The 113,605-nt window shown below is 55.6% G+C and carries 109 protein-coding genes, 2 tRNA genes and 2 pseudogenes (2 of these 113 only partly in view); 71 read left to right on the forward strand and 42 right to left on the reverse strand.

What is annotated here, in order from left to right; all coding sequences use genetic code 11:
* Window positions 1-1,078, forward strand: the 3' portion of a protein-coding gene (gene clcB / locus ACOTZF_RS10990) for a voltage-gated ClC-type chloride channel ClcB (protein WP_058661270.1). It extends 233 nt beyond the left edge of the window; 1,078 of the gene's 1,311 nt are visible here — the last part of the coding sequence; its start codon lies beyond the left edge, outside the window; it ends in the stop codon at window positions 1,076-1,078.
* Here clcB and bioD read toward each other — a convergent pair.
* The 3 genes from bioD to ACOTZF_RS11005 form a co-directional block, all read right to left on the reverse strand.
* Window positions 1,013-1,708 (reverse strand): dethiobiotin synthase, encoded by a 696-nt coding sequence (bioD, locus tag ACOTZF_RS10995; protein WP_013096826.1) that lies wholly within the window; start codon window positions 1,706-1,708, stop codon window positions 1,013-1,015. The two genes, clcB and bioD, sit on opposite strands and share 66 nt — an antisense overlap.
* A 130-nt stretch (window positions 1,709-1,838) precedes the next feature.
* Window positions 1,839-3,059: a sugar metabolism global transcriptional regulator Mlc gene (gene mlc, locus ACOTZF_RS11000; protein ID WP_013096827.1), complete on the reverse strand. Its 1,221-nt coding sequence runs from the start codon at window positions 3,057-3,059 to the stop codon at window positions 1,839-1,841.
* Between the two features lie 121 nt (window positions 3,060-3,180).
* Window positions 3,181-4,086, reverse strand: coding sequence for a LysR family transcriptional regulator (locus ACOTZF_RS11005; protein WP_023620317.1), 906 nt, complete (start codon window positions 4,084-4,086; stop codon window positions 3,181-3,183).
* Between the two features lie 121 nt (window positions 4,087-4,207).
* On the opposite strand from ACOTZF_RS11005, the gene ACOTZF_RS11010 reads away from it, so the two are divergent.
* Window positions 4,208-5,461: an MFS transporter gene (locus tag ACOTZF_RS11010; protein WP_013096829.1), complete on the forward strand. Its 1,254-nt coding sequence runs from the start codon at window positions 4,208-4,210 to the stop codon at window positions 5,459-5,461.
* A 76-nt stretch (window positions 5,462-5,537) separates the two neighbouring features.
* Here ACOTZF_RS11010 and ACOTZF_RS11015 read toward each other — a convergent pair whose 3' ends face one another.
* The 3 genes from ACOTZF_RS11015 to ACOTZF_RS11025 all read right to left on the reverse strand — a co-directional run bounded on the left by ACOTZF_RS11015 (window position 5,538) and on the right by ACOTZF_RS11025 (window position 8,704).
* Complete coding sequence (locus ACOTZF_RS11015; protein ID WP_013096830.1) at window positions 5,538-6,929, reverse strand: APC family permease; 1,392 nt, start codon at window positions 6,927-6,929, stop codon at window positions 5,538-5,540.
* Window positions 6,919-7,113, reverse strand: coding sequence for a hypothetical protein (locus ACOTZF_RS11020; RefSeq protein ID WP_032618525.1), 195 nt, complete (start codon window positions 7,111-7,113; stop codon window positions 6,919-6,921). Before ACOTZF_RS11020 ends, ACOTZF_RS11015 begins: the two co-directional genes overlap by 11 nt.
* Before the next feature lie 172 nt (window positions 7,114-7,285).
* Window positions 7,286-8,704: a glutamine synthetase family protein gene (locus ACOTZF_RS11025; protein WP_129317857.1), complete on the reverse strand. Its 1,419-nt coding sequence runs from the start codon at window positions 8,702-8,704 to the stop codon at window positions 7,286-7,288.
* A 214-nt stretch (window positions 8,705-8,918) separates the two neighbouring features.
* On the opposite strand from ACOTZF_RS11025, the gene puuD reads away from it, so the two are divergent.
* The 8 genes from puuD to ACOTZF_RS11065 all read left to right on the forward strand — a co-directional run bounded on the left by puuD (window position 8,919) and on the right by ACOTZF_RS11065 (window position 17,763).
* Window positions 8,919-9,683 (forward strand): gamma-glutamyl-gamma-aminobutyrate hydrolase, encoded by a 765-nt coding sequence (gene puuD, locus ACOTZF_RS11030; protein WP_014831700.1) that lies wholly within the window; start codon window positions 8,919-8,921, stop codon window positions 9,681-9,683.
* A 25-nt stretch (window positions 9,684-9,708) separates the two neighbouring features.
* Window positions 9,709-10,266, forward strand: coding sequence for an HTH-type transcriptional regulator PuuR (gene puuR / locus ACOTZF_RS11035; RefSeq protein WP_013096835.1), 558 nt, complete (start codon window positions 9,709-9,711; stop codon window positions 10,264-10,266).
* 157 nt (window positions 10,267-10,423) lie between these two features.
* Window positions 10,424-11,917: an aldehyde dehydrogenase PuuC gene (gene puuC, locus ACOTZF_RS11040; RefSeq protein ID WP_045295902.1), complete on the forward strand. Its 1,494-nt coding sequence runs from the start codon at window positions 10,424-10,426 to the stop codon at window positions 11,915-11,917.
* Window positions 11,914-13,194 (forward strand): NAD(P)/FAD-dependent oxidoreductase, encoded by a 1,281-nt coding sequence (locus tag ACOTZF_RS11045; RefSeq protein WP_013096837.1) that lies wholly within the window; start codon window positions 11,914-11,916, stop codon window positions 13,192-13,194. The genes puuC and ACOTZF_RS11045 overlap by 4 nt, the downstream gene beginning before the upstream one ends.
* A 25-nt stretch (window positions 13,195-13,219) precedes the next feature.
* Window positions 13,220-14,491, forward strand: coding sequence for a 4-aminobutyrate transaminase (gene puuE / locus ACOTZF_RS11050; RefSeq protein ID WP_114518727.1), 1,272 nt, complete (start codon window positions 13,220-13,222; stop codon window positions 14,489-14,491).
* Window positions 14,492-14,641: 150 nt separating this feature from the next.
* Entirely contained in the window at window positions 14,642-16,129 is a 1,488-nt protein-coding gene (locus ACOTZF_RS11055) for a carboxypeptidase M32 (RefSeq protein WP_038419273.1), read from the forward strand.
* A gap of 149 nt (window positions 16,130-16,278) precedes the next feature.
* Window positions 16,279-16,668 (forward strand): acid resistance repetitive basic protein Asr, encoded by a 390-nt coding sequence (gene asr / locus ACOTZF_RS11060; protein WP_129318091.1) that lies wholly within the window; start codon window positions 16,279-16,281, stop codon window positions 16,666-16,668.
* 276 nt (window positions 16,669-16,944) lie between these two features.
* On the forward strand, window positions 16,945-17,763 hold the full coding sequence (locus ACOTZF_RS11065; protein ID WP_013096841.1) for a trypsin-like serine peptidase: 819 nt from the start codon (window positions 16,945-16,947) through the stop codon (window positions 17,761-17,763).
* Window positions 17,764-17,791: 28 nt separating this feature from the next.
* Here the strand turns inward: ACOTZF_RS11065 and mdtI are convergent, their stop codons facing one another.
* The 3 genes and pseudogenes from mdtI to ACOTZF_RS11080 form a co-directional block, all read right to left on the reverse strand.
* Window positions 17,792-18,121, reverse strand: a complete 330-nt coding sequence (gene mdtI / locus ACOTZF_RS11070; RefSeq protein WP_013096842.1) for a multidrug/spermidine efflux SMR transporter subunit MdtI — start codon at window positions 18,119-18,121, stop codon at window positions 17,792-17,794.
* Window positions 18,108-18,470: a multidrug/spermidine efflux SMR transporter subunit MdtJ gene (gene mdtJ / locus ACOTZF_RS11075; RefSeq protein ID WP_129251611.1), complete on the reverse strand. Its 363-nt coding sequence runs from the start codon at window positions 18,468-18,470 to the stop codon at window positions 18,108-18,110. Before mdtJ ends, mdtI begins: the two co-directional genes overlap by 14 nt.
* Before the next feature lie 116 nt (window positions 18,471-18,586).
* A pseudogene (locus ACOTZF_RS11080) lies at window positions 18,587-18,757 on the reverse strand (hypothetical protein).
* 131 nt (window positions 18,758-18,888) lie between these two features.
* Between ACOTZF_RS11080 and ACOTZF_RS11085 the strand changes: the two are divergent.
* Window positions 18,889-19,926 (forward strand): AI-2E family transporter, encoded by a 1,038-nt coding sequence (locus ACOTZF_RS11085; protein ID WP_020688252.1) that lies wholly within the window; start codon window positions 18,889-18,891, stop codon window positions 19,924-19,926.
* Window positions 19,927-19,943: 17 nt separating this feature from the next.
* Here ACOTZF_RS11085 and ACOTZF_RS11090 read toward each other — a convergent pair whose 3' ends face one another.
* Window positions 19,944-20,969, reverse strand: coding sequence for an LLM class flavin-dependent oxidoreductase (locus tag ACOTZF_RS11090; RefSeq protein WP_058661262.1), 1,026 nt, complete (start codon window positions 20,967-20,969; stop codon window positions 19,944-19,946).
* A gap of 178 nt (window positions 20,970-21,147) precedes the next feature.
* Here ACOTZF_RS11090 and yajD point away from each other — a divergent pair, with 178 nt between their 5' ends.
* Window positions 21,148-21,495 (forward strand): HNH nuclease YajD, encoded by a 348-nt coding sequence (gene yajD, locus ACOTZF_RS11095; RefSeq protein WP_006808895.1) that lies wholly within the window; start codon window positions 21,148-21,150, stop codon window positions 21,493-21,495.
* 129 nt (window positions 21,496-21,624) lie between these two features.
* On the opposite strand, the gene ACOTZF_RS11100 is transcribed toward yajD, so the two are convergent.
* Window positions 21,625-22,413: a MipA/OmpV family protein gene (locus ACOTZF_RS11100; RefSeq protein WP_129251610.1), complete on the reverse strand. Its 789-nt coding sequence runs from the start codon at window positions 22,411-22,413 to the stop codon at window positions 21,625-21,627.
* A gap of 90 nt (window positions 22,414-22,503) precedes the next feature.
* On the opposite strand from ACOTZF_RS11100, the gene ACOTZF_RS11105 reads away from it, so the two are divergent.
* The 4 genes from ACOTZF_RS11105 (at window position 22,504) to ACOTZF_RS11120 (ending at window position 28,690) form a co-directional block, all read left to right on the forward strand.
* Window positions 22,504-23,199 (forward strand): response regulator, encoded by a 696-nt coding sequence (locus ACOTZF_RS11105; protein WP_038419267.1) that lies wholly within the window; start codon window positions 22,504-22,506, stop codon window positions 23,197-23,199.
* The gene (locus ACOTZF_RS11110; protein WP_058651534.1) at window positions 23,196-24,392 is read left to right on the forward strand and encodes a sensor histidine kinase; all 1,197 of its coding nucleotides are present in this window, start codon (window positions 23,196-23,198) and stop codon (window positions 24,390-24,392) included. Before ACOTZF_RS11105 ends, ACOTZF_RS11110 begins: the two co-directional genes overlap by 4 nt.
* Before the next feature lie 78 nt (window positions 24,393-24,470).
* Window positions 24,471-25,619 (forward strand): efflux RND transporter periplasmic adaptor subunit, encoded by a 1,149-nt coding sequence (locus ACOTZF_RS11115; protein ID WP_020688258.1) that lies wholly within the window; start codon window positions 24,471-24,473, stop codon window positions 25,617-25,619.
* The gene (locus ACOTZF_RS11120) at window positions 25,616-28,690 is read left to right on the forward strand and encodes an efflux RND transporter permease subunit (RefSeq protein ID WP_129251609.1); all 3,075 of its coding nucleotides are present in this window, start codon (window positions 25,616-25,618) and stop codon (window positions 28,688-28,690) included. Before ACOTZF_RS11115 ends, ACOTZF_RS11120 begins: the two co-directional genes overlap by 4 nt.
* A 317-nt stretch (window positions 28,691-29,007) precedes the next feature.
* Here ACOTZF_RS11120 and ACOTZF_RS11125 read toward each other — a convergent pair whose 3' ends face one another.
* Entirely contained in the window at window positions 29,008-29,454 is a 447-nt protein-coding gene (locus ACOTZF_RS11125) for a hypothetical protein (RefSeq protein ID WP_040023081.1), read from the reverse strand.
* A gap of 72 nt (window positions 29,455-29,526) precedes the next feature.
* On the reverse strand, window positions 29,527-30,585 hold the full coding sequence (locus ACOTZF_RS11130) for an SDR family oxidoreductase (protein ID WP_129251608.1): 1,059 nt from the start codon (window positions 30,583-30,585) through the stop codon (window positions 29,527-29,529).
* A 97-nt stretch (window positions 30,586-30,682) separates the two neighbouring features.
* Here ACOTZF_RS11130 and ACOTZF_RS11135 point away from each other — a divergent pair, with 97 nt between their 5' ends.
* The 3 genes and pseudogenes from ACOTZF_RS11135 (at window position 30,683) to umuC (ending at window position 33,399) form a co-directional block, all read left to right on the forward strand.
* The gene (locus ACOTZF_RS11135; protein ID WP_129251607.1) at window positions 30,683-31,570 is read left to right on the forward strand and encodes a LysR family transcriptional regulator; all 888 of its coding nucleotides are present in this window, start codon (window positions 30,683-30,685) and stop codon (window positions 31,568-31,570) included.
* Window positions 31,571-31,719: 149 nt separating this feature from the next.
* Window positions 31,720-32,154, forward strand: coding sequence for a translesion error-prone DNA polymerase V autoproteolytic subunit (gene umuD / locus ACOTZF_RS11140; RefSeq protein WP_043951617.1), 435 nt, complete (start codon window positions 31,720-31,722; stop codon window positions 32,152-32,154).
* Window positions 32,138-33,399, forward strand: a pseudogene (gene umuC, locus ACOTZF_RS11145) (translesion error-prone DNA polymerase V subunit UmuC). The gene umuD and the pseudogene umuC overlap by 17 nt, the downstream one beginning before the upstream one ends.
* A gap of 37 nt (window positions 33,400-33,436) precedes the next feature.
* Here umuC and ACOTZF_RS11150 read toward each other — a convergent pair.
* Window positions 33,437-34,300, reverse strand: coding sequence for an aldo/keto reductase family oxidoreductase (locus ACOTZF_RS11150; RefSeq protein WP_013096857.1), 864 nt, complete (start codon window positions 34,298-34,300; stop codon window positions 33,437-33,439).
* 142 nt (window positions 34,301-34,442) lie between these two features.
* On the opposite strand from ACOTZF_RS11150, the gene tcp reads away from it, so the two are divergent.
* Window positions 34,443-36,104, forward strand: a complete 1,662-nt coding sequence (gene tcp, locus ACOTZF_RS11155; RefSeq protein ID WP_129251606.1) for a methyl-accepting chemotaxis citrate transducer — start codon at window positions 34,443-34,445, stop codon at window positions 36,102-36,104.
* Between the two features lie 38 nt (window positions 36,105-36,142).
* Here the strand turns inward: tcp and smrA are convergent, their stop codons facing one another.
* Complete coding sequence (gene smrA / locus ACOTZF_RS11160) at window positions 36,143-36,706, reverse strand: DNA endonuclease SmrA (protein WP_013096859.1); 564 nt, start codon at window positions 36,704-36,706, stop codon at window positions 36,143-36,145.
* Between the two features lie 354 nt (window positions 36,707-37,060).
* On the reverse strand, window positions 37,061-37,972 hold the full coding sequence (locus ACOTZF_RS11165) for a LysR family transcriptional regulator (RefSeq protein WP_129318092.1): 912 nt from the start codon (window positions 37,970-37,972) through the stop codon (window positions 37,061-37,063).
* Between the two features lie 175 nt (window positions 37,973-38,147).
* Here ACOTZF_RS11165 and ACOTZF_RS11170 point away from each other — a divergent pair, with 175 nt between their 5' ends.
* The 7 genes from ACOTZF_RS11170 to uspE all read left to right on the forward strand — a co-directional run bounded on the left by ACOTZF_RS11170 (window position 38,148) and on the right by uspE (window position 45,318).
* Window positions 38,148-39,458 carry a M20 family metallo-hydrolase gene (locus ACOTZF_RS11170; protein ID WP_129251605.1) on the forward strand — a complete coding sequence of 437 codons (1,311 nt, stop codon included), beginning with the start codon at window positions 38,148-38,150 and terminating at the stop codon, window positions 39,456-39,458.
* Entirely contained in the window at window positions 39,458-40,903 is a 1,446-nt protein-coding gene (locus ACOTZF_RS11175; RefSeq protein WP_129251604.1) for a M20 family metallopeptidase, read from the forward strand. Before ACOTZF_RS11170 ends, ACOTZF_RS11175 begins: the two co-directional genes overlap by 1 nt.
* A 45-nt stretch (window positions 40,904-40,948) precedes the next feature.
* Window positions 40,949-42,475, forward strand: coding sequence for a p-aminobenzoyl-glutamate transporter (gene abgT, locus ACOTZF_RS11180; RefSeq protein ID WP_020688271.1), 1,527 nt, complete (start codon window positions 40,949-40,951; stop codon window positions 42,473-42,475).
* 10 nt (window positions 42,476-42,485) lie between these two features.
* Entirely contained in the window at window positions 42,486-43,001 is a 516-nt protein-coding gene (gene ogt / locus ACOTZF_RS11185; protein ID WP_013096864.1) for a methylated-DNA--[protein]-cysteine S-methyltransferase, read from the forward strand.
* A gap of 183 nt (window positions 43,002-43,184) precedes the next feature.
* Window positions 43,185-43,937 carry a fumarate/nitrate reduction transcriptional regulator Fnr gene (gene fnr, locus ACOTZF_RS11190; protein ID WP_006174991.1) on the forward strand — a complete coding sequence of 251 codons (753 nt, stop codon included), beginning with the start codon at window positions 43,185-43,187 and terminating at the stop codon, window positions 43,935-43,937.
* A 192-nt stretch (window positions 43,938-44,129) separates the two neighbouring features.
* Entirely contained in the window at window positions 44,130-44,258 is a 129-nt protein-coding gene (locus ACOTZF_RS11195) for a hypothetical protein (protein ID WP_255309974.1), read from the forward strand.
* 109 nt (window positions 44,259-44,367) lie between these two features.
* A complete protein-coding gene (uspE, locus tag ACOTZF_RS11200) occupies window positions 44,368-45,318 on the forward strand; it encodes a universal stress protein UspE (protein WP_013096866.1) in 951 nt (316 codons plus the stop codon).
* Window positions 45,319-45,358: 40 nt separating this feature from the next.
* Here the strand turns inward: uspE and ACOTZF_RS11205 are convergent, their stop codons facing one another.
* The 3 genes from ACOTZF_RS11205 to pntA form a co-directional block, all read right to left on the reverse strand.
* On the reverse strand, window positions 45,359-46,468 hold the full coding sequence (locus tag ACOTZF_RS11205; RefSeq protein ID WP_013096867.1) for a mechanosensitive ion channel family protein: 1,110 nt from the start codon (window positions 46,466-46,468) through the stop codon (window positions 45,359-45,361).
* Between the two features lie 106 nt (window positions 46,469-46,574).
* Window positions 46,575-47,963 (reverse strand): Re/Si-specific NAD(P)(+) transhydrogenase subunit beta, encoded by a 1,389-nt coding sequence (pntB, locus tag ACOTZF_RS11210; protein ID WP_013096868.1) that lies wholly within the window; start codon window positions 47,961-47,963, stop codon window positions 46,575-46,577.
* 10 nt (window positions 47,964-47,973) lie between these two features.
* Window positions 47,974-49,503, reverse strand: a complete 1,530-nt coding sequence (gene pntA / locus ACOTZF_RS11215) for a Re/Si-specific NAD(P)(+) transhydrogenase subunit alpha (RefSeq protein ID WP_020688274.1) — start codon at window positions 49,501-49,503, stop codon at window positions 47,974-47,976.
* A gap of 534 nt (window positions 49,504-50,037) precedes the next feature.
* On the opposite strand from pntA, the gene ydgH reads away from it, so the two are divergent.
* The 3 genes from ydgH (at window position 50,038) to folM (ending at window position 53,312) form a co-directional block, all read left to right on the forward strand.
* Window positions 50,038-50,982, forward strand: a complete 945-nt coding sequence (ydgH, locus tag ACOTZF_RS11220) for a DUF1471 family protein YdgH (protein ID WP_047023670.1) — start codon at window positions 50,038-50,040, stop codon at window positions 50,980-50,982.
* 185 nt (window positions 50,983-51,167) lie between these two features.
* On the forward strand, window positions 51,168-52,550 hold the full coding sequence (locus tag ACOTZF_RS11225; RefSeq protein ID WP_129251603.1) for an amino acid permease: 1,383 nt from the start codon (window positions 51,168-51,170) through the stop codon (window positions 52,548-52,550).
* A 39-nt stretch (window positions 52,551-52,589) separates the two neighbouring features.
* Window positions 52,590-53,312: a dihydromonapterin reductase gene (gene folM, locus ACOTZF_RS11230; RefSeq protein ID WP_013096872.1), complete on the forward strand. Its 723-nt coding sequence runs from the start codon at window positions 52,590-52,592 to the stop codon at window positions 53,310-53,312.
* Here the strand turns inward: folM and ACOTZF_RS11235 are convergent.
* Window positions 53,309-53,644: a GlpM family protein gene (locus tag ACOTZF_RS11235; RefSeq protein WP_129251602.1), complete on the reverse strand. Its 336-nt coding sequence runs from the start codon at window positions 53,642-53,644 to the stop codon at window positions 53,309-53,311. The genes folM and ACOTZF_RS11235 overlap by 4 nt on opposite strands.
* A gap of 128 nt (window positions 53,645-53,772) precedes the next feature.
* On the opposite strand from ACOTZF_RS11235, the gene rstA reads away from it, so the two are divergent.
* The 4 genes from rstA (at window position 53,773) to tus (ending at window position 57,408) form a co-directional block, all read left to right on the forward strand.
* The gene (gene rstA / locus ACOTZF_RS11240) at window positions 53,773-54,489 is read left to right on the forward strand and encodes a two-component system response regulator RstA (protein WP_013096874.1); all 717 of its coding nucleotides are present in this window, start codon (window positions 53,773-53,775) and stop codon (window positions 54,487-54,489) included.
* Between the two features lie 247 nt (window positions 54,490-54,736).
* On the forward strand, window positions 54,737-54,997 hold the full coding sequence (locus ACOTZF_RS11245; RefSeq protein ID WP_129317870.1) for a hypothetical protein: 261 nt from the start codon (window positions 54,737-54,739) through the stop codon (window positions 54,995-54,997).
* A 109-nt stretch (window positions 54,998-55,106) separates the two neighbouring features.
* On the forward strand, window positions 55,107-56,405 hold the full coding sequence (rstB, locus tag ACOTZF_RS11250; protein WP_013096876.1) for a two-component system sensor histidine kinase RstB: 1,299 nt from the start codon (window positions 55,107-55,109) through the stop codon (window positions 56,403-56,405).
* A 73-nt stretch (window positions 56,406-56,478) separates the two neighbouring features.
* Window positions 56,479-57,408, forward strand: a complete 930-nt coding sequence (tus, locus tag ACOTZF_RS11255; protein ID WP_029882784.1) for a DNA replication terminus site-binding protein — start codon at window positions 56,479-56,481, stop codon at window positions 57,406-57,408.
* Here tus and fumC read toward each other — a convergent pair whose 3' ends face one another.
* Together fumC and fumA are read right to left on the reverse strand one after the other, a co-directional pair.
* The gene (gene fumC / locus ACOTZF_RS11260; protein ID WP_097534227.1) at window positions 57,409-58,803 is read right to left on the reverse strand and encodes a class II fumarate hydratase; all 1,395 of its coding nucleotides are present in this window, start codon (window positions 58,801-58,803) and stop codon (window positions 57,409-57,411) included. It lies immediately after the preceding gene.
* A 137-nt stretch (window positions 58,804-58,940) separates the two neighbouring features.
* Entirely contained in the window at window positions 58,941-60,587 is a 1,647-nt protein-coding gene (gene fumA / locus ACOTZF_RS11265) for a class I fumarate hydratase FumA (protein WP_038419230.1), read from the reverse strand.
* Window positions 60,588-60,786: 199 nt separating this feature from the next.
* Between fumA and manA the strand changes: the two genes are divergently transcribed.
* On the forward strand, window positions 60,787-61,962 hold the full coding sequence (gene manA, locus ACOTZF_RS11270) for a mannose-6-phosphate isomerase (protein ID WP_062934337.1): 1,176 nt from the start codon (window positions 60,787-60,789) through the stop codon (window positions 61,960-61,962).
* A gap of 98 nt (window positions 61,963-62,060) precedes the next feature.
* Complete coding sequence (locus ACOTZF_RS11275) at window positions 62,061-63,593, forward strand: YdgA family protein (protein ID WP_046887918.1); 1,533 nt, start codon at window positions 62,061-62,063, stop codon at window positions 63,591-63,593.
* Between the two features lie 86 nt (window positions 63,594-63,679).
* Here the strand turns inward: ACOTZF_RS11275 and ACOTZF_RS11280 are convergent, their stop codons facing one another.
* Window positions 63,680-64,708, reverse strand: coding sequence for a Mal regulon transcriptional regulator MalI (locus ACOTZF_RS11280; protein WP_029882782.1), 1,029 nt, complete (start codon window positions 64,706-64,708; stop codon window positions 63,680-63,682).
* A 178-nt stretch (window positions 64,709-64,886) separates the two neighbouring features.
* On the opposite strand from ACOTZF_RS11280, the gene malX reads away from it, so the two are divergent.
* The 3 genes from malX (at window position 64,887) to add (ending at window position 68,798) form a co-directional block, all read left to right on the forward strand.
* Window positions 64,887-66,479 carry a maltose/glucose-specific PTS transporter subunit IIBC gene (malX, locus tag ACOTZF_RS11285; protein ID WP_020688287.1) on the forward strand — a complete coding sequence of 531 codons (1,593 nt, stop codon included), beginning with the start codon at window positions 64,887-64,889 and terminating at the stop codon, window positions 66,477-66,479.
* A 48-nt stretch (window positions 66,480-66,527) separates the two neighbouring features.
* Window positions 66,528-67,700: a MalY/PatB family protein gene (locus ACOTZF_RS11290; RefSeq protein WP_062934336.1), complete on the forward strand. Its 1,173-nt coding sequence runs from the start codon at window positions 66,528-66,530 to the stop codon at window positions 67,698-67,700.
* A 96-nt stretch (window positions 67,701-67,796) separates the two neighbouring features.
* The gene (gene add, locus ACOTZF_RS11295; RefSeq protein ID WP_129317871.1) at window positions 67,797-68,798 is read left to right on the forward strand and encodes an adenosine deaminase; all 1,002 of its coding nucleotides are present in this window, start codon (window positions 67,797-67,799) and stop codon (window positions 68,796-68,798) included.
* Between the two features lie 44 nt (window positions 68,799-68,842).
* On the opposite strand, the gene ACOTZF_RS11300 is transcribed toward add, so the two are convergent.
* Window positions 68,843-69,883 (reverse strand): oxidoreductase, encoded by a 1,041-nt coding sequence (locus tag ACOTZF_RS11300; RefSeq protein ID WP_129251599.1) that lies wholly within the window; start codon window positions 69,881-69,883, stop codon window positions 68,843-68,845.
* 243 nt (window positions 69,884-70,126) lie between these two features.
* Between ACOTZF_RS11300 and blr the strand changes: the two genes are divergently transcribed.
* From blr to gstA, 12 genes are all read left to right on the forward strand, one after another.
* A complete protein-coding gene (gene blr, locus ACOTZF_RS11305) occupies window positions 70,127-70,252 on the forward strand; it encodes a division septum protein Blr (protein ID WP_168112406.1) in 126 nt (41 codons plus the stop codon).
* Between the two features lie 232 nt (window positions 70,253-70,484).
* On the forward strand, window positions 70,485-70,700 hold the full coding sequence (ydgT, locus tag ACOTZF_RS11310) for a transcription modulator YdgT (RefSeq protein ID WP_013096896.1): 216 nt from the start codon (window positions 70,485-70,487) through the stop codon (window positions 70,698-70,700).
* Window positions 70,701-70,787: 87 nt separating this feature from the next.
* Window positions 70,788-71,228: a DUF2569 domain-containing protein gene (locus ACOTZF_RS11315; protein WP_013096897.1), complete on the forward strand. Its 441-nt coding sequence runs from the start codon at window positions 70,788-70,790 to the stop codon at window positions 71,226-71,228.
* A 76-nt stretch (window positions 71,229-71,304) separates the two neighbouring features.
* Window positions 71,305-71,886: an electron transport complex subunit RsxA gene (gene rsxA, locus ACOTZF_RS11320; RefSeq protein WP_129251598.1), complete on the forward strand. Its 582-nt coding sequence runs from the start codon at window positions 71,305-71,307 to the stop codon at window positions 71,884-71,886.
* On the forward strand, window positions 71,886-72,464 hold the full coding sequence (rsxB, locus tag ACOTZF_RS11325; RefSeq protein ID WP_013096899.1) for an electron transport complex subunit RsxB: 579 nt from the start codon (window positions 71,886-71,888) through the stop codon (window positions 72,462-72,464). Before rsxA ends, rsxB begins: the two co-directional genes overlap by 1 nt.
* Window positions 72,457-74,481 carry an electron transport complex subunit RsxC gene (rsxC, locus tag ACOTZF_RS11330; RefSeq protein WP_129251597.1) on the forward strand — a complete coding sequence of 675 codons (2,025 nt, stop codon included), beginning with the start codon at window positions 72,457-72,459 and terminating at the stop codon, window positions 74,479-74,481. The genes rsxB and rsxC overlap by 8 nt, the downstream gene beginning before the upstream one ends.
* On the forward strand, window positions 74,482-75,534 hold the full coding sequence (gene rsxD / locus ACOTZF_RS11335; protein WP_129251596.1) for an electron transport complex subunit RsxD: 1,053 nt from the start codon (window positions 74,482-74,484) through the stop codon (window positions 75,532-75,534). It abuts the gene before it with no gap.
* A gap of 10 nt (window positions 75,535-75,544) precedes the next feature.
* Window positions 75,545-76,165, forward strand: a complete 621-nt coding sequence (rsxG, locus tag ACOTZF_RS11340; RefSeq protein WP_013096902.1) for an electron transport complex subunit RsxG — start codon at window positions 75,545-75,547, stop codon at window positions 76,163-76,165.
* A gap of 2 nt (window positions 76,166-76,167) precedes the next feature.
* Entirely contained in the window at window positions 76,168-76,854 is a 687-nt protein-coding gene (locus ACOTZF_RS11345) for an electron transport complex subunit E (RefSeq protein WP_023622212.1), read from the forward strand.
* Entirely contained in the window at window positions 76,851-77,486 is a 636-nt protein-coding gene (nth, locus tag ACOTZF_RS11350; RefSeq protein ID WP_020688297.1) for an endonuclease III, read from the forward strand. The genes ACOTZF_RS11345 and nth overlap by 4 nt, the downstream gene beginning before the upstream one ends.
* A 615-nt stretch (window positions 77,487-78,101) precedes the next feature.
* Window positions 78,102-79,610, forward strand: coding sequence for a dipeptide/tripeptide permease DtpA (dtpA, locus tag ACOTZF_RS11355; protein WP_013096905.1), 1,509 nt, complete (start codon window positions 78,102-78,104; stop codon window positions 79,608-79,610).
* Window positions 79,611-79,708: 98 nt separating this feature from the next.
* Complete coding sequence (gstA, locus tag ACOTZF_RS11360; RefSeq protein WP_058684454.1) at window positions 79,709-80,314, forward strand: glutathione transferase GstA; 606 nt, start codon at window positions 79,709-79,711, stop codon at window positions 80,312-80,314.
* A gap of 86 nt (window positions 80,315-80,400) precedes the next feature.
* Here gstA and pdxY read toward each other — a convergent pair whose 3' ends face one another.
* From pdxY to anmK, 5 genes are all read right to left on the reverse strand, one after another.
* Window positions 80,401-81,261 carry a pyridoxal kinase PdxY gene (gene pdxY / locus ACOTZF_RS11365; RefSeq protein WP_013096907.1) on the reverse strand — a complete coding sequence of 287 codons (861 nt, stop codon included), beginning with the start codon at window positions 81,259-81,261 and terminating at the stop codon, window positions 80,401-80,403.
* Window positions 81,262-81,327: 66 nt separating this feature from the next.
* On the reverse strand, window positions 81,328-82,602 hold the full coding sequence (tyrS, locus tag ACOTZF_RS11370) for a tyrosine--tRNA ligase (RefSeq protein WP_014831636.1): 1,275 nt from the start codon (window positions 82,600-82,602) through the stop codon (window positions 81,328-81,330).
* A 125-nt stretch (window positions 82,603-82,727) separates the two neighbouring features.
* Window positions 82,728-83,384 carry a pyridoxamine 5'-phosphate oxidase gene (pdxH, locus tag ACOTZF_RS11375; RefSeq protein ID WP_129317873.1) on the reverse strand — a complete coding sequence of 219 codons (657 nt, stop codon included), beginning with the start codon at window positions 83,382-83,384 and terminating at the stop codon, window positions 82,728-82,730.
* 57 nt (window positions 83,385-83,441) lie between these two features.
* Window positions 83,442-83,765, reverse strand: coding sequence for a C-type lysozyme inhibitor (mliC, locus tag ACOTZF_RS11380; RefSeq protein ID WP_013096910.1), 324 nt, complete (start codon window positions 83,763-83,765; stop codon window positions 83,442-83,444).
* 93 nt (window positions 83,766-83,858) lie between these two features.
* Window positions 83,859-84,983 carry an anhydro-N-acetylmuramic acid kinase gene (gene anmK / locus ACOTZF_RS11385; protein ID WP_029882777.1) on the reverse strand — a complete coding sequence of 375 codons (1,125 nt, stop codon included), beginning with the start codon at window positions 84,981-84,983 and terminating at the stop codon, window positions 83,859-83,861.
* Between the two features lie 254 nt (window positions 84,984-85,237).
* Between anmK and slyB the strand changes: the two genes are divergently transcribed.
* The gene (slyB, locus tag ACOTZF_RS11390) at window positions 85,238-85,705 is read left to right on the forward strand and encodes an outer membrane lipoprotein SlyB (RefSeq protein ID WP_013096912.1); all 468 of its coding nucleotides are present in this window, start codon (window positions 85,238-85,240) and stop codon (window positions 85,703-85,705) included.
* 198 nt (window positions 85,706-85,903) lie between these two features.
* On the forward strand, window positions 85,904-87,265 hold the full coding sequence (locus tag ACOTZF_RS11395; RefSeq protein WP_310824075.1) for a GGDEF domain-containing protein: 1,362 nt from the start codon (window positions 85,904-85,906) through the stop codon (window positions 87,263-87,265).
* 33 nt (window positions 87,266-87,298) lie between these two features.
* Here the strand turns inward: ACOTZF_RS11395 and slyA are convergent, their stop codons facing one another.
* The gene (slyA, locus tag ACOTZF_RS11400) at window positions 87,299-87,742 is read right to left on the reverse strand and encodes a transcriptional regulator SlyA (RefSeq protein WP_020688303.1); all 444 of its coding nucleotides are present in this window, start codon (window positions 87,740-87,742) and stop codon (window positions 87,299-87,301) included.
* Window positions 87,743-87,928: 186 nt separating this feature from the next.
* Here slyA and ACOTZF_RS11405 point away from each other — a divergent pair, with 186 nt between their 5' ends.
* The 3 genes from ACOTZF_RS11405 to ACOTZF_RS11415 are packed head-to-tail and all read left to right on the forward strand — an operon-like array spanning window position 87,929 to window position 91,055.
* Window positions 87,929-88,165 (forward strand): DUF1656 domain-containing protein, encoded by a 237-nt coding sequence (locus tag ACOTZF_RS11405; RefSeq protein ID WP_013096914.1) that lies wholly within the window; start codon window positions 87,929-87,931, stop codon window positions 88,163-88,165.
* A 2-nt stretch (window positions 88,166-88,167) separates the two neighbouring features.
* Window positions 88,168-89,028, forward strand: coding sequence for an HlyD family secretion protein (locus ACOTZF_RS11410; protein WP_013096915.1), 861 nt, complete (start codon window positions 88,168-88,170; stop codon window positions 89,026-89,028).
* Window positions 89,028-91,055, forward strand: a complete 2,028-nt coding sequence (locus ACOTZF_RS11415; protein ID WP_129251594.1) for an FUSC family protein — start codon at window positions 89,028-89,030, stop codon at window positions 91,053-91,055. The genes ACOTZF_RS11410 and ACOTZF_RS11415 overlap by 1 nt, the downstream gene beginning before the upstream one ends.
* Here ACOTZF_RS11415 and sodC read toward each other — a convergent pair.
* From sodC to ACOTZF_RS11430, 3 genes are all read right to left on the reverse strand, one after another.
* Window positions 91,034-91,552 carry a superoxide dismutase [Cu-Zn] SodC gene (gene sodC / locus ACOTZF_RS11420; protein ID WP_013096917.1) on the reverse strand — a complete coding sequence of 173 codons (519 nt, stop codon included), beginning with the start codon at window positions 91,550-91,552 and terminating at the stop codon, window positions 91,034-91,036. The two genes, ACOTZF_RS11415 and sodC, sit on opposite strands and share 22 nt — an antisense overlap.
* A gap of 81 nt (window positions 91,553-91,633) precedes the next feature.
* A complete protein-coding gene (locus tag ACOTZF_RS11425) occupies window positions 91,634-92,530 on the reverse strand; it encodes an aldo/keto reductase (protein WP_129251593.1) in 897 nt (298 codons plus the stop codon).
* A 48-nt stretch (window positions 92,531-92,578) separates the two neighbouring features.
* Window positions 92,579-92,818 (reverse strand): DUF1289 domain-containing protein, encoded by a 240-nt coding sequence (locus tag ACOTZF_RS11430; protein WP_013096919.1) that lies wholly within the window; start codon window positions 92,816-92,818, stop codon window positions 92,579-92,581.
* Window positions 92,819-92,966: 148 nt separating this feature from the next.
* On the opposite strand from ACOTZF_RS11430, the gene eptA reads away from it, so the two are divergent.
* The 5 genes from eptA (at window position 92,967) to rnt (ending at window position 97,639) form a co-directional block, all read left to right on the forward strand.
* The gene (gene eptA / locus ACOTZF_RS11435) at window positions 92,967-94,592 is read left to right on the forward strand and encodes a phosphoethanolamine transferase EptA (protein WP_129251592.1); all 1,626 of its coding nucleotides are present in this window, start codon (window positions 92,967-92,969) and stop codon (window positions 94,590-94,592) included.
* 41 nt (window positions 94,593-94,633) lie between these two features.
* Entirely contained in the window at window positions 94,634-95,233 is a 600-nt protein-coding gene (locus ACOTZF_RS11440) for a TetR/AcrR family transcriptional regulator (protein ID WP_028028082.1), read from the forward strand.
* A gap of 53 nt (window positions 95,234-95,286) precedes the next feature.
* The gene (locus ACOTZF_RS11445; protein ID WP_013096922.1) at window positions 95,287-96,384 is read left to right on the forward strand and encodes an alkene reductase; all 1,098 of its coding nucleotides are present in this window, start codon (window positions 95,287-95,289) and stop codon (window positions 96,382-96,384) included.
* Window positions 96,385-96,484: 100 nt separating this feature from the next.
* Complete coding sequence (gene gloA / locus ACOTZF_RS11450; protein ID WP_095907733.1) at window positions 96,485-96,892, forward strand: lactoylglutathione lyase; 408 nt, start codon at window positions 96,485-96,487, stop codon at window positions 96,890-96,892.
* A gap of 96 nt (window positions 96,893-96,988) precedes the next feature.
* Complete coding sequence (rnt, locus tag ACOTZF_RS11455; protein WP_013096924.1) at window positions 96,989-97,639, forward strand: ribonuclease T; 651 nt, start codon at window positions 96,989-96,991, stop codon at window positions 97,637-97,639.
* Window positions 97,640-97,682: 43 nt separating this feature from the next.
* Here rnt and grxD read toward each other — a convergent pair whose 3' ends face one another.
* On the reverse strand, window positions 97,683-98,030 hold the full coding sequence (grxD, locus tag ACOTZF_RS11460; RefSeq protein WP_003832760.1) for a monothiol glutaredoxin 4: 348 nt from the start codon (window positions 98,028-98,030) through the stop codon (window positions 97,683-97,685).
* A gap of 338 nt (window positions 98,031-98,368) precedes the next feature.
* Between grxD and ACOTZF_RS11465 the strand changes: the two genes are divergently transcribed.
* Entirely contained in the window at window positions 98,369-99,142 is a 774-nt protein-coding gene (locus tag ACOTZF_RS11465) for a C40 family peptidase (protein WP_029882772.1), read from the forward strand.
* Window positions 99,143-99,264: 122 nt separating this feature from the next.
* On the forward strand, window positions 99,265-99,846 hold the full coding sequence (sodB, locus tag ACOTZF_RS11470; RefSeq protein WP_013096926.1) for a superoxide dismutase [Fe]: 582 nt from the start codon (window positions 99,265-99,267) through the stop codon (window positions 99,844-99,846).
* Between the two features lie 35 nt (window positions 99,847-99,881).
* On the opposite strand, the gene ACOTZF_RS11475 is transcribed toward sodB, so the two are convergent.
* Together ACOTZF_RS11475 and ACOTZF_RS11480 are read right to left on the reverse strand one after the other, a co-directional pair.
* The gene (locus ACOTZF_RS11475; protein WP_029882770.1) at window positions 99,882-101,048 is read right to left on the reverse strand and encodes an MFS transporter; all 1,167 of its coding nucleotides are present in this window, start codon (window positions 101,046-101,048) and stop codon (window positions 99,882-99,884) included.
* A gap of 162 nt (window positions 101,049-101,210) precedes the next feature.
* Complete coding sequence (locus ACOTZF_RS11480; RefSeq protein WP_020688313.1) at window positions 101,211-101,300, reverse strand: YnhF family membrane protein; 90 nt, start codon at window positions 101,298-101,300, stop codon at window positions 101,211-101,213.
* Window positions 101,301-101,597: 297 nt separating this feature from the next.
* Between ACOTZF_RS11480 and purR the strand changes: the two genes are divergently transcribed.
* Window positions 101,598-102,623 (forward strand): HTH-type transcriptional repressor PurR, encoded by a 1,026-nt coding sequence (purR, locus tag ACOTZF_RS11485; protein ID WP_013096929.1) that lies wholly within the window; start codon window positions 101,598-101,600, stop codon window positions 102,621-102,623.
* A 16-nt stretch (window positions 102,624-102,639) separates the two neighbouring features.
* Here purR and punR read toward each other — a convergent pair whose 3' ends face one another.
* On the reverse strand, window positions 102,640-103,551 hold the full coding sequence (gene punR, locus ACOTZF_RS11490) for a DNA-binding transcriptional activator PunR (protein WP_013096930.1): 912 nt from the start codon (window positions 103,549-103,551) through the stop codon (window positions 102,640-102,642).
* 115 nt (window positions 103,552-103,666) lie between these two features.
* Between punR and punC the strand changes: the two genes are divergently transcribed.
* Together punC and cfa are read left to right on the forward strand one after the other, a co-directional pair.
* Window positions 103,667-104,866, forward strand: a complete 1,200-nt coding sequence (punC, locus tag ACOTZF_RS11495) for a purine nucleoside transporter PunC (RefSeq protein ID WP_045902886.1) — start codon at window positions 103,667-103,669, stop codon at window positions 104,864-104,866.
* A gap of 298 nt (window positions 104,867-105,164) precedes the next feature.
* Window positions 105,165-106,313 (forward strand): cyclopropane fatty acyl phospholipid synthase, encoded by a 1,149-nt coding sequence (gene cfa / locus ACOTZF_RS11500; RefSeq protein WP_013096932.1) that lies wholly within the window; start codon window positions 105,165-105,167, stop codon window positions 106,311-106,313.
* 31 nt (window positions 106,314-106,344) lie between these two features.
* On the opposite strand, the gene ACOTZF_RS11505 is transcribed toward cfa, so the two are convergent.
* Complete coding sequence (locus ACOTZF_RS11505) at window positions 106,345-106,986, reverse strand: riboflavin synthase (protein WP_013096933.1); 642 nt, start codon at window positions 106,984-106,986, stop codon at window positions 106,345-106,347.
* 226 nt (window positions 106,987-107,212) lie between these two features.
* Here ACOTZF_RS11505 and mdtK point away from each other — a divergent pair, with 226 nt between their 5' ends.
* The 4 genes from mdtK (at window position 107,213) to ACOTZF_RS11525 (ending at window position 110,613) form a co-directional block, all read left to right on the forward strand.
* Window positions 107,213-108,586: an MdtK family multidrug efflux MATE transporter gene (mdtK, locus tag ACOTZF_RS11510; protein WP_013096934.1), complete on the forward strand. Its 1,374-nt coding sequence runs from the start codon at window positions 107,213-107,215 to the stop codon at window positions 108,584-108,586.
* Window positions 108,587-108,739: 153 nt separating this feature from the next.
* Window positions 108,740-108,816: transfer RNA gene (locus tag ACOTZF_RS11515), tRNA-Val, on the forward strand.
* Between the two features lie 4 nt (window positions 108,817-108,820).
* Window positions 108,821-108,897: transfer RNA gene (locus ACOTZF_RS11520), tRNA-Val, on the forward strand.
* Window positions 108,898-109,017: 120 nt separating this feature from the next.
* Window positions 109,018-110,613 (forward strand): FAD-NAD(P)-binding protein, encoded by a 1,596-nt coding sequence (locus ACOTZF_RS11525; protein ID WP_129251591.1) that lies wholly within the window; start codon window positions 109,018-109,020, stop codon window positions 110,611-110,613.
* Window positions 110,614-110,638: 25 nt separating this feature from the next.
* On the opposite strand, the gene ACOTZF_RS11530 is transcribed toward ACOTZF_RS11525, so the two are convergent.
* Window positions 110,639-111,274, reverse strand: a complete 636-nt coding sequence (locus ACOTZF_RS11530; protein ID WP_013096936.1) for a carbonic anhydrase — start codon at window positions 111,272-111,274, stop codon at window positions 110,639-110,641.
* A gap of 72 nt (window positions 111,275-111,346) precedes the next feature.
* A complete protein-coding gene (locus ACOTZF_RS11535; RefSeq protein WP_094084175.1) occupies window positions 111,347-112,129 on the reverse strand; it encodes an MBL fold metallo-hydrolase in 783 nt (260 codons plus the stop codon).
* 125 nt (window positions 112,130-112,254) lie between these two features.
* On the opposite strand from ACOTZF_RS11535, the gene ACOTZF_RS11540 reads away from it, so the two are divergent.
* Window positions 112,255-112,395: a hypothetical protein gene (locus ACOTZF_RS11540; protein WP_129317786.1), complete on the forward strand. Its 141-nt coding sequence runs from the start codon at window positions 112,255-112,257 to the stop codon at window positions 112,393-112,395.
* 36 nt (window positions 112,396-112,431) lie between these two features.
* Here the strand turns inward: ACOTZF_RS11540 and ACOTZF_RS11545 are convergent, their stop codons facing one another.
* Window positions 112,432-112,911 (reverse strand): GlcG/HbpS family heme-binding protein, encoded by a 480-nt coding sequence (locus ACOTZF_RS11545; RefSeq protein WP_038419202.1) that lies wholly within the window; start codon window positions 112,909-112,911, stop codon window positions 112,432-112,434.
* A 90-nt stretch (window positions 112,912-113,001) separates the two neighbouring features.
* On the reverse strand, window positions 113,002-113,605 hold the 3' portion of the coding sequence (locus ACOTZF_RS11550) for a response regulator transcription factor (RefSeq protein ID WP_038419201.1). It continues 8 nt past the right edge of the window; 604 of the gene's 612 nt are visible here — the last part of the coding sequence; the start codon falls outside the window, past its right edge; its stop codon occupies window positions 113,002-113,004.

A 113,605-nucleotide genomic window follows, 5' to 3' on the forward strand; every position in this document is an offset into this window, starting at 1 on the left:
GTTGCTATGGGGGTGGCAGCGGCTGACAGCGCAACGCCCGCATGCGCCAACGGATTATATGGAAGCGCTGGAAACGGGTGATGGGCAGTTCGATTACGGTGCCAGCCTGGTCAAATCCCTGGCATCACTGCTGGTGGTTTCCAGCGGAAGCGCCATCGGGCGTGAAGGGGCGATGATCCTGCTTGCCGCCCTCGCCGCCTCCTTGTTTGCGCAGCGCTTTACGCCGAAGTCCGAATGGAAATTATGGATAGCCTGCGGGGCGGCGGCGGGAATGGCCAGCGCCTACCACGCGCCGCTAGCCGGAAGCCTGTTTATTGCGGAAATCCTGTTCGGCACGCTGATGCTCGCCTCGCTCGGCCCGGTAGTCATTGCGGCCGTCGTAGCGCTGCTGACGACGCGTCTGTTAAGCCCTGGCGCTACCACGCTGTATGAGGTGCATCTCAGCGAAACGCTCACTGCGGGCGATTACGGATTGATCGTTATCATCGGTCTACTGGCGGGCGTCTGCGGCCCGCTGCTGATGTGGCTGATGACGGTTAGCCACGCCCTGTTTCTGCGTCTCAAACTCTCACCGCCCTGGCAGCTGGCGCTCGGGGGGCTGATCGTCGGGCTGTTGTCGCTTCTCACGCCCAAAGTGTGGGGCAACGGCTATAGCGTGGTGCAGGCCTTTCTGCTCTCACCGCCGCTGCTGTCCGTTATTGCGGGCGTGTTTATCTGTAAGCTGCTGGCGGTCCTGGCAAGCAGCGGTTCGGGCGCACCGGGCGGGGTCTTCACGCCGACGCTGTTTGTCGGGCTGGCGACAGGAATGCTGTTTGCGCAGCTTTTTGCGCTGTGGCTACCGGGTTCTGAAACGGCGATTTTGCTGGGACTGGCGGGGATGGCGACGTTGCTCGCTGCCACGACGCATGCGCCTATTATGTCGGCGCTGATGGTGTGTGAAATGACCGGGCAGTATTTTCTGCTACCCGGCCTGCTGATTGCCTGCGTTGTTGCGTCCGTACTCTCGCGAACGTTACGCCACGACTCGATCTACGGCCAGCACACTGCCGAGAGCAGAGAGATCGATGTACTGCGCTAGTTCGCGCTGCTCGGCGCGCGGCAAATAAGGCAGTTCGCCCACCAGAGGGCCGGGCAGTTTTTTGCTCAGCACGTCGATGATTTCTGCATAGTGCGCAAGGCCTGGGTTGATGCGGTTTGCCACCCAGCCCACTAACGGCAGGCCGTCATTGGCGATCGCCTGCGCCGTCAGCAGCGCATGGTTGATACATCCTTCCTGGATGCCCACCACCATCACCACCGGCAGTTGCTCCTGCACCACCCACTCGGAAAGCGGACGCAAATCGTTCATCAGGCTGCGCCAGCCGCCCGTGCCTTCAACCACAACGTGATCAACCTTCTCGCTCAGGTTCGCCAGCCCATCCGACAGCAGGGTGTAATTGATCAGCCCGCTGTGCGCCACGCTGCTCTCCTCTTCGCTCAGGGCAATAGGATTGACCGCATCATAAGGCAGCTCCAGGGATGAGACGCTTTGTAAAACCAGGGCATCTTTATTACGCAGCCCCTCTGGCGTCTCTTTACTGCCTTTTGCGACCGGTTTGTACCCTGCAACACGTTTACCGCTTGCTGCCAGCGCCTGTAGCAACGCGCGCGATACAACAGTCTTGCCGACAGAGGTATCTGTACCAGTAACAAAGAAACGCTTAAGCATGACTCATTCCACCTCTTGGGTATGCTTCGAAAATATAAACCAGGTAAATAATTCAGTGGGGGAAGTCTACGGGAAGCGTGCGCTATCCGGCTTGAGATAGCGCAATTTTTAGTAAGTCTGTGGAAAAGAGTTAGCCCTGCAGCAGGCGGATCAGTAAGGAGCCGTTATACATTGCATCTTTTACCAGCGCGGCGCCGGCCATGGTGCCCTGGTTCGAAAACTGCGTGCTTTCGACCACAATGTTTTTGCTGTAAGCGGGCAGCGCCTGCTGATTAATGCAGGCCGAGATCGCCGGGAAGAGGATATCCGCCGCCTGGCTGAGCGGGGAGCCGATCAGGATTTTTTGCGGGTTAAACAGATTCACCATAATGGCGAGAATGCGCCCGACGTTATTCCCTACGCCAGTAATGATGTCCTTAGCCAGCAGATCGCCCTGCCGCGCCGCTGTGCACAAGGAATCTACCGTCAGGGGTTGCCCGTGCAACGAGGAGCTCATGGACTGGCTGAGCCTCACCTGCGCCAGCTCAAGCACGCTTTCCACGCTGGCAATGGTCTCCAGGCAGCCGTGGTTGCCGCAGTAGCAGCGTTTCCCGTAGGGATCTACCTGCGTGTGGCCGATCTCCACCAGGCTACTGCTGCCCGCATGCAACAGGCGTCCGTCGGTGATGACGCCCGCCCCGACGTTATGGTCGATCACCACCTGAATGACATCCCGCGCCCCGCGTGACGCGCCAAACAGCGCCTCCGCCATGGTCCAGGCGCTGATGTCATGCTGAATGTAGACCGGTACGCCGGTATGGTTTTTCAGGACCTCACCCAGCGGCATCTCTTTGACGTCTTCATAAAACGGCATGCGGTGCACAATGCCGTTCTCGGTATCAATAATGCCCGGCATGGTGATGGCAATCGCCGTTAAGCGTTCAAGCTTCTGCTGGTGACGAATAAAGAAATGATCGATATGCGTGACAATCGCCTCAAGAAGCGGTTGATCTGCGTTAAGCGGCAGCTCCAGCCGGTCTTCTACCACCAGCTTGCTGCTGAGATCGCGCAGCGCAAGAAAGATCTCACCCCGGCTGATGCGCAGCGACAGGTAATGCCACGCTTCCGTCTCCACCACCAGCCCGACCGCCGGACGACCCCGGCTCCCCGGCTCCTGAATCTCCGTCTCCTGAACCAGGTGGGCTTCCAGCATTTCGCGAACAATCTTGGTAATACTGGCGGGAGCCAGTTGGGCCAGGCGCGACAAATCGATACGCGAAACCGGACCAAGCTGATCAATCAGGCGATATACCGCGCCAGCGTTGGTCTGCTTAATCTGATCAATATGCCCTGGCTGACTATCAGCAACCACCTCGTACTCCCTTATTTTCGAGCTTCGAAATAAACTTTGGGCTATGGTGAAGCACTTGCATGGCCGTCGTCAAATATTTACTTAGCCATGTGATTTACTGCACATTTTTGCCCATTTTTCCCTATAAATATCGCCCGGCAGAGGCGGTGATAAGCTGCTTTTTAAAACGCTGTGCCGCATTGCTCTGTTCATGATGTCTGGACCACACCAGCCACATCTCCGATACCGCATCGTCTTCGGCAAGCGGAACCCAGCACATTTCACGCAATTGTACCCGTTTAAAGGAGGCCGGGAGAATAGAAACCCCCAGCCCGGCGGCGACCAGGCCTATTATTGTCATCGCCTCTCCTACCTCCTGGGTAATGACCGGGGCGAGATCGTAGCGGCGCATCAGGCCCAGAATATCGTCATACAGACCGGTTCCCACCTGCGGGTCGAAAAAGACAAACGGCTCTTTCGCCAGCTCCGCCAGCGTGACGGCAGGTTTCGACGCCAGGGGGTGATCGCGCGGGATCATCGCCATCAGCGGCTCGCGCAGGATCACCTGCCACGCCAGCGAGTCCGGCAGTTGAGTGTTGCGCATCAACCCTAAATCCAGCGCCCCTTCATTCAGCGGAGCAATTTGTTCCCGGGTATTAATTTCGCGCGTCTGAATATGCACGTCCGGGAAGTCACGGCGAAACGACGACAGGGTTTGCGAGACGGCGCTGATAAACGGGGCTGACGAGGTAAACCCGATGCGCAATTCACCGGCTTCCCCCAGATAGAGCCGCTCTGCGCGGGCGGCGGCGTCGTCAACCATGCTCAGAATTTGTCGGCTGTCGGCCAGAAACTGCCTGCCTGCCGCCGTCAGGCTCACGCTACGGTTGGTGCGGGCGAGAAGACGGGCGCCAATCTGCTGCTCCAGGATCTGAATTTGCTGGCTGAGCGGCGGCTGCGAAATGTTCAGGCGCGCGGCGGCGCGGCCAAAATGGAGTTCTTCTGCCACCGCGACAAAGTAGCGTAAATGACGCAGTTCGATATTCATATTTTATATGTATCATTTGAGATTATTAATATATTAGACAGAATATTTACATTTTCCTACCCTGAAGAGGTGGTCATACCCGTCACCAGAAACCACGGGGATGTTTAAGCAAGGAACATGTGTGAGTCGTACATCTACCGTTGATATCGAACCGGCACGCGATATCGATGATTTACCCGCAGCTTCTCAACCGGCGCAGTTTATTAAACGTGGTACCTCCCAATTTATGCGCGTCACGCTGGCGCTGTTCTCAGCCGGTCTGGCAACCTTTGCCCTGCTCTACTGCGTTCAGCCTATCCTTCCCGTGCTGTCACATGAGTTTGGCGTCTCACCGGCCAGCAGCAGTATTTCTCTCTCTATTTCAACCGGGATGCTGGCTGTCGGCCTGCTTTTTACCGGCCCTCTCTCTGATGCCATTGGGCGTAAACAGGTGATGGTGACCGCGCTGATGCTGGCGTCGGTTTGTACGTTGCTCTCCACCATGATGACCAGCTGGCACGGGATCCTGATGATGCGCGCGCTCATCGGGTTATCCCTGAGCGGCGTGGCGGCGGTCGGGATGACCTATCTCAGCGAAGAGATCCACCCGAGCTTTGTCGCGTTCTCCATGGGGCTGTACATCAGCGGGAACTCCATTGGCGGTATGAGCGGACGCCTGCTGAGCGGCGTGTTTACAGACTTCTTTAACTGGCGCATTGCGCTGGCGGTGATTGGCTGCTTTGCACTGGCCTCTGCGCTGATGTTCTGGAAAATTCTGCCGGAATCACGCCACTTCCGCCCCACCTCCCTGCGTCCGAAAACGCTGTTTATCAACTTCCGCCTGCACTGGCGGGATAAAGGACTGCCGCGGCTGTTCCTGACCGGCTTCCTGCTGATGGGATCGTTCGTCACGCTGTTTAACTATATTGGCTATCGTCTGATGCTTTCGCCGTGGCATCTGAGCCAGGCGGTAGTCGGCCTGCTCTCCGTGGCGTATCTGACAGGGACCTGGAGCTCGCCAAAAGCCGGAGCGATGACCGCCCGCTATGGCCGTGGGCCGGTGATGCTGGTCTCAACCGCCGTGATGTTGCTGGGCCTGTTGCTGACGCTCTTCTCGTCCCTGTGGCTGATTTTCACCGGCATGCTGCTCTTCTCTGCCGGTTTCTTCGCCGCGCATTCCGTTGCCAGCAGCTGGATTGGCCCGCGCGCCCGTCGTGCCAAAGGCCAGGCATCCTCTTTGTATCTGTTTAGCTATTATCTTGGCTCCAGCTTCGCCGGGACGCTGGGCGGTGTGTTCTGGCACAACTACGGCTGGAACGGCGTGGGCGGGTTTATCGCGCTGATGCTCTGCGGGGCACTGCTGGTGGGCGCCAGTCTTCATAAACGTCTGAGATAATCCGCCTGCGGGCTGATATCCGGTAAGACGAGCGATCCAGATAAACGGCACCAGCGTACTGGTGCCGTTTTTACATTCAGGAATCCCAGGCCTGCTCTATCTTAGCGGCTTCAAACTGCGGAGGCGGTTTTCGGAAACGGCGCGTCAGCCATGTCAGATAAAGGACCCCCAGTGCCGCCCAGATGAGGCCAAGCGTCAGGGACGTCGCTTCGAGGTTTATCCACAGCACGCCGACCGTTACGGCACCAATGAGTGGTAGCAGGAGATAGTGGAACCGATCTTTCCACGTTTTGTTCAGCCCCTTACGCCGCCAGAAATGGTTGTACACCGAGAGATTAACAAACGTAAACGCCACCAGCGCGCCAAAGTTGATCAGCGCCGTCGCGGTCACGAGGTCAAAGTACAGGGCCGACAGCGCCACTATCCCTACCATAATGACGTTCAGGGCCGGAGTACGCCATTTCGGATGCACGTAGCCAAACACCCGCTCCGGAAAGACGTTGTCACGCCCCATCACATACAATAAGCGTGAGACGCTGGCGTGTGAGGCCAGGCCTGAAGCGAGCGTATTCACAAACGTGGTACACAGAAACACCGACTGGAAGAGCTTGCCACCCACGTACAGCGCAATTTCCGGCAGCGCGGCGTCCGGGTTCTTGAAGCGCGCAATCGTCGGGAAGAAGAGTTGCATGAAAAACGAGGCAACAATGAATATCAGCCCGCCATACAGTGCGGTCAGGAAAATGGCTTTGGGAATAACCCGCGCCGCGTTTGGCGTCTCTTCCGACAGCGTGGTGACCGCGTCAAACCCGAGGAAAGAGAAGCAGACGATAGTCGCGCCGGTAATAATCGGGATCAGATGTGCGTTCTCGCTGATAAACGGCTGCAGCGACCAGACGGTGCCCACGCCCTCCCCCTTGTGCAGGCCATGCACCACGAGTATGACAAACACCACCATGATGGCGATCTGCACCAGCACAAACAGGGTGTTAAAGTTGGCGACCAAATTAACACTCTTCAGGTTCGCCAGCGTCAGGATCGTCACAAACCCTACCACCCACACCCACGGTGGGACTTCCGGGAACAATGCGGAAAGGTAGATCTTCGCCAGCAGCACGTTGATCATCGGCAGGAAGAGATAGTCCAGCAGCGATGACCAGCCGACCATAAACCCCAGATGGGGTCCGATCGATTTCTGCGTGTAGGTGTACGCAGAGCCCGCTTCCGGGAACTGTCGTACCAGTTTGCCGTAGCTGATGGCGGTAAACATAACGCCCGCCAGCGCCAGGAGATACGAGGCGGGCACGTGGCCATTGCTGATACCGGACACAATGCCGAAGGTATCAAACACGGTCATGGGGGTAAGGTAAGCCAGCCCCATCATCACCACCTGCCAGAGCTTGAGGGAACTGCGTAGCCGGGTTCTTCCGGCCATGCCCGGCGAATCAAGAGATGTGTTAGTCGCCATAGACCATCCCCCCCATGCTTACCGTGGTTTGCAATCGCGTTGACCTTAACGCAAACCTGCTTAGCAAAGGGGGAAGTTGTAAAGAACATACGCGATCGTACCAGCGCAGCGTCTCTCGCTCGCACTCACAGCAGGCGCCTGACTGGCCCCCTTCGCCCTGCGGATAGTTGAACATCTGCATCATTTCCTACCTCGTCACACAGTGTCGTTAAGAAAGTCCCTGTGCCGCCTGCGCTCCATAACGCGACTCCCGGGAGATAGCTGGCGTGCCAGCGAACAGTTCGGCCAGGCTCCGCGCAGGCCGTTTGGTGATACATATGCAATGAAACAAAGCGGCCCCTGACCGGGGCACGTCATCAGGCGTTTTTCAGCATCCACTCGATTTCAGTTTCGGTAATCAGGCGTTCGAACTGCAGTAACTCATCATTTTTGCAGGCGTGATAGACGTGGCAGAAACGTTCGCCCAGCCGCTCGCGAAGGTGATCGTTTTGCATAAACTCCCACAGCGCATCGCTCTGACGAATCGGGAACGGCAGTCCGTCCTGCTCCAGACCATTGCCTTCAACTTCTTCCTGCAGGGGTAAATCGTTATCCAGCCCGTGTAAAATGCCGGCAAAAATCGCCGCCATCACCAGATACGGATTCGCGTCTGCTCCCGCCACCCGGTATTCGACCCGATGGTTATGGCGATCGCCGCAGGGAATACGCAGGGCAACCGTACGATTATTGTGTCCCCATGACGCCTGCGTCGGCACGTACATTCCCGGCTGGAAACGGCGGTATGAGTTGACGTTCGGCGCCAGCAGCGCCATGGACGCTGGCATCAGATCGATCATCCCGGCCAGCGCGCGTTTCAGCAGCGCGGAATCCTCACCGCTGGCGTCTGCGAACACGTTTTCGCCTCTGTTGTTTTGCATGCTGATGTGGATATGCATCCCGCTGCCCGCATGTTCTTCATACGGCTTTGCCATAAACGTGGCGTGCATCTTGTGTTTTTCCGCCATCTGCCTGACGAGACGTTTTAGCGCCAGCGCATCATCGCAGGCATCCAGCACGTTTTCCGTATGGTGCAGGTTAATCTCAAACTGGCCCGGGGAGACTTCAGCCACTGCCCCGTCGGCGGGGATCAGCTGCAGCTGCGCCAGTTCGTCAATGTCATTCAGCACGTCAGCAAAGTGGTTGAGATTATCAACCGAGTAGACCTGACTCTGCGTGTTACGCACGTCGGTGCCCGGCGCGCAGGGTGGCTGCAGATAGCCGTCGGCATCGCGTTTACGGTCAAGTAAATAGAACTCCAGCTCTACCGCTACCACGGGGAACAGACCGCGCTGGCGCAGCTGCTGCCAGAGTCGGTTGAGTACGTTCCGCGGCTCAACGTCAAAGGGAGCGCCATCTTCATCGACCATGGTGAGCTGCACCTGACCAATGTATTCCGGGTCGGCGGCGGAGGGTGTCAGTGTGCCCGGCACCGGCACACAGATACAGTCCGGCTCGCCCAGCTCCTGCCCCAGCCCTGCCTCTTCCACAACGTTACCCAGAATGTCCATGGCGAAAACCGATGCCGGGAAATAGCAGCCTTTTTCAAGTTTGCTCAGTCCGGCAACCGGGATACGTTTGCCGCGAAAACAGCCGTTCAGGTCGGTCAGGAGGACATCAATAAACTGGGTGTCAGGATACTTTTCTAAATAGCGCTTCACTTCCTGCGTAAAGGCGCTACCCCGCCTCTCATCCGTGTGCTGCACAAAGTTCTCAACTTCTACGATATTGGTTTCCATGATTTACCACCGTTTTTGGGATTTGCGTTCGCTGCTCTGGACTGTCAAATATAATGTCCACACTATCGAATCTGTATGCAAACAAATTGTTTGTCAAATGTTAAATTAAGTTTGCAAAAGGCAGATCTCGTTGCTAGATTGAGAAAATATTGAACGAAAAGGCCGTTTCATAGGCGAGAATGGCCTAAATTTAGTCCACTTTGTGAGGGCGATCATGGAAAATATAATGAACAAGCCAGTTATTGGCGTGGTGATGTGCAGAAACAGGCTTAAGGGTCATGAGACCCAGACCCTGCAAGAAAAGTACCTGAATGCCATTATTAACGCGGGGGGCTTACCTGTTGCCTTACCGCATGCGCTGGCAGAGCCAGAGCTTATTACCGCTCTGCTGCCAACCCTGGACGGAATTTACCTGCCGGGCAGCCCAAGTAACGTGCAGCCGCACCTTTATGGTGAAAACGGCGATGAGCCTGACGCCGATCCCGGGCGAGATCTTCTGAGTATGGCGCTGATTGCTGCCGCGCTCGAAAGGCGCATCCCCATTTTCGCCATCTGCCGGGGGCTGCAGGAAATGGTTGTTGCCACGGGAGGGACGCTGTATCGCCGCCTGTTCGAGCAGAACGACCTGCTTGAGCACCGGGAAGATCCTGAACTGCCGGTTGAGCTACAATACGCCCCTTCTCATGAAGTTCAGGTTCAGGAGGGAGGGCTGCTGTCTCAATTAATACCAGGCTGTAATACATTTTGGGTAAACTCGTTACACGGGCAAGGTGCACGAACGTTAGGACCACGGCTCCGCGTGGAGGCCCGCTCGACGGACGGGCTCGTCGAAGCGGTCAGCGTTCATGACCACCCTTTTGCCCTCGGTGTGCAATGGCACCCCGAATGGAACAGCAGCGAGTACGCCCTGTCACGCATGTTGTTTGAAGGTTTTATCACCGCCTGTCAAAGCCACATTGCCGAGAAGCAACGGCTTTGACCACTACCGTAAAGGAAATGCAACTATGAGCGATGACGGACTGGCACCAGGGAAACGTCTGTCTGAGATCCGCCAGCAATTGGGTCTCTCGCAGCGGCGTGCCGCCGAACTGTCTGGGTTAACACACAGTGCCATCAGCACCATTGAGCAGGACAAAGTCAGTCCTGCCATCAGTACGCTGCAAAAGCTGCTGAAAGTTTATGGGCTGTCGCTCTCGGAATTCTTTTCGGAACCGGAAAAACCTGATGAACCGCAGGTGGTTATTAATCAGGAAGACCTTATCGAAATAGGCAGTCAGGGTGTTTCGATGAAGCTGGTTCATAACGGAAATCCGAACCGTACGCTGGCGATGATTTTTGAAACTTACCAGCCAGGAACCACGACCGGAGAGAGGATCAAACACCAGGGTGAGGAGATCGGTACGATACTGGAAGGTGAAATAGTGCTGACCATTAATGGCCAGCCTTATCACCTGGTTGCGGGGCAAAGCTATGCCATTAATACCGGCATACCGCACAGCTTCAGCAACACCTCGGCAGGCATCTGCCGCATTATCAGTGCCCACACCCCCACCACGTTCTAATTACCACTCAGTCCCGGCGTAAGTGCGCTTACGCCGGGACAAATAAAAACGATCAATGTCGGCATTCAACGGGTTAATTCCCGGGATGCCTCACGGCTTCGTATTGCCTGAAACGGCCATGACCTTATTTATCTGATTGCGAAAGAAAGGAGTGAATATGCATTTTCAGCACCTGACTTACTGGCAGGATAAAGCAAAAAACAGCGCCATTGAGACCCGGTTATTTATTAACGGTGCCTATTGTGACGCCGCCGATAATGCCACGTTTGAAACCGTCAATCCCGCGACACAACAGACGCTGGCGAACGTGGCCCGGGGCAAGCAGGCGGACGTGGACCGTGCAGTTCAGGCGGCGCGTGAGGTATTTGAGCGCGGTGACTGGTCGCAGGCGTCTCCGGCGCAGCGCAAGGCCGTGCTCAATAAGCTTGCCGATTTAATGGAACGCCACGGCGAAGAGCTGGCCTTACTGGAAACACTGGACACCGGTAAACCCATCCGCCACAGCCTGCGCGACGATATTCCCGGCGCGGCTCGTGCCATTCGCTGGTACGCCGAAGCGGCGGATAAAGTCTACGGCGAAGTGGCGCCTACGGGGCCGGGCGAACTGGCGATGATCGTGCGCGAGCCGATCGGGGTGGTTGCGGCCATCGTTCCCTGGAACTTCCCGCTGCTGCTGGCCTGCTGGAAGCTGGGCCCGGCACTGGTCGCGGGCAACAGCGTGGTATTGAAACCGTCGGAGAAATCGCCACTCACCGCCCTGCGGCTGGCCGGGCTGGCGAAAGAGGCGGGCCTGCCGGACGGCGTGCTGAATGTGATAAGCGGTTACGGCCACGAAGCGGGCCAGGCGCTGGCACTGCATCCAGAAGTCGAGGTGCTGACCTTTACCGGCTCTACCCGTACCGGCAAGCAGCTGTTGAAGGACGCGGGAGAAAGCAACATGAAGCGCGTCTGGCTGGAGGCGGGCGGCAAGAGCGCCAACATTATCTTTGCCGACTGTCCGGACCTCGACAAAGCCGTGAGCGCAACCGCCGCCGGGATTTTTTATAACCAGGGGCAAGTCTGTATCGCCGGTACCCGCCTGCTGCTCGAAGACAGCATCGCCGACGACTTTCTGGCAAAGCTAAAAGCGCAGGCCCGTCACTGGCAGCCGGGCGATCCGCTCAACCCTGACAGCACGATGGGCATGCTCATCGACGCTGCACATGCCGATACCGTCCACACGTTTATTCGCGAGGGAACCCGAAAAGGGACGCTGCTGCTGGACGGGCGGGAACAAGCATGGCCTTGTGCAGTCGGTCCCACCATTTTTGTCGACATCGATCCTGCCTCCCCGCTGTGTCGGGAAGAGATTTTCGGGCCGGTGCTGGTCGTCACCCGTTTTAAAACCGAAGAAGAAGCCTTAACGCTGGCCAACGACAGTGAATATGGGCTTGGCGCGGCGGTATGGACCCGCGATCTTTCCCGCGCGCACCGCATGAGCCGCCGTCTGAAAGCAGGCTCGGTCTTCGTCAATAACTATAACGACGGCGATATGACCGTACCCTTTGGCGGCTATAAGCAGAGCGGCAACGGTCGCGATAAGTCCCTGCACGCGCTGGAAAAATTTACCGAACTGAAAACCATCTGGATTGCCCTGGAGTCTCAATCATGACCGAACATACCACCAGCTACTACGCGGCCAGCGCGAACGCTTACGAACCTTTCCCGACGCTTAACGAGTCGATCAGCTGTGACGTGTGCGTGGTGGGCGGCGGCTATACCGGCCTCTCCTCCGCGCTGCATCTCGCCGAAATGGGCTACGACGTGGTGCTCCTTGAAGGGGCGCGCATCGGCTTTGGCGCCAGCGGACGCAACGGCGGCCAGCTGGTTAACTCTTACAGCCGCGATATCGACGTGATTGAGAAAAACTACGGTCCCGATGCCGCCAGAGTCCTTGGGAGCATGATGTTTGAAGGCGGGGAGATCATCCGGGAGCGTATCCAGCGCTATCAGATCCAGTGCGACTATCGTCCCGGCGGACTATTTGTGGCGCTAAACCATAAGCAGCTCGAGACGCTGGAGGAGCAAAAAGCCAACTGGGAACGCTACGGCAATACGCAGCTGGAGTTGCTGGACGCCAGTGCCATCCGCCGGGAGGTCGACAGCGAACGCTATACCGGCGCGCTGCTGGACCGCAGCGGGGGGCATATTCATCCACTGAACCTGGCGATCGGCGAAGCGGACGCGATTCGCCTGAACGGCGGGCGGGTGTATGAACAGTCCCCGGTGACCGCCATTCAGCACACCAGCCCGGCTGTGGTAAGCACGCAGCATGGCCAGGTGACGGCCCGCTACGTGATCGTCGCCGGGAATGCCTATCTGGGCGATAAGATAGAACCGGAACTGGCAAAACGCAGCATGCCTTGCGGCACTCAGGTTGTGACCACCGCCCCGCTGCCGGAAGCGGTCGTCCGCACGCTGATCCCCAATAACTACTGCGTGGAAGATTGTAACTACCTGCTGGATTACTACCGTCTTACCGCCGACAACCGCCTGCTGTACGGCGGTGGCGTCGTCTATGGCGCGCGCGATCCGGACGATGTCGAGCGTCTGGTGATGCCAAAGCTACTGAAAACCTTCCCACAGCTGGCCGGCGTCAAAATCGACTACCGCTGGACGGGCAACTTCCTGCTGACCCTGTCGCGCATGCCGCAGTTTGGTCGTCTGGATAAAAACATCTATTACATGCAGGGCTACAGCGGCCACGGCGTGACCTGCACCCACCTGGCCGGACGGCTGATCTCGGAACTGTTGCGCGGTGACGCTGAGCGCTTTGATGCGTTTGCCAACCTTCCGCACTACCCCTTCCCGGGCGGTCGCAGCCTGCGGATTCCATTCACGGCGATGGGCGCGGCGTATTACAGCCTGCGCGATCGTCTTGGCGTATGAGCGTTTCGACAAAAGGGTATCTGACATGAGTAACCAGGAATTTCATCAGCGTAGACTTTCTGCCACCCCGCGCGGCGTAGGCGTAATGTGTGATTTCTTTGCCCGCACGGCGGAGAATGCCACGCTTACCGACGTGGAAGGCAACGACTATATTGATTTCGCCGCCGGGATCGCGGTACTGAATACCGGCCATCGGCATCCTGAACTGGTGGCCGCAGTGGAAAAACAGCTTCACCAGTTCACCCACACGGCCTACCAGATTGTGCCGTATGAAAGCTACGTTTCATTAGCCGAAAAACTTAATGAGCTGGCCCCGGTGCAGAGCCCGGCCAAAACGGCATTCTTCACAACGGGCGCTGAAGCGGTGGAAAATGCCATTAAAATCGCCCGGGCCCACACCGGCAGACCGGGCGTGATTGCCTTCGGAGGAGGCTTTCACGGTCGAACCTATATGACCATGGCATTAACCGGCAAGGTCGCGCCTTATAAGCTGGGATTTGGCCCCTTCCCGGGGTCGGTTTATCACGTGCCCTATCCCTCGGAGCTGCACGGCATCACGACGCAGGATGCCATCACGGCGATAGAACGTCTGTTCAAAGCAGACATTGAGGCGAAACAGGTAGCAGCGATTATTTTTGAACCCATTCAGGGTGAAGGCGGCTTCAACGTCGCCCCGCCAGAGCTGGTGGCCGCCATCCGCCGTATCTGTGATGAACACGGGATCGTGATGATTGCCGACGAAGTACAGAGCGGTTTCGCCCGTACGGGGAAACTGTTTGCCATGGAACACTACGCCGACAAGCCCGACCTGATGACGATGGCGAAAAGCCTGGCAGGCGGAATGCCGCTGTCCGGCGTGGTGGGCCGCGCCGAAATCATGGACGCGCCGGCGCCTGGCGGTCTGGGGGGGACCTATGCAGGCAACCCGCTGGCGGTGGCCGCCGCGCACGCGGTGCTGAATATTATCGACAACGAGTCACTGTGCGCCCGCGCCCGACATCTGGGCGATCGACTGAAAGCCACCCTGGAAGAGATTCAGGGCACCTTCCCTGCGCTCGTGGCGATAAGGGGAAGAGGATCGATGATTGCGGCGGAGTTTTTTGATCCCGAGAGCCGTGCACCTTCGGCCGCCATCGCACAGGCGATCCAGCAAAAAGCACTCGCCCAGGGCCTGCTGTTATTGATCTGCGGCCAGTACGGCAACGTGATCCGCTTCCTTTATCCGCTGACCATTCCGGATGCCCAGTTCACCCAGGCGCTGGCGATCTTGCAACAGGTTATGCGTGATAAGGCCTAATTACCTACCGAAAACCGTCTCCCGGCATTCCGGAGACGGTTTCAACGGAGGAGATCGGCTTAGATTTCCTCCGTGTGGGAAATGCTGGGGAATTTGGTCTGTTTCATTGTATGCTCCCTGAAACACATCCCTGGCAAGAGGAAATAAGAATTGCAAAAAACATCCGCCTATCAGTCACTTGTGAAAACCTTCCAGCGTCTCTCCCGCTTCTCGCACCTCTCCTCCATCGCCAGCTGGGACATGTTCACCATGATGCCGCCCGGCGGCAGCGCCGCGCGCGGTGAAGCGCTGGCGGAGATGAGCGTCCTGCAACATCAGATCCTGACCGACAAAAAAGTGGGTGAATGGCTGGCTGCAGCGGCAGGTGAAGATTTGAATGACGTCGAACAGGCCAACCTGCGTGAAATGACGCGTCAATATCAGCAGGCCTCGCTGCTGCCGGAATCGCTGGTGGAAGCCAAATCGCTGGCGGGCAGCAAATGTGAGCACGCCTGGCGTACCCAGCGTCCGGCCAATGACTGGCAAGGCTTTTCCGCCAATCTGAAAGAGGTGGTAAAACTCAGCCGTGAAGAGGCGCGTCTGCGCGCGGAGGCAAAAGGTTGCTCACCTTACGATGCGCTGCTGGATATTTTTGAGCCAGACATGACCAGCGCGCGTCTGGACGTGCTCTTTGCCGACATGAAGTCGTGGCTGCCGGATCTGCTGGCAAACGTGGTCGACAAGCAGGCCAGGCAGACCTTCGTTCCGCCTCAGGGTCCCTTCCCGACGGCAACGCAGCGTGAGCTGGGGCTGGAAGCCATGAAGATGCTCGGCTTCGATTTCAACGGCGGTCGTCTGGACGTGAGCGCGCACCCGTTCTGCGGCGGCGTGCCGGAAGATGTGCGCATTACCACGCGGTATGACGAAGATGAACTCCTCAGCGCCCTGTTTGGCGTGATCCACGAAACCGGACACGCGCGCTACGAACAGAACCTGCCGCGCGCGTGGGCCGGTCAGCCCGTTGCCCTGGCGCGTTCAACGGCAATCCACGAATCCCAGAGTCTGTTCTTTGAGATGCAGCTTGGCCGCAGCGAGGCGTTCCTGAAACATCTCCTCCCTGCCGTTCATGCCCGTTTTGGCAGCCAGGCGGCGTTTAGCGAAGAGAACTTTATCGCCTGGAACCAGCGCGTGAAGCCGGGCTATATCCGCGTCGATGCCGACGAAGTGAGCTACCCGGCACACGTGGTGCTGCGCTATGAGATTGAGCGGGCGCTGATCAATGGCGATATCGAGGTGGAGGACATCCCGGCCCTGTGGGATGAGAAAATGCAGGCGTGGCTCGGGTTATCCACCAAAGACAACTACCGCAACGGCTGTATGCAGGATATCCACTGGACCGACGGCGGATTCGGTTACTTCCCGTCTTATACGCTGGGGGCGATGTACGCCGCGCAGCTGTTCCATGCCGCGAAAACGGCGCTGCCAGGTCTGCAGGCCTCTATCGCTGACGGGGATCTGTCGGCCCTGTTTGACTGGCTGCGCCAGAACGTCTGGCAACACGGCAGCCGGTTTACCACATCACAGCTGATCACCCAGGCGACGGGAGAAGATCTGAATATCCGCTACTTCCGTGAACACCTGACCTCGCGTTACCTGTAATGACCCACGCCGGGGAAAGCCCCCGGCGTTGTACAAACGGTTACACGCCGATACCAATCACTCACGGAAACCCCGAATTTACAGGGATATAGTTATTTCAACGGCCCCGCAGTGGGGTTAAATGAAAAACCAAATTCGAGGGTATAAACATGAATAAAGTATTAGCTCTGGTTGTTGCCGCTGCTATGGGTCTGTCTTCTGCTGCGTTCGCTGCTGAGACTACTGCAACTGTTCCAGCTGCCGCTGCACCTGCTGCAACCACCGCTGCACCGGCAAAAACGGTACACCACAAGAAACATCACAAAGCCGCTAAACCTGCTGCTGAGCAAAAAGCGCAGGCGGCTAAAAAGCACCACAAAAAAGCCGTAAAACAAGACGCCGCTAAACCTGCTGTTGAGCAGAAAGCACAGGCCGCCAAAAAGCACCACAAAAAAGCGACTAAACCCGCTGTAGAGCAGAAAGCTCAGGCCGCTAAAAAGCATCACAAAAAAGCAGTAAAACACGAAGCTGCTAAACCAGCTGCTCAGCCAGCTGCGTAAGAGTACAAGCTAAACCGTGCCCTTCGGGGCACGTTGGTAAACCGGCGCTGAACCTTTCAATACAGCGCCGTTTTTTTATCCGGAGGGCGTATGCTGCGACGCTATCGGTTTGAGTTGATCCTTATCCTGCTTATTTTATGCGCGCTCATCGCAAGCCAGTTTTATCTTTCCTGATCGTAGCACGCTGATTTTACTCCCACTTTAGCGCTGTCCCGTCTATAGTATTTTCATAGGGTTCACTTTTAATAATCATAATTACCCCCACCAGAGTGTGATATGCGTAAATCTGTTGTGTTATTACTGGGAACGTTTGCTCTTTTTTCTGGATTCGCGCATGCGGATGATGGCGATGATGACACCATTAGCGCGAAAGAGCTTAAAACGCTGTTTTTCGGTCATGATGATCGTACGCGTGTCGCCGATCCTACCCAGGCCCCGTGGGATGCCATCGGGCAACTGGAAACCGCCAGCGGTAACTTATGCACCGCCACGCTGATTACCCCTCAGCTTGCCCTGACCGCAGGCCATTGCCTGTTGACGCCGCCGGACGGCAAACCCGACAAAGCCGTGGTACTGCGATTTGTGTCTCAGAAAGGGATGTGGCGCTATGAAATTCACGGGATTGAAGGCCGGGTTGACCCTTCGCTGGGTAAGCGCCTGAAACCGGACGGCGACGGCTGGATAGTCCCGCCCGCTGCGGCCTCCTGGGATTTCGGTCTCATCATTTTGCGCTACCCGCCTTCTGGAATCACTCCTCTGCCCCTGTTTGATGGCGATAAAGCCGCGCTGACCGCCGCGCTGAAAGCCGTCGATCGCAAAGTGACGCAATCCGGTTATCCGGTCGATCATCTGGATACGCTGTACACCCACACCGACTGCATTGTGACCGGCTGGGCGCAAAACAGCGTACTCTCTCACCAGTGCGATACGTTACCGGGCGACAGTGGCTCACCGCTGATGCTGAAAACGGATAACGGCTGGCAGTTGATTGGTGTGCAGAGTTCAGCCCCGGCGGCCAAAGACCGATGGCGCGCGGATAACCGTGCTCTCTCGGTGACCGGTTTTCGCGACAAGCTGGAAGCGCTGGCACAATAACAGGCCAGCGCCGCCTCGCCTGACGTCATCAGGCGAGTTTTATCATAATCATACCGGCCAGCAGCAATACCAGGCCGATCCAGCCTTTATTATTTAACCGTTGGCCGAAGAGCACCCACCCTGCTGCCAGGGTCGCGGCAATACCAAACCCGCCCCACAGGGCATAGGCTACAGACAGATCGATACCTTTGACCGCCTGAGACAGGGCGCTAAACGCCCCCAGCACAGCGGCAATCGACATCAGACCGTAAACTTTACGGCGAAAACCATCAGAGAATTTCAGAAACACGTTCGCCAGAATTTCCAGAACAATGGCGAACCCCAACCAGGCCGCGTGGATCCATTCAAACTGCTGCATGGGCCTGCTCCTTCTGCGGTTTTGTCGGTTTACGTGTACCCGATTTAATCAGCACAATCCCGACTACCAGCGTCGTCAATCCGGCGATCTTCATTGTTGATAAGGTTTCGTCAAATAACAAAACGCTGAACAGCGTAATCAACAAAATACCGATACCTTCCCAGAGGGCATAAGCCACCCCCAGCGCGATTTTCTTCACCGCAAACGAGAGGAAAATATAGGAAAGCGAAATCATCACCAGCATTAAAATAAAACCGGTGTTGCCATCGCTGACGCTTGCCCATTTCATAGACAGCGTGCCGGTAATTTCAGCGAGAATAGCCAGGGCTAATAAAATCCAGTAAAACATGTTTTTCTCCTGCTTGAGAATATAATCCATCGCGGCTCGCTGCGAACAGCAAACCCAAAAAAGGAAATTAAATCAGATAACTAAGCGCATGGCGCCAGCTCAGGCAGAAGACGTGACTATAGCGCGTTGCGCCAGTGTTGCTCACCGGACAGAAGGAAGAAAGAGGTGGAGAATACAGCAGTATGGTTTGAAGAATACGTCCTGAACAAATTGTCCATAAAATTACAATTATCCGCGGTGTTGCTTCTCGTCTTTGCGGATCAAAATTGTCCTCGGTAGTTAAACACGCTAAATTTGTACCATAAGCCAGGATTTTACTCAAAGTCTTTTCAATTCTTTACCGAGGCCGTTTGACTTCGGTTAGTTTATTAAACGTCTTTCGCCTTTATTATAAATAAAAAAATACGCAGGAATTGCCATGGCTAAACCCATCATTACCCTGAACGGCCTTAAGATTGTGATCATGCTCGGTATGCTGGTGATCATCCTGACGGGCGTTCGTTTTGCCGCCGATATTATCGTGCCTTTTATTCTGGCGCTGTTTATTGCAGTGATCCTTAACCCGCTGGTTCAGCGCATGGTGCGGATACGCATACCGCGCGTGCTGGCGATCACCCTGCTCATCAGCATCATTATTATCGCGATGGTGCTGCTGGTCGCTTATCTGGGCACATCCCTGAATGAACTGGCGCGCACGCTGCCGAAATACCGCTCGTCGCTGGTGATACCGCTGTTGCAGATTGAACCCTGGCTGCAGCGCGCGGGCATTGAGGTCTCCGTGGAGGAACTGCTGAAGTATATCGACCCCAACGCAGCCATGACCCTCGTCACCAGCCTGCTGGCGCAACTCTCCAACGCCATGACCTCTATTTTCCTGCTGTTTTTAACCGTGGTGTTTATGCTGCTGGAGGTGCCGCAACTGCCTGCCAAACTACAGCATATAATGGTTCGGCCGGTGGAAGGCATGGGCGCGATTCAGCGTGCACTGGACAGTGTTTCCCGCTATCTGGTGCTGAAAACGGCGATCAGTCTCGTCACCGGGTGCGTTGTCTGGGGCATGCTGGTTGCGCTGGATGTGCGGTTTGCGTTCGTCTGGGGACTGCTCGCCTTTGCGCTTAACTATATTCCCAACATCGGTTCCGTGCTGGCGGCCATCCCGCCTATTCTGCAGGTGCTGGTTTTCAGTGGTTTGTATGATGCCCTGATTCTGCTGGCCGGTTATCTGGTAATTAACCTGGTCTTCGGAAACATTCTTGAACCGCGCATGATGGGACGCGGGCTCGGGCTTTCGACCCTGGTGGTGTTTTTGTCCCTGATATTCTGGGGTTGGCTGCTCGGCCCCGTTGGCATGCTGCTCTCCGTTCCGCTGACCATCATCGTCAAGATTGCGCTTGAGCAGACGGCGGGCGGGCAAAGTATCGCCGTACTGCTGAGCGATATGAGCCACAGAGGCTGAGCACCCCGTCAGTTTACCTACTCGCGCCAGCCCATTGCTGGCGCCACATGTTTGAGGATCGACTCAATCACATGCGCGTTGTAGTCCACGCCAAGCTGATTCGGTACGGTCAGTAACAGGGTATCCGCTTCGGCTATCGCGTCGTCCTGCTTCAATTGTTCAACCAGCTTGTCGGGCTCTGCCGCATAGCTGCGCCCGAAAATCGCCCGCGTTTTTTCATCCAGATAGCCCACGCTATCGCTGTCGTTGCGGCTGGCCCCGAAATACATCCGGTCACGATCGTCCATCAGGGCAAAGATACTGCGGCTCACCGACACGCGCGGCTGACGGGTATGGCCCGCCTCAGCCCAGGCCTGACGATACGCGCGGATCTGTTTTGCCTGCTGAATATGGAACGGCTCGCCGGTTTCATCGTCTTTCAGCGTTGAGCTTTGCAGGTTCATGCCCAGTTTTGCGGCCCAGACCGCCGTTGCATTTGAACCGGCACCCCACCAGATGCGGTCGCGTAAACCTTCGGAATGAGGCTCCAGGCGCAGCAGACCCGGCGGGTTCGGGAACATCGGTTGCGGGTTTGGTTTCGCAAACCCTTCTCCGCGCAGCACCTCAAGCAGCACCTCGGTATGACGACGCGCCATATCCGATTCGTTTTCCCCTTCCTGCGGGACATAGCCAAAGTGACGCCAGCCATCAATCACCTGCTCCGGCGAGCCGCGGCTAATTCCCAGCTGCAAACGCCCGCCAGAGATCAGATCCGCCGCCCCGGCATCCTCCGCCATGTACATTGGGTTTTCATACCGCATGTCGATCACGCCGGTACCGATTTCGATGTTTTTGGTTTTTGCGCCTATCGCCGCCAGCAAGGGGAACGGCGAGCTGAGCTGGCGGGCAAAGTGGTGCACACGGAAATAAGCGCCATCGGCACCCAGCTCTTCAGCGGCCACGGCCAGGTCGATGGACTGGAGCAGCGTGTCCGCTGCGGTTCGGGTACCGGACTGTGGCGACGGCGTCCAGTGACCAAATGATAAAAATCCGATCTTTTTCATAACAGGTAATCCTGAGAATGTGTTGCGTTTCTTCTACTCTACGCATTACCAGGCAACAATAAATGCCGTTTATTTAACGGAAAGCGTCAAATAAATTGACTGACCTGAGCAGATCGCTATTGCGTTCCATAATGGGATATAATTTCGCTCACTCTTTTCCTGGCAGGTAAAACCGGCAATGGCTCTGATCCCTAAAAACTACGCGCGGCTGGAAAGCGGCTACCGTGAAAAAGCATTAAAAATTTATCCATGGGTCTGTGGGCGCTGCTCACGGGAATTTGTCTATTCCAACCTTCGGGAACTGACGGTTCACCATATCGATCACGACCATACCAATAACCCGGAAGATGGCAGTAACTGGGAGCTGTTGTGCCTGTTTTGCCACGATCATGAACACTCGAAGTACACCGAAGCGGATCAGTACGGCACCACCGTTGTCGCGGGAGAAGACGCGCAAAAAGATGTGGGTGTGGCCACTTTTAATCCGTTTGCTGATTTGAAAGCGATGATGAACAAGAAGAAATAATCTTCCAGGAATTTTCTCGCTCCGGCCAGCTCTGTTCACCCGTATACATAGACGTACCAGGTAATGACATAGATGGCCGTAATGATTACCCCGGCTACGCCGAGGAAGATCGCATCTCTCACCTCCACACTAGAATGTCCAGGTGATGGCGGCGGTGACAGCGCCTTCGTTACGTCGCGATACGATCGGGCTGTTATTTGCATGCTCCCCAAGCCAGGTGTAATCGGCACTCAGTACCGTGCCCCAATGGGTATCGAACTGATGACTCCATGTCAGGCTGCTGTCTATACCGTAGAATCCACCGGGCGCTGAATAACGGCTATAACCGGAGCGCTGACTCTGCTGCTGACTGACGCCATACCAGGTATTGAGGTAACGGCTGTCGCCAAACAGGGATGCAGACTGAAAAGCAATCGTGTCCTGACTGGTTTGTAGAGGAAGCAGCGTAACAGAGGCCTGGTAGTTTACCCCCTGACTGTCCGTTACAGGCAGGGTCGCTTTGCCTTCCACACTCAGCCAGGAAGTGATTTGCCAGCCGACCGCCAGCCCGGTATTCAGGCTGGTATCGATCTCTCCCATCCCTTTCAGATTATTTGCTCCCTCGCGCCAGCTGTCGTTTTCGTCCGCCCTCCCCAGGTCGTAACCCAGCGTATGTTCAAGGTACACGCCGCTGTCATTTTGCAGGTCATATCCAATGCCTTTCTGCGCATCAATAAAGAATGCACCTTTGCGCCCCTGTAAAACAGGAACCCCTTGCCATACCTGCTTGTCAGAGCCTGAATAACGAGGCGCATAGCGTCCTCCTGCCCCAATGGTCAAATAGTCGGAAGACGTTTGTGCCTCATCGGCGTGTACGCCGGATGCTGCCGTCATCAGAAACGGAACGGTCATATACAGGGCTTTTTTTCTCGCTATCATACTGGTCTCCACTTCTACGTTGTGCGCAGTATGATTTGGCTAAATCAATGAATAGTCGGGATAGTGTTAAGAAACGGTCAAGGTGAACAGATGTTGTCCAGAAGAGTGCTGATTATTGAAGATGATGCCGATGCGGCTGGCGTACTTGAAGCTTATTTACGCCGTGAAAATTACGATGTGACCGTCACGGGGGACGGGCTGGCCGGGCTGGAGATGGCGCAACGCTGGAAACCCGATCTTGTCTTGCTGGATGTCATGCTTCCCGGACTCAACGGAACTGAGGTGCTGGCCAGCCTGCGTCGCAAAAGCGATGTGCCCGTTATCATGGTGACGGCTATGGGCGATACGCCCGATCGCATCGGCGCGTTGAGATACGGGGCTGATGACTATGTCGTTAAACCCTATCATCCAGGTGAAGTCGTGGCACGGGTGCAGGCGGTGCTGCGCCGGAGCAATAAAAACACGCGCGAAGAAGAGATCCTTCGCTGGCAGACGCTAGAGGTGGATGTCACGGCCATCGTGGCGAGCATCATCAATGATGACAACACGCCGCGGGTTCTGGATCTGACCCCAACGGAATTTTCGCTACTGACCACGCTGATGCGTTCACCTTCGCGTCCTTTTTCCCGTCAATATTTACTGGAGCACTGTTTGCCGGAAAGCGAGGCCCTGGAGCGGGTGGTGGATACCCATATTTATAACCTGCGTAAAAAACTCGAAGCCGCGGGTCTTTCCGGCGTGCTGGTTAACGTTCGCGGCGTGGGTTACAGGTTCAGACAGCCATGATAAAGACCCGTCATTCCTCCCTCTGGCGCTGGATTTGCGCGCGCATCCTGGCGCTGGCGATTGGCAGCGTGATCGTTATAGCAGCCTGTATGTGGCTGCGTTACGCCGTGCAGAACTACTGGATAATGGGCAAAATGCCCGCAGCGGTCCGGCAGGAGTTTCTCACGCTCAGCCAGAATCCGCAGTCAAACCCGGCCCGCTTTCACGATATTGTAGACAGCTGGTGGGGGCTCAGTTATTCCACCCCATCTATCGCCTCGGCTGACTGGGTCACCGTGGCTCTGCTGGTGCTGGTGATGATCCCCTTCATTGTGGTAATGGGACTTAAGCACGCGCGCCCTCTGGCGCTGCAGTTCAGCTGTCTTCGTGATGCGGCCAAAGATGTGGCCGATGGACAGTTTGGCCGACAGGCAGAGCTGGTGAGAGATGCGCCCGCAGAAATGATCAGTTTTGCGGCTGACTTTAATACCATGACCGGACAACTGGCTCGCTATGAAAAGGAGCTTCGCGCCTCGCACGTTGCCATGGCACATGAGCTGCGCTCTCCCCTGACGGCAGCCATTGGACGTTTGCAGGGTATGATGGACGGCGTGTTTGACGCCACCCCGGAGCAGTTGGGGATGGTGATGAAACAGCTCCAGCACCTCAACCGGCTGACCGATGAATTGCACCTTCTCTCTTTGGCTGATGCGGGAAATCTTGTGCTTGAAGACAGGCCATTCCGTCTGGATGAGCTGATTCAGGAGCGGGCAGACTGGATAACCCCGCAGGCCGATGCGCATAATTTTGCGATAACGTTGCGTAACCCGCGCGCATGCTCCTTCAGAGGCGATGCGTTCCGTATGGGACAGGTATTTACGATCCTCATGGAGAATTCACTCCGCTACGGACGCGAGGGAGGCCATCTGGAGGTGGCCCTGCATTATGCCCAGGGGCAGTACACCCTCGAATTCGCCGATGACGGTCCGGGTGTATCAAATCACTTTTTACCGGACATGTTTAAGCGATTTAGCCGCGAGGAACAATCACGCGCCCGGCACTCCGGTGGCAGCGGCCTCGGTTTATCAATTGCGCAGGCGATTTGTCAGGCGCATGGGGGAAGTATTAGCGCGTCATTACCAGAAACCGGAGGGCTTCTGGTGCGCATCCAACTGCCCTGGCGCGCTTGTGACGAGGAAAATTCCCGCTCTTGATAAACCCTTGACACAACATCGAATCTTTCTCGATGAACAGCCGATTAAATAACGCCATCCCTTTTCTGGAGCGGCGTTATGTCAGACGAATTCATTCTCTCCCTCCGCCACAGCCTGCATCATGTATACAGCGTGGCGCGCACCCTTTCCTGGCTACACTTTATTCCCCTGGTGATACTTGCCCTGGCTATCTTCCCGCTAACCGGTTGCGGCGATAAACACGAAAACACGCCGCCCCCCGTGCGGGCGGTACGCTACAGTGTGGTGGGTTCAGCGAAAACGCTGCCAGCACTGGAAAGAACCGGTGAGATCCATGCCCATGATGAGACGACGCTGAGTTTCCGTACCGGGGGCAGGATCCTCACGCGCGTCGTCGATATTGGCGATCGGGTTACCGCCGGGCAACTGCTGGCGACCCTCGACAATACCACCGGACAAAATCAGCTCGACGCGGCCACCGCTGACTATGAGGGTGCCAAAGCCTCAGCGCAGATTGCCGCGCTCAACGTCAACAGAATGCAAACGCTGATGTCCACCGGCGCTATAGCCCGCACACAACTCGACACAGCCCGTGCAGACTGGCTTGTCGCCAGCGCGCGTCTGAAAAGTAGCGAGGCGGCACTGCGCAACGCCCGGGAAAGCCTGGGCTGGACCCGCCTTCTCTCGCCGAAGGAAGGCATCATTACCGCGGTCAGCGCCTCTGCGGGCCAGATTGTCAGCGCAGGCCAGTCGGTGCTGACGCTGGCGACCGGTGAAGCCCGCGATGTGGTGTTTGATGTTGCCGCGCCTGATGAGATCCCCTCACCAGATAAGGCTGATTTCCGCGTCGCCTTGCTCAGCGACCCGACGGTCAATGCTTCAGCGGTGTTACGCGATATCACGCCTCAGGCCGATCCCCTGACCCGTACCTGGCGGGTCAGAGCCACCCTGAACAACCCGCCCGCCGCCATGGCACTGGGTGCCAGCGTCACCGTAACCCTGCCCTCCAGTGCCGCGTGCGGTTACGTCCTTCCTGCGTCGGCACTGAGTCGTTACGCAGACAAGCCCGCTGTGTTTGTAATCAACCGGCAATCTCAGGCGCAACTGCGCGTGGTTGTGCCTGCACGTTACACGGCCTCCTCCGTCATCATCGCCTCCGGTCTTGCGCCCGGTGACAGAGTGATTACGGCTGGCGTGAGCAAATTACGCTCAGGAGAACAGGTGATTGCTGGGGAGGAGCAGCCATGAACATGAGAAGCACAAAAGAGACATTTAACCTCTCCGCCTGGGCGCTTAAAAATCAGCAGATGGTCAGTTTCTTTATGCTGCTGGTGATGGCGATGGGCGTGTTCTGTTACGAGCGCCTGCCGCGCAACGAAGATCCGGCGTTTACCATCAAAACGGCCGTGGTCTCCGCGCAGTGGCCGGGGGCATCGGTAGCGGACACGACCCGTCTGCTGACGGATACGCTTGAAAAAAAGTTACAGGAGATCCCCTGGCTTGATTATATCGAAAGCGAAACCCGGGCAGGGCGCACTGTTATTCATGTCAATCTGCGCGATGACACGCCGCCGCAAACGGTGCCGGATATCTGGTACCAGGTGCGGAAGAAAATGCAGGATATCGCCCCGTCCCTGCCAGAAGGCGTTCAAGGCCCTGACGTCAACGACGAATTTGACGACACGTTCGGCACAATTTATGGCTTTATCCCCGAAGGCTATACCCTGCGGGAGGTTCGGGATCGGGTGGAGACACTGCGTCGGGAGCTGATGTCCCTGCCGGATATCGGCAAAACCCCCCTGCTGGGTGAACAGCAGGAACAGATGGTTCTGGCCTTTTCCCCGGCCCGTCTGGCGGGGATGGGTCTGGATATTCAGCAGGTTGAGGAGGCACTCAGGGCGCAGAATGCAGTCGTCCCGGCGGGCATCATACGCACGGGGCAGGAGAACATCGCACTCCACGTCAGCGGTGCGCTCACCTCAGAGGAGAGTTTACGCGCGGTCACGCTGCATATTAATAATCGTTATATTCCCTTGACCGACATTGCCACCCTCACCCGGGAAAGCGCCGAGCCGCCCTCACCGGCGTTTCGGGTTAACGGAAAACCGGCCATCGGACTGGCGATTTCAATGGCGCCGACAGGCAATATGCTGCGCTTTGGCGCCGCGTTGAATCAAAGAGTGGCCGCCCTCAGCGCCGGGCTGCCGCACGGTATCGAGATGGTGAAGGTCGCCGATCAATCCGCGGTAGTCAGCGACGCGGTGAGTAGTTTTATCAGGGTCCTTATTGAAGCGGTGGTTATCGTCCTGGCCGTTTCATTTGTCTCTCTGGGGCTACGGGCGGGGCTGGTTGTGGCTGCGGCAATCCCGCTGGTTCTGGCCATGACCTTCGCCGGAATGATGCTGGCCGGGATTGGCCTGCAGCGCATCTCGCTCGGGGCACTGATTATTGCGCTGGGTCTGCTGGTGGATGACGCCATGATCACCGTGGAAACCATGGTTTCTCGTCTGGAGGCTGGCGATTCCCGTCGGCAAGCGGCAACCCGGGCGTTCACCACGACGGCATTCCCGATGCTCACCGGCACACTGGTGATGATCGCCGGATTTATTCCGGTCGGCTTTGCGGCATCCAGCGCGGGTGAATACTGCTTTTCTCTGTTTGCGGTCGTGCTGATTGCCCTGCTGTGTTCATGGGTGGTCGCAATCCTGTTTTCACCGCTGACCGGGACATGGCTGCTGCCGGAGAACGTCAGGCATCATGCCTCCGGCCCGGGGCGGCTTGCTCGCGGGTATCACTGGCTGCTGCGTAAGGTATTGCGCCACCGACTCACCACCGTGCTTTGCGCCCTTGCCGCACTGGTTTTGTCCATATACGGGACGACATTTATGCAGGGTGAGTTTTTTCCCGCTTCCGACAGACCAGAGCTGCTGGTGAGTCTGACGCTTCCGGCCAACGCCTCACAGCCGGAAACGCAAAGAGAGGCTGAAAAGCTGGAGAAGGCGCTGGCAGGCAATAGCAATATCGATCATTACTCAACATACGTAGGATCGGGCGCTATCCGTTTTTATCTGCCAATGGATGTGCTGCTGGAGAATGAAAACAGTGCCCAGTTGGTGGTGGTCGCGAAAAACCTCGCCGCCCGCGACCGTCTGCACGCACAGCTGAACAAGATACTGGCGACGCAATTTAGCGACATCATCACACGCGTATCGCCCCTGGAGCTCGGCCCCCCGGTCGGCTGGCCAATCAAATACCGGGTTAGCGGGCCGGACTATATGAAGGTTCGGGCGCTGGCGAATCACCTGACGGAGGTGATTGGCCAGTCACCGCTCTCACGTGAAGTCAACCAGACCGCTGGTGAACCGGAGAGAGTGATTACTCTTGAGGTGAATCAGACGGCGGCCCGGGCTGCGGGCGTGTCGTCAGAAAGTCTGGCCCGGACGCTGAATACGGTCTGGTCCGGCAGCGTCGTGACCTCAATACGGGATAATGACCGGCTGGTGGATGTGGTGCTCCGCGCCAGAGACAGTGAACGTCTTAATCTGGCCACACTGTCGTCACTGACCGTTGAGGGGAACGATGGCAAAAAAATTCCGCTCAGTGCTGTCGCAACGCCGGTCTGGGGTGTGGACGATCCGGTTGTCTGGCGTCGTCAGCGCCTGCCGTTTATCACCGTGCAAACTGACCTTGCGCCGGGACTCAGAGCCGAGGTCGTCTCCGCCGCGCTGCGCCCGGCAGTGGATAAACTGCGTGCCCGTTTGCCTGCGGGCTACAGTATTGAGGAAGGCGGCGCGGTTGCGGAATCCGATAAAGGAAACCGCTCTGTCTTTACCGTTCTTCCGGTGACGCTGGTCATTATGTTGTTATTGCTGATGCTTCAGCTACGACGCTATTCCCGGATGTTTCTGGCCCTGTTCATGGCCCCGTTTGGCTTACCGGGCATCGTTCTGGCGATGCTGCCGGGTGGAACACCGATGGGGTTCGTCGCCCTGCTGGGCGTGATCGCGCTGGCGGGCATGATCATTCGTAACGCGGTGATCCTGCTCGGCGAAGCTGACAGCAATCTGGCTCAGGGGATGACGAACGATGCCGCCATTATCGCAGCCGCAGAGCACCGGGCCAGACCTATCTGTCTGACCGCCTGTGCCGCCATTCTGGGCATGATCCCCATCTCGCACCAGGTATTCTGGGGACCTATGGCGTATGCCATTATCGGGGGGTTGCTGGTCGCGACGCTGGTCACACTCACGGTACTGCCCGCGTCGTTCAGTCTGTTATTACAGTGGGGGGACGGTTTACGCAACCGGCACAGCGTATAAAACCCGGTCTGTGCTGAAAGCGAAATTGTCCCCCGATCCGTTACGCGGCCGTCAGCGCAAAACGGGTTCTCAGGACCTCAGCAATATCCTCTTCCGCCAGTTGCTGTGTCTTTGTGCCATTTGCGGTGATGGTCTTCAGCATATTGCCCAGCAGGATCTGGCGTCCTCCTTCGTTGCCAGGAGGCCGAAGGTCTGATCAATGCGCTGGAGGTGCATCGTCGCGATTTGTGACGGGCTGGCGGGTACCGCGTTCAGAGCGTCGATGCGTTAATGGTTAGTGACTGGCTGGATCGTCTCTGAATGCCGCATGGTGGCATTCAGAAATTGAAAATGGAAAGATCTTTAATATCGGCGTGTGGATTGGCGTTTTTTACCGCTATCAAAAAAGCAGAGAAATTATGATTAAACATCGTTACGTTCGGGTAAAACTGCACCTGTTTTTCCCTTCCGTTTTCAACATAGCTTACTGACCAGATCCGACGATTATTGACCATCGTCGATCCCGGCTTAATGTTTACTATCCTGGCCAGTTCAACCTGAGTGGTTCTATCCTTCTGAATTTCATAAAAATATCGCTCATCATAAAAATAAACCTTGCGGGAAAAACAATCAAAAAACCACGGGTTAGTGGATATTTTCTTCTTGCCCTGGGCATCTGAAACGATGCGTTTTGGCTGGCGAAATGACCTCACTCCATTCCTTATCACCAGATATAACCCAATAACCGGCAGAGCCATTAATAAAACGCTGATTGCTTCCCGCATATTCACCAATCCCGTTGATCACAGTCATGAGCGAGTATAACGGGTTCGTTCCTGAGAACAACATCCCCCCTGTCAGGGAATAATGCGTGCCGCCCTGAGCTGTGCGAACAGGCTGAAAAACATCTCGTCGGTGGCCCGCATGGAGGTGAATCCGGCCCGACGCAGCTTGCTGCCATCGCCAAACATATCGTAATCCCAGCTAAACACGAAGTCGGCAAACTGGCCGTCATTCAGCTGCAAAATATCGCTTTCCACCAGCCCGCGAGCTGCGGCGAGTTCATGCCATACCGTGCGGTAGTCCGTAAACAACTGCTGAAATGAGAGCCGGACCGGGGGTGCAAACTCCAGTCCAAACCAGTGTGCAATGCGTGGCCACAGCTCGCTCCAGCGCCAGATGTCACCGTTATTCACATTGAATGCCTGGTTCTCTGCTACCGGCGACGTGGCGGCCCACACGGTCGCCTCTGCCAGCAATTCACCGTCTGTATGATCAACAATGCTGTGCCAGGTCTGTTCGGTGCCGGGAAAACGCAGTGGTAAATTCAGCGCCTTACACAGCGATGCGTACAGCGCGATGCTCAGGGCAAGATTCATGGCGTTACCCGGCACCGTGCTGCCCACCACGCCCGGCCGGATGGCGCTCCAGTGCCACGCTTTTCCCCGTTGAAAATCGCTAAGCCACCTGAGCTGGGCCGCATTAAACTCCGCGCCCGGTACGCCGGGATCGCTTTCACGTGCCGGGGTTTTGAACGGGCCAAGATGCGCGCCGTAGACTTTGTAGCCCTGCATCAGGCTGACCGTCTCAAGGGGGGCCGTGTTTTCGAGATTACTGACCAGATGGCGCAGCATGGTGACGTTCGGTTCAACCATCTCTGTCCAGTTCGCGGCATTGACCCAGGCGCTGTAAAACACATGAGTGATCCCGCTGAGCGATGACAGTGCCCGCGCGCTGTCCTGCGCATCCAGTAAATCAACATTAACCATCGCGATACCTTCAGGGTGAGATACCGCCTGGCGGCTCAGGCCAATAACCTCCCACTGATGGCGCAAAAGCGTTTTGACCAGCTGGTTGCCAACAATCCCGCTGGCGCCAGCGACCAGCGCGACCCTGTGTTGCTGCGTCTTATTCATGGTGTTTCTCCGAAAGGGGTGACAGACACAGTGTGATCTATTATTTTTTTCTGATATATCCCCCGAATCCGATGGCATTTATAAGCAGAATCACGAAATGAATAATAAGCTCAACGCCATTTCCACCTTTCTGCGCGTCGCCGAAGCGGGCTCCTTTTCCGCTGCCGCCCGCCTGGCCGGGATCAAGCAGTCCGCCGTCAGCCAGCAGATCGCCGCCCTTGAGGAAGAGCTCGGTGTGGTATTGCTGCATCGTACAACGCGCAGGATGAAGCTCACCGCGCAGGGTGAGCGTTACCGGCGGGATATGCAGCTTGTGCTGGAGGCCATGCAGGAAGCAGAGCGACGCCTGAACCCGGTTGAGCATCAATATCAGGGGGCCGTACATGTGCAGTTGCCGAGCGGCCTGGGCCAGCTCGTGTTGCCGCGCCTGCTGACGCTACAGCGCATGAATCCTGAATTACATCTGCAGGTTTCGCTTGATGACCGCATCGCCGATCTGGTCACCGAAGGGGTGGATGTGGCGCTTCGGCTGAGCGCGGAGCCTCCGCAAACCCATGCCGCACGCGTACTGGCACGCATTGAAACGCCGCTCTTTGCCGCCCCGTCATTCCCGCCGGTAGAGTCCTTGTACGCGCTGGCGGCGCTTCCCCACGTGCGATTCAGCGGCATCCCGCTGGACGCTCCCTTACGCCTGGTTTCTGATGACGAAACGATTGATATTGCAGTGAATACCGTTTTCCGCGCCAATACCAGCGACGCCCTGTTACAGGCGCTGGAGGCAGGCATGGGTATTGGCGGTATGCAACTACCGCTCGCGGCACGGGCGTTGCAAACCGGCACACTGGTGCAGGTACTCCCCGCGTGGCGGTTACCCGACCGCTTTCTCTATGCGGTTTATCCGGACGCTCGCTTTATTCCACACAGGGTCAGAAGCGTTGTGGGGGTTATAGAACAGCTACTGCCTGAAATAATTAAGAAAAATTAAACATTCCAGAATGCATACTCGCCAGCGCGCCTTGTTGAACTAAAAATTTTCGACTTTCAACGAGTTCCGGAAAATTCCCCTCCCGTCTCTTGATCGTTCTGGTTAATCATGAATACTGTATATAAACACAGTAATATGAGTTAACCATTATGCAGTTGATCTCTCCTTTGGGGCCTGATGCCACGCTATTGCTTCCGTTGTTTATGGAGCGGGTGCCCTGTGGCTTCCCCAGCCCTGCTCAGGATTATGTCGAGGATAGCCTTGATCTGAACAAGCTGGTGATCAAACACCCCAGCGCGACCTATTTTGTCAGGGTGAGCGGTGATTCGATGATCGGCGCAGGCATCAGCCATGGTGACCTGCTGGTGGTTGACCGTTCGTTAACCGCCGTTCATGGCGATATTGTGATTGCGGCGGTCGCGGGCGAATTTACCGTGAAGGAGTTGCAAACGCATCCGCGTCTTCAGCTCATCCCCCATAATCCTGACTACGCACCGGTCGTTTTTGCCGCAGAAGACGAGCTGGAGATCTTCGGCGTTGTGACGTTTACCCTGAAAGCTAACCGCCATGTTCGCGCTCGTTGACGTAAACAGTTTTTACACCTCCTGCGAGACGGCGTTTCGGCCCGACCTTAAGGGGAAACCCGTGGTGGTCGTTTCAAATAACGACGGCTGTATCATTTCACGTTCAGCAGAAGCAAAAGCATTGGGGATCGGCATGGCCGGTCCCTACTTCAAGCTGAAGGATGAGCTGAGACGCCAGAAGGTACACGTCTTTAGCTCCAATTATGCGCTGTATGCGGATATGAGCCGCCGGGTGATGACCATTCTCGAAGAGATGGCCCCGAGAGTGGAGATCTACTCGATTGATGAAGCCTTTCTGGATCTGACGGGCGTCAGCCAGTGTATGTCTCTGGAGGCGTTCGGTCAGGCTATCCGCCAGCGCCTGTACAAAGAGACCGGCCTGCTGGTCGGGGTCGGTATCGCGCCCACCAAAACCTTAGCCAAGCTGGCTAACCATGCCGCCAAAACCTGGAAGAAAACCAACGGTGTGGTGGATTTATCGAATATCGATCGTCAGCGTAAACTGCTGTCACTGGTACCGGTCAGCGAAGTGTGGGGCGTCGGGCGCAGGATCAGCAAAAAACTGAATCTGATGGGGATCGAGACTGCCCTGCATCTGGCGGAATGTTCAAGCTGGGTGATCCGTAAACACTTTAATGTCGTGCTGGAAAGAACCGCCGCGAGTTACGCGGTGAACCGTGTCTGGCGCTGGAAGAGTTTTCGCCAACAAAGCAACAAATCATCTGCAGCCGCTCCTTCGGCAGCCGTATCACCCGGTATGACGATATGCACCAGGCGATCTGCGCCTATGCCGAACGCGCCGCCGAGAAGCTGCGCGAAGAGAAACAGTTTTGCTGCTATATCAGCGTCTTTATTCGCACCAGCCCGCATGCGGAGGACGAGGTTTTTTATGGTAACCAGGCCTCCGGCAAGCTGACGATCCCCACCAACGATACGCGGGATATTATCAGGGTAGCTATCGAGTCATTAAACCGAATCTGGAAAGACGGACATCGCTATATGAAAGCGGGCGTCATGCTCAGTGACTTTTTCAGTCAGGGCGTGGCGCAGCTTAGCCTGTTCGATGAACACCCACCGCGGCCAGACAGTACAGCCCTGATGCAGGTTATCGACCGCCTTAACCGTTCAGGCCGGGGGTCTGTGTGGTTTGCGGGCCAGGGGGCGGTGAAATCCTGGGCGATGAAGCGGGATATGCTGTCGCCCTGCTACACCACGCGCTATTCCGATCTGCCGATCGTTAAATAACAAAGCCCGGATCCCTCCGGGCTCTGTTTATACGTGGTTACACCAGCGCATTCAGCGTAGCCAGCGCGTCAGGCGGTAACACCAGCTCCCCTGCCGCGAGGTTTTGCCGCAGATGCGCCACGGAAGAGGTTCCCGGGATCAGCAGAATGTTCGGAGAACGTTGCAGCAGCCAGGCCAGCGCAACCTGCATCGGTGTCGCCCCCAGGTCGTCCGCCACCGCCTGCAGCCCGGAAGATTGCAGCGGCGTAAAACCGCCCAGCGGGAAGAACGGCACATAAGCAATCCCCTGCTGCGCAAGCGAATCCACCAGCGCATCGTCACTACGGTTCACGATGTTGTACATGTTTTGCACACACACCACGGGCACCATCTTCTGCGCCTCGGCAACCTGCGTGGCGGTGACATTGCTCAGACCAATATGTCGCACCAGCCCTTGCTGCTGTAGCTCTGCCAGGGTGGACAGCGGTTCAGCGATCGAGCCTTCCGCCGGTCCGTGTGCGCTAAACATAATCCGCAGGTTCACCACGTCCAGCACATCCAGCTGCAGATTGCGCAGGTTGTCGTGTACCGCCTGGGTCAGCTCCTGGGCGGAAAAGGCCGGCAACCAGGCGCCTTTATCATCGCGTCGCGCACCGATTTTGGTGACGAGGGTAAGATCGTCCCGGTACGGATGCAGCGCCTCGCGGATCAGCTGGTTAGTCACATGCGGACCATAAAAATCGCTGGTATCGATATGATTCACGCCCGCCGCCACGGCTTCCCGGAGCACTTCCAGCGCGGCATTTTTGTCCTTCGGTGGCCCAAAAACGCCCGGCCCGGCCAGCTGCATTGCGCCGTAACCCAGCCGTTTAACCGTGCGTGTGCCCAGCGCGTATGTCCCGCTTTTATCGATGCTGCTCATGTTCACCTTCCTCATAAAAAAGATCCGGATTTACAACAGGTTCCCGACCAGAACCCATAGTTAAGCGCGAGTTAAATTAAAGTTTAAATTTTAGACGACGATAGTATTTGTGTACCCCTGCACTTTCTTACGGACGACCGCTATGCTGAAAAATCTGCACGTGATTACCGGTATTATCTTTGCTCTCACCATATTCTGCCTGCTACAAGTTGTCACGGGAGGGTTGTTCTACTCTGCCGTCAGCAACGATCGCCATAACTTCCAAAACTCCGGGGTGCTTAATGCCCAGCAGGAGAGCCTGAGTGACAGCGTTAACACCCTCATCAAAACGCGCGTTACCGTGACGCGCGTGGCCATCCGCTATCTGAAAAATCAGCGCGATCCGGCGTCCCTTGAGGCGATCAACAAACTGCTTGGCACCGCGGGCAACTCTCTGGCTAAAGCAGAAGCCTATAACAAACAGTGGCAGGCCCTGCCGCAGGTTAACGGCCAGAGTGCGGCGCTAACCGACGAGATGCTGAAATCCTGGAACCAGATGCACGAAGTGATGCGTCTGTCGATTGAGTATCTGCGTGCCGACAACTATCAGGCCTATGGCGATCTGGATGCGCAGCAGGCACAGGACGATATGGAAGCGGTCTATAACCGCTGGCGCGCCGAAAACAACACGCTGCTGAAAGCCGCGGCCGAAGAGAACCAGAGCAGCTTTACCCAGATGCAATGGACGCTGGCGGCTATATTCCTGGCCGTTATCGCCGTGCTGGTGGTGATCTGGCAGGGTTTACAGCACCTGCTGTTAAAACCGCTGCAAACCATTATGAACCATATTCGTACCATTGCGGCGGGCGACCTGACGCAGGATATTACCCTCTCTGGCCGCAATGAGATGGGCCAGCTGGCGGCCGGTCTGCATGAGATGCAGCAATCTCTGGTCACCACGGTCAGCGCCGTACGCGGCAGTACCGACTCCATCTACACCGGCGCAGGCGAAATTGCCGCCGGGAGCAACGATCTTTCCGCCCGTACGGAAGAACAGGCCGCCTCGCTGGAAGAGACCGCTGCCAGCATGGAAGAGCTGACCGCCACAGTGAAACAGAACTCCGACAACGCCCGTCAGGCGACCCTGCTGGCGAAAAACGCGTCTGAGACAGCGGCGCGCGGCGGTTATGTGGTGGATAACGTTGTCCGCACGATGACGGAAATTGCCGACAGTTCGCAGCAAATTGCCCACATCACCGGCGTGATTGACAGCATTGCCTTCCAGACCAACATTCTGGCGCTGAATGCCGCGGTAGAAGCCGCACGCGCCGGGGAACAGGGCCGTGGCTTTGCGGTGGTTGCCGGGGAAGTACGTACCCTGGCGAGCCGCAGCGCGCAGGCGGCAAAAGAGATCAAGGGCCTTATCGAGAACTCTGTCAGCCGCGTGAATACCGGCTCTGAGCAGGTCAGCGAAGCCGGTGCAACGATGAAGGAAATTGTGGCGGCGGTCACCCGCGTGACCGATATCATGGGCGAGATTTCATCTGCGTCCGATGAGCAGAGTCGCGGTATTGAACAGGTGAGCCTGGCCGTTTCGCAGATGGACAGCGTCACCCAGCAAAACGCCGCGCTGGTGCAGCAGTCCGCCACGGCGGCAGCGGCGCTGGAAGATCAGTCCGAACAGCTGCGCCAGGCGGTGGCGGCATTTCGTCTGAACGGTAAACAACAGGCCACCGCGCCCCGTACAACGCATGTGAAAACACCACAGCTGTTGCGCCCGGCCACGGCAGGCACCGCCACCGACAGCAACTGGGAAACCTTCTGAGTTCAGCGCGGGCGAGCACCTCGCCCGCGCTAATCCCGTTAACGGCTGCGCTTGGCGTGCCGTTCCCAGTTCTCCTGTTTCGCGTCGTTGGATTTTCGCAGTGAAACATAACAGGCCCCGCTGCCGCCGTGATGCGGCAGCGCCACGCAGAAGGCCTGCACTTCCTCAAACTCTGTTAACCAGCGCGCCAGATAGCTACGTATCACGTTGGGATGAGCATTCTGTTCGCGCCCTTTTCCATGAATGATAATCAGATTGCGTAATCCGTCGCGTCCGGCCTGGCGAATAAAGGCGTACAGCATCTGGCGGCAACGCTCGGCGGGCTGACGTAACAGGTTCAGGCTGGCCTCGCGGGAGTATTTCCCCGAGCGCAGCTTATCCATTACGCCCTGTTGTATCCCTTCACGCTGAAATGCCAGCGGCTCATCCAGGGGCAGAAGTTCCAGAAAGCCCAGGGTGAGGAAGTTATCCAGCTGCTCGGTATCAATCTCCTGGCGCGCCCGCGTGTTGCGGCTCGGCTGCCAGTGAATATCTGCGCAGCGCTTCAGGGGCTGGACATCCTCCATGGCGTCAAGAAACAGTGATTTGTCGTCAGGGTTCATGGAAATCCTCCGGCTACATCTGAGCCTGTACTATACCTTCGCGGGGGGTGTGCCTCAACAGCCGTTCCCCCGGGTAGGGTGGCGCTGAAAGCAAGCTGATGAATATCAATCGACAGCCGGGGAAAAATTAAACACCACTTAACGCAAACTTCAGCGTAAATAAAACACGCAATTTGGCTTAAACATCCATAAAATCAAACACTCAACCGCCTTTCATTTTGAGAGAAAGCTGTTATAACTTAATTAACCTGCCTCATGGATATAACATCCAGGATATGCGAAGGGATGCACTGCTGTGTGTACTGAAGGGTCTGTCTGATGTCGGACAGGCCCTGTTTTTTTATGGATGATGTTTCACGCAGAGACGATTGCCCGCGCCTCGCGTCTGAATTGCGTAATTAACGACTCCGTAAGCGGGGTCTGGCGCGAATCCCGACGCTGAATTAAATAATACGTCGCTTTTGGAAGTGATTCGACAACCGGCAGCATAACCAGACGCCCCGCCAACAGGGGGTCACAGCCCAGCTCCTGCGGCAATATGCTTAAAAAATCGCTTTGTGCGACAAGGCTGATACACGACGAAAATGTTTCGCAGACCACGCCAATGCGGGGTATTTGCGAGCGATGGCTAAATACATCCTCTAACTGCTTATAATAACTTCCCCGGGGCGTTGGCATGGTCCAGTTATAATGCAGCAGATCGTTAATGGAGGTTGCTCCCGTCGCCGGATGCCCCTCCCGGCAAAATACGGCAAACGGTTTTTCTAATAGCTTTTCAAACGTAAATTCATGATCGTAAGGCCCCTGATAATAGGTATTGATGGTGAAGTCCAGTTCGCCCTGGCGTAATTCATTGATCATCGATACCAGCTGCCCTTCCATAATTCGCACCTTAACCTGCGGATGCTGCGCATGAAAGCGGGTGATAACCGCAGGCATAAGGCTTCGCGAAATACTCGCTCCCATCCCGATATTGATCTGCCCGGCCAGCTCGCCCTGCCGCTGGCGAATGTCATCCTGCGCCGCGCGCAGCTCTTCCAGAATCAGCCTGGCGCGCTGATAGAAGCCGTCGCCACACTCGGTTAACGCCACGCCTTTGCTTCGGCGCACAAAGAGCTGCGCCGCCATGCCCTCTTCCAGCTCTTTGATCGATTTGGTCAACGCCGGTTGCGAAAGATTCAGCGTCCTGCTGGCGCCGCGAATGCTGCCCTGACGCGCCACTTCAACGAACGCCCGAATTTGATGAAATTTAATCTGAAATGACATAGCCCGACCGATAACCGTTGTTTATCAGAGTAAAGAAACTGTCATCTACTTTAATGGAAAGGGATGTGCGAGGGTAATTCCTGAACGGTTAAAACTGTGAAAAATCGGTTAGTGATAAGTAAAAACTATCACAGCGTGAAGCAGTTCACATATTTTAATGATGACAGGAACAGATATGGACTCACTGGCACAGTACATCCAAACCTTAGCCCCGCAACTGAGCGCATGGCGTCGCGATTTTCACCATTTTGCCGAATCCGGCTGGGTGGAATTTCGGACTGCCGCGAAAGTTGCGGAGATCCTGGATAGCCTGGGTTATGACCTGGCGATGGGCCGCGACGTGGTGGATGCCGAAAGCCGTATGGGGTTGCCGGATAACGCTACCCTGACGCGAGAATTTGCCCGCGCCCGTGCGCAGGGCGCGCCCGAAAAATGGCTCGCGCCGTTTGAAGGCGGCTTCACCGGCCTGGTTGCCACGCTTAACACCGGCCGTCCCGGCCCGACGCTGGCGTTTCGCGTGGACATGGACGCTCTCGACCTGAGCGAAGCGCTCGACGACAGCCACCGCCCGTTCCGCGACGGTTTTGCCTCCTGCAATCCGGGCATGATGCACGCCTGCGCGCACGACGGCCATACCACGATTGGCCTTGGGCTGGCGCACGTGCTCATGCACAACAAAGCGCAGCTGAACGGCACCATCAGACTGATCTTCCAGCCTGCCGAAGAAGGCACTCGCGGCGCACGCGCCATGGTGGCCGCCGGGGTACTGGACGGGGTGGACTATTTCACCGCCATTCACATTGGTACCGGGGTGCCTGCCGGGACGGTGATCTGCGGCAGCGATAACTTTATGGCGACAACCAAGTTTGACGCGACGTTTACCGGCGTTGCCGCACACGCAGGCGGTAAACCGGAAGAAGGCCGTAACGCCCTGCTCGCCGCCGCCCAGGCCGCGCTCGCGCTGCACAGCATTGCGCCACACAGCGAAGGGGCTTCCCGCGTGAATGTGGGAGTGATGCAGGCCGGCAGCGGACGCAATGTGGTACCCGCCCATGCCCTGCTTAAGGTCGAAACCCGCGGCGAGAGCGAGGCGATCAATCAGTATGTGTTCGAACGCGCGCAATCCGTCATTACCGGTGCCGCCGCGCTCTACGGCGTGACGGCTGAGATGCGTCTGATGGGGGCTGCCACCGCCAGCGCTCCGACACCTGCCTGGGTGGATTATCTGCGCCAGCAGGCAAGCCAGGTGCCCGGTGTGGAACAGGCCATTGATAAGGTTAAAGCCCCGGCCGGTTCTGAAGACGCCACGCTGATGATGGCCCGGGTGCAAGAAAACGGCGGCATGGCCTCCTACATGGTGTTTGGCACCGATTTGAGCGCCGGACATCACAATGAAAAATTCGACTTTGATGAGCGCGTCATGACCGTCGCTATCGAAACGCTGGCGCGCACTGCGCTGAATTTCCCCTGGACGCGAGGTGTGTAATGCAGGAGAACTACGCTTTTATTGCCGATGCAATCGACACGCGATGTCAGACGTTCACCGACATTGCCGACGAAATCTGGGATCACCCGGAAACCCGCTTTGAAGAGTTCTGGTCCGCAGAGCGGCTGGCCAGCGCGCTGGAAGCGGAAGGCTTCACCCTGACCCGTGAGGCTGGCGGCATTCCGAATGCCTTTATCGCCAGCTTCGGTAGCGGTAAACCGGTGATTGCCCTGCTCGGCGAATATGACGCGCTGGCCGGATTAAGCCAGCAGGCACATTGCGCGACGGCACACGCCACCACGCCCGGTGCTAACGGCCACGGCTGCGGGCATAACCTGCTCGGCACCGCGGCGTTTGCAGGTGCCGTTGCGGTGAAAAGCTGGCTGGAGCAGCACGGCGGGAGTGGAACCGTGCGTTTTTACGGTTGTCCCGGCGAAGAAGGCGGTTCCGGTAAAACGTTTATGGTCCGTGAGGGCTTGTTTGACGATGTTGACGCCGCGGTCACCTGGCACCCGGAAGCGTTTGCCGGCATGTTTAACGTCAGTACGCTGGCCAATATCCAGGCCGCCTGGCGCTTTAAGGGCGTGGCGGCGCATGCGGCAAACTCGCCGCATCTGGGGCGCAGCGCGCTGGATGCGGTGACGCTGATGACCACCGGCACCAACTTCCTCAACGAACATATCATCGAGAAAGCACGCGTCCATTACGCCATAACCGATACCGGCGGCATCTCCCCCAACGTGGTGCAGGCGCAGGCCGAAGTGCTGTACCTGATCCGCGCCCCGGAGATGGCCGACGCGCAGCAAATCTACGCGCGCATTGAGAAGATCGCGCAGGGTGCGGCGTTGATGACCGAAACCACCGTCGAGTGTCGCTTTGATAAAGCCTGCTCCAGCTACCTGCCAAACCGCACGCTCGAAGCGGTGATGTATCGCGCCCTGCAACATTACGGCACGCCAGCCTGGACGGAGGAAGAACGCGCTTTTGCCCGGGAGATCCGCGCCACCCTGACGGCAAACGATCTGCAAAACAGCCTCAGAAACATTGCTGCAACCGGGGGGAACGAAGGTAAAGCCTTTGCCCGTCGCCACCAGGAGACCCTGCTGGTGGACGAGATCGCGCCTTACGCCATCACCGATAACGTGCTGGCTGGCTCCACGGACGTGGGTGATGTTAGCTGGAAGATGCCCGTCGCCCAGTGTTTCAGCCCCTGCTTTACCGTCGGCACGCCGCTGCACACCTGGCAACTGGTGGCTCAGGGGCGAACGTCCATTGCCCATAAAGGCATGCTGCTGGCCGGGAAAGTGATGGGCGCCACCGCGCTACATCTACTGCAGGACGCAGACCTGCTGAAAAAATGTCGTGAAGAGTTCGAACAACAAACACAAGAAAAACCGTACGTGTGTCCGATCCCTGCGGGCGTGACACCGTCACCTTTAAAATAAAAAACACAATACAACACAACAACACAACAGTCCCGAGGAACGCCCATGAGTATGTCATCCATACCTTCGCATTCCCCATCCGGTAAGCTCTATGGCTGGGTTGAAAGGATCGGCAATAAAGTGCCACACCCTTTCCTGCTTTTTATCTGGTTAATCGTGGTTTTGATGGTGGCGACAGCCGTGCTGTCCGCCTTAGGGGTGAGCGTGCGCAGCCCGGCCGATGGCAGCATGGTAAGCGTAAAGAACCTGCTGAGCATTGAAGGGTTGCACTGGTTTTTACCGAATGTGATTAAAAACTTCAGCGGTTTTGCGCCGCTGGGCGCCATTCTGGCGCTGGTGCTGGGGGCCGGACTGGCTGAGCGCGTTGGCCTGCTCCCCGCGCTGATGGTGAAAATGGCTTCTCACGTCAGCGCACGCTACGCCAGCTATATGGTGCTGTTTATTGCGTTTTTCAGCCACATCTCTTCTGATGCCGCGCTGGTAATCATGCCGCCGATGGGGGCGCTGATCTTCCTTGCCGTCGGGCGTCACCCCGTGGCGGGTCTGTTGTCGGCAATTGCCGGTGTGGGATGCGGTTTCACTGCCAATCTGCTGATCGTCACCACCGATGTCCTGCTTTCGGGGATTAGCACCGAGGCGGCGAAAACAATCGATGCGGCCATGCACGTCAGCGTGATCGACAACTGGTACTTTATGGCCAGTTCGGTGATCGTCCTGACGCTTGTTGGCGGGCTGATTACCGATAAGATCATCGAGCCGCGGTTAGGGAAATGGGAAGGCCGTAGTGACGAAAAGCTGGAGACGCTGAGCAAAGAGCAACGCTTTGGCCTGCGTGTCGCCGGGATAGTCTCGCTGGTATTTATCGCGATGGTGGCGCTGATGGTAGTACCGGAGAACGGTATCCTGCGCGACCCGGTGAAACATACCGTCCTGCCCTCGCCGTTTATACAGGGCATTGTGCCGCTGATCATTCTGTTTTTCTTTGTCGTGTCGCTCGCGTATGGCATCGCCACTGGCAAAATCCGCCGCCAGGCCGATCTGCCGCAACTGATGATTGAGCCGATGAAGGAGATGGCGGGCTTTATCGTGATGGTCTTCCCGCTGGCCCAGTTTGTCGCCATGTTTAACTGGAGCAACATGGGCAAATTTATGGCCGTTGGCCTGACCGATGCGCTGGAAGCCGCCGGGTTAAGCGGCGTCCCGGCGTTTGTGGGTCTGGCGCTGCTGTCGTCACTGCTGTGCATGTTTATCGCCAGCGGATCCGCCATCTGGTCGATTCTGGCCCCCATTTTCGTGCCGATGTTTATGATGCTGGGCTTCCATCCGGCCTTTGCGCAGATCCTGTTCCGTATCGCCGACTCCTCGGTGATCCCGCTGGCGCCGGTTTCGCCATTCGTACCGCTGTTTTTGGGCTTCCTGCAGCGCTATAAACCGGAGGCGAAGCTGGGTACCTACTATTCGCTGGTTTTACCCTATCCGCTTATCTTTTTAGGGGTATGGCTGGTGATGCTGGTGGCATGGTATCTTGTCGGCCTGCCGATAGGACCGGGTATCTACCCGAGGCTGAATTAAAGGAAAGAGGATGCTGAGATTACTCGAAGATAAAATTGCAACGCCGCTTGGGCCGCTGTGGGTTATCGCCGACGAGCAGTTCCATCTGCGTGCCGTGGAATGGGAAGAGCACAGCGATCGCATGGAAGAGCTGCTCAACATCCATTACCGCGCCCAGGGCTTTGAGCGTATCAGTGCCACCAATCCAGGTGGGCTGAGCGACAAGCTGGCGGCGTACTTCGAGGGCGATCTCAGCATCATCAATGACCTGCCAACCGCCACGGCCGGTACGCCATTCCAGCGTGAAGTCTGGCAGGCGCTACGCGATATTCCGTGTGGTCAGGTTATGCACTACGGCCAGCTCGCAGAACAGTTAGGCCGCGCGGGCGCGGCGCGGGCGGTGGGTGCCGCGAACGGTTCTAACCCCGTCAGTATCGTGGTGCCCTGCCATCGTGTGATCGGCCGCAACGGCACCATGACCGGCTATGCCGGCGGTGTGCAGCGCAAGGAGTGGTTACTGCGTCACGAAGGGTATCTTTTGCTGTAGTTCCCAGGCTTTTTGTGCTTAATTTTCTACCGGTTAGGCTAAAAATCCATAATCAAGCTGTGGAATTTCAAGAAGATGGCAACACGTTGCCGTCTCTTGTCCTTATTGATGGTTTGCCAGGCTTACGTACTTACCAAAAAGATGTTAAAATTGACCAATATCAATTAAGGCTTGAGCAAACCTATGATCCCAGAAAAGCGAATTATACGACGCATTCAGTCTGGCGGTTGTGCTATCCATTGCCAGGATTGCAGCATCAGCCAGCTCTGTATCCCGTTTACCCTGAATGAGCATGAGCTTGACCAGCTTGATAACATCATCGAGCGCAAAAAGCCTATTCAGAAAGGGCAGACGCTGTTTAAAGCGGGAGACGAACTGAAATCGCTCTATGCTATCCGTTCTGGCACCATCAAAAGCTATACCATCACCGAACAAGGTGATGAGCAGATCACCGGCTTCCATCTGGCAGGCGATCTGGTCGGCTTTGACGCCATCGGTACTGGCCATCACCCGAGCTTTGCGCAGGCGCTGGAAACCTCAATGGTCTGCGAAATCCCGTTTGAAACGCTGGACGATCTGTCAGGCAAAATGCCAAACCTGCGTCAGCAGATGATGCGTCTGATGAGCGGTGAGATCAAAGGCGATCAGGACATGATCCTGCTGCTGTCCAAAAAGAATGCGGAAGAGCGCCTGGCTGCATTTATCTATAACCTCTCCCGCCGTTTCGCCGAACGTGGTTTCTCTCCACGTGAGTTCCGTCTCACCATGACCCGTGGCGATATTGGTAACTACCTGGGCCTGACCGTGGAAACCATCAGCCGTCTGCTGGGCCGTTTCCAGAAAAGCGGCATGCTGGCCGTTAAAGGTAAATACATCACCATCGAAAACGGTGAAGCGCTGGCTGTTCTTGCCGGCCACGCCCGCAACGTGGCATAAACCCCACGAATGATTGATGCCAGGCCGATAAATTTTTATGATTTATTGGTCTGGCAGGTAAGCACACCACTTCCCGCCCCTGCGACAGACATCCCCCGCTCCTGAAAGGTTCTCGTTGAGGTTAAATTGAGAGAAAGTTTATTTTTCGTTTCAGTTGTTATTGCCTCCGTAACCTTCCTCTTCATCTGGATCATGCTTGTCGGCCCAATGAAGGGAGAGGAAAAAACCTACGTTCAGGACTCCACCACGTTTGCCATCGTGGTGATGGTGCTGCTGTTGATTGCGTTTATCGCGGTGACAACGACGGTGCTATTCTTCTGAGATATTTTCATGAATTATTGATCTGGCAAAACCTTACCTCTGTTTCATTCAGGATATATAGGTTACTCTTTTAATTACAGACTGTGGTGACAGTAGTAAGGAGACCTGTATGGCAAAGTATCAAAACATGCTGGTAGCTATCGATCCTAATCAGGACGATCAGCCGGCATTACGACGTGCTGTGTATTTACATCAACGGATTGGTGGCAAAATCAAAGCGTTTTTGCCGATCTATGACTTCTCGTATGAGATGACCACCCTTCTGTCGCCTGACGAGCGTACCGCTATGCGTCAGGGAGTGATCAGCCAACGTACCGCGTGGATCCGCGAACAGGCGAAGTACTACCTGGAAGCGGGTGTGCCTATCGATATTAAAGTGGTCTGGCATAACCGCCCCTTTGAAGCGATTATCCAGGAGGTGGTCGCCGGTGGGCACGATCTGCTGCTGAAAATGGCGCACCAGCACGACAAGCTGGAATCCGTGATCTTCACGCCGACAGACTGGCACTTACTGCGTAAATGCCCGTGCCCGGTCTGGATGGTGAAAGATCAGCCGTGGCCTGAAGGCGGCAAAGCCGTCGTGGCAGTAAACCTGGCAAGCGAAGAGGATTATCACAATTCGCTGAATGAAAAGCTGGTCAAAGAGACGCTGCTGCTTGCCGAGCAGGTTAACCACACCGAAGTGCATCTGGTCGGCGCTTACCCGGTTACCCCTATCAATATTGCCATCGAACTGCCTGAATTTGATCCGAGCGTATATAACGACGCGATCCGCGGACAGCACCTGCTGGCCATGAAAGCGTTGCGCCAGAAGTTCAGCATTGATGAGAACATGACGCATGTCGAAAAAGGGTTGCCTGAAGAGGTGATCCCGGATTTAGCCGAACATCTGCAGGCAGGGATTGTGGTGCTGGGCACCATCGGACGGACCGGTATTTCTGCCGCGTTCCTGGGCAATACCGCGGAACAGGTGATTGACCATCTGCGCTGCGACCTGCTGGTCATTAAGCCGGATGAGTACCAGACACCGGTTGAACTGGATGACCCGGAAGACGATTAACGTCAGTCTATTCGCCCGCCTCCCCGGCGGGCTTTTCTTATCAGCTCTCGATCGCTGTCTGTGTCTCTTCAGTTGATCGATCCTGCATCCACGGTGCGTGCAACACCATGCTGGGCAGCGCCAGCTTAATCTCCTGGGCGTTCAGCCCTTCGAGAATACGGATATTAATCTCCTGCTGGATATCCATGTATTTGTTGTAATCCGCCGTATTGACAATATGAACCACTTCAAACGTCAGGCGGTCACGGTCAAACCCGAGGAAATGGGCGCGATCGAACTTTGTCTCACCCACATCGGTGATGATCTGCCTGACCATATCCCCCACATAGCGCAGCTTTTCAGGCGGCGTGTCGCTGGCGACGCCAAACGTGAAGACGATGCGACGGGTCTGCATACGTTTATAGTTGTGGAGCGTCTGCTGAAGCAAAATGGCGTTACCGCAAACGATCTGCTCCCCACTCAGGCTACGAATACGTGTCGTTTTTAAGCCTATGTGTTCCACCGTTCCCGCCACGTCGTTGAACACCACGAAATCACCAATTTCAAACGGTTTATCAAAGCCGATAGAAAGCGAAGCGAAGACGTCGCTCAGAATGGTTTGTACGGCGAGGGCGATAGCAATACCCCCTACCCCCAGGCTTGCTACCAGCGCGGTGATGTTGACGCCCGCGTTAGCGAGAATCGACAGCAGCATCACAGACCAGACGATAGCGCGAAGGATAAGACCGGTGATCACCAGGGTAACCGGATTTTTATGACTGCCGGGGGCCAGCATAACGTGTCGCAGCCACGACACCACGCCCTGATCCAGCCAGAGCGCCACCTGTATCGCGAAGACAAGGAACCAGGCGTGGCTTACGGTGCTAAAGAGCCGGTCGGGTAAATCAACAAAACGCAGGCTGATGAGCAACGCCACGACAAAAAGCAGGAAGCGACTGGTGCGGTTAAGCATATCGGTCAGGATAAAACGCATCCTGTTTGTGGTTGGGTGCTTATCTCCCCAGGTTGTGATCCCTCTCTTAACGAATGCGATCAGGCGCGTCAGAAGCCAGTAGACCAGCAGCGTCACGACGATAACCGTGGCGACGCTTACCCAGAATGTCGGCGTCATCATCAGCTCCAGGATGTCGAAGCGGGACAAAAATTGCATTTCACCTCCTCGTAGTACACAAAGGGTAAAGTATAGACAGAGGAGAAACGCTGACCGCAGAAATAAGAAAACCGCCCCGAAGAGCGGTTTTTGAGGAGAACGCGAATTACAGTGCTTTCAGAATAGCATCCACGCTGGCTTTGGCATCGCCAAACAGCATGTGGGTGTTCTCTTTGAAGAACAGCGGGTTCTGAACGCCAGCGTAGCCGGTGTTCATGGAACGTTTGAAGACAATCACGTTCTGCGCCTTCCACACTTCCAGAACCGGCATCCCGGCGATTGGGCTGCGTGGATCGTCCTGCGCCGCCGGGTTAACGGTGTCGTTGGCGCCAATGACCAGCACGGTGTCGGTGTCGGCGAAATCATCGTTGATCTCGTCCATCTCCAGCACGATGTCGTAAGGCACTTTCGCTTCTGCCAGCAGCACGTTCATGTGGCCTGGCAGACGCCCCGCTACCGGGTGGATGCCAAAGCGCACCTTGATGCCGCGCGCGCGCAGCTTCTCGGTGATTTCAGCGACCGGATACTGCGCCTGCGCTACCGCCATGCCATAGCCTGGGGTGATGATGACCGAGTGCGAGTTTTTCAGCATCTCTGCCGTATCTTCTGCGCTGATCTCACGGTGCTCGCCCACTTCTTCGTCAGAACCGGTCGAGGAGCCGTCAGAGCCAAAACCACCGGCGATAACGCTGATGAATGAGCGGTTCATCGCCTTACACATGATGTAGGACAGAATCGCACCGGAAGAGCCCACCAGCGCACCGGTGACAATCAACAGGTCGTTGCTCAGCATAAAGCCAGCCGCTGCCGCCGCCCAACCGGAGTAGGAGTTCAGCATCGACACCACAACCGGCATATCCGCCCCACCGATGGAGGCCACCAGGTGCCAGCCGAACGCCAGCGCAATGATGGTCATCACCAGTAACGCCAGCACCTGCAGACCTACGCTTTCGGTACGCACAAAGACCACCAGCAGCACAAAGGAGACCACCAGCGCCGCCAGATTCAGCTTATGACGATTTGGCAGCATCAGCGGTTTGGAGGAGATCTTACCGCGCAGCTTACCGAACGCCACAATCGAGCCGGTGAAGGTCACTGCACCGATGAAGATACCCAGGAACACTTCGGTCAGATGAATGTTGACCAGAATCGGCTCCATGCCCGGTTCGTGGTACAGATAGCTGTTAAAGCCCACCAGCACCGCCGCCAGACCGACGAAGCTGTGCAGGATCGCCACCAGCTCCGGCATTTCGGTCATTTCAACGCGTTTTGCCAGACGAATTCCGATCGCCCCGCCGATGATCATCGCCACCAGGATCCAGGCAACGTTGCCGGTATCGGGTCCGAAAATAGTGGCAATCAGCGCAATCGCCATCCCGGCGATACCAAAGTTATTACCCTGCTGAGACGTTTCGTGTTTGGAAAGTCCCGCCAGACTGAAAATAAACAGGATTGCAGCAACAATGTATGCGGCTGTCACTAATCCTCCAGACATATGCTACCCCTTAGCCTTTACGAAACATTTTCAGCATGCGCTGAGTCACGGTGAAACCACCGAAAATATTGATACTGGCGATCAGCACCGCGATAAAGCTCAGGAAGCTAATCCAGCCGCCGTGACCAATCTGCAGTAACGCCCCGACCACGATGATCCCGGAGATGGCGTTAGTGACCGACATCAATGGCGTGTGTAGTGCATGGGAGACATTCCAGACCACGTAGTAACCCACCACGCAGGAGAGCGCGAAGACGGTAAAGTGGCCGAGGAACTCTTTTGGCGCGACATCGGCCAGCCAGCCAAACAGAATAATCGCCAGCGCCATGAGCGCGTATTTACGCCACGGAGACGCCGGTTTAGCAGGCTCTGTGGGTTCTGGCGCCGCTTTCGGTGCAGCCTGAGGCTGGGCGGAAACCTGAATCGGTGGCGCAGGCCAGGTGATTTCGCCTTCACGCACCACGGTCACGCCGCGCACAACCACATCGTCAAAATCAACGGTGATGTTGCCATCTTTCTCTTTGCAGAGCAGTTTCAGCAGGTTAACAAGGTTAGTACCGTACAGCTGGGACGACTGCGTGGGCAGACGGCCAGGCAGATCCGTATAACCAATCACCTTCACGCCGTTGGCGGTCGTGGATACCTGGTTCGGCACGGTATATTCACAGTTACCGCCGTTTTGCGCGGCCAGGTCGACAATCACGCTGCCCGGCTTCATGGTGTCCACCATCTCACGGGTGATCAGCTTCGGTGCCGGTTTACCCGGGATCAGCGCGGTGGTGACAATAATGTCCACCTCTTTTGCCTGCGCGGCAAAGAGTTCCATTTCCGCTTTGATAAAGGCTTCGGACATCACCTTCGCATAACCATCACCGCTGCCCGCTTCTTCCTTGAAGTCCAGCTCAAGGAACTCGGCGCCCATACTCTGCACCTGCTCCTTCACTTCCGGGCGGGTGTCAAAGGCGCGGACGATAGCGCCCAGGCTGTTTGCCGCACCGATAGCCGCCAGGCCTGCCACACCGGCACCAATCACCATCACTTTTGCCGGAGGCACTTTGCCTGCCGCCGTGATCTGACCGGTGAAGAAACGGCCGAATTCGTGGGCGGCTTCGACGATTGCACGGTAACCGGCGATGTTCGCCATTGAACTCAGGGCATCCAGAGACTGCGCGCGCGAAATACGCGGCACGGAGTCCATCGCCATTACCGTCACGCCACGTGCCGCCAGCTTCTCCATCAGCTCTGGGTTTTGGGCAGGCCAGATAAAGCTCACCAGCGTGGTGCCCGGGTTCAGCAGCTCAATCTCGCTCTCTTGCGGCGCATTCACCTTCAGAATAACGGGTGATTGCCAGACTTCAGCACCGTCCACCACGTCCGCACCAGCCTGAATAAAGGCCTCGTCATCGAAACTCGCCAGTTTGCCCGCGCCGCTTTCAATGGCGACGGTAAAACCCAGTTTAAGCAGTTGCTCCACCGTTTTAGGTGTCGCCGCTACGCGGGTTTCATTGGCAAACCGTTCTTTTGGTACCCCAATACGCATAGTTTTCCCTTCCATCTGTTTTTGATGATGGTTTATCGATAAATGCCCGCAGTTGCATCAAATTTCGCCATCCTTAGAGCGGCGGCAAATGAGTAACCCCGGAAAATAAAACAGTAACAAACTTTCTATAACCTACTGAAAATAGCGCCTGCGATCTACCGCCTGAAAACACTATTTCTTACATTATCTGTGAAAAATAAGCGATCGGCCTCGCTGACAGAGATATTTACCTTAAATTCATCCTCAGAACCGATAAATCGCGCAAGCGAAGCGGTAAAAACATGATATAGCGCCATATGAGATCAACTTATTAACATTAAATTAACTTGTAAAAGTCGTATGCTTTATCACTTTTGCTTGTCAAACGCCTGTTTTTTCAACATATCACTAAATGTTATCGAATCAGATCCTTCGGTGAGCACAGGCTGTGAAAAATGGCGCAGACAGCAACAGGTTTTAAATGCCATAATCGGGACCGTCTCAAATTAACAACAATACCAGTACATGGTTTGCGCAAGGCGAAGGATTATTTTTATGAAGCTTAAGAACACACTCCTGGCGTCCGCACTTCTTTCCGCGACCGCCCTGTCTGCGAATGCCGCGACAGAGTTAACGCCGGAGCAAGCGGCAGCGTTAAAACCTTTTGACCATACGGTCATTGTGGGTCGTTACAACTCTATTGGCGATGCCGTTACCGCCGCATCAAAAGCCGCTGATAAAAACGGCGCAGCGTCGTTTTACGTGCTTGACCAGTCCGATCAAGGCAATAGCGGTAACCAGCGCGTGACCATTGCGCTGTACAAAGAGAATGCGCCAAAAGCTGACGCGCCGAAAAACCGCGTGATCAACGGCGTCGTTGAACTGCCTAAAGATCAGGCGATTGAGCTGGAACCGTATGACACCGTTACCGTTCAGGGCTTCTACCGCAGCCAGCCAGAAGTGAACGATGCCATCACCAAAGCCGCGAAACAGAAAGGGGCTTACTCGTTCTACATCGTGCGTCAGGTAGATGCTAACCAGGGTGGCAACCAGCGTATTACCGCGTTCATCTATAAAGAAGATGCGAAAAAACGCGTTCTGCAAAGCCCGGATGCCATCCCTGCTGATTCAGAAGCCGGTCGCGCGGCGTTAGCGAAAGGCGGCGAAGAAGCGAAGAAAGTCGAAATTCCAGGCGTAGCAACCTCCGCAGCGCCAAGCGCTGAAGTGGGCCGTTTCTTTGAGACGCAATCCACGAAAGGTGGCCGTTACTCCGTTACCCTGCCAGACGGCACCAAAGTTGAAGAGCTGAACAACGCCACGGCTGCGCAGATGGTGCCGTTCGACAGCATCAAGTTTACCGGCAACTACGGCAATATGACGGAAGTCTCTTATCAGGTCGCGAAGCGCGCGGCGAAGAAAGGGGCGAAGTACTACCACATCACCCGCCAGTGGCAGGAACGTGGTAACAATGTGACCATCAGCGCCGATCTGTACAAGTAACAAAACCCTTCATTAAAGGCGGCTCAGTGCCGCCTTTTTTTGTTACTTTTTTTGAATTTCTGCTACACATCATTGCATGCGTTCGTGACACTCCGTAAAATCCCGCGCCTTAGTGTGATCCACCATTTTTATGCGCCTGTGCGAAATAATTATTCTGGATTTGGACCTTTCATAACAGGAAGCCAATGGAAAAGAAACTTGGCCTGAGTGCTTTAACTGCACTCGTTTTAAGCTCAATGCTGGGTGCGGGGGTATTCAGTTTACCGCAGAATATGGCGGCCGTCGCAAGCCCTGCCGCACTGCTGATTGGCTGGGGGATTACCGGCGTTGGCATTTTGCTGCTGGCCTTCGCCATGCTGCTGCTGACCCGTATTCGTCCCGATCTCGATGGCGGTATTTTCACCTACGCGCGGGCCGGTTTTGGGGAACTGATTGGCTTCTGTTCCGCGTGGGGTTACTGGCTGTGTGCGGTGATCGCTAACGTCTCCTATCTGGTTATTGTCTTCTCGGCGCTCAGTTTCTTTACCGATACGCCCGAGCTGCGTCTCTTTGGTGACGGCAACACCTGGCAGTCGATTGTCGGGGCGTCGGTGCTGCTGTGGGTCGTACACTGGCTCATTTTGCGCGGCGTCCAGACAGCGGCAAGCATTAACCTGGTGGCGACGCTGGCCAAACTGGTTCCGCTCGGGCTGTTTATTGTGCTGGCGTTTATGGCATTCCGTCTGGATGTATTTAAACTCGATTTCACTGGCCTTGCGCTGGGCGTCCCCGTCTGGGAGCAGGTGAAAAACACCATGCTGATCACCCTGTGGGTTTTCATTGGTGTTGAAGGTGCGGTGGTGGTCTCTGCCCGCGCGCGCAATAAGCGCGACGTCGGACGCGCCACGCTGCTGGCGGTGCTGGCGGCCCTCGGTGTCTATCTGCTGGTGACGCTGCTGTCGCTGGGTGTGGTGGCTCGTCCTGAACTGGCCGAAATGCGTAACCCATCCATGGCCGGTCTGATGGTGAAAATGCTCGGTAGCTGGGGCGATGTGGTCATTGCCGCGGGGCTGATTATCTCCGTCTGCGGGGCTTACCTGAGCTGGACCATCATGGCGGCGGAAGTGCCTTTCCTGGCTGCCACGCACAAAGCGTTTCCGCGTCTGTTTGCCCGTCAGAATAAAAACAGTGCGCCGTCAGCGTCGCTCTGGCTGACGAATATCAGCGTTCAGGTCTGCCTGGTGCTGATCTGGCTCACAGGTTCGGACTATAACACCCTGCTGACCATCGCCTCGGAGATGATTCTGGTACCCTATTTCTTAGTGGGTGCGTATCTGTTAAAAATCGCCACCCGCCCGGCGCATTATGCGGTAGGGATCGGCGCCTGTATTTACGGTTTGTGGTTGTTGTATGCTTCCGGGCCTATGCATCTGCTGCTGTCGGTGGTGTTGTATGCGCCGGGCCTGCTGGTGTTTATCTATTCCCGCCGTACTCATCAGCTGGAGAACGCGCTTAAACGCCGTGAAATGGCCCTCATCGGGCTGTTACTGGTTGCTGCCGTACCGGCAACCTGGATGTTAATGGGATAACCCTGCGTTTCCCATTGTTGAACTGAAAAGGAGAATACGATGGGAACTGCGCAGCATCGCCCAATACTGATCACTGGTGGAGGCCGTCGTATCGGCCTCGCCCTCGCCCATCACTTTCTCAACCTTCGCCACCCGGTCATTGTCAGTTACCGCACGGAATACCCCTCGATAGACGGGCTACGAAAAGCGGGGGCAACCTGTATTCAGGCTGATTTCTCCACCGACGACGGCATACTTGCCTTTGCGGATAAGGTCAAATCAACGACCCACGGTCTGCGGGCGATTATCCATAACGCCAGCGCATGGCTTGCAGAAAAACCCGGTACGTCGCTCAGCGAAACGCTCGCCTGTATGCTGCAGATCCACGTCAATGCCCCCTATTTGCTTAACCATGCCCTGCAGGATCTGCTGCGCGGCCACGGCCATGCCGCGGGTGACATTATTCATTTCACCGATTATGTGGTGGAGCGCGGGAGCGACAAACACATCGCTTATGCGGCGAGTAAAGCCGCACTGGATAACATGACGCGTTCATTTGCCCGCAAGCTGGCACCAGAGGTCAAGGTGAACGCCATCGCCCCGGCGATGATTTTATTCAACGAGGGCGATGATGCCGAGTATCGTCAGCAGGCGCTGAATAAATCCCTGATGAAAATCGCCCCTGGCGAGAAAGAGGTGATCGACCTTATCGATTATCTGCTCACCAGCTGTTACGTCACCGGCAGAACCTTTGCCGTGGACGGCGGGCGACCGCTGCGCTAGTGATAGCGGCTCCAGAAGAAAATCAGCACCCAGGCGCTGAGCCCCCAGCAGACCACCGCCCCGCCCAGCGCCAGGGGAAGCCGCAGAAAGCCCGTGAAATACCACAAGGACAACAGGTAGAGAAAGTAAGGGATGATTGACCACACGCCAAACACAATGGTGGTGCGCAGCGCCTCAGTGCCGCGTTCCGAGGCGACAATGTAGTGTGCAATGAGCGCAAACGTCGGGAAGAGCGGAATCAGCCCGGCAATGTAGTAATTTTTGGTTTTTGCCAGTACGCCAATCAATAACACCACCAGCGCGCCCAGCGCGGCTTTTATCGCCAGCCCCATGCTTTTTCCTATAACAATCAAGTAACAATATGAGCCAGAATAACGGAACTGACGTTAATTTTGAAAGATTAATGGAAGGTTAAGGTTACGCGGTGTATGTTGGCATTTTTCGCGATAACAGACGTTGTATGAATAAGATTGTTTATGTAGAAGATGAGCCCGAAGTGGGGCAATTGATCGCCGCTTATCTGGGTAAACATGATATGGACGTTATTGTTGAGCCACGTGGCGATCGCGCCGAAGAGGTCGTGGTGCGTGAAAACCCGGATCTGGTGCTGCTGGATATCATGTTGCCCGGCAAAGACGGGATGACGCTGTGCCGCGACCTGCGCGCTCAGTGGGATGGCCCTATCGTACTGCTGACCTCACTGGACAGCGACATGAACCATATTCTGTCGCTGGAGATGGGGGCCAATGACTACATTCTTAAAACCACGCCGCCTGCCGTTCTGCTCGCCCGTCTGCGCCTGCATTTGCGCCAGCATGCCAGCAGTGAACGCGAGGTGCCGGCGCAGTCCCTGATGCCGCATAAAGCGATGCGGTTTGGCACGTTATCCATCGATCCGGTTAACCGCCAGGTCCTGCTTTCCGGTGAGCTTATCGCGCTCTCTACCGCCGATTTTGACCTGCTCTGGGAGCTGGCCACCCATGCGGGGCAGATTATGGACCGTGACGCGTTGCTGAAAAACCTGCGCGGCGTAAGTTACGATGGAATGGATCGCAGTGTTGACGTGGCTATTTCGCGACTGCGCAAGAAACTGCAGGACAACGCCACCGAGCCGTACCGCATCAAAACCGTGCGTAACAAGGGTTATCTGTTCGCCCCGCACGCCTGGGAAACCTGATCGCGTTAGCAAAATAGCATAGCCTGCGCGAAATGAAGGCATTACATGACAATGCCCTTTCTTTCGCGCGTTAATTTGCCCGTTGGCGCAACAATTAACTTGCTAAGCCAGCGAACTAATCCATAATTACTTTTCCTGCATTCCTTCTTGAGCTCGCACCGGGCCCGCCACATAAACGTTTTTATCGCGACGCTTTCGCTACCTCTCTCCCATAAAATCTTGAAATGAGGATTTAAGCCTATGACATATGTATAGCTACCATGACGTAGAAGCCATCAAAACCAATCTTGAATGGATTGTTAATCAGGCAACGCTTAACCAAGCCTCCCCCACGCGTGCCGACCAAAAAGCCCTCTTTGATCTTCTGGAACTGATTCAGTCTTACGAAATATTGTTGGATTTAATTAACGAATTCGGAAGCGCCGTGATTGATGCGGAGAGCGCGGAAGGCCTGAGCGTGACAGAAAAACTCATCGCCAAAATCAAAAGAAGTACTCACGCCATGTAACAAACCTCGGCACGGCTTAGATAATACGTTTGTCGTGCATGATGGTGGTGAAAACACCGGAAGGTTTTTCATGTATATTCTGCATGTATCGTTTTTTCGGTGAGATTTAATGAAAAAGCTTTTTGTGCAGTTTTATCTTTTGCTGTTTGTCTGCTTCCTGGTAATGACCATGCTGGTCGGGCTGGTCTATAAGTTCACTGCCGAACGAGCGGGCAGGCAGTCGCTGGACGATCTGATGAAAAGCTCACTTTATCTGATGCGCAGCGAACTGCGTGAAATTCCACCACATGACTGGGCGAGAACCTTAAAAGAGCTGGATTTGAACCTGTCGTTCGATCTGCGCATTGAACCGCTGAAGGATTTCGATTTAGATCCGCCTGCCATGCAGCGCCTGCGTGACGGGGATATCGTGGCACTGGATGAGAAATACACCTTTATCCAGCGCATTCCGCGCAGTCATTATGTGCTGGCTGTAGGGCCGGTGCCTTATCTCTATTATCTGCACCAGATGCGCCTGCTGGATATGGCCCTGATGGCCTTTATCGCCATTTCACTCGCCTTCCCGGTCTTTATCTGGATGCGCCCACACTGGCAGGACATGCTGAAACTGGAATCCGCCGCACAGCGCTTTGGCGAGGGGCATCTTACCGAGCGTATTCACTTTGACAGCGGGTCCAGCTTTGAACGTCTGGGGGTGGCATTTAACCAGATGGCCGATAACATCAACGCCCTGATTGCCAGCAAAAAACAGCTGATCGACGGGATTGCTCATGAGCTGCGCACGCCGCTGGTGCGTCTGCGCTATCGGCTGGAGATGAGCGAAAACCTTACGGCGGCAGAGTCTCAGGCGTTAAACCGCGACATCGGCCAGCTTGAAGCGCTCATTGAGGAGCTGCTCACCTATGCTCGTCTTGACCGTCCACAAAATGAACTGCACCTCAGTACCCCGGATCTGCCGACGTGGATCCAAACCCATATTGATGACGTCCAGAGCGTCAATCCGCAACGCACCCTGTTAACGCGCGTCACGCCGGGAGATTACGGCGCGCTGGACATGCGCCTGATGGAACGCGTGCTGGATAATCTGATGAACAACGCCATGCGCTACAGCGAGAGCACGCTGCGAATTGGCCTGGACTTGCAGGACAATCAGGCCCGTCTGACGGTGGAAGACGATGGCCCCGGCATCGCCCCGGATGCGCGTGAAACCGTGTTCGAGCCGTTTGTGCGTCTCGACCCGAGCCGCGACCGTGCGACGGGAGGGTGTGGTCTGGGGCTGGCGATTGTCCACTCTATCGCGCAGGCGATGGGCGGCACGGTGCAGTGCGGGGAGAGTGAACTCGGCGGCGCATGCTTCTGCTTTAGCTGGCCGGTGTACCATAACATCGCCCTTCCCGTTCCTGCCTGACCTTAACCGCACGCTGGCCTGACCCGGCGTGCTGTGCTATACCATGAGTATGTTGTAACTAATGGGGATTCACATGGCGACATACGATCTTATCGAAAGGCTGAACAGCACCTTTCGGGAGATGGAGCATGAGCTGTTAACGCTAACCGAGCGCCTGCAGGCCTGCCGCCTGTTGGCTGCACGGGTCTTTACCCTGCCGGAGGTGGCAAAAGGCGCAGAGCACGATCCGCTGCAAACCATCGACGTCAAACAGCATATCGGCCAATCCGCGCGGGATCTGGCGCTACAGCACTATCGTCGCCTGTTTATTCAGCAGCAGTCAGAAAACCGCAGCAGCAAGGCGGCCGTTCGCCTGCCGGGGGTGATCTGTCTGCAAACGGACGCCGAAACCCGTGAGGCGCTGGAAACCCAGATTACGCACATCAATACCCTGAAAGCGGCATTTGAAAAGATCATTACCGAAGAGTCAGGCCTGGCGCCAGCTGCCCGCTTTGAGTGGGTGCACCGCCAGCTTCCGGGTTTAATCACCCTGAATGCCTACCGTACGCTGACGGTACTGCGTCAGCCCGCCACGCTGCGCTTCGGCTGGGCCAACAAGCACATTATCAAAAACTTTACCCGGGATGAGATCCTGGCCCAGCTGGAAAAGAGCCTGAAAGCGCCGCGCACCGTGGCTCCGTGGTCGCGCGAGCAGTGGATTGAGCGCCTGGAGCAGGAGTATCACAGCATCGCGTCATTGCCCGCAGAAACGCGCCTGAAGATTAAACGCCCGGTGAAGGTGCAGCCTATCGCCCGCGTCTGGTATTCAGGCCAGCAAAAGCAGATCCAGTACGCCTGCCCAACACCGCTGATTGCGCTCTATGATGCCGACCAGGGCGCCGTGGTACCGGACATTGGCGAACTGCTGAATTACGATGCGGAAAACGTTCAGCATCGCTATAAGCCTCAGGCGCAGCCGCTGCAGCTGATTATTCCCCGGCTGCACCTGTATGTGGCGACGTAACTATTTCAGGCTGCCGACCATCGCTTCAGGGCGAACCCAGGCATCAAACTCGGCTTCCGTGAGGTAGCCAAGCGCCAGCGCAGAGGCTTTCAGCGTCAGCCCCTCTTTATGCGCCTTTTTGGCGATCTCAGCGGCTTTGTCATAGCCGATATGGGTATTGAGGGCGGTCACCAGCATCAGCGACTCATTGAGCAACTGGCTGATTCGCTCGCGGTTCGGCTCAATGCCGGAGGCGCAATGCGCGTTGAAACTCTCCATACCGTCCGCCAGCAGCCGTACAGACTGAAGCACATTGTGGATAACCATCGGACGATAGACGTTCAGCTCGAAATTGCCTGACGCACCGCCCATGTTGACGGCCACGTCATTTCCCAGCACCTGACAGCAGAGCATAGTCATGGCTTCACACTGCGTCGGGTTCACTTTGCCCGGCATAATGGAGCTACCCGGTTCATTTTCCGGGATGCTGATTTCACCAATGCCGCAGCGCGGGCCAGAGGCCAGCCAGCGCACGTCGTTGGCGATTTTCATCAGTGATGCCGCCAGCCCTTTCAGCGCACCATGGGTGTGAACCAGCGCGTCGCAGGTTGCCAGCGCCTCAAACTTATTGGGCGCGGTAACAAACGGTTGCCCGGTAATCGCGGCCAGCTCTTCCGCCACGCGCACCGCGTACTCCGGATGGGTATTTAACCCCGTCCCCACCGCCGTGCCGCCCAGCGCCAGCTCAGAGAGATGCGGCAGGCTGTACTCAATGTGTTTGAGATTGTGTTCCAGCATCGCCACCCAGCCGGATATCTCCTGCCCAAGGGTCAGCGGCGTGGCATCCTGCAGGTGGGTACGCCCGATTTTGACGATATCACTGAAGGCCTGGGCTTTCTCGTTAAGGGTGCTTTTAAGCACATTTAGCTGCGGGATCAGCTGTTCACGGATGGCAATCACCGCCGCCACGTGCATTGCCGTCGGGAAGACATCGTTGGAGCTCTGGCTCTTGTTAACGTCATCGTTCGGGTGAACCTTACGCTCCATACCGCGCACGCCGCCCAGCAACTCGCTTGCCCGGTTGGCCAGCACTTCATTCATGTTCATGTTGCTCTGCGTGCCAGAGCCGGTCTGCCAGATGGCCAGGGGGAATTCGTCGGGATGCTTGCCCGCCAGCACTTCGTCGGCGGCACTGATGATGGCGTTGGCTTTGTCAGCCGCCAGCAGGCCCAGATCCAGATTCACTTTGGCGGCGGCACGTTTGGTCAGCGCCAGCGCCTGAATCAGCGAAACGGGCATTTTCTCTGTCGAAATACGGAAATGTTCCAGCGAGCGCTGGGTTTGCGCCCCCCAGAGTTTGTCGGCCGGAACGTCGATCGCGCCCATCGAATCTTTCTCACGGCGATGCGTTGTCATTACTTTCTCCTTGATAATTAAAGATGGGATTGCTCACATGCTTAAGAGATAAGTATTGATGACTTCTGAGAAACGTTATGGCGCTTTGTGCGCTCTTTTTGTTGTCGGGTGGCGTAGCCGCCACCCGGCTTTTTAGCTTACTTCACACATGCCGAACACTGAGAGGACTGGATCTGCTTGAAGAAGTCATTGCCTTTGTCATCCACCAGGATAAACGCCGGGAAATCTTCCACTTCAATTTTCCAGATCGCTTCCATACCCAGTTCCGGGTATTCCACGCACTCCAGGCTCTTGATGCTGCCCTGCGCCAGTACGGCCGCCGGACCACCGATACTGCCGAGGTAGAACCCGCCGTGCTTGTGGCACGCGTCCGTCACCTGCTGGCTGCGGTTGCCTTTCGCCAGCATGATCATGCTGCCGCCGTTGGCCTGGAGCTGGTCTACATAGGAGTCCATGCGGCCTGCGGTGGTTGGGCCTAATGAGCCGGAGGCATAACCCTCTGGCGTTTTCGCCGGGCCCGCGTAGTAGATCGGATGATCTTTGATGTACTGCGGCAACCCTTCGCCGTTGTCCAGGCGCTCTTTCAGCTTCGCATGGGCGATGTCGCGGCCGACGATGATCGTGCCGTTCAGGGAGAGACGCGTCGAGACCGGGTACTGAGACAGCTGCGCCAGAATCTCTTTCATCGGACGGTTCAGATCAACGCGAACCGCTTCACCTTCACCGGCTTTACGCAACTCTTCCGGAATGTATTTACCCGGGTTGTTCTCCAGTTTTTCGATCCACACGCCTTCACGGTTGATCTTCGCTTTGATGTTACGATCCGCCGAGCATGAGACGCCCATCCCCACCGGGCAGGATGCGCCGTGACGCGGCAGACGGATCACACGCACGTCGTGAGCAAAGTATTTACCGCCGAACTGTGCGCCGAGCCCCAGATTACGCGCTTCTTCCAGCAGCTCCTGCTCAAGCTGAACATCGCGGAACGCCTGGCCGTGTTCGTTCCCTTCGGTTGGCAGGCCGTCGTAGTATTTAGTCGATGCCAGCTTCACGGTTTTCAGCGTCGCTTCCGCCGACGTGCCGCCAATGACAAAGGCGATATGGTATGGCGGGCAGGCTGCAGTCCCCAGGGTACGCATTTTTTCCACCAGGTAGTTCTTCAGCTTGCCCGGTGTGAGCAGCGCTTTCGTTTCCTGGTAGAGGTAAGTTTTGTTGGCTGAACCGCCGCCTTTCGCGATGCAGAGGAATTTGTACTCATCGCCGTCCACGCTATAGAGGTCAATTTGCGCAGGCAGGTTGGTGCCAGTGTTGACCTCTTTATACATATCCAGCGCCGCGTTTTGCGAGTAGCGCAGGTTGTCTTCGGTGTAAGTGTTGTAGACACCGTGCGCCAGCGCGGCTTCATCGCCGCCTCCGGTCCAGACACGCTGGCCTTTTTTACCCACGATGATGGCCGTACCGGTGTCCTGGCAGGTCGGCAGAATGCCTTTTGCCGCGATATCGGAGTTACGCAGGAACTGCAGCGCGACATACTTATCGTTTTCGCTGGCCTCCGGGTCGCTGAGAATATCGGCCACCTGCTGCTGATGCGCAGGACGGAGCATAAACGAGGCGTCGTGGAAGGCGTGCTGCGCCAGTAAGGTCAGCGCCTGCGGATCGACCTTGAGGATCTCCTGCCCTTCAAACTCAGAGACAGAGACGTGATCGCGGGTTAACAGGTAATATTCGGTCTGATCCTTACCGAGCGGGAAAGGATCCTGGTAATGAAAGGGTTTGTTCGACATTGTTCTCTCACTTACTGCGTCGGTCTGATTATTCAGGGCAGATGTTCCGCTGCCCGGCTTAAAAGCGAGTCAGCTTATCCTACACAATTTTTTAACAAAAACTGAGACTAGTACGACTTTTTACATCCGCAGGTTACTTCCAGGTGGTTTATTGCTTTAATACCCGGAGTTTATTCCACATTTGAATCAGGGCTTGATAATGCAAAAACTCATCAACTCAGTGCAAAACTACGCCTGGGGAAGTAAAACTGCGTTAACGGAACTCTACGGTATCGCGAACCTGGACAACCTGCCGATGGCAGAACTGTGGATGGGCGCCCACCCGAAGAGCAGCTCAAAAGTTGAAGATGCCAGCGGCCAGGTGCGCGCGCTGCGCGACGTAATTGATGCCGATAAAGCCACGCTGCTGGGTAACAGCGTGGCCAACCGTTTTGGCGAGCTGCCGTTCCTGTTTAAGGTGCTGTGTGCCGATCAACCTCTCTCCATCCAGGTTCACCCGAACAAGAAAGCCTCTGAAATTGGCTTTGCAAAAGAGAATGCGGCCGGTATCCCGTTAGATGCCGCCGAGCGTAACTATAAAGATCCGAACCACAAGCCGGAGCTGGTCTTTGCGCTGACCCCTTTCCTGGCGATGAACGCGTTTCGCGAGTTCTCCGAGATCATCTCTCTGCTGCAGCCGGTCGCAGGAGCGCATAACGCTATCGCGCATTTCCTGGCAAATCCGAACGCGGAAAGCCTGAGCCAGCTGTTCGCCAGCCTGCTCAACATGCAGGGCGACGAGAAGTCCCACGCCCTGGCGGTGCTGAAAGCGGCGCTGGACGGCCAGCAGGGCGAACCATGGGACACCATCCGTCTGATTTCTGCGTTTTACCCGGACGACAGCGGCCTGTTCTCCCCGCTGCTGCTGAACGTGGTGAAACTAAACCCGGGCGAAGCCATGTTCCTGTTCGCAGAAACGCCGCATGCCTATCTGCAGGGTGTGGCGCTGGAGGTAATGGCCAACTCGGACAACGTGCTGCGCGCGGGTCTGACGCCGAAATATATCGACATCCCTGAACTGGTGGCTAACGTGAAGTTTGTGGCAAAACCTGCTGCCGAGCTGCTTACTCAGCCCGTCAAAAATGGCGCAGAGCTGGACTTCCCTATTCCGGTTGACGATTTTGCTTTCTCCCTGCACGACCTCAGCCAGACCGAAACGACCATCGCGCAGGAGAGCGCGGCAATCCTGTTCTGCGTTGAGGGTGAAGCGACACTGCATAAAGGCGAACAGCGTCTGGTGCTTAAGCCGGGTGAGTCAGCATTCGTTGCTGCTAATGAGTCCCCGGTCAGCGTGAGCGGTACCGGTCGCCTGGCGCGCGTATTTAATAAGCTTTAGACAATACTGAATTTTTTAACAACTCTTGCTAAGCTAGTGGCAGGCTTTATATCTCCGGGCGGTTTCTACCGCCTGGTTTCATTTTAGGGATAGTCGCAATGAAAAAATCGGTCGTAGCGGTAGGCGTGATTGTAGCGTTAGGCGTAGTCTGGACGGGAGCATCCTGGTTTACCGGGAAGCAGCTGGAGAGCCGTCTGGCTGAGATGGTGGCACAGGCTAACAGCCAAATTAAGCGTGGCGCACCGGAAGCGGGTGTAGAGCTGAGCTATCAGAATTATGAGCGCGGGGTATTCACCAGCCATATGCAGCTTGTGGTGAAGCCCGTTGCCGGAAATGAAAATGGCTGGCTGAAGCCGGGCCAGACGGTGGTGCTGGATGAGGTGGTAAGTCACGGTCCGTTCCCGCTGGCGCAGCTGAAGTCCTTTAATCTGATCCCATCAATGGCGTCCGTTCACACCGTGCTGGTGAATAACGACTTAACTAAGCCGCTGTTCGAACTGGCAAAAAATGAATCACCTTTCGCGGTTGATACCCGCATCAGCTATGCCGGTGACACCAGCTCGAATATCGCGCTGAAGGCGCTGAACTACGAGAAAGAGAACGAGAAAGTCACCTTCAGCGGTGGCAACTTCACCGTAGATGCTGACCGCGAGGGGAACGTGCTCTCCCTGACAGGGGAAGCGCAAAGCGGTCTGGTCAACGCCGTTAACGAATACGATCAGAAGGTACAGATTACCTTCAACAATTTGAAAGCAGACGGCAACAGCCGCATGACCGACTTCAAAGAGCGTATCGGCGATCAGAAACTCTCGATTGATAAGATTGCCATTGCGATTGAAGGTAAAGAGATGGCCGTGCTGGAAGGCATGGACGTTGATGGTAAATCGGATGTCTCCAAAGACGGTAAGAGCATCAATACTCAGCTGGATTATACCCTGAAGAGCCTGAAAGTGCAGAATCAGGATCTGGGTACCGGCAAGCTTTCGCTGAAGATCGGCAATATTGACGGTCAGGCGTGGCATGAATTCAGCCAGAAATACAGCAAAGAGAGCCAGGCTCTGCTGACCGATGCCGCGCTGCAGCAGAACCCGGAAGTGTATCAGCAGCAGGCGATGGCCGTGCTGTTCAACAACCTGCCTATTCTGCTCAAAGGTGAACCGGTGATCACCGTCGCTCCGCTGAGCTGGAAAAACAGCAAAGGCGAAACCAGCTTTAACCTGTCTCTGTTCCTGAAAGATCCGGCAACCGCAACGGGCGAACCGCAAACGCTGGCCCAGGAAGTGGATCGCAGCGTGAAGTCTCTGGACAGCAAGCTGACGATCCCAATGGACATGGCAACCGAGTTTATGACTCAGATTGCGAAGCTTGAAGGGTACGGCGATGACGATGCCGGCAAGCTGGCAAACCAGCAGGTGAAAGGCCTGGCGGCGATGGGCCAGATGTTCCGTATCACGAAGGTGGACGACAACACGATTTCCACCAGCCTGCAATATGCCAACGGCCAGGTGACGCTCAACGGTGACAAAATGCCGCTGGAGGACTTTGTCGGCATGTTTGGTATGCCTGCCCTGGGCATGCCGGAACCGGCTGAACCAGCAGCGCCAGCCGAACCTGCGGCGCCACAGCAGTAAACGACAAAACCCCTCGCATGAGGGGTTTTTTATTGCCGGGGGGCGGCGATGTCTTATCTGGCCTACGCTCCGCAACGTGCTCTGGGTTATTTCACCGTGACTAACCGCGCCGCCACAATCTGGTGCCCGGCCTGCACGTCTGTTTTTTCGATGCGTTGCATGATCCTGTCCGCCAGCGTGTAGCCCATCTCCCGTGCGGGCGTGGTGGCCCAGACGATGGGCAGATCGTCCAGCGCATTTTCGCCAACGTCGGCAAATGCCCCTAACGCCACCTGATGGCCGAAGAAGGTTTCAACACCCCCCTCACCGCTCTGACGCCCGGCGCGGATCAGACCAAACCAGGCCCCCATCGCAATCACATCGTTATAGCAAATCACGGCGCTTATCGTCGGACTGCTGCTTAACAGTGCACCGATCGCTTCTGCGGCTTTTTTCTGACTGGATTCACACTCTACCACCCACTCGCTGTGGAACGGTAAACCGTATTTAATCAGCGTCGCGCAATAACCGCCCACCCGTTCGGCGCGGGTCAGCGACGAGCTTTTTCCGCCGAGCCAGGCAATCCGCTGATGCCCGCGACGAATAAGATGCTCGGTCAACATTTGAGCCGCCTGCATGTTGTCTGGCCGCAGGGTATCGGCTTCATCCAGATAACTGGCGCGCGACGCAAAGACCAGCGGCACCCCTTTAGCGGCCGCGCGCTCGCATAATTCACTACTCACGCCCGACGCTCCGGCAACAATCACACCGTCAACGCCCTGGGTGAGCAGCATGTCGAGCCGGGAAAGAAGCTGGTCCGGCTCGCGCCCGCCGTGGAGCAGAAACACCATTCGTCCCTGCGCCTCCAGCGCTTCGGTTAACCCGGCGGTCAGTTCGGCGTAAAAGGGTGAAGTCAGGTCACGCACGATCAGGCCAATCACGCCGCTTTGTCCCCCGCGCAGGGCCGACGCCTGACGGTTACGCACAAAACCCAGTTGTTCAACGGCGTCGTTAACCCGCTGACCGGTCGCGGGAGAGATGCGCCCTTTTCCACTCAGGACCAGTGAAACGGTGCTGACGGAAACCCCCGCCGCCAGCGCGACATCGTTGATGGTGATCTTTTTCGCTACAGCCATGTGTTGGCGTGACTCCCTGATAATGAGATCGGTAAAACGTTTTATCAATACGTTATCTTTATACTACCAGTGAAAGGCTGAGAATGTGATTCAGCGCGCACTAAACTTTGATAAAACGTTTTATCTTCTCGCAGCATTGAAGCAGACAAACTGATTTTAACAATAAAGGAGTCGTTTTATGACGGCGAAAACAGCACAAAAAATATCGCTGTGGGAATTTTTCCAGCAACTGGGTAAAACCTTTATGCTGCCCGTGGCGCTTCTCTCGTTCTGCGGGATCATGCTCGGGATCGGCAGCTCGCTCAGCAGTAAGGACGTCATTACGCTGATCCCGTTCCTCGGTACCCCTGTGCTGCAGGCGATCTTTATCTGGATGAGTAAGGTCGGCTCCTTTGCCTTCAGTTTCCTGCCCGTGATGTTCTGTATCGCCATCCCGCTGGGCCTGGCGCGTGAGAATAAAGGCGTGGCGGCGTTCGCCGGTTTTGTGGGCTACGCGGTGATGAACCTTGCGGTGAACTTCTGGCTGACCGCCAAAGGCATCCTGCCCACTACCGATGCTGCGGTGCTGAAAGCCAACAACATTCAGAGCGTGATTGGTATTCAGTCCATCGACACCGGGATCCTCGGCGCGGTGATCGCGGGGGTCATTATCTGGATGCTGCATGAGCGCTTCCACAATATCCGCCTCCCCGATGCCCTGGCATTCTTCGGCGGCACCCGCTTCGTGCCAATTATTACTCTCGTGGTCATGGGGCTGTTTGGTCTGGTCATCCCGCTGATCTGGCCGGTCTTTGCGCTCGGTATCAACGGTATTGGCCGTATCATTAACGGCGCGGGCGATTTCGGCCCGATGATCTTCGGTACCGGCGAACGTCTGCTGCTGCCGTTTGGCCTGCAACATATTCTGGTGGCGCTGATTCGCTTCACCGAAGCAGGCGGTACCATGGAAGTGTGCGGTCATGATGTAAGCGGTGCGCTGACCATCTTCCAGGCGCAGCTGAGCTGCCCAACCACTCATGGCTTCTCTGAGAGTGCGACCCGCTTCCTGTCACAGGGTAAAATGCCGGCCTTCCTCGGCGGTCTGCCAGGCGCGGCGCTGGCGATGTACCACTGCGCCCGACCGGAAAATCGTCACAAAATTAAAGGGCTGTTGATTTCCGGGGTAATCGCCTGCGTTGTAGGCGGTACGACTGAGCCTATCGAATTCCTGTTCCTGTTTGTCGCGCCGGTGCTGTATCTCATCCACGCGGTGCTGACCGGTCTGGGCTTTACCGTGATGGCGGTGCTGGGCGTCACCATCGGTAACACCGACGGCAACGTAATTGATTTCGTGGTGTTCGGCATCCTGCATGGTTTGTCCACCAAGTGGTATCTGGTGCCGGTCGTGGCGGCGATCTGGTTCGTGGTGTACTACGGTATCTTCCGCTTCGCCATCACCCGCTTTAACCTGAAAACGCCAGGCCGCGATGCCGAAACCGCCACCAGCGTGGAACAGGCCGTTGCCGGTACAGTGGGTAAATCGGGTTATAACACGCCGGCAATTCTGGCGGCGCTGGGCGGTGCGGATAACATTACCTCTCTGGATAACTGCATTACCCGTCTGCGTCTGTCGGTGGCGGATATGTCGAAAGTGGATACCAATGCCCTGAAAGCCAACCGGGCAATCGGCGTGGTACAGTTGAATCAGCACAATTTGCAGGTGGTTATCGGCCCGCAGGTGCAGTCGGTCAAAGATGAGCTGGCCACCCTGATGCGCACAGTCGAAGCCTGATGCCTCACCCCCTCACGCTGAGGGGGTTTTACTTTAAGGACATACGTCATGTTTGATTTCTCGACCGTTGTCGATCGCCACGGCACCTGGTGTACACAGTGGGATTATGTTGCCGACCGTTTTGGTGCCGCCGACCTGCTGCCCTTTACGATCTCTGATATGGATTTCGCCACCGCCCCCTGCATTATCGATGCGCTACATCAACGTATTGATCACCGCGTGTTTGGCTACAGCCGCTGGAAAAACGAAGAATTCCTGGCCGCGGTGGCGCACTGGTTCCAGCAACGTTTTAACAGCCGGATTGATACTGAAACTGTTGTTTATGGCCCTTCCGTGATCTATATGGTCTCTGAGCTGATTCGCCTGTGGTCGATGCCGGGAGACGGTGTGGTGGTGCATACCCCGGCTTATGACGCGTTTTATAAAGCCATTGAAGGCAATGCGCGCCGCGTAGTGCCAGTGGCGATGGAGAAACAGGCGACGGGCTGGCAGGGAAATATGGCCGCGCTAGAGGCCGCCCTGGCGAAACCGGAAAACAAAATATTGCTGCTGTGCAGCCCGCAAAACCCGACCGGCAAGGTCTGGACGCAGGAGGAGCTGGCGCAGATGGCTGAGTTGTGCGCGCGCTATGACGTGGCGGTGATAAGCGATGAAATTCATATGGACATGGTATGGGGAGAACATCGCCACACGCCATGGAACAAGGTCGCGCGTGGTAAATGGGCACTGCTGACCTCAGGCTCCAAGAGCTTTAATATCCCGGCACTGACCGGCGCATATGGGTTAATAGGCGATGAGGAGAGCCGTAATGCGTATCTGGGCGCGCTAAAAGGCCGTGACGGTCTCTCCTCTCCCTCCGTGCTGGCACTGACGGCGCATATTGCCGCCTATCAGCAGGGTGAGCCGTGGCTTGCCGCGCTGCGCGACTATCTGGAAGAGAACCTGAAATTTATCGCACGTGAAATGAACAGCGCTTTTCCGGCACTTAACTGGACGCCACCCGAGGCGACCTATCTCGCCTGGATTGACCTGCGCCCGTTAAATATTGACGATCGCGCCCTGCAAAACGTGCTGATTGAGCAGCAAAAAGTCGCCATCATGCCGGGATATACCTACGGAAACGAAGGCATCGGTTTTATCCGCCTGAATGCCGGCTGCCCGCGCAGCAAGCTGGAACAAGGGGTGCAGCGGCTGATTGCGGGTATCAACACGCTCCTGTAGTTTGTTTGCGCAACGGAATATTCCCTTGCGCAAATAGCTTTTTACCTCGTTTTGTTTTTATAATGTGGCGCACTTTAACCAGAAAAGAGTGCGACCATGATTGATACACGCCTGCCTTTAACAGATATTCATCGTCACCTTGACGGTAACATTCGTGCCCAAACCATCCTCGATCTTGGCCGCCAGTACAATTTAACGCTCCCTGCTCAATCGCTTGAAACCCTGATCCCGCACGTTCAGGTCACCTCTAATGAACCGGATCTGGTCAGTTTTTTGAGCAAACTCGACTGGGGCGTAAAGATGCTGGCCTCACTGGATGCCTGTCGCCGTGTCGCTTTTGAGAATATCGAAGATGCCGCCCGTAACGGCCTGCATTATGTCGAACTGCGCTTTTCGCCAGGCTATATGGCGATGACCCACAGCCTGCCCGTTGCAGGCGTGGTTGAAGCCGTTATTGAAGGTGTCCGTGAAGGGTGTAAAGCCTTCGATGTGCAGGCCCATTTGATTGGCATCATGAGCCGTACCTTCGGCGAAGCGGCCTGTCTGCAGGAACTGGAAGCGCTGCTGGCGCATCGTGACGCGATCACCGCCGTCGACCTGGCCGGGGATGAACTGGGCTTCCCGGGCAGCCTGTTCCTGTCACATTTCAACCGCGCACGCGATGCCGGCTGGCATGTTACCGTACACGCCGGTGAAGCGGCGGGGCCGGAGAGCATCTGGCAGGCCATCCGTGAACTGGGTGCCGAGCGTATCGGACACGGTGTAAAAGCGGTGGAAGATCGCGCCCTGATGGACTTCCTGGCCGAGCAACGTATCGGGATTGAATCCTGCCTGACCTCCAATATTCAGACCAGCACCGTGCCCGCGCTGGATAAGCACCCGCTGAAAACCTTCCTTGAGCACGGCGTGCTGGCCTCGCTGAATACCGATGACCCGGCGGTACAGGGCGTGGACATTATCCACGAGTACACTGTCGCCGCACCGCAGGCGGGCCTGAGCCGCGAACAGATCCGCCAGGCGCAGATTAATGGGCTGGAGATGGCCTTCCTCACGCCGGAAGAGAAGCAGGCGCTTCGGGATAAGGTGGCAAACGCGTAACCCCTTTGCCGGGTGGCGGCTACGCCCTACCCGGCCAACAACACTTATGCCAGACAGAGCGTGGCGCGATGTTTGGCAGATTCAATGCCCAGTTCAATCAACTCCATAATCTGAATCGCCTGACTGGCTGGTACCGGGTTTTCCCCCGTGCCGTTCAGCGCATCACGCACGGCCGCATAATATGCCGGGTAGTTCCCCGGGCTCGTCAGCAAGGTTTCTTCCACCAGCGTCTCCCCCTCCACTTTGGTCACCACCCCGTCTCGCATATCATATCCCCAGTCTTCCTGAGGCAAACGCTCGCCGTTTTTCAGCCGGTCTTCCTGCGGATCCAGACCAAACTTCACATAGCTCCCGCGCGTGCCGTGAATGATATAACGCGCAGATTCCGCAGCCGCAACCATCGTTCCGTGCAGCACTATCCGCCGTTGCGGGTAGCTCAGGACGGCATGAAAATAATCGGTCGTTTGCGCGCCGGGTCTGAGCTGGGCCAGATCGACCGTCATACTCACCGGCAGGCCAAACAGATTCACGGCCTGGTCGAGCAGGTGTGGGGCTAAATCGTACCAGATGCCGCTGCCTGGCCCGGCTTGCTCACGCCAGCGGTTTCGCACCTGCGGCCGAAAGCGGTCAAAGTGCGATTCAAAGAAGGTTATCTCCCCGAGCGTTCCCTCGCTGAGCAGCGCTTTTACCGTGAGAAAATCGCTGTCCCAGCGGCGGTTATGAAACACCGACAGCAGTCTGCCAAGGCTTTTCGCCAGCGCGTCCAGCTCGCGTGCCTGAGACAACGTCACGGTAAAGGGTTTATCGACGACGACATGCTTACCGGCTTCCAGCGCCGCTTTCGCCAGCGGGAAATGGGTATCATTCGGCGTGGGGATCACAATTAAATCGATGTTCGGATCATTGAAAAGGTGCTTAGGCTCAGAGACAACCGGAACGGTGGGCCAGTCGGCATGCACCTTGGTGGCATCACTGCTCGACACCGCCGCCAGCGCCATTCCCGGCGTACCGGCAATTAACGGCGCATGGAATGTTTTGCTCGCATACCCGTAACCAATAAGCCCGACACGGATGCTATCACTCATAGTGTTGCCCTCTCCTGTGATGTTCTTATTTCACACTGGCTAACCTGGCCTCATGACAGATTAAGCATGTGCCATATGACTTAAAATAGCATCCTGCTCCGGTTGTTTTTGTTATATGGGGTTAACCCGCTGATTGTGCTTAAGGGAACCGTTCCCAAAGCACTTGCTGTCTCCCCCCTGGCGCTGTAACATTTGCAACCGGTATTTATGGATAAATTACAAACACGAATTATGACGTCAATTATTAATCGAATCATTGAATTAGCGGGATGGATTGTTCTTGGGGTATCGGTCATTTTGCTTGGCGTTGCCAGCCACATCGATAACTACCAACCGCCGGAGCCTGTCACTGTCGCCCAACCTAAGTAACCGGTTACGGTAATAAAGAGTGACATAATATGTCAGTTACTTATTGCCACTCCTGGTGAACACGGTTAACCTTCTCTTCCAGGCATCATCAGATGCCTGAATCTTTCGCAAAGAAAACTCCTAATTTAGTCGCGTTACCTGAGTGGGCAGTTTACGTCTTTATTAATCCGTTTATTATTCAAACGAATTACCTTAACGGGTATGACTCACTTTTATATGGAAACTTATTAATATGACAGTTCAGGACTATTTATTAAAATTTCGCAAGATCAATTCCCTTGAGAGCCTGGAAAAACTGTTTGACCACCTGAACTACACGCTGTCGGATAATCAGGACATCATCAATATGTATCGTGCAGCGGATCATCGCCGTGCGGAGCTGGTCTCCGGTGGCCGTTTGTTTAACGTCGGCGAAGTGCCTAAGTCCGTATGGCGTTACGTTTTATAAGAAAGTAGCCATCCGCGCGAAATGTTATATACTCTCCGCCCTGCAAACTGGCTGTACAACATTTCGCGCAGATTTATGGGAGAGTTCATGACCGCAACGCCTGGAGAAAGAATTGGAGGCTGGTTAATCGCCCCACTGGCATGGCTGCTGGTTGCCTTATTAAGCGCATCACTTGCGCTGCTGCTTTATACCACCGCGCTGGTTACCCCTCATGCAATCCAGACCCTGATGTCGCAAAGTGTGCTGAATATTACGCTGTGGTTCGTGTCGTTCGTCTTCGCCATAGGCATGTGGTACTACACGCTGTGGCTAACCATTGCGTTCTTTAAACGCCGCAAAAATGTGCCTAAGCACTACATCATCTGGCTGCTCGTTTCCGTACTGCTGGCGGTGAAAGCCTTTGCTTTTTCACCGGTTTCGGATGCGCTGGCCGTTCGTCAGCTGCTTTTCCCGTTACTGGCGGCGGCGCTTCTGGTGCCCTATTTCAAGCGTTCGACGCGGGTGAAGAACACCTTCGTGAATCCGTAATAACCTTACAGATAACCTGTTGTCGCCTGTTGTGGTTTATCCGATAATAGGCGGCTTTTTTATTTCAGGCTGAATAATGACCGATTTCTTACTGCTCTTTGTCGGCACAGTGCTGGTTAACAACTTCGTTCTGGTGAAGTTCCTTGGCCTGTGTCCGTTTATGGGCGTGTCCAAAAAGCTGGAAACGGCAATGGGCATGGGGCTGGCAACCACCTTCGTGATGACGATGGCGTCCATCTGCGCCTGGTTGATTGATACCTGGATCCTCATCCCGCTGGGTTTAGTCTATCTCCGTACGCTGGCCTTTATTCTGGTCATTGCCGTGGTGGTGCAATTTACCGAAATGGTGGTGCGTAAAACCAGTCCGGCGCTCTATCGTCTGCTGGGTATCTTTCTGCCGTTGATCACCACCAACTGTGCCGTTCTTGGCGTAGCGCTGTTGAACATTAATCTCGGGCATAATTTCATGCAGTCGGCGCTGTACGGTTTTTCTGCCGCCGTCGGTTTCTCGCTGGTGATGGTGCTGTTTGCCTCTATTCGTGAGCGCCTCGCCGCAGCGGATATCCCTGCGCCCTTTCGCGGAAACGCGATTGCGCTGGTGACCGCAGGTTTAATGTCTCTGGCCTTTATGGGCTTTAGTGGTCTGGTGAAGTTGTAATGAATACCATCTGGATTGCCATCGCCTCCATCAGCGTGCTGGGGTTGGTGTTTGGCCTGATTCTGGGTTACGCCTCCCGCCGATTCGCGGTAGAGGACGATCCTGTTGTTGAAAAAATCGATGAGCTTTTGCCGCAAAGCCAGTGTGGGCAGTGCGGCTATCCTGGCTGTCGTCCCTATGCAGAAGCCGTGGGTATTCAGGGTGAGAAAATCAACCGCTGTGCGCCAGGCGGCGAAGCGGTAATGCTAAAAATTGCAGCGCTGCTAAACGTCGACCCACAGCCCATTGATGGCGATGCGCAGGTGCAGGAGCCCGTGCGTGCCCTCGCGGTGATTGACGAAGCGAACTGCATTGGCTGCACCAAGTGTATTCAGGCATGCCCTGTCGACGCCATTGTTGGCGCCACCCGCGCCATGCACACCGTTGTGGCGGATCTGTGCACCGGCTGTAACCTCTGCGTGGCCCCCTGCCCGACGCAATGTATTGAGTTGCGCCCGGTTGAAACGACTACCGAAAGCTGGAAGTGGGATCTTCAAACCATTCCGGTTCGCAATATTCCTGTGGAACAACATGCTTAAGTTATTTTCTGCTTTCAGAAAAGAGAAGATTTGGGACTTTGACGGCGGGATCCATCCGCCAGAGATGAAAACCCAGTCCAGCGGCACGCCGCTGCGTCAAATTCCGCTGGCGACCCGTTTCGTCATGCCGCTGAAGCAGCACATTGGCGCTGAGGGTGAGTTGTGCGTTAAAGAAGGCGATACCGTCCTTCGCGGCCAGCCATTGACCTTTGGTCGTGGGCGTATGCTGCCGATCCACGCCCCGACATCCGGTAAAGTGGTGGCGATTACCCCACACACCGTTGCACATCCGTCAGCCCTCTCCGAACTGAGCGTCATTATTGAAGCCGACGGCGAAGACCGCTGGATCGAACGTGATGGCTGGAGCGACTACCGCGCCCGCAGCCGGGAAGCGCTTATCGACCGTATTCATCAGTTCGGCGTTGCCGGGCTGGGTGGCGCAGGGTTCCCGACCGGCGTCAAACTGCGCGGTGGCGGCGATAAAATTCAGACCCTGATTATCAACGCCGCCGAATGCGAACCCTATATCACCGCCGATGACCGCCTGATGCAGGACTGCGCCGCGCAGGTCGTGGAGGGGATCCGTATCCTCGCCCATGTGCTGCAACCCCGTGAAGTGCTGATTGGCATTGAGGATAACAAACCGCAGGCCATTTCCATGCTGCGCGCGGTACTCGCCGGTAGCCACGATATCAGCCTGCGCGTCATTCCGACCAAGTACCCGTCGGGCGGGGCAAAACAGCTGACGCAAATACTCACCGGAAAACAGGTTCCCCACGGCGGCCGCTCGTCGGATATTGGCGTGCTGATGCAAAACGTGGGTACCGCCTACGCCGTGAAACGCGCGGTGATTGACGGTGAACCCCTGACCGAACGCGTGGTGACGCTGACGGGCGAGTCAGTGTCTCGTCCGGGGAACGTCTGGGCGCGTCTGGGCACGCCGGTTCGTCATCTTCTGGAGCAGGCCGGATTCTGTCCCGGCAGCGATCAGATGGTGATCATGGGCGGCCCATTGATGGGCTTTACCCTGCCGTGGCTGGACGTTCCGGTCGTAAAAATCACTAACTGTCTGCTCGCCCCCTCCCCCACCGAAATGGGTGAAGAGCAGGAAGAGAAAGGCTGCATCCGCTGCAGCGCCTGCGCCGATGCCTGCCCGGCCGATCTGCTTCCACAGCAGTTGTACTGGTACAGCAAAGGTCAGCTGCACGATAAAGCGCAAGCGCATAATCTGGCTGACTGCATCGAATGCGGCGCGTGCGCCTGGGTCTGCCCTAGCAACATTCCGCTGGTGCAGTACTTCCGTCAGGAGAAGGCCGAGATTCATGCCATCTCGATGGAAGAAAAACGCGCTGCCGAAGCGAAAGCCCGCTTTGAAGCCCGCCAGGCTCGTCTGGAGCGTGAAAAACTGGCCCGTCAGGAGCGTCATAAGCAGGCTGCCGTTCAGCCAGGCGAGAAAGATCAGGATGCCATTAACGCGGCGCTGGCTCGCGTGCGCGAGAAAAAAGCAACCGCAGCGCAACCTGTGGTGATCTCCGCCGGTGAGAAGCCAGATAACAGCGAAGCCATTGCCGCACGTGAAGCGCGTAAGGCCGCGGCGCGCGCGCGTCAGGCGGAAAAAGCGCAATCAGGGCAACCGGAAGAAACCCGTGTTGATCCGCGTAAAGCGGCCGTTGAAGCGGCCATCGCCCGCGCCAAAGCACGGAAAGCGGGAGAGCAGCAGGTGGTCGTTGAGCAAGAGGCCGCAGACCCGCGCAAAGCCGCTGTTGAAGCCGCGATAGCCCGCGCTAAAGCGCGTAAAGCGGCGCAGCAACCGCAACCGGCCGCAGAAGAGGCGCCGGTCGATCCGCGTAAAGCGGCTGTCGAAGCGGCCATCGCCCGCGCCAAAGCACGGAAAGCGGCTCAGCAGGAAGTACAACAGCCTGCCGCGAACGACGATCCACGCAAAGCCGCCGTCGCCGCCGCGATTGCACGCGTTCAGGCGAAGAAAGCCGCACAGCAAGCAGTTAACGAGGATTAAATGGTTTTCAGAATCGCAAGTTCCCCTTACACCCATAACCAGCGCCAGACGTCGCGCATTATGATGCTGGTCTGCCTGGCTGCACTGCCGGGTATTGCCGTTCAGTTCTGGTTTTTCGGCTGGGGAACCCTGTTCCAGTTAGCACTGAGCTGTGCCAGCGCCGTAGCGGCCGAAGCGCTGGTGCTGAAGCTGCGTAAGATGAACATCTCCCGTATTCTCAGCGATAACTCCGCTCTGCTGACGGGCCTGCTGCTGGCCATCAGTATTCCGCCGTTTGCGCCGTGGTGGATGATCGTGCTCGGTACGGTGTTTGCGGTGATTATTGCCAAACAGCTGTACGGTGGGCTGGGCCACAATCCCTTTAACCCGGCGATGGTCGGCTACGTGGTACTGCTTATCTCCTTCCCGGTACAAATGACCAGTTGGCTGCCGCCGCACGATATCGCCGCCACGGTGCCGGGTTTTATGGATGCCCTTCAGGTGATCTTTTCCGGCCATACGGCGTCCGGTGCCGATATGAATGCGTTGCGTATGGGCGTGGATGGTGTCAGCCAGGCCACACCGCTCGATACGTTTAAAACGTCCCTGCGTGCCGGGCACAGCGTTGAGCAGATCATGCAATCAGCCATCTACAGCGGCGTGCTGGCCGGTGCAGGCTGGCAGTGGGTTAACCTGGCATATCTGTTGGGCGGCCTGTTCCTGCTGCAGCAGAAAGCGATCCGCTGGCATATTCCGGTGAGCTTCCTGGTCACGCTCGCGGTCTGCTCCACGCTGGGCTGGCTCTTCTCTCCTGAATCCCTGGCGAGCCCGCAGATGCATCTGCTCTCTGGTGCCACCATGCTGGGCGCGTTCTTTATTCTGACCGATCCGGTAACCGCCTCGACCACCAATCGCGGTCGTCTGATCTTCGGTGCGCTGGCCGGTCTGCTGGTGTGGCTGATCCGCAGTTTCGGCGGATACCCGGATGGCGTAGCGTTCGCCGTCCTGCTTGCCAACATCACCGTTCCGCTCATTGACTACTACACGCGCCCACGCGTGTACGGCCATCGTTAAGGGTTTCGCGATGCTGAAAACAATGCAAAAACATGGCGTCACGCTGGCCATTTTCGCTGCTGTCCTCACCGGGATGACGGCACTGGTGAACGAACTGACCAAAACGACCATTGATGAACAGGCCGCGAAGCAGCAACGCGCGCTGTTCGATCAGGTGATGCCGTCTGATTTCTACGATAATGACCTGCAGAAAAGCTGTTACGTGGTACAGGCGCCGCAGTTAGGTAAAGGCCCGCATCGTCTCTATATCGCCCGTAAAGGCGATAACGCGGTGGGCGTGGTGATGGAGGCCACGGCACCAGACGGGTATTCCGGTGCCATTCAGCTCCTTGTGGGTACCGATTTTTCCGGTACCGTGTTGGGTACCCGCGTGACTCAACACCACGAAACGCCGGGCCTTGGGGATAAAATTGAGACACGCCTGAGCGACTGGATTTTGCATTTTGCCGGTAAGGTGATCCACGGCGAAGCGGACCCGGCATTTGCCGTCAAGAAAGATGGCGGCGAGTTTGACCAGTTCACCGGGGCCACCATTACGCCGCGTGCCGTCGTGAATGCCGTAAAACGTGCCGGGCTGTATGCAGAAACGCTGCCTGCGCAGATTAACAATCTTCCGGCCTGTGAGGAGTGAGCATGAGCCAGGTTAAAGAGGTCATTGTCCAGGGGTTGTGGAAGAACAACTCCGCGCTGGTACAGCTGCTGGGATTGTGCCCGCTGCTGGCGGTGACATCCACCGCTACCAACGCATTGGGGCTGGGGCTTGCCACCACGCTGGTGCTGACCCTGACCAACCTCTCCATTTCCACCCTGCGCCGCTGGACGCCGTCGGAAATCCGTATTCCGATTTACGTCATGATCATCGCGTCAGTGGTGAGCGTCGTTCAGATGCTGATTAATGCCTACGCGTTCGGTCTGTATCAGTCACTGGGGATTTTTATCCCGCTAATCGTTACCAACTGTATCGTGGTGGGGCGTGCAGAAGCCTTTGCCGTGAAGAACACCCCGGCGATGTCGGCCCTGGATGGTTTCTCCATCGGAATGGGAGCCACCTGCGCGATGTTCGTTCTGGGCTCACTGCGTGAAATTCTTGGCAACGGTACCCTCTTCGACGGCGCAGACGCGCTGCTGGGAAGCTGGGCTAAAGTTTTACGCATCGAGGTGTTTCATACGGACACGCCGTTCCTGCTGGCTATGTTGCCACCGGGTGCGTTTATTGGCCTTGGCATGATGCTGGCGATAAAATACCTGATTGATGAAAAACGTAAGCGCCGCGCGGCTGAGCGCAGCGTGCAGGAAGGGATACCCGGGAAAGCCTCATGAACAAAGAAAAGCGCATTGCGATCCTCACCCGTCTTCGGGACGCAAACCCGCACCCGACGACTGAGCTGAATTTCACTTCGCCGTTTGAGCTGCTGATCGCAGTGCTGCTTTCGGCTCAGGCCACTGACGTGAGCGTGAATAAGGCCACCGCCCTGCTCTATCCGGTGGCCAATACCCCGAAAGCCATGCTGGAGCTGGGCGTGGAAGGGGTGAAGTCTTATATCAAAACCATCGGGCTGTTTAACAGCAAAGCGGAGAACGTCATTAAGACCTGCCGCATTTTGCTGGAGCGTCACGGTGGTGAAGTGCCGGAAGATCGCGAGGCGCTGGAAGCGTTGCCGGGTGTGGGACGTAAAACGGCGAATGTGGTACTGAACACCGCGTTTGGCTGGCCGACCATCGCGGTTGATACCCATATTTTCCGTGTCGCTAACCGAACCAACTTCGCTCCGGGTAAAAATGTCGAACAGGTGGAGGAGAAGCTGTTAAAAGTGGTTCCCGCTGAATTCAAAGTCGACTGTCATCACTGGCTTATCCTGCATGGCCGTTATACCTGCATTGCCAGAAAGCCTCGCTGCGGCTCATGTATCATTGAAGATCTCTGCGAATATAAAGAAAAAGTGTATCCCTGAACGGCGCTATTTATTTACTTTCGCATCATCAAGACCTTACTAAAGGAAGGCTTAACTAAAAACCTTCCTTTAGGCCGCAAGTTGTCCGCTTGTGTTCTCTTACGCCCTGTCAATTGTTCGGTCATTTAACGCTCAAACAGGTTAATAGTTTTTTCACTACCGAAAATTTCTATACATTTGTGATCGCGATCACTCTGATAACTTCATGTTGATTTTTTGTTGTCAGATCCCACCTAAACCCTTTGCCAGACAAGATGTAATCCTTCAATAGCCGCAGATAAGACCACTCATTTTTCAGAATATGGGCTATATGACTACATTTAACGGTAAATAGCAGAACATATCGCCACACAACCCTCTCCGCCGGTTTTTTGCAGTCAAAAAAACCAACAAAACCCATTGTGTGAAATTTAACGCTGAATAACATTTGCAGAAACCGAGGATTATAGCGGCTCAGTTATATGTAACAGATTATTACAAACGTATTGCCAGACGGGTCAGGATAGTGAACATTACCCGCCGTTTCTCCTCCCAATATAACTATAAAGCGGATGGACTCCGACCATCACGCTATGAACACCCCCGTTAATATGGGATGTAAAAAAAGAGGTATATGTGTCAACTGCAAACAATAAACCAACTGATGAAAGCGTGAGTTTGAACGCTTTTAAACAGCCAAAAGCGTTCTATCTCATCTTCTCTATCGAGTTATGGGAGCGTTTTGGTTATTACGGCCTGCAAGGGATCATGGCGGTTTACCTGGTAAAACAGCTGGGTATGTCCGAAGCCGATTCCATCACGCTGTTCTCTTCATTCAGTGCCCTCGTTTACGGTCTGGTCGCGATTGGCGGCTGGCTTGGTGATAAAGTTCTGGGTACGAAGCGTGTCATTATGCTGGGCGCCATTGTTCTGGCAATCGGCTATGGTCTGGTTGCCTGGTCTGGTCATGACGCAGCCGTAGTCTATATGGGTATGGCAACCATCGCCGTCGGTAACGGATTATTCAAAGCGAACCCATCATCCCTGCTCTCTACCTGCTACAGCAAAGATGACCCACGTCTGGACGGTGCATTCACCATGTACTACATGTCCATCAACATTGGTTCATTCTTCTCCATGCTGGCAACTCCATGGCTCGCCGCAAAATTCGGCTGGAGCGTGGCGTTTGCGCTGAGCTTTGTCGGTATGCTGATTACCGTTGTGAACTTCCTGTTCTGCCGTAGCTGGGTTAAGGACTACGGTTCAAAACCTGATTTCGAACCGGTGCACATGGGCAAACTGCTGGCCACCATCGTGGGTGTTGTTATCCTCGCGGCCATCGCCACCTGGTTGCTGCATAACCAGGGTGTTGCACGTGCCGTTCTGGGCGTGGTGGCACTGGGTATCGTCATCATCTTCGCGAAAGAAGCCTTCGCGATGCAGGGTGCGGCCCGTCGCAAGATGATTGTGGCCTTCATCCTGATGCTGGAAGCGATTATCTTCTTCGTGCTCTACAGCCAGATGCCAACCTCGCTGAACTTCTTCGCTATTCGCAACGTTGAGCACTCCATCCTGGGTATCGCATTCGAGCCGGAGCAGTATCAGGCGCTGAACCCGTTCTGGATCATGATTGGTAGCCCAATTCTGGCGGCTATCTATAACAAGATGGGTGACCGTCTGCCAATGCCGCACAAGTTCGCCATCGGTATGGTGCTGTGCTCTGGTGCGTTCCTGGTGCTGCCACTGGGTACCAAATTTGCGACTGACGCCGGTATCGTCTCCGTTAACTGGCTGATCCTCAGCTATGCCCTGCAGTCTATCGGTGAACTGATGATCTCCGGTCTGGGTCTGGCGATGGTTGCACAGCTGGTGCCACAGCGTCTGATGGGCTTCATCATGGGTAGCTGGTTCCTCACCACTGCCGGTGCAGCCATCATCGCAGGTAAAATCGCAAACCTGATGGCGGTGCCTGAGAATGTGACTGACCCGCTGGTCTCCCTGAATGTATACGGCACCGTCTTCCTGCAGATTGGTATCGCAACGGCGGTTATCGCGGCGCTGATGCTGCTGACGGCACCGAAGCTGAACCGTATGACTCAGGACGACGACAAAGCGACGAAAGCGACCGAAACCGCTACCGCGTAACGTTATTGAGAAACGATGAGCCGCTAATTTATTAGCGGCTTTTTTTTTGTTTGCTTGCGCACTAACATAGCTGAAACCTCAGCAAAAAGGAGTTACCGATGAAACTGTTCTACAAACCGGGCGCGTGCTCTCTTGCTTCCCATATTACCCTGCGCGAGAGCGGCAAAGATTTCACGCTGGACGGCGTTGACCTGATGAAAAAGCGCCTGGAAAACGGCGACGATTTTTTTGCGATTAACCCGAAGGGACAAGTTCCGGCCCTGCTTCTGGATGACGGTACCCTGCTGACAGAAGGCGTCGCCATTATGCAGTACCTGGCAGACAGCGTGCCCGATCGCCAGCTGCTGGCCCCGGTAAGTACGGTTTCACGCTATAAAACGCTCGAGTGGCTGAACTATATTGCAACCGAACTGCATAAAGGATTTACGCCACTGTTCCGCCCCGATACACCGGAAGAGTACAAACCGACCGTTCGCGCCCTGCTGGAGAAAAAGCTGCAGTACGTCAATGAGTCATTGAAGGACGATCAGTATATCTGCGGGGCACGCTTCACCATTGCCGATGCGTATCTCTTTACCGTGCTGCGCTGGGCGCATGCGGTTAAGCTGAATCTGGACGGGTTAGACCATATCGCAGCATATATGGCGCGTATGGCGGAGCGCCCTGCGGTGGCCGCGGCGCTGAAAGCGGAAGGATTGAATTAACCGGGTCGTTATTGCCCGGCGGCGCTTCGCTTGCACGGGCCTACGGGATTTGTAGGCCGGGTAAGCGCAGCGCCACCCGGCATAGTTTAGAGCTGTGTTGCGCTGAAATAGTGCTCCGGCTGCGCAATACGATCCTGTGCCGCCACTACCTGCAGTTCGTATTCCTGCATCTCTTTCGTCGCAATCATAATTTCGTACACCGCTGCAGTCACATGCTCAAGCGCTTCGCGCAGCGTCGCACCCTGTAGCAGTTTCACCAGCAACAGCCCGCTGGTCACATCTCCCACGCCCACTGGCTGACGCAGGCCAAAATCCACCAGCGGACGGCTGATGTGCCAGGCTTCGTCTTTAGTCACCAGCAGCATCTCAAAGCGGTCTCTGCTCAGTCCTGCACGGGCGAGATGTTTCACCAGCACAATCTCAGGCCCCTGGGCTATCAGTTCACGAGACGCGCTTACCGCCTCTGCTACGCTGTTAACCGGATGCTCGCAAAGGATCTCCAGCTCAATCAGGTTGGGCGCGATGATATCGCTGGCAGGTAACGCATGGCGAACATGGAATTCAGCCACGCCAGGCGCCACAATGCAGCCTTTTTCCGGATGACCCATCACCGGATCGCAGAAGTATTTTGCTGCGGGATTAGCTGCTTTCACCTGGCGAACGATGCCGAGGATATGCTCCCCCTGCTCTGCGGAGCCCAGGTAACCACTCAGAACCGCGTCACAGCGTTTGAGCTGGTCGATATCGGCAATGCCCTGCACGATCTCCGTGAGATGCGAAGGCGGCATCACGCAGCCGGTCCATTTGCCGTATTGTGTATGGTTTGAGAACTGTACGGTATTGAGGGGCCAGACGTTAGCCCCGAGGCGGCGCATCGGGAATTCCGCCGCGCTATTGCCAGCATGTCCAAAAACAACGTGGGACTGAATGGCGAGGATGTTCTTCATTTTATGCTTACCAAACCCTGAAAAAACAAAAAGGGCGTGGTTTCCCACGCCCCTGGAGATTTTTATTTATTTCCAGCAGACCAGACAGTAATTTTTCTTGCCGCGACGCAGCAGCGTGTAGCGGCCATACAGGCGATCGCTGTCGGCGAAGGTGTATTCCGGGTCAGCCTGTTTTTCACCGTTGATGGTGATGGCGTTAGACGCAATGGTTTTACGCGCCTGCCCGCGAGACGGCTGCAGCTCAGAGTCCACCAGCGCCTGCATCAGGTCAGCCCCTTTCTCCATCTCAACCATCGGTACGCCATCCTGCGCCAGCTGCTCGAAGTCAGCTTCGCTCAAATCGCTCAGCGTACCGTTGAACAGGCTTGCGGTAATGCGTTTCGCCGCGGCCAGACCTTCTTCACCGTGAACCAGTTTGGTCACTTCATCCGCCAGCACATACTGCGCGCGTGGTGCTTTACCGCTGTTTTTATCTTCTTCTTCCAGGGCGTTGATGGTTTCAATGTCCATGAAGGTGAAGAACTTCAGGAAGCGGTAAACATCGGCGTCCGCGGTGTTGATCCAGAATTGATAGAATTTGTACGGGCTGGTTTTCTTCGGATCGAGCCATACCGCACCGCCTTCGGTTTTACCGAATTTAGTCCCGTCGGCTTTGGTGATCAGCGGAACGGTCAGACCAAACACCTGGTTTTGATGCAGGCGACGGGTCAGATCGATACCGGAAGTAATGTTACCCCACTGGTCAGAACCGCCAATCTGAAGGCAGACGCCGTGCAGTTTGTTCAGACAGGCGAAGTCGTAGCCCTGCAGCAGGTTATAAGAGAATTCAGTAAAGGAGATACCTTGATCGTCACGGTTCAGGCGCTGTTTCACCGCTTCTTTGTTAATCATCTGGTTAACAGAGAAGTGTTTGCCGATGTCACGCAGGAAGGTCAGCACGTTCATGCTACCAAACCAGTCGTAGTTATTGGCGGCAATCGCGGCGTTATCACCACAGTTGAAGTCGAGGAACGGTGCAACCTGTTTGCGGATCTTATCCACCCACTCCTGCACGGTGTCTTCGGTGTTCAGTTTACGCTCAGCGGCTTTAAAGCTTGGGTCGCCGATCAGACCGGTCGCGCCGCCCACCAGGGCCACAGGCTTATGGCCTGCCATCTGGAAGCGTTTCAGGCATAACAATGGAACAAGATGCCCCAAATGCAAGCTGTCAGCGGTGGGATCAAAGCCGCAATAGAGCGCGATCGGGCCTTGCGCCAGTCGCTCTGCTAACGCTTCCTCGTCCGTCACCTGGGCCACGAGGCCCCGCTCTTGCAATTGTTTAATCAAGTTACTGCTTGCCATCAAATTCTCCATGTATAAACGACTGCACCTTTGCCGGTACACGACTTTTCGCCTGATGCGAAAGGACCATAGAATAAAGCGCAAGCGCGGCGTGCGCTAGCGCTTAAATCAACAAATTTCGGGGATTACGGTGCAAGCCTGTCGATTTTCCAGCCGCCGTTGTCGCGCTGGTATAAAAAGCGGTCGTGCAGGCGATGTTCGCCCCCCTGCCAGAACTCAATCTGCTCGATCGGGATACGGAAACCGCCCCAGAAGCTGGGCAGTGGAATTTCGCCCTGCTGGAATTTCTGCTTGAGTTCAAGGAATTTGCTTTCCAGCACGCCGCGGGCAGAAATTCGGCTGGACTGTTTTGAGACCCAGGCGCCAATCTGGCTGTCACGCGGGCGGCTGTGGAAGTACTTCACCACTTCCAGTGTGGAAAGGCGCTCCGCTTTGCCTGTGACCATGACCTGGCGTTCCAGCATATGCCAGGGGAACAGGAGACTGATTCGGGGATTGTTCTCTAAATGGTGTGCTTTGCGGCTGCCCAGGTTGGTGTAAAACACCAGCCCTTTCTCGTCATAATGCTTAAGCAGCACGATACGTTGATACGGTTGACCATTTTTGTCCACCGTGGCAACCACCATGGCCGTTGGGTCGGCCAGTTTTGCTTCACAGGCCTGTTTCAGCCAGCGTTCAAAAAGCACCAGAGGTTCAGCGGGAAGATCCTGGCGACGCAGGCCGCCTTTGGTGTATTCACGGCGCAGATGCGCTATTTGCTGCAGTTCGTCGTTATCAGACATGGCATTAGGTGACGTTGAGATTGGGTGGCGCTATTGTGCGCCGCCCCTGTGAAAATCTCAACGCTTCGGATTTTCGAGCTGGCAATTGTTCAGCACGATGCGGTCTCGTTTGTAGACGGTGGCGCTGTCACCTTTCGACCAGAAGACGTAAATACCGTCGCTGTAGCGCGCGCCGGAGGCGGAGATCCCCTGCTTGAGCGTCAGCAATTTATTGTCATAGACAAAGCTGGCTTCCTGGCGTGGGTTATTAAGCTTGACGGTCAGCGGCTTTTCATCACAGCGATATTCCAGCGTGTCGGTCTGCATGCGCTCAACGAGCTGGTTATAGACGCTGCAGCCTGACAGCAAGACAGGTACAGCAATAAGAAGAAGTTTTTTCATGAGCGTATTCCGAAGACTATCCTGGTCCTGGAGGACTAACGGGCCCTCCTGTTCCCTTTTATTTTACCGGCGACGCGCTGCGCTGAATTTCAGTTAACTCTGATTATGGCGGGGATTGGCCGGGAAAATGGCACCGAGAACGCTGGCTTCGCGTGCGCCGGTGACTGAGGGCAAATTCCCCGGTAGCCCGGCAACGGTACGCCAGGCAAGCCAGGCGAAGGCCAGCGCTTCCATGTCGTCTCCGCTGATGCCTGCTTCATCGGTGGTTGTCACTTCGGTGCCCGGCAACAACCCGGCAAGGCGCGCCATCACCAGCGGGTTGCGGCTTCCGCCCCCGCAGACCAGCAGACGTTCGCAGCCACCGCTCAAAAGTACCTGTTCTGATATGGAGACCGCCGTGAGCTCGGCCAGCGTCGCCTGAACATCCTGCGGTGCCAGCGCCGGGAACCGAGCCAGCTGACGTTCAAGCCAGCCATAGTTAAAATACTCGCGTCCCGTGCTTTTTGGTGCCGGCAGGGCAAACCAGGGATCGCTAAGCATGGACTGCAGCAGCGGGATAATGACTTTGCCTTCGCTCGCCCACTCCGCGTCTTTATCATACGGTTTACCGCACTGACGCCAGATCCAGGCATCCATCAGCATGTTACCCGGGCCAGTATCATATCCCCGTACCGGCTGGCCCGGGATCAGCATCGACAGGTTGGCAATACCGCCAATGTTAAGCACCATACGGCGCTCTGACGGGTGCCCCAGCAACGCCTGGTGGAAGGCCGGCACCAGCGGCGCACCCTGCCCGCCCAGCGCGATGTCGCGACGCCGGAAATCGCCCACGACCGTGACGCCCGTTTTTGCCACAATCTGATTATTATCGCCAATTTGCAGGGTATGCGGCGCATCGCCAGTGGGTTCGTGCCAGACGGTCTGCCCGTGACAGCCAATCGCGACCACATCCTGCGGCCGGAGATTCTCTTTATGCATCAGCGCCAGCACCGCATCGGCAAACAGCGCCCCCAGCCTGACATCAAGCTGTCCAAGCTGCGAAAGCGTCAGCTGTTGCCCCTGGCAGATGCTCAGGATCTCCTCTTTCAGCGAAACAGGGATAGGCCAGGTCAGACTTGCCTGTTGTGCCACCATGTTTTCGTCTATGGCGGCCAGAACGACATCTACCCCATCCAGACTGGTGCCTGACATCACACCAATATAGCGACCCGATTTCATGCGCTTTCCTTACGTTGCGTGGGCTAAGGATAACCACTCAACCATAAACAGCCCCGCTTTGCCATCAGGCGATAATATTTTTTAACACTCTCAGTGAGGTAACGCGTCGAAATTTTGTTTATCTCTCGTTAAGTCAAATTCAAGTACAATTTTCCGATTGTTAGTGCAAAGATATGAACGATGGCCCTTTATGCCATATAATTTAGCCATAACGGATGCCCGGATTGGGCGTTTTTGGTGAACAGGAGATTCAAATGATTTTACGTGTACTGGGCGTTTCGCTGATTGGTTTAACTCTGGCTGGCTGTGTGAATGACAGTTCACTTTCTGGCGACGTTTATAGCGCTTCTGAAGCGAAACAGGTTCAGAACGTGACTTACGGTACGATTGTTAACGCACGTCCTGTTCAAATTCAGGGTGGTGACGAGAACAACGTCATGGGTGCCATCGGCGGTGCGGTTCTGGGTGGCTTCCTGGGCAACACCGTAGGCGGTGGTACAGGCCGTTCTCTGGCGACTGCGGCAGGTGCCGTTGCGGGTGGCGTAGCAGGCCAGGGCGTTCAGGGTGCGATGAATAAAACCCAGGGCGTAGAGCTGGAAATCCGTAAAGACGACGGCAGCACCATTATGGTTGTGCAGAAACAGGGCAGCACCCGCTTCTCTGCCGGTCAGCGCGTCGTGCTGGCAAGCAACGGTAGCCAGGTTACCGTTTCTCCGCGTTAATTCATAAAAAGGATGTGGCTGCCAGGCCGCATCCTTTTACAAATAGCATCATTATAATAAATAGTTTTACAAAATTTATTCAGGCAATGAATAATTAACCACGCCGTATCTTGTTCCTGCGCAAAGTATTCCCCTCTCTTTTGCATTAGGCTAATCTCAATTAACTTTTTTATTTATTATTTTCGTTGAAACATACTTATGCTTGCGATCTCCCGGTACGTGAAAAAGACCTATATTCCATTCTGTTTAGGGTGCATTGTCGTCATTGGAATATTACAAATTTTATTTTTAAAACTGGTCGAATGGGTTCCCTCTTTCTCACCGCTTTTATTCCCTACACTCACCATTTTTTTACTGGTATTCCATCTGTTTATTGCCTGCTTTATGGCCATGAAATACTGGTGTGACAGAAGACGGTTGTACCTGATTGCTATTGCTTTTGCCTTTGCCGGTTCAGCCATGCTGATGGTGGGTACACTTACCGGTTTCCCGGCCTGGCTTGATCTCTACCAGCTCAACGTCGTGGACTATAACGATACGATGATCTTCTTTATGTACCGCCATCTGTTAATGGCGGTGCTGATGATTACGTCGGCCCTGCTGTATATCGTCAGGGATAATCCGCTTTCTCGTGCGGCGCATATCGCCATTGTTGCCGGTACATTTCTGTTTATGGTGGGCATGGTGCTGTTGGCCTGGCTTAGCTCCAGCCACTCATCATTAATGTCGTTAGACCTGGTGGATAATGAAACCCATCAATTTATGGTTCTCTGGAGCCATGCAATAAATATCGTCTTGATTATTCTTTGGGTGGTGACATTAGCAACGCTAATGGTTATTACCCGCGTACGCAATATTTTTTGGGTGGGCGGTAATTTTTTATGTGTCTGTTATATCGTGACGCTCGCGATGCTATTAGCAGGCGGACACGCGGAGGATATTTCCTGGTATCGAGCGCGCTTATTTGAAACTGTTGCTACGTTATTGATTATTTTTGTTCTGCTTTATGATGTCTTTAGACTCTATCGCGACTCACATTTGAAATATCAACAGTCGTATCAAAACTCGATTCGCGATCCTCTGACCCGCCTCTACAATCGCAGCTATTTTTACGACTCGCTAAACCAGGCACTCGGTGCCTGTAAAGCCAGCCGTCCGGTTTCGGTTATTGTCAGCGATCTCGACCGCTTCAAGCGCATCAACGACTGCTACGGCCATCTGCAGGGCGACAAAGTATTGCAGTTTGTGGCGCATCTGCTGATGGATTCCGTACGGCCTCAGGATATTGCCGCACGTATTGGCGGTGAGGAATTTGTGTTGATGTTAACCAACACCCCTTCAGCAGCCGCGTACCAGGTGGCGGAACGCATCCGCCTGAAGCTGAGCAGCTTTGATAAGGCCAGCAGCGGGGGACAGCTCCCGGAGCCCATTACCATCAGCATGGGCGTCTTTACGGCAACGTCCGTGGAGACGACAGCTGAAGAGTGTGTGGAAAAGGCTGATAAAGCGATGTATGAGGCGAAAGAGACGGGTCGCAACCGGGTGATCGTCTCCAGATGATAAAAGGCCTTGCGAATGCAAGGCCTGATAAGGTCAGGCGTCGCGTGCCTGCAGGTCGTGAATGTTCTGCTCAAGGCGTCCAATCAGACTGATGAGCATTTCAAGCTCCGCAGGGGAAACCCCGGACAGGATCTCACCGCGCGTTTTGGTAATCACTGCTTCCATTTCAGTGATAATGGGAGCCGCTTTCTCAGTGAGTTTAATTCGCTTGGCGCGACGGTCGCTGGCACAGGTTTGTCGGGAGATCAGCCCCTTCTCTTCCAGTTGGTCAAGCGTACGCACCAGCGACGGCTGCTCAATACCAATCGCCTTTGCCAGTTGAATTTGCGACTGGTCGGGCGGCAGCTGATGAATGTTGTGCAGCGTGACCCAATGCGTCTGTGTCAATTCCAGAGGTTTCAGGCGATGGTCAATCAGAGCACGCCAGACGCGTACCAACCTTGCCAGATCAGAACCTAATGGCGATTCCAATTTCATCTCCTTATAATTAGCTTGCTAAGTTATTATACTGATTTTAGAATAGTGTGCAGCATTTGTATTGCCAAAACAAATGCATTACGACATTCATCAAATTTAAAAGTATGACTTACACTGAAAAGTGATGTTCCATCTCATTAAGACAAGCCATCCCGGCATTCTGTTCACTGCAAAGGATCTCTGCTCGTGACGTTTTTTCATCGCTCAGAGGGGCTGCCCCTTCAGGACCTGATCTTCGGTGCATCAGTCTACTTTCCTCCCCTGTTTAAAGCCGTTCTGGTGGGCTTTGTGATCTGGCTTGTCGCGCATCGTCTGCTCCGCGACTGGATGTATTCTGGCGAGATCTGGCACCCCATGCTGATGGATCTCTCCCTGTTCGCCCTCTCCGTGTCTCTTGGCCTTGCTGTGCTGATTGTGTGGTGATTATGCCCCTGAAAACGCTGAAGTACTTTTCCACCCTCTTTGTCCTGGCTCTGGCCCTGGTTGCCGGCTGGTGGCTGTGGAATTTTTATATGCAATCACCCTGGACACGCGACGGTAAAATTCGCGCTGAACAGGTGAGTATCACCCCGCAGGTATCTGGCAGTATCACGGCGCTTCTGGTTAAGGATAACCAGTTTGTTAAAAAGGGAGATGTTTTATTCCGCATTGACGACACCCCTTACCATATCGCGATCCTTAATGCCCAGGCGCAGTTGGCTAAGGCCCAGACTGAGCTGGCGAAAGCGAACAACGAAGCCACGCGTCGTCGGCATTTATCACAAAACTATATCTCTGCCGAAGACCTGGATACCGCCAACATCAACGTCAAGGCGATGCAGGCCAACGTCAATGTGGCAGAGGCAACGCTCAAACAGGCGCAATGGGAACTGACGCAAACCGTGGTACAGGCCCCTGTCGATGGCTGGGTGACGAACCTCTCTGCCCGCGTGGGTAATTATGCCACCACCGGCCAACCGATTTTCGCGCTGGTCGACAGCCACTCGTTTTACGTCGTGGGCTATTTTGAAGAGACCAAACTTCGCCATATTCGGGAAGGTGCCCCTGCCACAATAACGCTTTATAGCGGCTCGCAAAGGTTACAGGGTCACGTTTCCAGCATTGGCCGTGCCATTTACGATCAGAGCGTTGAAACCGATTCAGGCCTGGTTCCCGACATCAAACCTAATGTCCCCTGGGTGCGCCTGGCCCAGCGCGTGCCAGTTCGGGTTGAATTTGACCGCTTACCGCAGGGGTTAACGCTGGTCTCCGGCACAACCTGTACTGTCTCGATCGGAACACCCTGATGAATGCCTTCTCCTGGCGAAATCTGCCGTGGATGAAAGCAACGCGCCCTCAGTGGCGCTACGCCCTGCGCAACGGCATTGCCATGTGCCTTGCGCTGACCGTCGCCTACTATCTGAACCTTGACGAGCCTTACTGGGCCATGACCTCCGCGGCGGTCGTGAGCTTCCCGACCGTTGGCGGAGTGATCAGTAAAAGCCTTGGGCGCATCGCGGGCAGCCTGCTCGGTGCCACTGCGGCGCTGATCATTGCAGGCCATACCCTGAACGATCCGTGGCTTTTTTTACTGAGCATGGCGGCATGGCTGGGATGCTGTACCTGGGCCTGCGCCCACTTTACTAATAACGTCGCCTACGCCTTCCAGCTGGCGGGCTATACCGCCGCGATTATTGCCTTTCCGGTAGTTAACGTTCTTGATACCACCGAGTTATGGGATATCGCTCAGGCGCGCGTCTGTGAAGTTATTGTCGGTATTCTGAGCGGCGGGTTTATGATGATGATCCTGCCCAGTACCTCCGACGGCACCGCGCTTATCACGGCGCTGAAGACCATGCATACCCGCTTGCTGGAACATGCGAGCCTGCTCTGGCAGCCGGATACAAACGATGAGATTCGCCTGGCGCATGAAAAGGTGATTGGTCAGATCCTGACCATGAATCTGTTACGCATTCAGGCCTTCTGGAGCCATTATCGTTTTCGCCGCCAGAATACCCTGCTGAACTACCTGCTTCACCAGCAGCTACGGATGACCAGTGCGATCTCCAGCCTGCGCCGGATGTTACTCAACTGGTCAACGCCACCGGAAAACACCCGCGCCATCATTGAAACGCTGCTCGCGGCCCTTGCCCGCCCGGATGCCGACATCTACACGGTGGCCCGCATTATCGCCCCGCTTGCGCCGAAAGATGAGTACGATTATCGCCACCGCGCCTTCTGGCAGCGCCTGAACTACTTTTGCCGCCTGTATCTGCGCAGCAGTCGCTGGATCAAGGCCGTTGAAAATGCCACGCCGATAACGGAATTCGCCGTTCCCAGTAGCCCGGCGCTGGCGCGGCACACTGACTATCTGGAAGCGCTGTGGAGCGGTTTTCGAACCTTTTGCGCCCTGACGCTGGTGGGGGCATGGAGCATCACCACGCAGTGGGAATCTGGCTCCGCCGCGCTCACGCTGGCCGCCATCAGTTGCGTGCTCTACTCCGTCGCCGCCTCGCCGTTCAACTCGCTTACGCTGCTGCTGCGCACGCTGGTGTTGTTATCGCTGTTCAGCTTTGTGGTCAAGTTCGGCCTGATGGTGCAGATAAGCGACCTGTGGCAGTTCCTGCTGTTTCTGTTTCCGCTGTTAACCACGATGCAGCTTCTGAAGCTGCAAATGCCCAAACTGGCGGGGCTCTGGGGTCAGTTGATTGTCTTTATGGGCTCGTTTATCTCAGTCACAAACCCGCCGGTTTATGATTACGCCGATTTTCTCAATGATAATCTGGCAAAAATCCTGGGCGTAGGTCTGGCGTGGCTGGCTTTTGCCGTATTACGCCCCGGCTCAGACGCGCGTAAAAGCCGACGCCATATCCGCGAGCTTCGTCGGGGGTTTGTCGATCAGCTCAGCCGTAAACCGCATCTGCGTGAAAGTGAGTATGAATCCCTGGTGTACCACCATGTCAGCCAGCTCAATAACAGCCAGGACTCGCTTTCCCGCCGCTGGCTGCTGCGCTGGGGAGTGGTCCTGTTGAACTGTTCCCACGTGGTCTGGCAACTTCGCGCATGGGAGACGCGGTCCGATCCGATGTCGCAGGTGCGCGACGTGTGCATCTCTCTGCTACGCGATGTGATGAGTGAACGCGGCGTTCAGCAACGTCCACTGGAAGCGACGCTGACTGAACTGCAGCGGATCTGCGACAGTCTTGCTCACCACCATCAGCCCGCCGCGCGTGATTTAGCGTCGATAATCTGGCGGCTGCACTGTTCCCTCTCGCAGCTGGAACAAGCGCCACCGCCGGGGACGATTGGGGATCAGATCACCCCGCAGGCATAGCGTGCCCCACCACCGCCAAGCGGTTTCGGCTGATCGGACATATTGTCGCCGCCGACGTGGATCATTAGCGCCTTGCCTTTCACCTCATCCAGCTTTTTGAGGCGTGGCGCAACAACCGGATCCGTGGCTTTGCCGTCATTATTTACCACCAGCACGGGCAGATCGCCCAGATGGCCCATTCCGTTCGGGCCCTCATGCTTACCGGAATGTTGTGGGTCAAGGTGGCCGCCTGCCGCCTCTGCTGCCGAGGGTTTACCCTCTTTTAACGCGGGCTGACAACTCCCCTTAGCATGAACATGAAAACCATGTTCGCCGGGAGGCAGGGCCTTGAGATCGGGCGCAAATTCCAGTCCTTTGTCGGTTTCAGTGATTTTCACTGTGCCGATGGACTGACCTACGCCCTGCGAGGTGACGAGATTCATTTCTACTTCATCGCTGGCTGCCTGCGCCCCTGCGCAAACAACCAGCGTGACCAGTGCCAGAGCAAAACGCTTCATATGACCTCCGCTGGTTATTTTTTGCCTCTTAAGTGTATACCAGAGGCAAAGATTTCACCGGAAAGTCACATTTTTACCGGTTTACGGTACGTCGTAACCGAGCGCAGCTTTGCGGATGCGGAACCACTGCTGACGGCTCATCTGCAGCTCTTCAGCCGCCAGGGCAGAACGGATGCGTTCAATTTTACCGGAACCAATGATCGGTAGCGGTTTCGACGGCAGACGTAGGATCCACGCGTAAACCACCTGTTCGATGTTCTCAGCGTTCAGTTCACAGGCAATGGTTTCCAGCTCATTGCGCAGCGGCTGGAATTCATCGTCATTGAACAGACGACCGCCCCCGAGGCAGGACCACGCCATAGGACGGATGCGCAGCTGTTGCAGCTGATCGAGCGTACCATCCAGCAACAATGGCTGATGCACCGGGGAGATTTCCACCTGGTTGGTGGCCAGGGTAAAGGGCAGACGAGACTGCAGCAGCGCAAACTGCGCCGGGGTAAAGTTTGAGACGCCAAAATGACGCACTTTGCCGCTTTGATGCAGCGCCAGGAAGGCTTCGGCGACCTCATCGGCATCCATTAACGGGTCGGGACGGTGGATCAGCAGCAGGTCGATATGATCCGTCGCCAGGTTCACCAGCGACTGCTCGGCGCTTTTGATGATGTGTGCGCTGTCGGTAATGTAATGACCAAGGGTATGTTCAGGTTTTGCCGTCGTGGCAATACCGCATTTGGTGACAATTTCCATCCGCTCACGCAGCGCCGGAACCAGCTTGAGGGCTTCTCCGAACGCCGCTTCACACGCATAGCCGCCATAAATGTCAGCATGATCGACGGTGGTGATCCCTAAATCGAGGTGCTCCTCAATGAAGCTCGCCAGTTGCAGGGGGGACATATTCCAGTCCATCAGGCGCCAGTAACCCATCACAAAGCGGGAGAATTCTGGCCCCTGGGGGGCAAGGGTAATACGCTGAACCATAACATTTTCCTCAAGGAAGTGATGTCATGAGTATACGCAATAAGCGTGTTAAAACAGTGAAGGTTGCTGGGGTTCTTCGGTTTCACCCGGCTTGTTTGCACGTATTTTGCGCAGAAACCGCTGGCGGCAGAGGCGAAGCACCTCCTGCTTTTGCGTGTCGCTGAAATTTTGCCAGTTAAACCGCTCGTCGCGGGTACGCATACACCCACGGCAATAACCGCGCTCATCCACCTGACAAATCCCCCGGCACGGGCTCTGGATGGGGAAAAACTCCAGCTGCTCTGCCACGTTCACCTCCGAATACCGACACTCACCTACAGTGAAGACGTTAAACGCCCCACGTGCAAGGGCTTTACCACAGTTTTGTGGCATTAAGGTTTCACTAATCTTCCCTCTCTATACTCGCCTCATCAATATGATGACAGGTTTCTTTTCGATGTGGTTAATGAAGAAGTTACAGTGTAACGATATAAAATTCACTCTGGGTTGTGCGCTTTTCTTTACGCTGATAAACGCACTGTTTATTCAACGTAGCTGGGCCATTATTGCCCCGGCAAGGCTTCACGATATCCTTTTTGCCGCGTCCGTGCCGCTGGTGCTGTTCTGCGGCTGGGTGATTGTCTTCAGCCTGCTCAATATCCCCTTTATCCGAAAGCCGCTGCTGATCGTCTTAACCGTCGGCTGTGCCGCGGCAACGTACTTTATGTATACCTATGGCGCGGTTATCGATCAGAACATGATTGTTAACGTGTTCGAAACCAACTCCCAGGAAGCCACAGCGCTGGTCACGCCACAGATGATTCTGTGGATTGTCATAGCAGGACTGGTTCCTTCCGTGGTGTTGGCGATGACGCGTATTCAGACCGGAAAATGGTGGTATGCGCTGCTGATGCGCGTTGCCGCCATGCTTGGCGCCCTGCTGGTGATCATCCTCGTCGCCGCCGTGTTTTATAAAGATTATGCGTCGCTGTTTCGCAACAATAAGAGCATCGTCAAGATGGTCACCCCAGCTAACTACGTCAGCGCCATGATGAAATACAGCAAAATGCGCTGGTTCGAAGGTGACCAAACGCTGGTGCGTATAGGTGAAGATGCGCATAAAGGCCCGCTGATTGCAGGACAGAACAAGAAAACAGTTCTGGTGCTGGTTGTCGGTGAAGCCTCACGTGCCGCGAACTACTCGCTGAATGGTTATGGCCGTGAAACGAACCCGGAACTGAAAAAGCAGGATGTCATCAACTTCCCGCAGGCCACGTCATGCGGTACCGAAACGGCCGTTTCCGTTCCCTGCATGTTCTCCGGGATGACGCGCAGCAAATACGATGCCGACCTGGCGCATCACCAGGAAGGGTTGCTCGATGTGCTCAAACACGCGGGAATCAACCTGCTGTGGCGCGACAATGACGGCGGCTGTAAAGGTGCCTGCGACCGCGTACCCCATACCGATATGACCCAGTGGAACCTGGATCAGTTCTGCAAAGACAAGTCCTGTATTGATGATGTGAACGTCTACCGTCTCGACAACGTGCTGGACGGCCTGAAACAGGACACCGTACTGGTTATCCACCTGATGGGCAGCCACGGCCCGGCTTACTATCACCGTTACCCGGACAATTTCCGCAAATTCACCCCAACCTGCGACACCAATGAGATTCAGGATTGCGATCACCAGGCGCTGATGAATACCTATGACAACACCATTCTGTATACCGACAGCGTGGTCAGCAAAACCATCGATGCGCTGAAGGCACGTCAGGCGAATATGAACACCGCGCTGATTTACCTTTCCGACCACGGCGAATCGCTGGGCGAAAGCGGAATTTATCTGCACGGCACGCCGTACATGCTGGCACCAGAGCAACAAACACACATTCCGTTCATGTTCTGGTTATCACCGGACTACGCGAAAAACTTTGGTATCAACGCGCAGTGCCTGCGTGACTACGCAGCAAAAAATGCGGTTTCGCAGGATAATCTGTTCTCTACCGTACTGGGTATGATGGATGTGAAATCAACGGTTTATCAGCAGCAACTGGATATCCTGCGCGCATGTCGTCAGTAAACGCCCTTGCAATAGACCGAACGGTCTATTAGAGTTTGGCCATGAGCAGAAATACTGAACACGATACACGCGAACATTTACTGGCGACCGGCGAGCGGCTTTGCATGCATCGCGGGTTTACCGGTATGGGGTTAAGCGAGTTACTTAAAACCGCTGAAGTGCCAAAGGGGTCGTTTTATCACTACTTCCGATCCAAAGAGGCGTTTGGCGTGGCGATGCTGGAGCGGCACTATGCCAGCTACCATCAACGCCTGGCTACCCATTTCGCCAGTGGTGAAGGAAACTATCGGGATCGTGTTCTCAACTACTATCAGGAAACGCTGAACCAGTTCTGTCAGCAGGGCATTATCAGCGGATGCCTGACGGTAAAACTCTCTGCAGAAGTGTGCGATCTCTCCGAAGATATGCGCGCGGCAATGGATAAAGGTGCCAGCGGCGTGATCGCCCTGTTGGCGCAGGCGCTTGAGAATGGCCGCCGTGAAAAAACGCTGGCCTTCGCCGGTGAGGCGTTAACCCAGGCGCAGGTTTTATATTCGCTCTGGTTAGGGGCGAACCTGCAGGCCAAAATTTCCCGCAGTGCCGTGCCGCTGGAAAGCGCACTGGCACACGTTAATAGCAGCATTACTGCGCCTGGCGTGTAGCAGGCGTTTTTATTTACTTAATTACTAGTCGACTGGTCTACTCAGGAGTCGTTATGTCAGCTGAAAAACTTTTCACCCCACTGAAAGTGGGCGCCGTCACCGCACCAAACCGCGTGTTTATGGCCCCACTCACCCGTCTGCGCAGCATTGAGCCGGGTGATATCCCAACCCCACTGATGGGTGAATACTATCGTCAGCGCGCCAGCTCTGGTCTCATCATCACTGAAGCCACGCAGATTTCCGCACAGGCGAAGGGATATGCCGGCGCACCAGGCCTGCACAGCCCGGAGCAGATTGCCGCCTGGAAGAAAATCACCGCTGGCGTTCACGCCGAAGAGGGTCGCATTGCGGTTCAGCTGTGGCACACCGGTCGTATCTCTCACAGCAGCATTCAGCCTGGCGGACAGGCACCGGTTTCCGCGTCGGCCCTGAATGCGAATACCCGCACTTCCCTGCGCGATGAAAACGGTAACGCGATCCGCGTCGATACCTCAACGCCACGCGCCCTTGAGCTGGATGAGATCCCGGGTATCGTGAACGATTTCCGTCAGGCCGTAGCTAACGCCCGCGAAGCCGGTTTTGATCTGGTTGAACTGCACTCCGCGCACGGTTACCTCCTGCACCAGTTCCTTTCACCGTCGTCCAACCACCGCACTGACCAGTACGGCGGTAACGTCGAAAACCGCGCCCGTCTGGTGCTGGAAGTGGTTGATGCCGTTTGTCAGGAGTGGAGCCCGGACCGTATTGGTATTCGCGTCTCCCCAATCGGTACGTTCCAGAACGTCGACAACGGTCCGAACGAAGAAGCGGACGCGCTGTATCTGATTGAAGAACTGGCGAAACGCGGTATCGCGTATCTGCACATGTCCGAGCCGGACTGGGCCGGTGGTCAGCCTTACTCTGAGGCTTTCCGCCAGAAAGTGCGCGAGCGTTTCCACGGGGTGATCATCGGTGCGGGGGCCTATACGCCTGAGAAAGCCGAAGATCTGATTAATAAAGGGTTGATCGACGCCGTGGCCTTTGGTCGTGATTACATTGCCAACCCGGACCTGGTTGCCCGTCTGCAGCAGAAAGCAGCGCTGAACCCACAGCGCCCGGAAAGCTTCTACGGCGGCGGCGCGGAAGGCTATACCGACTACCCTACGCTGTAATCTCTCCGTTGTGCATTGATAGCGGCGGCCTTTCGCCGCTATACTAAAACATCGTTTCTGTTCAAAAAGATACTCTACTCCATTGGTTAATGAGGAAATTATGCGCCTACTTCACACCATGCTGCGCGTTGGCGATCTGCAACGTTCCATCGATTTCTACACTAACGTACTGGGTATGAAGCTGCTGCGCACCAGCGAAAACCCGGAATACAAATACTCGCTGGCATTCGTGGGTTACGGCCCGGAAACGGATGAAGCGGTTATCGAGCTGACCTATAACTGGGGCGTCGACAGCTATGAGCTGGGCACGGCGTATGGCCACATCGCGCTGGAAGTGGACAACGCGGCTGAAGCCTGTGAACGCATTCGCAGCAACGGTGGCAACGTCACGCGTGAAGCGGGCCCGGTAAAAGGCGGCACCACCGTGATTGCGTTTGTTGAAGATCCAGACGGTTATAAAATCGAGCTGATTGAAGCCAAAGACACCGGTCGCGGTCTGGGCAACTGATCCCTCAGGGCGCACTATGCGCCCGTTGTTTTACTGCATCCCACGCCAAAATTTGCCATAATGCGCTCTGCTTTTTTCCCCTTGTAAGAGACCCTGATGTCCGATAACGCTCAACTTACCGGTCTGTGCGACCGTTTTCGTGGTTTTTATCCTGTTGTCATTGATGTCGAAACAGCCGGATTTAACGCTAAAACCGATGCGCTGCTAGAAATTGCCGCCATCACGCTGAAGATGGATGAAGAGGGCTGGCTTACACCGGACACCACGCTGCATTTCCACGTTGAGCCCTTTGAAGGCGCAAACCTGCAGCCAGAGGCGCTGGCGTTTAATGGCATCGATCCGCATAACCCGCTGCGCGGTGCGGTGAGCGAATATGACGCGCTGCACGCCATTTTCAAAATGGTGCGTAAAGGCATGAAAGAGAGCAACTGCAGCCGCGCCATTATGGTGGCGCATAACGCCACGTTCGATCACAGCTTTACGATGGCCGCCGCCGAGCGAGCCTCTCTTAAGCGTAACCCCTTCCACCCGTTTGTGACCTTTGACACCGCCGCACTGAGTGGCCTGGCGCTGGGACAAACGGTCTTGTCAAAAGCCTGTATTACGGCCGGGATTGAGTTTGACGGCACGCAGGCGCACTCCGCGCTGTATGATACGGAGCGCACCGCAGAGCTGTTCTGTGAAATAGTCAACCGCTGGAAGCGTCTGGGCGGCTGGCCGCTGGCGATGGGCGACAGCGAAGAATAAAAAAAGCGACCTCTTAAGGTCGCTTTTTTATTTGCGCAGAAAATTACTCTGCGTCCGGCTCTTCGGTTTTGTACTTCGCCGCCGTCTCTTTGATTAGCTGCTGCAGTTCGCCGCGCTGATACATTTCAATCAGGATATCGCAACCGCCAACCAGTTCACCGTCGACCCACAGCTGCGGGAACGTCGGCCAGTTCGCGTATTTTGGCAGCTCAGCGCGGATGTCCGGGTTTTGCAGGATATCAACGTAAGCAAAACGTTCACCACAGGCAGACAGCGCCTGAACCGCTTGCGCGGAGAAGCCACAGCTTGGCAGCTTCGGAGAACCTTTCATATACAGCAGAATCGGGTTTTCAGCGATCTGGCGCTGGATTTTTTCAATAGTGGTGCTCATGTCTTGCTTCCTTTAACTTCTGTTACGGCATTAGTCTGACATTGTAGCGGTTCAGACTGGCATCGGAAAATAACATTTTTGTCACGTATAGCTATTTTATCGCGAGTGGCGAAAAGTTGCATTGTAAATGGTGCTTAACCCTGCGGCAGGCAGGGTTTTGCTTAGGGTGTGAACAATTGTGCGACAAATCGATGAATTTTTTTGCACTTGCTAACGAAACAGGTTTTTAGATTGAAAAATGCTATTAACTTCTCGGGTTTTTATGGATTAGAATCGACGGGCTTTGTAAATCACACGCGGGTATTATTGATGACCTGCATTTATCAGGGGACTGCCCAGTGGCGCGGATAAATAAAATCTCGATCACGCTCTGTGCTTTACTGTTTACATCACTCTCTTTCACGCCAGCGGCAAACGCCTCTCAACAGGCGCGGCACTCTGCTGTGCAAAAAACGCATCTGGCAAAAACCACAGAACGTAAAAAAAAGACTACCAGTAAGAACGAAAAGAAAAAAACAACCGCTCAAACGAAAAAGACCGCCTCCAGCAAATCGAAATCAACATCTTCCCGCACTGCCCTCGCATCGAAACGTAAAGCCTCAAAAACTGCTGCCAACCTCGTAACGGAAAAATGCACCACGCGCAAAGGGCATAAAGCCAAATGCACGAAAGTGACAAAAATTGCCGACGCGCATAAGGTTCGGGTACAGAAAGCGCAAAAAACGGCGATGAATAAACTGATGGGGCAAATTGGCAAACCGTATCGCTGGGGTGGCACCTCTCCCCGCACCGGTTTTGACTGCAGCGGGCTGGTGTATTACGCCTATAAAGATCTGGTGAAATTCCGCATTCCGCGTACCGCCAATGAAATGTACCACCTGCGCGACGCCGCCCCCGTTAACCGTGGCGAGCTGCAAAATGGCGATCTGGTCTTCTTCCGCACCCAGGGTCGCGGTACGGCTGATCACGTCGGCGTGTATGTGGGTAACGGGAAGTTTATTCAGTCCCCACGAAGCGGTCAGGACATTCAGATCACCTCGCTTAGCGAAGACTACTGGGTGCGTCACTACGTCGGCGCACGCCGCGTCATGACGCCGAAAACCATCCGCTAAACCCTGCCCTGCCGTCACTACGGCAGGGTAAGTTCCTCTTTTGCATACCCTTTCAATTTGCTATCCTGTCCTTGTTGTCTGTGTGGTTATTGGCAACGCAAAATACAATAAGGAGAGAAGCAATGTCGTTCGAATTACCTGCACTACCGTATGCAAAAGACGCCCTGGCACCGCACATTTCTGCGGAAACCCTGGAATATCATTACGGCAAACATCACCAGACCTATGTCACCAACCTGAACAACCTGATCAAGGGCACCGATTTTGAAGGCAAAACGCTGGAAGAGATCGTCCGCAGTTCAGACGGTGGCGTATTCAACAACGCTGCTCAGGTGTGGAACCACACCTTCTACTGGCACTGCCTGGCACCAAATGCTGGCGGCGAGCCGACCGGTGAACTGGCTACTGCGATTAACGCGGCCTTTGGCAGCTTTGCGGAGTTCAAAGCGAAATTTACCGATGCCGCAATCAAAAACTTCGGTTCTGGCTGGACATGGCTGGTAAAAGAGGCCGATGGCAAACTGGCTATCGTCTCCACGTCTAACGCGGGTACACCACTGACCACCAGCGCGACTCCGCTGATGACCGTGGATGTCTGGGAACACGCGTACTACATTGATTACCGTAACGCGCGTCCTAACTACCTGGAGCACTTCTGGGCACTGGTTAACTGGGACTTTGTGGCGAAGAACTTCGCCGCGTAAAAGAGACGCAGAAGGGTTTCCCCTTCTGCGTTTTTTTATTCGGCAGCACAGGCCGCTTCAGGCTGTTTACGACCCGACATCATCACTAACAGCAGGCCAAGCGCTGCAATAATGGCCCCCATCACCGGCACAAAGCTGTATCCCAGACCACCCGAAATCACAGCACCGCCCGCTGCGGCACCGAGCGCATTGCCCAGGTTGAACGCACCAATATTCACCGACGAGGAGAGGCCCGGCGCCTCATGCGCGACGCGCATTACGCGCATCTGCAGCGGCGGAACCACGGCAAAGGTGGCCGCACCCCAGACGACCATCGCAATGGCCGCGCCAAACTCATTACGCGCCAGCCAGGGAATGGCAATCATGATGACAATCAGCAGGGTCAGAAAACCCTTCAGCGTTCCGCTCACGGAGCGGTCAGCAAATTTCCCGCCCAGATAGTTACCCATCGAGAAGCCCACGCCAATCAGCACCAGCATCGCGGTGATAAAGATCGGCGTCGCGTGAGTGATGTCATGCAACACCGGCGAAATATAGGTGTAAAGGGTAAACATCGCCCCGGCACCCAGCACGGTGGTGAGCAGCGCCGAGAGCACCTGCGGGCGCATCAGTACCGACAGCTCTTTACGTACCTCAGGCCGCTCACCAGCGCTGCCTTTCGGCAGGGAGAAGAACAACGCCACCATCGCGACAACGCCCAGTACGGCGGTTGCGAGGAACGACATACGCCAGCCAATGACCTCACCCAGCCAGGTGGCCGCAGGAACGCCGCCAATGTTGGCGATGGTCAGGCCCATAAACATGGTTGCCACGGCACTCGCCTGCTTGTGTTTGGGCACCACGCTTGCCGCCACCACCGACCCCAGCCCAAAGAAAGCGCCGTGGTTAAGGCTTGTCAGAATGCGTGACAGCATCAGCGTGGTGTAATCCGGCGAAATGGCGGAGAGCACGTTGCCAAGGGTAAAGATAGCCATCAGGAAAATCAGCGCATTGCGGCGCGCTCGGTGGGAAAGCAACAGCGTCATCAGCGGCGCCCCTACCATCACACCAATCGCATAGGCGCTGATTAGCATCCCGGCTGCAGGGATAGAGACGTCCACACCGCGGGCGATAACCGGTAAGAGTCCCATAGGGGAAAATTCAGTGGTGCCAATCCCAAAAGCGCCAATCGCCAGGGCCAGCAGGGGAAAATTGATTTTCATGCGTCAACTCCGGATGCCGTGTCATGTGGTGACACAGAACAAAGAAGCCGAAAGCATGACATTAATCACAAAAAATGAGAAGTTAACAAATTGGCAAAAGATTTTTGCCGGAGATGTAACAATGAGGCAAGCGGGAGAGAGCGAACGCCCCCTCCGCGTAAATCAGTGCAGTGCCGCCGTCAGACCTGCAGCAACAATCAGCGCCAGCACAATAACGGTGGTGAACAGCGAAAACTTCAGATCGGAACTCATCAATTTTTCTCCTTTTAATCCCCCCACGAAAAGTGAGCTTGCTCATTTTTACACAATTTACGTCAAAAATCTTCCAGGATTTAAACGGATAACCACTTTAGCTCTTCCCCTTTTCATCAAGATAGGACAAAATTCCACGCTAAATTTATTAGCGTACCGGCCATTGACCCCCTCCTGACGTCCCGTGTCGTTTTCCTGGCGTGCCGCAATTCAAGATTGCGTGATAAGGGTGAGAGAAGGCAAACGTTTACCTTCAAGGTTTTCAGGAGTTTAGGATATGGTCTGGAGTGACATTTAATGGCAACAATTAAAGACGTAGCAAAACGCGCAAACGTTTCCACTACAACCGTATCACATGTAATTAACAAAACCCGCTTCGTGGCGGAAGAGACGCGCAACGCCGTCTGGGCGGCAATCAAAGAGCTGCACTACTCGCCGAGTGCCGTTGCGCGTAGCCTTAAAGTTAATCACACCAAATCCATTGGTTTGCTGGCGACCAGCAGTGAAGCGGCCTATTTTGCCGAAATCATCGAAGCGGTTGAGAAAAACTGCTTCCAGAAAGGCTATACCCTTATCCTCGGCAACGCGTGGAACAATATTGAAAAACAGCGCGCCTATCTGTCGATGATGGCGCAAAAACGCGTGGATGGCCTGCTGGTGATGTGTTCCGAATACCCGGAATCTGTCCTGTCCATGCTGGAAGAGTATCGTCATATCCCGATGGTGGTGATGGACTGGGGCGAAGCGCGCGCCGACTTTACCGACTCCGTCATCGATAACGCCTTCGAAGGCGGTTATATGGCGGGCCGCTATCTGATTGAACGCGGTCACCGTGAAATTGGCGTGATCCCGGGGCCGCTCGAGCGCAACACCGGTGCTGGCCGTCTGGCCGGGTTTATGAAGGCGATGGAAGAAGCGCTGATCACCGTGCCGGAAAACTGGATCGTGCAGGGCGACTTTGAGCCGGAGTCTGGCTACCGCGCCATGCAGCAGATCGTTTCTCAGCCGCATCGTCCAACGGCGGTGTTCTGCGGCGGGGACATCATGGCGATGGGGGCCCTGTGTGCAGCCGATGAGCTGGGCCTGCGCGTGCCGCAGGATATTTCCGTGATCGGCTATGACAACGTGCGCAACGCGCGCTTCTTTACGCCTGCGCTGACCACCATCCACCAGCCGAAGGATTCTCTCGGTGAAACGGCCTTCAATATGCTGATGGACAGGATCGTCAACAAACGTGAAGAGTCGCAGTCCATTGAAGTTCACCCGCGCCTTATCGAGCGCCGTTCCGTTGCGGATGGTCCATTCCGCGACTACCGTCGTTAATCTCGTGTGGAGCCAGCTAAGCTGGCTCCCGTAGCCATTCCCGGTTAAGCGTTTCGCTGTCTCCCAGATAATCCAGTAGCCATGCCATGGCGGGCGACACATCATTTTGTTGCCACGTCAGGCAGCAGGCCGCATCCGGGAACGGATTCTCCAGCGTCAGCTCGACCCATTCACCGGTATCGATTCTCGGCTTAGCGAAATGGACGGGAACCATCGCGACGCACAGCCCGGCGCTGAGGCAGGTCGCGGAGGATTCCCAGTCCGGCGCTACCACCCGCCGCTGGTTATCAAGCAGCCAGGTAATACGTTTTGGCAACGAGCGCGAGGTATCCTCCAGCACCAGCGACGGCCAGTTGCGCAGCGTGTCGTCACTCAGCGGTCCCTCCAGGGCAGCCAGCGGATGATCGTGTGCCACGACGCATTTCCAGCTCAACATGCCCATATCGCGAAACGCATAGCGCCCCCCGACGGGGATCGCCTGGGTTGCGCCAATCGCCATCTCTGCCCTGCCGTCCGCCAGCGCGTCCCAGACCCCGTTGAATACCTCCTGCGAGACACGAAGTTCAACGTCTGAAAAATGGCGATAGAAATCCACGATCATCTGCCGGGTACGCTCCGGCTTAACGATATTGTCCACGGCGATGGAAAGATGTCCGCGCCAGCCGTTGGCGATCTGCTGGCACTGTTCGCGGGTGATCTGCATTTTTTTGATAACAGAACGCCCTTCTTTCAAAAACCACGCGCCAGCAGGCGTTAATTCCACATCGCGATGCCGCCGTTCGAACAGCGGAACCGCCAGCCACTCTTCAAGCTGCCGCACCGTGTAGCTGATAGCCGAAGGGACGCGGTGCAACTCCTGTGCCGCACCGCTAAAGCTGCCGTTACGCGCGACAGCATCCACCACTTCAAGAGAATAATCTGACCACATTTTCTGCCTGCAAAAAATTTGAATGCAACCGCCAAATATTAGCGTTTCACAACCCGCTTTGCACTCCCTACACTCTGCGCCAGTGTCTACCTGCCTCCTCAAGGAGAATAAAACAATGCAACCCAGGAATGGATTTTTAGTCTGGCTCGGCGGTTTGAGCGTGCTGGGCTTTTTGGCCACCGATATGTACCTGCCCGCGTTTGCGGCGATGCAGGAAGATCTGCAAACGCCAGCCGCGGCCATCAGCGCCAGCCTGAGTTTGTTCCTCGCCGGTTTTGCCATCGCACAGCTGCTCTGGGGCCCGCTCTCCGATCGCTTCGGGCGTAAACCGGTGCTGTTACTGGGCCTGGCCATTTTTGCCGCAGGCTGTCTGGGAATGTTATGGGTACGCGATGCGACCTGGCTGCTGGTGCTGCGCTTTGTGCAGGCCGTCGGCGTCTGTGCCGCGGCGGTAACCTGGCAGGCTCTCGTGACCGACTACTACCCGGCCAACCGTACCAACCGCATTTTCGCCACCATTATGCCGCTGGTTGGCCTGTCACCCGCCCTCGCTCCCCTGCTGGGCAGCTGGATCCTCGCGCACTTTGACTGGCAGGCCATTTTTGCCACGCTGTTTGCCATCACCCTGGTACTGATGCTGCCGGCGTTTGCCCTCAAGCCCGCGCATAAAAAAGAGGCGCATGCTGACGCCAAACCGATCACGTTCCTCTCCCTGCTGAGCGCCAAAGCGTATCGTGGTAACGTCCTGGTCTATGCCGCCTGCTCGGCGAGCTTCTTCGCCTGGCTCACCGGCTCGCCGTTTATTCTGCACGATATGGGGTACAGCCCGGCCGCCATTGGCCTGAGCTATGTCCCGCAGACCATCGCCTTCCTGCTGGGCGGATACGGCTGCCGTGCGGCGCTGCAGAAATGGGAAGGCCAGCAGATGCTGCCCTGGCTGCTGGTGATGTTTGCCTTGAGCGTGGGCGCGACCTGGGCCGTTGGGTTTATTCCAGGCGTCGGTCTGGCGGAGATTTTGATTCCGTTCTGCGTGATGGCGGTGGCTAACGGTGCCATTTATCCTATCGTGGTCGCACAGGCGTTACGTCCTTTCCCGCAGGCGACAGGACGCGCCGCGGCGCTGCAAAATACCCTGCAGCTCGGCCTATGCTTCCTGGCAAGCCTGGTGGTGTCAGCGCTGATTGCCACCCCGCTGTTAACTACCACCAGCGTGATGCTGGTCACCGTTGCGCTGGCAGTAATGGGTTATCGCATGCAATCCGCCGCACAGCGCGAGCTTGAGAACCATGCTCAGGCGGAGACGTCGCACGCGTAATCACTGGGGAAAATATGTAACATTTCAGTGATTAGGTTGCTAAGAATTTTCTATTGAATCACCAAATTTTGAGGCCTATACTAAATTTGGTTCGATTAAATACGATAAATATTAAGTGTTAACGGGAGCCGGAGTGCTCCCGTTTTACCATGGAAGGCATTTCGGCAAGGGTTATCTCCCTTCCTCTGTTCTACGTCGGATACTAGCCTCGCGGTATTTACCGTGAGATTTCTCACAAACCATAAAAAGCGTCTACGCTGTTTGAAGGTTCTGATCACAGTAAGGTGATGGAGAAGCTATGAGTTCATCGTGTATAGAAGAAGTCAGCGTTCCGGACGATAACTGGTCCCGGATCGTCAGTGAACTGTTAGGTCGTGCAGGCATCACTATCAACGGATCTTCACCCTCCGATCCGCAGGTCAAACATCCCGATTTTTTTAAACGCGTACTTCGCGAGGGATCGTTAGGGCTGGGCGAAAGCTATATGGATGGCTGGTGGGATTGCGAGCGGCTGGATATTTTCTTTGCCAGCGTGTTGCGCGCCGGTCTGGAGAACCAGCTCCCCCGCAATATAAAAGATACGTTGCGCGTCGCCTCCGCCCGTTTGTTCAATCTGCAAAGCAAAAAGCGGGCGTGGATCGTGGGCAAAGAGCACTACGACCTCGGTAACGATTTGTTCAGCCGCATGCTGGATCCCTTCATGCAATACTCCTGCGCCTACTGGAAAAAGGCGACAACCCTCGAAGAAGCCCAGCAGGATAAACTGCGTCTGATTAGCGAGAAACTGCAGCTGCAGCCCGGCATGCGTGTGCTGGATATCGGCTGTGGCTGGGGCGGTCTGGCGTATTTTATGGCGAAGCACTACGGCGTCAGCGTGGTCGGCGTAACCATTTCAGCCGAACAGCAAAAAATGGCCCGGGAGCGCTGCCAGGGTCTCGACGTTGATATCCGTCTGCAGGATTACCGCGACCTCAACGAGCAGTTTGATCGCATTGTTTCCGTGGGCATGTTTGAGCACGTGGGGCCGAAAAATTACGACACCTATTTTGAGGTGGTGGATCGTAATTTAAAACCCGACGGCATCTTCCTGCTGCACACCATAGGCTCTAAGCGCACGGACAATAACGTTGACCCGTGGATCAATAAATACATCTTTCCGAATGGCTGTTTGCCTTCCGTTCGCCAGATTGCCAACGCCAGCGAAAGCCACTTCATCATGGAAGACTGGCATAACTTTGGCGCGGATTACGACACCACGCTTATGGCGTGGCATGAACGTTTCCAGCAAGCGTGGCCTGAGATTGCAGACAACTATTCTGAACGATTTAAACGGATGTTCAGCTATTATCTGAATGCCTGCGCAGGTGCGTTCCGCGCGCGTGATATTCAGCTCTGGCAGGTGGTCTTTAGTCGCGGGATTGAACACGGCTTACGTGTGCCGCGCTAAAAAATAACCCCGGGTATCCGGGGTTATTTTTTTATTCTTCTTCGGTGGCCTTTATTATGGCCGCCTCTTTCGCCGCCAGCACACGCTCGACGGTATCTACGACCGCCTGGGTTTGCGGATCGATTTCGATATTCACACGCTGCCCCAGTTTTTTCGCCCCCAGCGTCGTACGCTGTAGCGTTTCCGGAATTAAATGCACGCAAAAACGCGTCGGCGTCACTTCTCCGACCGTCAGGCTAATCCCATCAATACCAATAAATCCTTTATACAGGATGTATTTCATTAATGACGGATCCTGCACTTTAAACCAGATTTGACGGTTATTTTCAGAGGTGACAATTTTCGCCACTTCGGCGGTGGTCATGATATGGCCCGACATCAGGTGGCCGCCAATTTCATCACTGAACTTCGCCGCACGCTCTACGTTTACGGTATCGCCCACCACCAGTTCGCCCAGGTTGGTGATACGCAGCGTTTCTTTCATTAAATCAAAGCTAATCTGGTTGCCGTTAATTTCGGTCACCGTCAGGCAGCAGCCGTTATGCGCAACCGAGGCACCGGTTTCGATGCCATCCAGCATATATTCTGGCAGCTCAACGACGTGGGTACGGAAATTAGGTTTTTCATCAATGGACACCACTTTAGCGGTGCCCTGCACAATACCAGTAAACATGCTTACAACTCCTGTATTTTCCGGACGGTGGTGACACCGTTTAATCCCACCACAATAACAGTTGGAAATACAGGTTGCCAGAGCAGCGCATTTTCTGGCGATTTTTTCACTAGATTAATAGCTAAAGCCCGCTACAATAGCTGGCACCCCCTCTGCTTTTTCTTCTTGCTGCCAGTTACGGCGGCTTTTTTAGTCTCTCATATAACTACAAAATAAAGGTGTTCACGTGCAGAAGTACATGAATGAAGCGCGGCAGTTATTGGCACTGGCTATCCCGGTGATCATCGCGCAGGTGGCCCAGACCGCAATGGGATTTGTGGATACGGTGATGGCCGGTGGCTACAGCGCCACCGATATGGCCGCCGTGGCAATCGGAACCTCTATCTGGCTTCCGGCCATTCTCTTCGGTCACGGCCTGCTGCTGGCACTCACGCCGGTTATCGCCCAGCTGAATGGTTCCGGCCGACGTGAACGTATCGCCCATCAGGTGCGCCAGGGCTTTTGGCTGGCTGGATTTGTCTCCGTACTGATTATGATTGTGCTCTGGAACGCCGGGCATATCATTCGCGCCATGCATAATATCGACCCGGCTCTGGCAGACAAGGCCGTGGGGTATCTGCGCGCCCTGCTCTGGGGTGTACCGGGTTATCTCTTCTTCCAGGTGGCGCGTAACCAGTGCGAAGGCCTGGCAAAAACCAAGCCGGGGATGGTCATGGGCTTTATCGGTTTACTGGTCAACATTCCGGTGAACTATATCTTTATTTACGGCCATTTTGGTATGCCGGAGCTTGGCGGCGTAGGCTGTGGCGTGGCAACAGCGGCGGTGTACTGGGTGATGTTCTTTAGCATACTTACCTTTGTTAAACACGCCCGCTCCCTGCGTGATATCCGTAATGAGCGTTCATTCAGCACGCCGGACTGGCACATTATGATGCGTCTGGTACAGCTGGGGCTGCCCATTGCGCTGGCACTGTTCTTTGAAGTGACTCTGTTTGCCGTGGTCGCCCTGCTGGTCTCGCCGTTGGGCATTGTGAACGTGGCCGGACACCAGATTGCGCTGAACTTCAGCTCGCTGATGTTCGTCCTGCCGATGTCGCTGGCGGCCGCGGTCACCATCCGCGTCGGCTTCCGTCTGGGGCAAGGTTCAACTCTTGATGCACAAACGGCTGCGCGCACCGGGCTGGGCGTGGGTGTCTGTATGGCGGTCTGCACCGCGCTTTTCACCGTCGCACTGCGGGAGCAAATTGCCCTGCTCTATAATGACAACCCGGAAGTGGTGATGCTGGCATCTCATCTGATGCTGCTGGCAGCGGTATACCAGATCTCTGACTCCATCCAGGTGATCGGCAGCGGCGTACTGCGTGGTTATAAAGATACCCGCTCCATCTTCTTTATTACCTTCATCGCCTACTGGGTGTTGGGTCTGCCGAGCGGTTACATTCTCGCGCTCACCGATCTGGTGGTGGATCGCATGGGGCCCGCCGGGTTCTGGATCGGCTTTATCATCGGTCTGACCTCTGCGGCTATCATGATGATGCTGCGTATGCGCTTCCTGCAGCGTCAGCCATCCACGGTAATTTTGCAACGCGCCGCACGTTAAATACACAGTAGCCGCCTGCTGGCGGCTACTTTCTCTTCACTTTGCGCGGTAATGAAGCAATCGCGTGAAATCAGAGAGAAAAATGCATTTTGCCTCTTGCCACTGCGGTGCTGTGCCGCTAATATTCGTCCCCGTTGTCACCGACAACACGTTGCGTTCATAGCTCAGTTGGTTAGAGCACCACCTTGACATGGTGGGGGTCGTTGGTTCGAGTCCAATTGAACGCACCATTCTGCGTCCGTAGCTCAGTTGGTTAGAGCACCACCTTGACATGGTGGGGGTCGGTGGTTCGAGTCCACTCGGACGCACCATTTCAGCCCTGAAATGGTGCAAATCCTCTTCTTGTAGTCTGAATAATCCCAATTGCCTGATTTTTTACGCTTTCTCCTGCTACGCTTTTCATATGACAAAAAAAAGCAGGAACAGTGTCGATGAAAAAAATCGCCATTATCGGCTCCGGCCCCACAGGGATTTACACCTTTTACGCGCTCCTGAAGCATAAAACGCCACTGGCCGTTTCCATTTTCGAAAAAGCCGAGGAAGCGGGCGTGGGCATGCCCTATCGAATTGATGAAAACTCGCGTCTGATGCTGGCGAATATTGCCAGCATTGAAATCCCACCCGTTTTTATGACCTACCTCGACTGGTTAAAAGAACAGAGTGCAGCCCATCTCGCCCGCTATCACGTCGATAAAGCTTCCCTGCACGACCGGCAGTTTCTGCCCCGGATCCTGCTGGGGGAATATTTTCGCGACAGTTTTCTGAGAGTGGTCAAAGAGGCCCGCAGGCTGGGATTTCAGGTCGATATCCATGAATCCGCCGAGGTGACGGATATCGCCACCGACAAAGACGGCGTTACGCTTTCGGTAAATAAGAGCCGCTTACCTGAACGCTTCAACCTTGCCGTCATCGCCACCGGCCACGTCTGGCCTGATGAGGATGAGGCCACGCGCACCTTCTTCCCAAGCCCCTGGTCCGGGTTGATGGACGCCGATATCCCAGCCTGTCGGGTGGGGATTATGGGGACCTCATTAAGCGGACTGGACGCCGCCATGGCGGTTGTTATGCAGCATGGCGCCTTTGTTGATGACAAATTCGTTCTGGATAAAGGCAGCGAGGCGTTAAAAATAGTCCTCATGTCCCGGACAGGCATTCTGCCTGAGGCCGATTTTTACTGCCCTATTCCTTACGAGCCGCTGTCGGTATTAACTGAATTTGTCGTTGAGAATGAAATCGCCAAAGGGTCTGACGGCCTGCTGGATCGTATTTTTGCCCTGATGGTAAAAGAGCTGGAACTCGCCGACCCGGCATGGTGTGAGAAAATCGGGCTGCGCGCCCTGGATGCGGACACCCTTCGCGATGCCTGGTTTGAGGACCGCAAACAGCACGGCCCGTTTAGCTGGGCAGAAGCCAATCTGAATGAGGTCGAACGCAACAAACGTGAGCGGCGAACGGTGCCCTGGCGCTACACCGTGCTTCGGTTGCACGAGGTGGTTCAGGAGATCGTGCCGCATCTTAATGAGCAGGACCGGGAACGTTTCAAACAGGGACTGGCGCGGGTGTTTATTGACAACTACGCCGCCATTCCACCGCAGTCTATCCGTCGGCTGCTTGCGCTGCGCGAGGCCGGGATCATCAGCGTTGTCGCATTAGGTGATGATTACACGCTGGATGTCGGTCGCGCCCAGACGGCGATCGCGACTGAAGACAACACCTATCTCTTTGACGTGTTTATTGATGCCCGCGGGCAAAAACCGCTGAAAACAGAGGATCTGCCTTTCCCGACACTGCGCAAACAGCTGCAGGCGACAGGCGACGAGATCCCTGATATTGGCGAGGATTACACGCTTAAAGCACCAGAAACGGTGCGCGGGAGAATCGCGTTTGGCGCGATACCGTGGCTGATGCACGATCATCCCTTCGTTCAGGGACTGGCCGAGTGTGCGGAGATTGCCGGGTCGATGGCGAAAGCGGCGGAAAAACCTGCTTCTGGGTTACGCAGGAGATTGCCGTATTTCGATAGCTGACAGGGCTTCCATGCCCTGATCGTCATTATTCGAAGAACACTTCCGGGTTCTCTGACAGAGAAACGAAGGTTTTCGTCGCTTTATCCAGCGCACGAATTTCACCGCTCTCAATGTCATACACCCAGCCGTGCAGGCGAAGGGCGTTATTGCGCAGACCCACAGCAACGGATGGATGGGTCTTGATATTGCTCAGCTGCGCAAAGACGTTCTCCTGCACCATCGCATTCACTTTGTCGATCGGCTGATCCCAGCTTTTCTTCTCCACCACCGCTTTAGCGGCATCAGAATAACGCAGCCAGTGGGAGACGGCAGGCATCGGCTCGAGGTTCGCGTTATCCGCAATCGCCTTCATCGCCCCACAGTTGGAGTGACCGCAAATCACGATATCCGTCACGCCCAGCGCCACAACGGCATATTCGATGGTTGCGGAGACACCGCCCGGCTCTGGCCCGAACGGTGGCACAATGTTGCCAGCATTTCGAATGACAAAGAGCTGTCCTGGCTCTTGCTGAGTGACCAGTTCTGGTACCAGACGGCTGTCGGAGCATGAGATGAACAGCGCTTTGGGATTCTGGCTGGACGCTAAACTGCGGAAGAGCTCTTTACGTTGCGGGAAAATCTCTTTTTGAAAGTTGAGGAAACCTTCAATGATATGTTGCATAGCAATTTCTCTTTTATCTGTTGTTGTTTAGGTATGATCGGGATCACACTCCTGAAGTTTACCCATCGTGCTTTACCTGAGACAAGCAATATATTTCTGGCCCGACCGCTGCACAATCTCGTCCGCGTTTGCCGGGATGTTTTGTCCCTCAAAGGCACCGTACAGGCGGGCAAATTTTTTGCCTTCCAGAAGTCCGGTAATCCGCTCAACGGTGCGGGCTGGCAGCGGCAGCATATTCGGGTAGCTCCACATAAACGAAACGGCGTCTTTTCCGGGCGTGACCTGAAGAATATCCCCCGCCAGCAATACGCCTTCGCCCTCCTGCCAGTGCAGCACCGTACCGCCTGCAAAATGCCCCCCCAGACGCAACAAGGTGACCGACGGAAATAGTTCCAGCGTATCCCCTTCCCAGAACTGAATGGCAGGACTGCCGCGCATGACCCACTCTCTGTCGCTGGCGTGCAGGTACACCGGTGCATTAAATGCCGCAGCCCATGTCTGCATGGTGGTGTAATAGTGTGGGTGCGAGATCGCAATCGCGCTGATGCCGCCGAGCGCGGTAATGAGCGTTTTGGTTGCCGGGTCGAGGTTGGCAATACAGTCCCAGAGAATATTGCCGTGTGGGGTACGCAAAAGCAGCGCGCGCTGGTTAATCGCAAAGGCAGGCACCGTTTTGATACTCAACAGCTGTGGCTCAAGCTGCTGCCATTTGTTGCTGTGGGTGGAAGTCACGGTAGCAAAGTCAATCCACGCCTGGCCGCTGTGCGGAACATACTGGCGTTCATCCTCGCAAATCGGGCATGTTTCCGGCGTGGTGTCATACGCAGTACCGCAGGTTTTGCAGAGTGTCATCATATGCATTCCTCAGCCATAAAGCAGAGAGTATGGCAGGGATTATCCATATGTGCTGCGAGGTACATTGCTGGCCTTTTTTGCCCTATACTGTGCCAGTATCAAAAACTGAATAAAGCAGGTGCCACATGGAAATTGATCTCGAAAACCTGGTCTTTAACGGACTGGATGAAGCAGAAGAGCGTAATGCGGAACGTCTGGACGACGCAGATAAAAAAGCCCAGGCGATTGTTGCAGATGAAGACTGCGGCGATGCCTGCAAGATCTGATGAAAAAGCACCGGATAACCCGGTGCTTTTTTTATGTTACTTTTTCAGCCCGTCAATGGCCGCCTGCGCGCAGGCTTCATCAAGATGACCGCCCGGCGCACCGCCGATGCCAATCGCCCCGATCACCTCATCGCCCTCTTTCACCGGCAGGCCGCCCGCCAGCAGCAGGAAGCCCGGAATATCACGCATGTTTTGCGCGCCGGCGTTGCTCTGCGCCGCTTCCATCACTTTGCCTGAGGCATTCTTTGCGCTGAGCGCCGTCCAGGCTTTCATTTCGCTGGCTTTAACCGTATGAGGACCGGCATTGTCCGTACGCTGCACGGCTTTCACCACGCCCGCACGGTCAACCACGGTGACCGTCACCTGATAATTCTTTGCCGTACACGCCTGAATGGCGGACGTGGCCAGCGCATTCGCCTGCGCCAGCGAGAGACTCTTTTGGTTTAACGTATCGGCCTGTGCCGTCAGACTTACGCTACCTGCGGCCAGTGCCGCAACCATCAATAATTTTTTCATCGCACTTCCTCGTGTGTTGGGATACGTGGCAGAGCGTACCCCGCCGGGCGATGAAACATAATTCGGTTGAATACGCACTCAACCTGGTAGTTATACGGATTGCAATTTATCGTATTCGCGTATTGCCTGAACCAGACTGCCGACGCCAAGCTTGGTAAACGCCGCCGCGCGGTGCGCTTCCACCGTCCGTGGCGAGAGATTCAGCCGGGCGGCCACCTCTTTGTTGCTGAGCCCTTTCATCAACTCCCCCAGCACCTCATGCTCCCGCACGGTTAATTGTGCGAAGCGCGCTTTCACCCGGGAGGTTTCCTGCCAGCCGGCAAACCGGCGCTGACTCTCCTCAAAGGCTAATCCTACCGTTTCAATAAGCTTATCGGCATCCAGCGGCTTGGTGAAAAACTCAAACACGCCGTTACGAAATGCCCGACGACAGGCATCTACGGTCCCGTGCCCGGTCATGATGATCACCGGCAGCAGGGGCCAGGGCCATTTCCCCTCCTCAAGCCAGGTGAGTCCGCCTTTGCCCGGCATCCGCATATCCAGCAGCATGCAGCCTACCAGCTCTGTATCCCGTGCATGGGCCGCGGTAAAGGCATCAACGCTTTCAAACGTCCTGACCGGCCACCTCATGCCCGAAAGCAAAAACGCCATCGATTCTCTGATGGATTCATCATCATCAATCAGCCAGATTGTG

This window comes from Enterobacter cloacae complex sp. SHL021 (assembly GCF_049237765.1).
Classification (GTDB): Bacteria; Pseudomonadota; Gammaproteobacteria; order Enterobacterales; family Enterobacteriaceae; genus Enterobacter; species Enterobacter cloacae.

Excerpts from the sequence above, each read along its gene's own strand:
- ACOTZF_RS11290 (WP_062934336.1), top strand. The coding sequence starts at position 66,528 with ATGTTTGATTTCTCGACCGTTGTCGATCGCCACGGCACCTGGTGTACA.
- ACOTZF_RS11135 (WP_129251607.1), top strand. The coding sequence starts at position 30,683 with ATGAATAATAAGCTCAACGCCATTTCCACCTTTCTGCGCGTCGCCGAA.
- gstA (WP_058684454.1), top strand. The coding sequence starts at position 79,709 with ATGAAACTGTTCTACAAACCGGGCGCGTGCTCTCTTGCTTCCCATATT.
- ACOTZF_RS11025 (WP_129317857.1), bottom strand. The coding sequence starts at position 8,704 with ATGGAAACCAATATCGTAGAAGTTGAGAACTTTGTGCAGCACACGGAT.
- ACOTZF_RS11415 (WP_129251594.1), top strand. The coding sequence starts at position 89,028 with ATGAATGCCTTCTCCTGGCGAAATCTGCCGTGGATGAAAGCAACGCGC.
- manA (WP_062934337.1), top strand. The coding sequence starts at position 60,787 with ATGCAAAAACTCATCAACTCAGTGCAAAACTACGCCTGGGGAAGTAAA.
- mdtJ (WP_129251611.1), bottom strand. The coding sequence starts at position 18,470 with ATGTTTTACTGGATTTTATTAGCCCTGGCTATTCTCGCTGAAATTACC.
- fumA (WP_038419230.1), bottom strand. The coding sequence starts at position 60,587 with ATGTCGAACAAACCCTTTCATTACCAGGATCCTTTCCCGCTCGGTAAG.
- tus (WP_029882784.1), top strand. The coding sequence starts at position 56,479 with ATGGCGACATACGATCTTATCGAAAGGCTGAACAGCACCTTTCGGGAG.
- ACOTZF_RS11205 (WP_013096867.1), bottom strand. The coding sequence starts at position 46,468 with ATGCAATTTTTGTCCCGCTTCGACATCCTGGAGCTGATGATGACGCCG.
- ACOTZF_RS11115 (WP_020688258.1), top strand. The coding sequence starts at position 24,471 with ATGTCAGACGAATTCATTCTCTCCCTCCGCCACAGCCTGCATCATGTA.
- ACOTZF_RS11545 (WP_038419202.1), bottom strand. The coding sequence starts at position 112,911 with ATGAAAAAATTATTGATGGTTGCGGCACTGGCCGCAGGTAGCGTAAGT.
- cfa (WP_013096932.1), top strand. The coding sequence starts at position 105,165 with ATGAGTTCATCGTGTATAGAAGAAGTCAGCGTTCCGGACGATAACTGG.
- rnt (WP_013096924.1), top strand. The coding sequence starts at position 96,989 with ATGTCCGATAACGCTCAACTTACCGGTCTGTGCGACCGTTTTCGTGGT.
- rstA (WP_013096874.1), top strand. The coding sequence starts at position 53,773 with ATGAATAAGATTGTTTATGTAGAAGATGAGCCCGAAGTGGGGCAATTG.
- bioD (WP_013096826.1), bottom strand. The coding sequence starts at position 1,708 with ATGCTTAAGCGTTTCTTTGTTACTGGTACAGATACCTCTGTCGGCAAG.
- smrA (WP_013096859.1), bottom strand. The coding sequence starts at position 36,706 with ATGAACCCTGACGACAAATCACTGTTTCTTGACGCCATGGAGGATGTC.
- rsxC (WP_129251597.1), top strand. The coding sequence starts at position 72,457 with ATGCTTAAGTTATTTTCTGCTTTCAGAAAAGAGAAGATTTGGGACTTT.
- uspE (WP_013096866.1), top strand. The coding sequence starts at position 44,368 with ATGGCAAAGTATCAAAACATGCTGGTAGCTATCGATCCTAATCAGGAC.
- sodC (WP_013096917.1), bottom strand. The coding sequence starts at position 91,552 with ATGAAGCGTTTTGCTCTGGCACTGGTCACGCTGGTTGTTTGCGCAGGG.
- folM (WP_013096872.1), top strand. The coding sequence starts at position 52,590 with ATGGGAACTGCGCAGCATCGCCCAATACTGATCACTGGTGGAGGCCGT.
- rsxA (WP_129251598.1), top strand. The coding sequence starts at position 71,305 with ATGACCGATTTCTTACTGCTCTTTGTCGGCACAGTGCTGGTTAACAAC.
- ydgT (WP_013096896.1), top strand. The coding sequence starts at position 70,485 with ATGACAGTTCAGGACTATTTATTAAAATTTCGCAAGATCAATTCCCTT.
- ACOTZF_RS11130 (WP_129251608.1), bottom strand. The coding sequence starts at position 30,585 with ATGAATAAGACGCAGCAACACAGGGTCGCGCTGGTCGCTGGCGCCAGC.
- ACOTZF_RS11195 (WP_255309974.1), top strand. The coding sequence starts at position 44,130 with ATGCTTGTCGGCCCAATGAAGGGAGAGGAAAAAACCTACGTTCAGGAC.
- ACOTZF_RS11535 (WP_094084175.1), bottom strand. The coding sequence starts at position 112,129 with ATGATGACACTCTGCAAAACCTGCGGTACTGCGTATGACACCACGCCG.
- ACOTZF_RS11100 (WP_129251610.1), bottom strand. The coding sequence starts at position 22,413 with ATGATAGCGAGAAAAAAAGCCCTGTATATGACCGTTCCGTTTCTGATG.
- ACOTZF_RS11225 (WP_129251603.1), top strand. The coding sequence starts at position 51,168 with ATGGAAAAGAAACTTGGCCTGAGTGCTTTAACTGCACTCGTTTTAAGC.
- mliC (WP_013096910.1), bottom strand. The coding sequence starts at position 83,765 with ATGAAAAAACTTCTTCTTATTGCTGTACCTGTCTTGCTGTCAGGCTGC.
- umuD (WP_043951617.1), top strand. The coding sequence starts at position 31,720 with ATGCAGTTGATCTCTCCTTTGGGGCCTGATGCCACGCTATTGCTTCCG.
- ACOTZF_RS11105 (WP_038419267.1), top strand. The coding sequence starts at position 22,504 with ATGTTGTCCAGAAGAGTGCTGATTATTGAAGATGATGCCGATGCGGCT.
- gloA (WP_095907733.1), top strand. The coding sequence starts at position 96,485 with ATGCGCCTACTTCACACCATGCTGCGCGTTGGCGATCTGCAACGTTCC.
- ydgH (WP_047023670.1), top strand. The coding sequence starts at position 50,038 with ATGAAGCTTAAGAACACACTCCTGGCGTCCGCACTTCTTTCCGCGACC.
- ACOTZF_RS11110 (WP_058651534.1), top strand. The coding sequence starts at position 23,196 with ATGATAAAGACCCGTCATTCCTCCCTCTGGCGCTGGATTTGCGCGCGC.
- punC (WP_045902886.1), top strand. The coding sequence starts at position 103,667 with ATGCAACCCAGGAATGGATTTTTAGTCTGGCTCGGCGGTTTGAGCGTG.
- malX (WP_020688287.1), top strand. The coding sequence starts at position 64,887 with ATGACGGCGAAAACAGCACAAAAAATATCGCTGTGGGAATTTTTCCAG.
- ACOTZF_RS11120 (WP_129251609.1), top strand. The coding sequence starts at position 25,616 with ATGAACATGAGAAGCACAAAAGAGACATTTAACCTCTCCGCCTGGGCG.
- ACOTZF_RS11530 (WP_013096936.1), bottom strand. The coding sequence starts at position 111,274 with ATGCAACATATCATTGAAGGTTTCCTCAACTTTCAAAAAGAGATTTTC.
- ACOTZF_RS11015 (WP_013096830.1), bottom strand. The coding sequence starts at position 6,929 with ATGGCGACTAACACATCTCTTGATTCGCCGGGCATGGCCGGAAGAACC.
- ACOTZF_RS11020 (WP_032618525.1), bottom strand. The coding sequence starts at position 7,113 with ATGATGCAGATGTTCAACTATCCGCAGGGCGAAGGGGGCCAGTCAGGC.
- eptA (WP_129251592.1), top strand. The coding sequence starts at position 92,967 with ATGTGGTTAATGAAGAAGTTACAGTGTAACGATATAAAATTCACTCTG.
- ACOTZF_RS11245 (WP_129317870.1), top strand. The coding sequence starts at position 54,737 with ATGTATAGCTACCATGACGTAGAAGCCATCAAAACCAATCTTGAATGG.
- ACOTZF_RS11540 (WP_129317786.1), top strand. The coding sequence starts at position 112,255 with ATGGAAATTGATCTCGAAAACCTGGTCTTTAACGGACTGGATGAAGCA.
- ACOTZF_RS11395 (WP_310824075.1), top strand. The coding sequence starts at position 85,904 with ATGCTTGCGATCTCCCGGTACGTGAAAAAGACCTATATTCCATTCTGT.
- grxD (WP_003832760.1), bottom strand. The coding sequence starts at position 98,030 with ATGAGCACCACTATTGAAAAAATCCAGCGCCAGATCGCTGAAAACCCG.
- puuE (WP_114518727.1), top strand. The coding sequence starts at position 13,220 with ATGAGTAACCAGGAATTTCATCAGCGTAGACTTTCTGCCACCCCGCGC.
- slyA (WP_020688303.1), bottom strand. The coding sequence starts at position 87,742 with ATGAAATTGGAATCGCCATTAGGTTCTGATCTGGCAAGGTTGGTACGC.
- ACOTZF_RS11445 (WP_013096922.1), top strand. The coding sequence starts at position 95,287 with ATGTCAGCTGAAAAACTTTTCACCCCACTGAAAGTGGGCGCCGTCACC.
- ACOTZF_RS11505 (WP_013096933.1), bottom strand. The coding sequence starts at position 106,986 with ATGTTTACTGGTATTGTGCAGGGCACCGCTAAAGTGGTGTCCATTGAT.
- ACOTZF_RS11085 (WP_020688252.1), top strand. The coding sequence starts at position 18,889 with ATGGCTAAACCCATCATTACCCTGAACGGCCTTAAGATTGTGATCATG.
- punR (WP_013096930.1), bottom strand. The coding sequence starts at position 103,551 with ATGTGGTCAGATTATTCTCTTGAAGTGGTGGATGCTGTCGCGCGTAAC.
- rsxD (WP_129251596.1), top strand. The coding sequence starts at position 74,482 with ATGGTTTTCAGAATCGCAAGTTCCCCTTACACCCATAACCAGCGCCAG.
- ACOTZF_RS11480 (WP_020688313.1), bottom strand. The coding sequence starts at position 101,300 with ATGAGTTCCGATCTGAAGTTTTCGCTGTTCACCACCGTTATTGTGCTG.
- anmK (WP_029882777.1), bottom strand. The coding sequence starts at position 84,983 with ATGAAATCGGGTCGCTATATTGGTGTGATGTCAGGCACCAGTCTGGAT.
- rsxB (WP_013096899.1), top strand. The coding sequence starts at position 71,886 with ATGAATACCATCTGGATTGCCATCGCCTCCATCAGCGTGCTGGGGTTG.
- asr (WP_129318091.1), top strand. The coding sequence starts at position 16,279 with ATGAATAAAGTATTAGCTCTGGTTGTTGCCGCTGCTATGGGTCTGTCT.
- ACOTZF_RS11300 (WP_129251599.1), bottom strand. The coding sequence starts at position 69,883 with ATGAGTGATAGCATCCGTGTCGGGCTTATTGGTTACGGGTATGCGAGC.
- mdtI (WP_013096842.1), bottom strand. The coding sequence starts at position 18,121 with ATGCAGCAGTTTGAATGGATCCACGCGGCCTGGTTGGGGTTCGCCATT.
- pdxH (WP_129317873.1), bottom strand. The coding sequence starts at position 83,384 with ATGTCTGATAACGACGAACTGCAGCAAATAGCGCATCTGCGCCGTGAA.
- rstB (WP_013096876.1), top strand. The coding sequence starts at position 55,107 with ATGAAAAAGCTTTTTGTGCAGTTTTATCTTTTGCTGTTTGTCTGCTTC.
- ACOTZF_RS11045 (WP_013096837.1), top strand. The coding sequence starts at position 11,914 with ATGACCGAACATACCACCAGCTACTACGCGGCCAGCGCGAACGCTTAC.
- ACOTZF_RS11315 (WP_013096897.1), top strand. The coding sequence starts at position 70,788 with ATGACCGCAACGCCTGGAGAAAGAATTGGAGGCTGGTTAATCGCCCCA.
- ACOTZF_RS11005 (WP_023620317.1), bottom strand. The coding sequence starts at position 4,086 with ATGAATATCGAACTGCGTCATTTACGCTACTTTGTCGCGGTGGCAGAA.
- puuC (WP_045295902.1), top strand. The coding sequence starts at position 10,424 with ATGCATTTTCAGCACCTGACTTACTGGCAGGATAAAGCAAAAAACAGC.
- ACOTZF_RS11410 (WP_013096915.1), top strand. The coding sequence starts at position 88,168 with ATGCCCCTGAAAACGCTGAAGTACTTTTCCACCCTCTTTGTCCTGGCT.
- fumC (WP_097534227.1), bottom strand. The coding sequence starts at position 58,803 with ATGACAACGCATCGCCGTGAGAAAGATTCGATGGGCGCGATCGACGTT.
- ACOTZF_RS11090 (WP_058661262.1), bottom strand. The coding sequence starts at position 20,969 with ATGAAAAAGATCGGATTTTTATCATTTGGTCACTGGACGCCGTCGCCA.
- ACOTZF_RS11280 (WP_029882782.1), bottom strand. The coding sequence starts at position 64,708 with ATGGCTGTAGCGAAAAAGATCACCATCAACGATGTCGCGCTGGCGGCG.
- ACOTZF_RS11065 (WP_013096841.1), top strand. The coding sequence starts at position 16,945 with ATGCGTAAATCTGTTGTGTTATTACTGGGAACGTTTGCTCTTTTTTCT.
- ACOTZF_RS11170 (WP_129251605.1), top strand. The coding sequence starts at position 38,148 with ATGGACTCACTGGCACAGTACATCCAAACCTTAGCCCCGCAACTGAGC.
- ACOTZF_RS11345 (WP_023622212.1), top strand. The coding sequence starts at position 76,168 with ATGAGCCAGGTTAAAGAGGTCATTGTCCAGGGGTTGTGGAAGAACAAC.
- ACOTZF_RS11425 (WP_129251593.1), bottom strand. The coding sequence starts at position 92,530 with ATGGTTCAGCGTATTACCCTTGCCCCCCAGGGGCCAGAATTCTCCCGC.
- tcp (WP_129251606.1), top strand. The coding sequence starts at position 34,443 with ATGCTGAAAAATCTGCACGTGATTACCGGTATTATCTTTGCTCTCACC.
- ACOTZF_RS11165 (WP_129318092.1), bottom strand. The coding sequence starts at position 37,972 with ATGTCATTTCAGATTAAATTTCATCAAATTCGGGCGTTCGTTGAAGTG.
- slyB (WP_013096912.1), top strand. The coding sequence starts at position 85,238 with ATGATTTTACGTGTACTGGGCGTTTCGCTGATTGGTTTAACTCTGGCT.
- rsxG (WP_013096902.1), top strand. The coding sequence starts at position 75,545 with ATGCTGAAAACAATGCAAAAACATGGCGTCACGCTGGCCATTTTCGCT.
- fnr (WP_006174991.1), top strand. The coding sequence starts at position 43,185 with ATGATCCCAGAAAAGCGAATTATACGACGCATTCAGTCTGGCGGTTGT.
- pdxY (WP_013096907.1), bottom strand. The coding sequence starts at position 81,261 with ATGAAGAACATCCTCGCCATTCAGTCCCACGTTGTTTTTGGACATGCT.
- nth (WP_020688297.1), top strand. The coding sequence starts at position 76,851 with ATGAACAAAGAAAAGCGCATTGCGATCCTCACCCGTCTTCGGGACGCA.
- add (WP_129317871.1), top strand. The coding sequence starts at position 67,797 with ATGATTGATACACGCCTGCCTTTAACAGATATTCATCGTCACCTTGAC.
- ACOTZF_RS11125 (WP_040023081.1), bottom strand. The coding sequence starts at position 29,454 with ATGCGGGAAGCAATCAGCGTTTTATTAATGGCTCTGCCGGTTATTGGG.
- pntB (WP_013096868.1), bottom strand. The coding sequence starts at position 47,963 with ATGTCTGGAGGATTAGTGACAGCCGCATACATTGTTGCTGCAATCCTG.
- abgT (WP_020688271.1), top strand. The coding sequence starts at position 40,949 with ATGAGTATGTCATCCATACCTTCGCATTCCCCATCCGGTAAGCTCTAT.
- ACOTZF_RS11440 (WP_028028082.1), top strand. The coding sequence starts at position 94,634 with ATGAGCAGAAATACTGAACACGATACACGCGAACATTTACTGGCGACC.
- ACOTZF_RS11175 (WP_129251604.1), top strand. The coding sequence starts at position 39,458 with ATGCAGGAGAACTACGCTTTTATTGCCGATGCAATCGACACGCGATGT.
- ACOTZF_RS11235 (WP_129251602.1), bottom strand. The coding sequence starts at position 53,644 with ATGGGGCTGGCGATAAAAGCCGCGCTGGGCGCGCTGGTGGTGTTATTG.
- yajD (WP_006808895.1), top strand. The coding sequence starts at position 21,148 with ATGGCTCTGATCCCTAAAAACTACGCGCGGCTGGAAAGCGGCTACCGT.
- ACOTZF_RS11475 (WP_029882770.1), bottom strand. The coding sequence starts at position 101,048 with ATGAAAATCAATTTTCCCCTGCTGGCCCTGGCGATTGGCGCTTTTGGG.
- puuR (WP_013096835.1), top strand. The coding sequence starts at position 9,709 with ATGAGCGATGACGGACTGGCACCAGGGAAACGTCTGTCTGAGATCCGC.
- ACOTZF_RS11525 (WP_129251591.1), top strand. The coding sequence starts at position 109,018 with ATGAAAAAAATCGCCATTATCGGCTCCGGCCCCACAGGGATTTACACC.
- ACOTZF_RS11150 (WP_013096857.1), bottom strand. The coding sequence starts at position 34,300 with ATGAGCAGCATCGATAAAAGCGGGACATACGCGCTGGGCACACGCACG.
- purR (WP_013096929.1), top strand. The coding sequence starts at position 101,598 with ATGGCAACAATTAAAGACGTAGCAAAACGCGCAAACGTTTCCACTACA.
- ogt (WP_013096864.1), top strand. The coding sequence starts at position 42,486 with ATGCTGAGATTACTCGAAGATAAAATTGCAACGCCGCTTGGGCCGCTG.
- tyrS (WP_014831636.1), bottom strand. The coding sequence starts at position 82,602 with ATGGCAAGCAGTAACTTGATTAAACAATTGCAAGAGCGGGGCCTCGTG.
- pntA (WP_020688274.1), bottom strand. The coding sequence starts at position 49,503 with ATGCGTATTGGGGTACCAAAAGAACGGTTTGCCAATGAAACCCGCGTA.
- sodB (WP_013096926.1), top strand. The coding sequence starts at position 99,265 with ATGTCGTTCGAATTACCTGCACTACCGTATGCAAAAGACGCCCTGGCA.
- puuD (WP_014831700.1), top strand. The coding sequence starts at position 8,919 with ATGGAAAATATAATGAACAAGCCAGTTATTGGCGTGGTGATGTGCAGA.
- ACOTZF_RS11275 (WP_046887918.1), top strand. The coding sequence starts at position 62,061 with ATGAAAAAATCGGTCGTAGCGGTAGGCGTGATTGTAGCGTTAGGCGTA.